This is a genomic window from Bradyrhizobium sp. CSS354, from assembly GCF_029051725.1.
GTDB lineage: Bacteria > Pseudomonadota > Alphaproteobacteria > Rhizobiales > Xanthobacteraceae > Bradyrhizobium.
Genome location: NZ_JAACFU010000004.1, coordinates 506,065 through 621,407 on the forward strand (window position 1 = coordinate 506,065; position 115,343 = coordinate 621,407).

The following is a 115,343-nucleotide window of genomic DNA, read 5'->3' on the forward strand; positions in this document are numbered from 1 at the left end:
CCGTGAATGGGACGTCCGCTTCAAAGCGTGAAGCAGACCTGAACAGGCGCTCGGGCCACTTCGCCGTCTGCTCCTTAGCCGACTTCGTCGGAAAGTGGACCGATCCAGCAAATTTCGCGAACGACGATCGCAAGCCCGGCAGATCGGTAGCAAGCGGCTCTCGCGAGATAGCTTCCTGGTCGTAACGCCAGAACCTGATGTTCACTGCGCAAATTGCAGGGTCGCCGAAGCGCTCCCAGCTTTTGCCGTTGAAACGCATGAACTGCATCTGGTCGACCGGGACATGGTCGGTGGTGCCGGTGTTGACTTTGATGCCGGGTAGCAGCATCGGCAATTCGAGATCGCGGACCGCAAAGGCCTGCTTGAGGATGTTCTCGGTCGACAGATCATTGCCGCAGGCTTTCAGCACCGCCTCCAAAGCCATCGCGCTGTTGTAGGCGTTGACGTAATTGGTGTCGTGCTGGTCGGCCTCCGGCAAATATCTGGTCATGAACTCGCGCCAGCCCCTGACGCCGGAATCGTCCTTCCAGGCGGGATCGTCCGGGTCCTTCACGTAAGCGGTGGAGAGGATGCCGGTGCCGGCTTCCAGTCCCGCAGGCTCCATCACCGTCGAAACCCACACCGCAACGTTGGACAGGAACGTCATGGGCCGCCAGCCGATCTCGAAGGATTTGCGGATCGCTTGCGCCGCGAATTTCGGCGTCGCCGCGATCACGAATACGTCGGCGCCCGAGGCCTTGAGCTTCACGATCTGGGAATCGATGGTCGGGTCCTGGATCTCGTAGGTCGCGCCCGTGACGACGCTATCGTAGTTTGCACCGAGCACGTCCTTCAGCCCGGCGAGATAGTCTCGGCCGTAATCGTCGTTCTGCGAGATAACGGCGAACTTCGCGTTCGGATTCTTCGCCAGCGCGTAACGCGCATAGAGCCGCGCTTCATAGCGGAACGGCGCCTGCACGCCCATCGTCGCCTGCGGATATTGCGCGAGGTCGGCGAATTTCGAGGCGCCGGAGCCGATGAAGAGTTGCGGCACGTTCTTGGACTGGAGGTATTTCGCGATCGCCGTGTTGTGGGCGGTACCGATCGAGGAGAAGATCAGTGCCACCTCGTCGCTCTCCACCAGCCTGCGGGTCTGCTCGACCGATTTCGGCGGCGCATAGCTGTCGTCGAGCGAGATCAGATTGACCTTGCGGCCGTTGATGCCGCCCTTCTCATTCAGCATCTTGAAATAGCCGACCTCGCCCTTCCCAAGCGCCCCGAAGGCCGACACCGGCCCGCTGTAGGGCATGGTCTGGCCGATTCTGATCTCGGTCGCGGTGACGCCGCGCATTTCGGCGGCGGCGGATGGAGCGGACAGTAACGAGACTATCAGGAACGATACGGCGCCAAGCGCGCCCAATGCCCTCGCAAAACGCATCGGCTTGCCCTCCCCTTTGTCTGCGCGGTCGAGCCGCGCGTTAATTGAGGAGAGCATGCCACGACATCACCGCAGACTCCAATCGCTATGAGTCGCGGGGCCTGTTCGTTGCGAGATGCTCAGTTGCCCACGTTCGAAAAGCACCACCCAACAAAAAACGCGGCGTTTCCGCCGCGTTTTTCAATTCCATCTGCCGCTCTCGATTACGCCTGCGGCTGCGGCTCCAGGCCGGGATCCGGATCGGGTCGCGGGCGCGACTTGCCGGCCGGCGGCACGGCGGAGGCGCGCGGGGTGGTCGGCTCGAGCACGGACTCACGGTTCGGCTTCTTGCCCTTGAGCAGGTCGATGATCTCGTCGCCGGAGAGCGTCTCGAACTCGAGCAGGCCCTTGGCGAGAGCTTCGAGATCGGCGCGCTTCTCGGTGAGAATACGCGTCGCCTCGTTGTAGCCTTCTTCGACGAAGCGCCGGATCTCGGTATCGATCTTCTGAACCGTCGCTTCCGATGCGTTCTGGGTGCGCGACACCGACATGCCCAGGAAAACCTCGTCCTGGTTCTCGCCGTAGGACACGGTGCCGAGCGCCTCGGACAGGCCCCAGCGCGTCACCATCATGCGCGCCAGACGCGTCGCCTGCTCGATGTCCGACGACGCACCCGAAGTCACCTTCTCGCGGCCGAAGATCAGCTCTTCGGCGACGCGGCCGCCCATCATGATGGCAAGGCGCGAGGTCATCTGCTCCAACGACATCGACAGCTTGTCGCGCTCGGGCAGCTGCATGACCATGCCCAGCGCACGACCGCGCGGAATGATGGTCGCCTTGTGGATCGGATCGGTCGCGACGACGTTGAGGCCGACGATGGCGTGTCCGCCCTCGTGATAGGCCGTCAACAGCTTCTCTTCCTCGGTCATGACGAGCGACTTGCGCTCGGCGCCCATCATCACCTTGTCCTTGGCTTCCTCGAACTCGGCCTGGGTCACCATCCGCTTGTTGCGGCGCGCGGCGGTGAGCGCGGCTTCGTTGACGAGGTTCATCAGGTCGGCGCCGGAGAAGCCCGGGGTGCCGCGCGCGATGGTCTTGAGGTTGATATCCGGCGCCAACGGCACCTTGCGGACGTGGACCTTGAGGATCTGCTCACGGCCGACGACGTCCGGATTGGGCACCACGACCTGACGGTCGAAGCGGCCGGGACGCAGCAGCGCGGGATCGAGCACGTCGGGACGGTTGGTCGCGGCGATCAGGATCACGCCTTCGTTGGCCTCGAAGCCGTCCATCTCGACCAGCAACTGGTTCAGCGTCTGCTCGCGCTCGTCATTGCCGCCGCCGAGGCCAGCGCCACGATGACGACCGACGGCGTCGATTTCGTCGATGAAGATGATGCAGGGCGCGTTCTTCTTGGCCTGCTCGAACATGTCGCGGACGCGGCTGGCGCCGACGCCGACGAACATCTCGACGAAGTCAGAACCCGAAATGGTGAAGAACGGCACGTTGGCTTCGCCCGCGACCGCACGCGCGATCAGGGTCTTGCCGGTGCCGGGAGGGCCGACCAGCAGCACGCCGCGCGGAATGCGGCCGCCGAGGCGCTGGAATTTGCCGGGGTCACGCAGGAATTCGACGATCTCCTGCAGGTCCTGCTTGGCTTCGTCGACGCCCGCGACGTCCTCGAAGGTGACGCGGCCATGCGCTTCAGTCAGCATTTTTGCGCGCGACTTGCCGAAGCCCATCGCCTTGCCGGCGCCGCCCTGCATCTGCCGCGACAGGAAGATCCACACGCCGATCAGCGCAATGAAGGGAAGCCAGGAGACCAAGAGCGAGACGAACCACGGCACGTTGTCGCCGGGCGGCTTCGCGGTGATCTGCACCTTGCTGTCATAGAGGCGCTTCACGAGCGTCGGATCGCTCGGCGCATAGGTCTGGAAGCTCGAGCCGTTCGTGAAGGTGCCGTGAATGTCCGGCCCCTGAATCACGACGTCGCGCACATTGCCGCGGTCAACCTCGCTCAGGAGCTGGGAGAAGGCGATGTCCTGAGAGGAGGCGCGCTGACCCGGATTCTGGAAGAGCGTGAACAACGCCAACAGCAGCAGGACAATGATGACCCAGAGGGCGAAATTGCGCAGATTGGCGTTCATCGATCTTCCTTCGTGGTCGCGCGGATCGCGGCCTGAGCCTTGGGCAGTTATTTGGGCAGCGCGAGGAAATCCCCAAGGAATCCTCTCGGTTAGACGGATACAATCTAGGTGTCGCTCCGGTCGCTGCCAAGGGAACGAGATGGGACTATTTAGCCCATCTTAGTCCGATTCCCGCTGAAATAATGGCGCCCTGATCCCGGTTTTTCCGGCCTGGTTAAGGTGTCCTCACGACGCGGTCGCGAAACGAGCCGGTGCCATGATCCGCCCTTATCCCCCCTTGCGCCGGGCGGGCGCCGGACCGACGCGGATACGCTCCCCGGCAAAGCTGATCAGGGCTCCTGCAAGCGTCTGCTTCAGGGCTGGCCGGCCATTTGCGGGTGCACGGGGACGTGCGGCAATGGCCTGATCGAGTGCGGCCAAGAGGGATTCGACCTTGCCGAGTTCCGCCGGTCCCTCATGCCCGAACGCGTTGATTGCCCGCAGCAGGATCCGCAGCCGGACCTCCTCCGGCAGGGCGGCAAACGCGGAGGCCTCGAGGCTTCGAAGGCCGGCCTGCGGCGCATCGCCGCGATCCCGCAAACGGAGGAAGCGCTCGGCTCCATCGGTCAGCACCTCGACGGACGCATTGGCGCGCGCCAGCCTTGCCGCGAGCCGAGCCAGGCTGCGGGCATCACCGCCCTCCGCCGCGAGCTGCGGCAGCAGCGCACGCAGCCGCGGCCGGGTAAAGGCCGCGTCATGGTTGGTGGGATCGTCGGCAAAGCTGATCTTCGCCCGCTTCAAGGTCGCGATCAGCTGCGACTTCGGAACATCGAGCAGCGGACGCGCAAGGACGACGCCGTCACGCTCGGTGAGACGGGCCATCGCCGACAGCCCGACCAATCCGCTGCCGCGGACAAGACGCATCAACAGGGTCTCGGCCTGGTCGTCGCGGGTGTGGGCGGTCAGCACGTGGCTCGCCCCGGCGACACGCGCGGCCTGCACAAGCAGACGGTAGCGGGCTTCGCGCGCGGCGGCCGGCAGTCCCGTTTTCGGCTTTGCCCCGCGCCAGCGCACGGTCCGGTGCGGCAAGCCAAGCCCGGTCGCGAGACGCTTGACCTCGCGTGCCTCGCGCGCCGCCTCCGGCCGCAAGCCGTGGTCGATGGTGACGACGCTGAGACGAGGGCCGCGCGCCAAGCTGCGATGCCAGCGCGCCGCAAGCCACATCAGCGCCACCGAGTCGGGCCCGCCGGAGACCGCGAGCAGCAGTCCCTGCGCGCATTTCAGGCCTGCGAAGAGGCGCTTGGCCTCACGCGCCGAGATCGGTGAACTGTCCTCTGACATGACGCTGCAATCGTCCGCGGATGGACCGACTGTTTAGCGCAGCGCCATCCGCCTTGTCAGGATCAATCGCCGCGCCTCAGCACTTCACCCGCTTCTGCTCGCGGTCGACCGCGGCTTTGACGCCGGCGGAAGCGCGCGGATATTTGCGGCCGACTTCGCCGAAGGCGGCGCACGCGGCCTCCTTTTCCTTCAGCGCGGCCAGCGACTGGCCGAGCCGCAGCAGGGCATCCGGCGCCTTGGCGGATTTGTCGTATTTGGTGGTGACGGCGAGGAAGGCTTCGGCGGAGTCGCGATATTGCTGGCGCTGGAAATAGCTCTCGCCGAGCCAGTATTGCGCATCGCCGAGCAATGGGTCGCTCGGATATTTCTGCGAAAAATTCTTCATGGTCTGCTCGGCCAGCGCATAGTCCTTGCGCTGCATGTAGCCGATGCCGAGGTCGAATTCGTCGCGCGGTGTTGCCGAGGGCGGCAGGGTCGTCAGGGCCGGGGCGCCTGATGATGCCGGAGATCCGGATTGGGCCGGCGGATAACCGGGCTGCGCTGCCGGCGGCACCCCTTGCTGGTAGCGCGGACCGGTGTTGGCGAGATCAAGCGGTTCGCCGGCGCCACGGCCGCCGGGCGCGCCGCTTGGGGCACCTGCAGGCATCGGTTGCTGCCCGCCGCCGAGCGCGCGCGGCGCACCCGGCGCATTCGGGCTCTGGTTCGGGTCAAAGGCATCGCCGCGGCGGCGCGTGCCCGGCGCGCCGGGCGCTGGCTGCTCCTGAACGATCGGCGCGGGAGAGGCGATCTGCGGCTGCTCGTAATTCGGCTGGGCCGCTTGCTGGTGCGGCGGCTGCTGGCGATAGGCCGGCGCGGCTTGCGCGGGCGGCATGGCCGCGACGTTGGGCTGGACCGCCGCCTGGCCGGGCGCACCTTGCGCGCCGCCCTCAAGCGCTCGCAGCCGCTCTTCGAGCTGGCGGTTGCGATATTGCAGCTCTTCGTTCTGGCCGGTGAGCTGGCGCAGCTGGTTCTCCAGCCGCTCGATCCGCATCTCGGGATCTGCATCGTCCGACTGTGCGAGGGCGGGCGAGCACAAAGAGAGCAGCGCGGCGATCGCCACGGTGCCGGTGAAGACCTTAAATCTGGATGACATCTTGCCCTGACGACGAAAGCGAAATGGCCTGCGACCGAACATTCGACGCGCCACACATTGAAGGGGAGTACGCCAAAACTGTGACTGTAACAAACGGGTTTCTGTCACAGATCGCTGAAACGAAACCGGCGCCCGAAAGGGCGCCGGCATAATCGGTTTCTGAAGATGAACGGCGCCTGACCGGTCGTCAGGAGCTCGCGTTCAGCACGGTGACGGCGCGGCGGTTCTGCGACCAGCAGGAGATGTCGTTGCAAACGGCCACCGGCCGCTCCTTGCCATACGAGATCGTGCGCATGCGGTTCGGATCGATGCCGCGCGAGGCGAGGAACGAACGCACCGATTGGGCGCGGCGGGCGCCGAGTGCGATGTTGTATTCGCGGGTGCCGCGTTCGTCGGCATGACCTTCGACGGTGAAGCTGTAGCGCGGATAGCTCTGGAGCCACTGCGCCTGCTTCTCCAGGGTCACGATCGCCTGCGGGGTCAGATCGGTCTGGTCGCTTTCGAAGAACACGCGGTCGCCGACGTTAACGACGAAGTCTTGCTGGCTGCCCGGCGTCGCCGCGTTGGCCATCGCATCCGTGGCAGAGTTCTTGTTGGCGCAGGCACCCATCGACAACGCGACGGCAAGCACCGCGGCCAGCTTCAATCCCTGGAGGATGCGCATAGGATGTTTCATTCCGGAGCCTCCACGCTCACGTTTCGTCCACTGCTGTCCGGTCTACAGGGGGTTGGTTAAGCGAACGTTCCGTCAACCTTGATGGAACCTTGCCACAGCCGGTCAAATGCCCCCAACCAGCGAAAAGCAAACGTCATGGTTAATGGGTTGTAAATGTGGCGCGATGGTGAAGGCAAGCCGCGCCGACCGGCAAAAACCGCGGCCTTTGCTGGAATTTTAGGCTCGTCGCGTGGAGACCCCGGGGCCAGACCCTGAGGCCCTAGCGGGCAGAACCGGTTGCCGAGGCGGCTACGTCCGGCGTCCGCTGCGTGGCCAGCGACACCGGCCGCGGGGCCGCCTGGCGCGGGCTGCTGCGTTGAAACAGCATGCGCCGCTCAAAAGCGCTGGAGCGCATGATCGGAAAGCGCGTCAGAACCTTTTCCCGCTGGTTCCGGAAATCGGACGCCATCAGCACGGCCTTCTTGGTGGGCCAGCCCGGAAACCCGCGGGGCTCCGGTGAAATGGTCTCGTGCAGGAAGATGCGACGATAAAACGCCTGATGATCGGTCCGGATCATGGCCAGCCCGGTGTCGGCGTTGAAATGATCGCAAGCCACGAAAGCCAGCCGCACCGTCAGATAGGGCAGCTCCGGAAAACGCTGGTGCTTTTCGGGATCAGCAACAAACCGGCATGGATCGATGAGAACTTCGCCGCGGTCGAGGCGGGGATGCAGGACGTCGCCAAACACTTCGGTCGTGTAGGACATCCGCCAGTCCGACGTCAGGACGTGAATGCGAACGGAGCTGCAGAGCTCTCCATCGACATAGACCCCGAAATTCCAGGTGTTGGGCGCATCATCAAAGCGATCGGTCACGCGCCGCGACTCCGACGGCTCGATCAGTCCGGCGTGCAGATAGGCCCGGTACCGCATCAGATAGAGGTTGTCTCGGTCCTCAGGAGTTTCGATCAGGCGGTAATCGATGCGGTCAAACAGAGCGGCTCCCCGCGGAAGGAGCACCGTTTGCGGTTCAGCTCCAGACGTCATCCAGTACCCCTACACTCCAAAGCAACTTCTGCGAGTGTGACGAGATTAATGGTTCATTAACGGAATTGCAAAGGCTTAGAAACGTTAGGGTTAACCTCTGCAGCCCGCAAAAACACGGGCGAACGAGAGCCAAGGCATTGAAGGAGCAGAGATGAAAGATCAGGCGATCGAGCGCGAGGACACCATGACGATCTGGTCGTCAGTCCCGCGACGGCCATGCGAGGCATTGAGCAATTGGCGAATCCGGACCGCCGGCACCGGCCGGCTGAACAGATAGCCCTGCCCTTCGGTCACGGTGCCGTCGGCGCTGATCAGCTCGAGCTGATCATTGGTCTCGATGCCCTCGACCACGACAGCCATGCCGAGATCGGCCGATAGCCGCGCCATACCGCGCAGCAGCGTCAGCGGCCGGTCGGCATCGATGCCTTCGAGGAAGGAGCGGTCGATCTTCACCTTCTGCATCGGGAAATTATGCAGGTAGCTGAGGCTCGAATAGCCGGTGCCGAAATCATCCAGCGAAATGCGCACGCCGATCGCATGCAATTGCGACAGGATGTCGTGCGTGAGCTGGGTGTTGCGCAACAGCGAGGATTCGGTGATCTCGATCTCCAGCCGATGCGCCGGGAGGCCCGAAACCTCGAGCGCGTAGCGGATTTCGCTCAAGACGTCGCGCTGGTGGAATTGCTGCGGCGAGAAGTTGACGGCGACGCTGACGCCCTCCGGCCATTTCATGCATTCCATGCAGGCGCGGCGCAGGATCCAGCGGCCGAGATCGACGATCAACCCCATGTCCTCGGCGACCGGGATGATGTCGACCGGCGAGACCGTGCCGCGCACCGGATGATTCCAGCGCAGCAACGCCTCGCACGTCGTGATCTTGCCGGACTTCAGATTGACCAGCGGCTGGTAGAACAGCTCAAACTCCTCGTTAGCGAGCGCCTTGCGCAGATCGAGCTCGAGGATGCGGCGCGCCTCGACGGTCGCCGCCATCTCGTCGCGGAAGAAGCAGAAGGTGCCGCGGCCGTCGGCCTTGGCCCGATACAGCGCCATGTCGGCGTTCTTGAGCAGCGTGTCCGCGCTGACGCCCTCCGGCGAGGTCAACGCGATGCCGACGCTGGCGCCGATCTCGACCAGATGATTGTCGATGCGGTAGCGCTCGCTCAGCCGTTCGACGATCCGGCGGGCCAGCGCAGCGGCGTCCTCGGGCGAGGAGATGTTCTCCTGGAACACGACGAATTCGTCACCGCCGAAGCGGGCGACAAAATCCTCCGGGCGCAGCATCTCGCGCAGACGGTTGGCGACCGCGCACAGGAGCTGGTCGCCGCAGGGATGGCCGAGCGTGTCGTTGACCTGCTTGAACTGGTCGAGGTCGACGAACAAGAGAGCGGACAGGCGCTCGGCATCGTGCGAGATCGCCAGCAGCCTTTCGATCTCATCGCGGAAATGAACGCGGTTGGGGAGCGCGGTGAGGTCGTCGTAGCGCGCCAGATGCGTAATCTTGGCTTCGGCGCTGCGACGGTCGGTAATGTCCTCGAGCAGCACCACTGCGCCACCGTCAGCCATCGGTTGGACAGTCCAGGACAACGACCGGTTTCGCTGCGTATCGGGATCGGCGGTGATGATCTCCGTGGCTTGCGAACTCTCGATGTCCGCGACGATCCGCTCGCCGCTCCCAGCCGAGATGGATCCGGCGCTGACGCATGCCGCGACGATGTCACGCGCGTTGACGCCGCGTTGCGCAAGACCTTCCGGCAGATTCATCATTGCGCCGAAGCGGTGGTTCATGACCGCCAGCTGTCCGTCGACGCGGAACATGCAGAGGCCGTGCGGCATGTTGTTCAGCGCCGTATCGAACTGGCCGGCGAGCGCGGCTTCACGCTCCCGTGCCACGACCGCTCCCATGAAGATTCGGTGCAGATTCACCGAGAGCTGCATGATCGCCATCAGGAACGCGGCGCTGACCAGCGCCATCGCGATGTAGTAGGGCGTTCCACGCAGTGCCAAGGCAAGCACGGCCGGACCGAAAATCAGCACGGCCTGGAGGTGGAAGATCGCAGGCCGGCCATATGCCCTGCCCGCGCCGCCCGCCGCGATTCCGGTGGTGACCGACAAGGCGATCATGTGGGCCACGGCGTCGTCCGTGGCCAACAGGGCGGTGGCGCACCAGATGCCGATCGCAGCCGCCTGGATCTTTGCCCCGATCTGATAGCGCTTCTGCCAGCGTGCGGCCGCCTCGACGGTCATGACCGCATGACGTGCCTGATAGAGGCGCAGGTCGATCGCCCGCGCGGTCCCGGCCAGGACAAGAAGTGCGACGCACGCCCAGATCAGCGGCTCGCCCGTCCTCAGCGCGGTCAGGGCCGCACCGATCGACACGAAAATGAGTCCTGCCAGCAGCGGACCAGGCGCTTCGAACAGCGAATCGATTTGCGCCGCCGAGGTTTTCGGCGGCCGCTGTTCCGGCTCTCCGCTCTGACTTGCAAACTGCATCTGGTGTTTACGCGCGTCCTGTCTGGAGCGCAGTTTTACCGATCCGGTATGAAGTCTTTCTGAGGGAACATCGTTAAAGTCGAGTTGTTTTGAGCGACCAATAGTCGAAATACATCAATAGAAACAAACCGATGGGAAAAGTTTGCCGAGTGCAACCTTAAAGAACAATTATCGCGGGGAAACATCGCGCCAAGTTTTCGAAAAAGGCGCGCGGTCAAATCATCGCGCACCGAGGACGGGCGGCTAGCCCGATGTCGAGGACAATAGCGGCGACCATGCCGGGTCGGAGGCGAAGCCCGGCGTCGGCACCTTCAACTCGTTTCGTCCCGAGATGTCGACCGAGAACAGCGACGGCCCGCCGCTGCCGCCGGGATCGCGGAAGAACATCAGCACGCGGCCGTTCGGCGAGAAGGTCGGACCTTCGTTGTGATAGCCGGAGGTAAGAAGCCGTTCGCCGGAGCCGTCCGGCTTCATGACGCCGATCGAGAACTGCCCGCCGCCTTGCCGGGTGAAGGCGATGTAATCGCCGCGCGGCGACCACACCGGCGTCGAATAGGTGGCGTTGTTGTCGTCCTTGGAGAAGGAGATGCGCTGCGCCGCTCCGCCGCCTGCGGCCATGACATAGATCTGCGATCTGCCGCCGCGATCGGACTCGAAGCAGATGCGGGTGCCATCCGGGGAGTACGAAGGCGAGGTGTCGATCGCGGGCGTGTCAGTGAGGCGCGTGGTCGAGCGCGAGCGCAGATCCATCACGAACAAATTGGAATTGCCGCCCTGCTGCAGGCTCATGATGACGCGCTGGCCGTCCGGCGAGAATCTCGGCGCAAAGGTCATGCCCGGGAAGTTGCCGACGATCTCGCGCTGGCCGGTCTCGATGTTGAAGAGATAGACCTTCGGATCGCCCTGGCCGAACTCCATGTAGGTGATCTCTTGCGAGTTCGGCGAGAAGCGCGGCGTCAGCACGAGGTCGGAGCCGCGGGTCAGATAGCGCACATTGGCGCCGTCCTGGTCCATCATCGCGAGCCGCTTGACGCGACGCTCCTTCGGCCCGGTCTCGTCGACGAACACCACGCGGCTGTCGAAATAGCCCTTCTCGCCGGTCAGCTTCTCATAGATCTGGTCGGAGATGATGTGGGCGATGCGGCGCCAATATTCCGGCGAGGTGAAATATTGCTGGCCGGCGAGCTGCTGGCCGGTGACCACGTCCCACAAGCGGAATTCGGCCTTGAGGCGGCCGTCCGGCTGCCGCGTCATGCGGCCGGTGACGAGGGCTTGCGCGTTGAGGGTTTTCCAGTTCTCGAATTGCGGCGCGACGTCGATGTTGCTGATGCGCTCGATGAAAGCGGCCTGGTCGACCGGCGCGAACAGGCCCGAGCGCTTCAGATTGTTGGTGATGACCTGGGTGACGCCGTTGCCGACGTCGCCGTCGGCCGGCGAGCCCGGCACGAAATTGGTGATCGCAATCGGGATCGGCCGAAACTCGGTGGGGTCGATGCGAAGCCGCGGCTGGCCCTGGGCGAAGGCGTGGCCGCCCCCCAGCATCGCGAGCGTCGATCCGGTCAGGGTCATGAAGCGGCGGCGGTTCATCGATCGAACGTCATTCATCGCAAAATTCTTTTGTTCGGATGTCACAACATGTCTTTCAGGCCGAAAGTCATCGGAATGAGCTTCCAGCTCTCGTATTGCTGCTTCGGCATGAACGAATAGACCTGACACTGCACGATGGCGCGTCTGGCACTCTCCGCCACCGCCTGTGCGATCGACCGCGACGGTCCCCTCACCGCAACGACGATCGGCTCGGAGGCGAGCGATCCGTCGATCTTCATGGGAATGTCGATGTCGGCTTCGTATTGATCTGCATCCTGCCCGTTATAGGTCGGCGTGAAGCAGCGCTTCACCGCCCCCTGGAAGGCTCCCCGCCAGGTCGCAATGTTGTTGGCGGCCGTTCCGGTCGTCGATCCCAGCGAGGCCGACGCATTCAGCGTCGAGCCGGCGAGTTCGTGCCGGGTCGCGGCGCGCTTGTCGAGATCGCGCTGGATCTGCGCTGGATCGAAGCTGCGCTCCTTGGGCTTCGGCTGCTGCGGCGGCTGCACCGCCGCGACCTTTTGCTCGGGCGGCTTGGGCGGCGGCTTCTTGGTTTCGAGCTTTTTCTGCAGTTCGGCGATCGGATCTTCCTTGGCCGGGTCAGGCTTTTTTTCCGGCGGCTTCGGCTCTTCCTTGGGCTTGGCTTCAGCCACGGGCTTGGGCGGCTCTGGCTTTTTCTCGACCGGCTTCTCCACGGGCTTGGGCGGCGGCTCGGGCGTCGAGTTGGTCTTGATCAGCTCTTTCTTCTCGGTGACCTTGCCGACGGCGTCTTCCTCGGGCTTGGCTTCCGCGATCTTCTCGACCTTCGGCTTCGGCTCTTTCTTGTCGCCGGTCTTCTGCCCCGACATCATCTGCGCGAGTTGGTCGGTGGAGATGATGTCGATCGGCAGCGCCTCTTCCGGCGCGACAAAAGCCCTGCTGCTAAAGGTGACGAGCCCCCATCCCAGCACGAGGACGTGGAGGGCAATCGACGCAACGAGTGTCTTGTCGACCTTCACCTTCACGGTTTACCCCTGATCCGCTTCCGTGACGAGCGCCAGCTTCTTGAATCCTGCGCCGGACAACTGGCCCATGACCTTGGCCACCGTCCCGTAATCGGCCTTCTTGTCGGCCCGCAGATAGATGCGTTCCTCGAGCCCGCCGCGCGCGTCCGTGATCGCCTTCAGCTTCGGGATCAGTTCGTTGATCGCGATCTCGGCGTCGTTGATGAACACCTTGCCCTTGATGTCGACCGACATCTGGATCGGCTTCTGGTCGTTGTTGTCGAGGCTCTTGGCCTGGGTCTGCGGCAGGTCGAGCGGCACGCCGACCGTCAGCATCGGCGCCGACACCATGAAGATGATGAGCAGCACCAGCATCACGTCCACCATCGGCGTGACGTTGATTTCGGCCACGACCGGCTTGCGCCGGCCACGGCGCCCACCGCCTCCGGACGAACTCGCAACGTTCATGCCCATGGTCTGGTGCCCAAATTGCCCTTCACACTATACATGCCGTCCGTCAGCCCCGCTCGTCGATCTGGCGTGACAGGATGGCTGAAAATTCATCGGCGAAGCCTTCGAGCCGCTGGGCCTGCCGGTTCACCTCGGAGGTGAACTTATTGTAGAAAATAGTGGCAGGAATGGCGGCGATAAGGCCGACGGCGGTCGCAAACAGCGCCTCCGCGATGCCGGGGGCCACCACCGCCAGCGAGGTATTTTTCGACGCCGCGATCGACTGGAAGCTCGACATGATGCCCCAGACGGTGCCGAACAGGCCGACAAAGGGGCCAGCGGAGCCGACGGTGGCGAGCACCAGCAGCCGGCGTTCCAGCCGCTCGACCTCGCGGGCGATCGAGACATTCATGACCTTGTCGATGCGCATCTGAAGGCCTGCGACCGAGCGGGCCTGGCTCTCGAACGAACGCTTCCACTCGCGCATCGCCGCGACGAAGCAGGCCGCCATGGAATGCGTCGGCTTGGCCGAGAGCGTGCGATAGAGGTCTTCGATCGACTCGCCGGACCAGAAAGCCTGCTCGAAGCGGTCCATCGAGCGGCGGGTGCGGGCAAACAGGAAGATCTTGTCGATGGCGATCGCCCAGACCCAGACCGAGCAGGCGAGAAGCCCCAGCATCACCGCTTTCACGATCCAGTGAGCCTGCCAGAACAGCGCGATCAGCGACACGTCCGCGGAAGCGGCAACCGGAAGGGCTGACTGAGCCACGTCGGCCGGATTCATAAGCGGTATCCTCTCAAGGCGATCGTTACCTAATGTCCCGGCCGGCAAATCACCGCCGGTTCCCAACTGCCGCGTTAGCACCGGCGCGACCGGCAAGCCCGCTCAAAGCCTTAATCTTTTTGGGGTGCAGGGGGGCTCGTCCAAAGCCGGCCGCCTGCATTCCCTGCCAAGATGTCAAAACTATGGGCCTCGACCCCAGCGGCTTGACTTCGGGCTTTGGGCGCGGTTGTCCGCCCTTACCAGAGCCCGGCGATGGTTAATGCGGGGTTACCGGGACCGAATTTGGCTGCAGGAAAGCCAGGCGTTGCAGGCGGTTGGCAAGCTGCCGGCCCCGGCGGTTGCGGACATCACGGCGGAGGAACCAGCCCTTGCCTTGGCGATTGTCCGGAAAATCAACCTTCGGCGAGGTTTTGCCATGAGCATCAACCCCAAGACGACCGCCGCCATCGGCGATCATCCGCTCCACCCCATGATCATCCCGTTCCCGATCGTCTTCCTGGTCGGCGCGCCCATCGCCGATCTCGCCTTCATCGGAACCGGTGACGGCTTCTGGGCCAGAGCCGCCATATGGCTGATCGGCGCCGGCATCGTCATGGCGCTCGTTGCCGCCGTGGCGGGCTTTGTCGACTTCCTCAGCGAGCCGCGCATCCGCGGTCTCAACGACGCCTGGTATCACATGATCGGCAATCTCGTGGCCGTCGTGCTCGCCGCGATCAATTTCTACCTTCGCTACGCGCAAGGCGCGGAGGCTGCGGTCAAGCCGTGGGGCGTGGCGCTCTCGCTGATCGTGGTCGGCATCCTCCTGTTCACGGGATGGAAGGGCTGGGAAATGGTCTACCGGCATCATGTCGCGGTGCTGGACGCGCCGGGCCAGACCAGTTCGGAGCCGGTCACCCCGCATCATGGCGGCGAGAACCACCGCCGCGCCGCCTGAACGAGGAGCACGTCGCTTGATGACGTGAGGGCGAGTCAGACCGCCGCGGCAGGCTCGGGGCAATTGGTCAGCCGCGCCGGATTCCCGATTGCGGTGCAGCCCCGGGGCACGTCGCTCGTCACGACCGTGCCGGCGCCGATCTTTGCAAAATCGCCGATCCTGACGTCGCCGAGAATTGTCGCGCCCGAGCCGATGAAAACGCCGCGACCAATGCGAGGCGAGCGGGCCGGCAGTTCCGTGCTGCGGCCGATGCTGACGTTCTGAAGGATGGTGGCATCGTCGCCGATGATCACGTTGGCACCGATCACGATGCCGGTGGCGTGGTCGAGAAACACCGACGATCCCAGGCTCGCCGCCGGATGAATGCTGACCTGCAGGACGTTCGAGGCCTCGTTCTGAAACAGCAGCGCCGCGTCGCGATGGTCATGATGCCAGAGCCAGTTCGAGACGCGCCAGGCCTGCAAGGCGACGTAGCCCTTCAAGTGCAGCAGCGGCGCCAACAGTCCCGCGATGGCGGGATCGCGGAGCACGATGGCCTGCAGGTCGCGGCCGGCCACCTCGATCAGATCCGGCTGGCTATCAAAGGCGTCGCGGGAAAATGTTGTGAAGCGCTCGCGTTCGGCCGCGCTGCCGCCAAGCCGGCGTCCGATCAGATCGGAAAGTGCGGCGGTAAAATCGTCATGGGCGAGAATGAGACCGACAAGAGCCTTGCCGAAGATGGGGTCGGCTGCCGCTGCGCGCTGCGCCTCGTCGCGAATTTTCTGCCAGAGGCTCTCGCTCGGCATGATCGCAGCTTCCGTCATCGTTGCCGCCTGCGGTGTTTTGACGCTTGCTTTTCACTGTCGGATATAGGCCGTCGGCAGCCCGCACGCCACGCTCCCCGTGAGGCTACGAGCTTGCATGCCAGGCGGCGGCGATCATATATATATGAAGTCAGTCGAGTTCCCGGCCGAAGCTATGGTCTGAGGTTCGTGCTGCCGCGCTGGCCCGAGTGTTCAGGCAAAGTATCTCGTTCAACACCCCGCAGTGGTCCGCATCCCCGGGTTTGTCGTACACAGCGGCTCTCAGTGCTGCCGAAGCGAATCCCGAATCCCCGTCATCCAAGGTCACGCCAATACATGTCGCCCAACGCCTCCGCCGACGACCAACACGACGACATCATGTATCCCTCCGCCCTGCCGTTCCTGCTGGTCCATCTCGGCTGCGTTGCCGCCATCTGGACCGGCGTTACCTGGCAAGCCCTCGCGATCTGCGCCTCGCTGTATGTCGTGCGCATGTTTGCCATCGGAGCAGGCTATCACCGCTATTTCTCCCATCGGGCTTTTGCAACCGGCCGGGTGTTTCAGTTCATCCTGGCCTGGCTCGCGCAAAGCACCGCGCAGAAAAGCGTTTTGTGGTGGGCGGCCAAGCATCGACATCATCATCTCCATTCCGATACCGAAGACGACGTGCATTCGCCGCGTCATCGAGGCTTCCTCTACAGCCATCTCGGCTGGATTTTTTACCGGGAGCACGATGGCACCGACCTCGTGAAAGTCGGCGATTTCGCCGCCTATCCGGAGCTGATGTGGCTGCATCGCCTGGAGCTGCTGCCGGCCGTTACGCTGGCTGCGCTCTGCTTCCTGGTTGCCGGATGGTCCGGTCTCGTCGTCGGCTTCCTGTGGAGCACCGTGCTGGTCTATCACGCGACGTTCTGCATCAACTCCCTCGCCCATGTGCATGGACGCAAGCGGTACGTGACCGGCGATGACTCCCGCAACAATTGGCTGCTGGCCTTGTTCACCCTCGGTGAGGGCTGGCACAACAATCACCACGCCTACCAGAGCAGCGTGCGGCAAGGTTTTCGCTGGTGGGAAATCGACATCACCTATTACATCCTGAAGGTGCTGTCCTGGTTCGGCGTCGTCTGGAACATGAAGTCGCCGCCGGAGCAGGTGCTGCGCAACGAGCAGCCGCTCGGCGCACGCGTCATCAACCGGGCGGCCCGCGAGCTGGCCGGACGTTTCGATGCGCAGACACTGGCGCACGCGATCTCGTCAGCACTACGCCGGGCCGATTTGGCCCAGTTGCAATTGCCGACGCTGCACGAGATCCTGAGTCGCGCGCACGAAGGCGTCGATGCACTGACGCATCTGCATTTGCCGAAGATTCCGACACGCGAGGAGTTTCTCGCCGAGGCCAAGGCGATGTTCGCGCGAACGCGATCACTCAATGAGATCGTGGACTACGCTTACGAACACTTCCTGGAGTCGGTTCGCGCGCAGCTCGCCACGGCGCGCTGACCAAGGTCTCTCCGGAACAGGACTCTCCGGGCCAGGACTTTCCAGACGGTCGCGGCGGCCTGCCGCGCATTCCCAAAACCAAACCGCCCGCCTGCGGGTTGCGCAGGCGGGCGGCTCGGGGCCATCAGGACTTTGGGGGCATGCGCCTGACGGCTTTGAGAGGCGTCAGTCCCGAGATCGACCTTGAGATCAACCCTGCTGCTGGTCGGTCGGCGGCGGGGTCGGGCGTGTCTTGTGTTGCGCCATGAACTGGTCGAACTCTTCCTTGTCCTTGGCGTGACGCAGACGGTCGAGGAAGTTCTTGAACTCGACCTGCTCCTCCTCGAGCCGCTGCAGCGTCTCGGTCCGGTACTCGTCAAAGGCGCGGTTGCCGCTCGAGGGCGGGCCGAAGCCAAAGCCGAAACCGTGGCGCTCCATGCGGCCGCGCATACGGTCCATCTTGTACTGCATCCGCTCCATCTTGTTCTGCCAGCGATCCTGGTTGCTCCAGCACGACATTCTTCTGCTCCCGAGTGTGAAAAAGAGAAGGGCAAGTCCGATCGGCCACCAGATGATGAAGCCGAGGATGGTCACGGCGATCCAGCCGGGATGCCAGGGCGTATTGAGCATGTGGGGGCGCTCGTAGTGTTGGTCCGAAGGGCCGCGCCATCGATTGACATCAGCGGTGTAGGCCATTTCCCTCTCCATGACGGCATCAGCGCCGTTGTGAATGTAAATAACATTTACATAGGTAGATCATCCCGCGATTTTGTCAAGCCGACCGCCTGACAGGGCGCGGGAATTATTTGGGTAACTTTATTTCGGCTTGCCCCAGGGACCACCGGGCGGCACGCCTGAACCGGAGGATGCCTCCGGTGGCACCGGCGGCGGCTCGGCGCTTTTCGCCGGAGGACGGCGATCGGTCGGGAAGCCGAGACCGCGCAGATAGATCAGCACCTCAGCTTCGAGCAGCTCGTCCGGCGACATCGGCAGCTTTCGACGCGCGGCGTCGCCGCGGGAGAACAGCGAGGCCACGCCATGCGCCATCGTCCAGATGTGCAGCGCCATCATCATGGCCGGCGGCCGCGGCGTGCCCGGCGGCGCCAGCGCGGCAAGCCGCTCCGCCGCGGCACGAATGATGTTGAAAGCACGCTCGCTGGCGGCCTGCAGCGCCGGATTGGAATCCACCGGCACGCCAGATTCGAACATCGCGTTGTAGAACGCGGGCTCCTCGCGGGCGAAGGCGAGATAGGCCCTGCCGACACGCTCGAACGCCGTGACGGTGTCGGGCCGTCCGTCGTCCCAGGCCGCGGTCAGGCGCGATTCGAACTGCTCGAAGCCGCGTTGCGCGATGGAGGACAGCAGTTCTTCACGGTCGCGAAAATGCCGGTACGGCGCCGCCGCACTGACGCCGGCCATGCGCGCGGCATCGGCAAAGGTGAAGCCGGCCGCGCCCTTCTCGGCGATCAGCCCGAGGGCGGCCTGCAAAAGGGCTTCCTTCAGATTGCCGTGGTGATAGCCGCGCTCGGCGCGGCGCGTCTCCTTGCGCCAGCTCATGTGAACGAGCTTTACATGAGCCGGGCATGAAGGTCACTAGCGGCGACGGTTTGATCAGCCCCGTATTTCCCGCAGTCGTTCCGGGGCGATCCGAACCATCGGACCTCGGAATGATGCCAGGCCTGGCGCCCCGGGGACTAACGCCCCGGGATCGGCAGCACCGGCATGACCTCGATGGACTCGCCCGGGAAGATCGCAAAATGCGGGTGGTTCTTGAACAGTTCTGCAGCGGCCTCCTGCGAGGCCGCGCGCACCACCGTGAAGCCGGTCAGCGCATTGCTGACCTCAGTGACCCCGCCGGCGTCGATCCTGCGGGTCTTGCCGAGTGGGCCGCCCATCTCGACGATGACGCCCTTATGCTTTTCGACCCAGCCGTGCCAGGCGGCCATGCCTTCCTGCTCCTTCGCCTTCCGTTCAGCCTCAGGCATCGCGTGCCAGGCTGCCATTTTCGTGCCGGTCATGCTGCCGAGATAGACGGCGAGAAACGTGTGTTCGGTGCTCATTGGGGGTGTCCTCAGGTTTGGTGGGTTGGAGAAAAATCCGGGACTTCGGCCGCGGCGGCCGCCTTGGTTATTTGCTTCTCAGGTCGGCAAACCCGGCGGCTGCCTCCTGCACCTCGGGCGAAAAATCGACCATCTCCTGCACCTGCCGGATCTCGATGATTTCGTTCGCTGAGGCCGGGCATCTCTTGGCCCAGGCGATCGCCTCGCCACGCGAATCGACCTCGATCATCCAGTAGCCGCCCAAGACTTCCTTGGCCTCAGTGAAGGTGCCGTCGGTCACAACAGGCTCACCGGTCGCAAAGGAGACGCGCGCACCCATCGACGGCGGATGCAGGCCGTCGAGCGTGATCAGCACGCCGGCGTCCTTCAGCGCCTCGTTGTAGCGCATCATCGCGGCGACACGCTCGGGATCGAGTTGGACATCCGGCGGCGCGGTCTCGTAGCCGAGCGGGATCATCAGCATCATGAATCGCATGGAGGTTCCTTGCTTGCTTAGTCGCCCTTACCCAAGACGAGCGAACCTTGACGAAACCGACAGGTGACGAAAATTATTCTGGAGATGATTGCGCTGGCCGCTAGCGCGCCTGCGGCAGGAAACGACCGTCCTGCCGGGCAGCGCCGAAATAGACCTCGATACGACGAACCTTGCCGCCGGCGAAGGTGAAGAACTCGGTGTTGCGAAAGCTCCTGCCATCTGTCGCCAAGCAGATAGGTGACGAAGGCCTCGTCGCCCTGGACGAAAATCCGCTCGATGTCGTGCCGCGCAATCCAGCCGGTGTCCCTCCAGCAATGCTCGAAATAGGCCGCCTTCTCGAGGTCGTCGTCGAACGGGCTGGTGAAGCGAAAGTCGTCCGCCAACGCGTCGGCGACCCGTTGCCGGTCGTTGCCGAGATAGGCGGCGAAGAGGTCTCGAATCAGGTGTTCGGGGTCGGTCATCGAGCGGTTCCATGGACAATCGTCTTGAAGACGGTCGACGCACGGCCGCGCCGACATCGAGCACGGCTTCAACCATGCGAAAAATAATGCAACGCGGCGGCCGTACAAATACGGGCCTCCTATGAACTCCGCCGTGCATATGAATCGAGAATGCTTGCGACCTGAGCAACATGGCGCGCGCACGTGAAATGACTGAACGGGTGCCGCCTCGTGCAGGAATTTACAGTTGCTCAAGAACAGCATGCAACTTTTTGGCTTGAGCGAACGGTATGACAATCCGGCTGATTCGCCCCTCAGCATGACGCGGAGCTTACGTGTTCAATTTCCAGAGCAAGAAAGTCAGGCACGCAGTCGCGGAGGTCGAGGCGCTCGACCGGTCCCAGGCCGTGATCGAATTCGGCCTCGACGGCACCATTCTCGATGCCAATGAAAATCTCCTCAAGATGAGCGGCTATTCGCTCTCGGAGATCAAGGGCAAGCATCACAGTATCTTCGTCAGCCCGACTGAACGGGAGAGCGCCCGTTACCGCGACTTCTGGGCCAGCCTGAACCGCGGCGAGTTCCAGACCACGCAATACAAGCGGTTCGGCAAGAACGGCAAGGAAGTCTGGGTCCACGCCTCCTACGCGCCGCTGCGCGACGAGAACGGCAAGGTGGTGAGCTTCATCAAGTTCGCCACCGACATCACGGCATACAAGGTCAAGACCATGGAGGACGCGGGCAAGATCGCCGCGATCAGCCGTGCCCAGGCCGTGATCGAATTCAACATGGACGGCACCATCGTCGCCGCCAACGAGAATTTCCTGGGCGCAATGGGCTACTCGCTCGACGAAATCCGGGGCAAGCACCACAGCATGTTCGTCACTCCGGAAGATCGCGCGAGCTCGGCCTACGCCGACTTCTGGGCGCGGCTGAACCGCGGCCAGTTCGAAGCCGCCGAATACAAGCGGATCGGCAAGGGCGGACGCGAAATCTGGATTCTGGCGACCTATAACCCTATCCTCGACGAGACCGGCAAGCCGTTCAAGGTGGTGAAATTCGCGACCGACGTCACCGCGCAGAAGATGAAGGCGGCCGACAATGACGGACAGCTCGCCGCGATCCAGAAATCGCAAGCGGTGATCGAGTTCAACATGGATGGCACCATCCGCACCGCCAACGAGAATTTCTTGAAGGCGATGGGGTATTCGCTGGCGGAGATCAAGGGACAGCACCACTCCATGTTCATCGAGCCGAACGAAAAGAATTCGGCGGCCTATCGCCAGTTCTGGGAGACGCTCAACCGCGGTGAATACCAGGCCGCCGAATACAAGCGGATCGCCAAGGGCGGCCGCGAAATCTGGATCCAGGCGTCCTACAACCCGATCCTCGACCTCAACGGCAAACCCTACAAGGTGGTGAAATATGCCACCGACATCACCGCGCAGGCGATCGGCCGCAAGAAGGCCGACAACGCGCGCGGTCTGATCGAGGCGGTCGCGGCCGGCAGCGAAGAGATGAGTGCCTCGATTCGCGAGATCTCCGCGACCATGGCAAAGTCACGCGAGAATTCGAAGGTCGCGACCACCCGCGTCGAGGCCGCCGACGGCCAAGCGCAGCGGCTGAACGCGGCGGCGCAGGCGATGAGCGGCATCGTCGAGATGATCTCGGGCATCACCGGCCAGATCAACCTGCTCGCGCTCAACGCCACGATCGAATCGGCGCGCGCGGGCGAAGCCGGCCGCGGCTTCGCCGTGGTCGCCTCCGAGGTGAAGAGCCTCGCCAACCAGGCCAAGCAGGCGACCGACACCATCACCTCCGAAATCGACGCGCTGAACACCATCTCCGGCGACGTTGCAAGCTCACTGACCGCGATCAAGGTCGCGATCGCCGGCGTCAACGAGTTCATCGCCTCCACCGCCGCCGCGGTCGAGGAACAGAGCATCGTGACGGCCGACATGTCGGCCAACATGCAGCGCGCCACGGCGGAGCTTGCTTAGGCGCCCTGCGCGGCCGCAAAAGGAGAGCCTCGAAGAGCAAAGGCGCGATAGTTTGTCGCGTCTCCTCACGGCTTTCATGGTAGGGAGACCGCCTCAACTCCCGAACCACGGATAAGCTATGACCGCCTCCCCGCAGAAAATCGCCCTCGTCACCGGAGCCGCGCGTGGCATCGGGCTTGCGACCGCGAAGAAGTTTTTGACCGAGGGCTGGCGGGTGGCGCTGCTCGACATCGAGGGTGAGCTGCTCGGCCGCGCGGTCGCCGAGATCGGCCGGGACGAGACCACGCTGGCGTTGACCTGCGACGTCTCGGACGCAGCCGCGGTTGCCGCCGCGATGGCGATGCTCGAACGGCGGTTTGGCCGGCTCGACGCGCTCGTCAATAATGCCGGCATTGCCGTGTTCGCGCCGCTGATGGAGACGTCGGAGACCGACTGGCGGCGCGTGCTCGAGGTCAACCTCACCGGTCCGTTCCTCTGCACCAAGGCGGCGGTGCCGCTGATGCGCGACGGCAATGGCGGTGCCATCGTCAACATCACCTCGATCTCGGCGGTGCGCGCCTCGACGCTGCGCTCGGCCTACGGCACCAGCAAGGCGGGCCTCGCGCACCTCACCAAGCAGCTCGCGGTCGAGCTTGCGTCCCTCAACATCCGCGTCAACGCGGTCGCGCCGGGGCCGGTCGACACCGCGATGGCAAAGCAGGTGCACACCAGGGAGATCCGCGCCGACTATCACGACGCCATCCCGCTCAACCGCTACGGCCTGGAAGAGGAACTTGCCGAAGCGATCTACTTCCTTTGCTCGGAACGATCGAGCTACATCACCGGCCAAATTTTGGCCGTCGATGGCGGCTTCGATGCGGCGGGCATCGGCCTGCCGACGCTGCGCGGCGAACGGCGGAACGGATAGACACGGCGTAGGTTGGCTTAGCGAAGCGTCACCCACCTCTTCTCGTTGACCTATCCTATGGACTCGAATTCGCGGAGGCTTCATGCGACGCGTCACCCTCATCAAGGCCTTGATGCTCGCATCCGCGCTGCTCGCCGCCACGCCTGCCTTGGCCGAAATCCGCATCATCCAGTCGCCCGGGGGACAGGTCGGGCCGTTCCTCGATTTGTTCGAGAAGGTGCGCGAGAGCGGCGAGCGCGTCGTGATCGACGGTCCCTGCCTGTCCGCCTGCACGCTGTTGCTGAGCATCGTGCCGGGCGAGCGGATTTGCGTCACCAAGCGTGCCGTGCTCGGCTTCCATGCGGCGCGCTCGGTCGATCGACGCGGGCGCTTCTACGCCGAGCCGGAAGCATCAGATGCGGTGCTTGCGGCCTATCCCGGCCCGGTGCGCGACTGGATCAGCCGCCGCGGCGGCCTGTCGTCGCGGTTGCTTCTGCTGAAGGGGCGCGACCTCGCCGCGATCTATCCGCGCTGCCGGTGATGATCAGGCGGACCCAAGCGCCCGCACCGCAGCGCCGCGCAACCACATCGTTTCGATGATCGCGAGCGTCAGCTTCACGCTCATCGCGTTGCTTCGTGAGCCAGCAAACAAGCGCGCCGGCAAAATTGGGCCGGTCACGCGCTTCGTGAGCCCTAATAATAACTCTGGATCAGCTGGCTCAATTCCATGCTCGCGCAGATGAGCATACCCCAAAGTGCAAAGTTGATCTGCAGCGCCGCCGCCATCGGTCGCTCCCCTTCCAAGTCCGCCCGCCCCAGTTTTTAGATTTATGACGAAATAAATAACGATTCTGTCCCGGAGTTCACAGCCTAATATTGCGCCAGTTGTTGTGCGATGCGGTCCGCATCATTTCACGAAGCGGCCTCACTGCTCTCGCAATGTGGTGCGACAGGAGAATCCATATTCGGCCATGTCGGCCACGCGTTTCCTTAGGTTCCATTTGAGCGGTGCGACGCAAGCTTCGGCAAGCGGAGTTGGCGCGTCGCATACAACACCCAAGGGTCCGGCATGATGCGACACGGCTTTGTCTTGCTCACTTTTTGCGCAACACTCATGGGATGCGCGGTCGCGCCTGCGCAGGAACGCCGTCCGATCGCATGGGACGGCCTCGGTCAGGATCCGAACCGTCCCTCTGTCATGAAGCGTCGTGTGGCGACCCAAGCTCCCGCGGCGAGTGATCCGAATCAGGAGCGGGAAAAAGTACTCGGCACCTTGCGCCCGTACTCCGCGGCGTGGTGGGCAATCCATGACGAAATCGAAGCGGAGAACGACAGGCAGCTCGGGACCAAGCTCGTGATCTGCCCGCGCTGCGTTCCGTCGTCCCAATCACCGAGCAATGACGTGACAGGATCAATCCGCTGATGGACATGCTGTCGATCGGCGCATGACGCAACGGCCTCATGCGCGCCCCTCTCCCGCGTCGTCAGGGAGAGGGGATCGCCGCTTGGCGCGTCAGGCGATCGCGCCTGTCACATTCCCTCGGCCGGGCAGTTCACCATCCAGGGAATGCCGAACTTGTCGACGCACATGCCAAAACCCTTGGCCCAGAAGGTCTTGCTGAAGGGCATGGTGACCTTACCGCCATCGGCGAGTGCGTTGAACTTGCGCTCGCCCTCCGCGGGGTCCGCGACCGTGAGCGAGATCGAAAAGCCCTGCGGCTTGTGAAAATGCTCGGGCGGCGCATCCGACCCCATCAGCACGCCGCCGTCGGGCAGCGACATCCGCGCATGCATGATCGTCTTCTCGCGGCCGAGCGCAGCCGCCATGTCCGGCGGTGCGTCCGACGAACGCATCATGGCATCGATCTTGCCGCCGAGAACCTTGGCGTAATAATTGAACGCCACCTCGCAGGTGTCCTGGTAGAACAGATATGCATTGAGCATCGTTTCTCTCCTTTTGGCTTTCGTTCGGGGTGACGGCGCTACTTCTCGGTGAGCTTCTTCAGGCTCGCCAAGCCGGCCTCGAAATCCTTGCCGATCATGTTGTCCATGTTGATGAACACCTGCATGACCTTAGACAGGAACGGGGCCGGACCGGACATCGCCCACGTGACCAGTGTGGCATCGCCTTGCGGCACAAAGGTGAACTCGGCGGTGTTGTGGCCTTCGAAAGGCCGCTCGAAATCGAGCTTGATGCGGAGTTTTGACGCCGCACTCGCCTCGAGTATCTCCATATGGCCGGCGCCGACATTGTTGTTGCCGTCCCAGGCATAGGTCGCGCCCTTGCCTTGCGCGGTGCCGCCAAACGTCTGCTTCATCGCAGGATCGCGGTTCTCGTAGGGTGACCAGGCGGTCCAGCGATGGAAATCGGCGACCTGCGGATAGATCGCATTGGCTGGCGCTTTCACGGCGAGGCTGCGTTCGACGCGGAATGTGTCGGGCTTCGTCAGGGCGAAGACGAGCACGCCCACGATTCCGACTACGAACAGGACGGCGATGACGGCAATAGCTTTCAGCATGAATGGCTCCCTGGATACGGTCCTAGGACGAAGGGAGGGCGCCGGGCCCGACAAGGCGAGGCGGAAATTTTGCTACGCCCGAAGCAGGCGCTCCCTACGTCACCTTGGCGCCTTGACTTTGGCGTCTTGCCTTGCGCCGCCATTTGCGACCTTGGGCTGGCTGTCCCGGATCAGGCGATCGAGATGCATGCGGATGTGAGCCGCTTCTGCGGACGTGTTGGCGAGAGCGATGGCGCGGTCGAATGCGATGCGGGCTTCGTCGTTGCGGCCGAGCTGCATCAGGAAAGCGCCGCGCACGCCGTAGAAATGGAAGTAATTGGCAAGCTTTGGCGCCAGCGGCTCGATCAGGTCGAGCGCGGCTTGCGGGCCGCGCACCTTGGAAATCGCGACCGCGCGGTTGAGCGTCACCACCGGCGACGGCTGCACCACCTCCAGCGCACCATAGAGCAGGTCGATCTGAGCCCAGTCGGTCTCCTCAGGCGTCGACGCGCGGGCATGCAGCGCGGCGATCGCTGCCTGGATCTGGTAGGGCCCGCTGCGGCGATGGCGTATCGCCTTGTCGATCAGCGCGAGGCCTTCCGCGATCATCGTGCCGTTCCACAGCGAACGATCCTGGTCGTCCAGCAGGATCAGCGAGCCATCCGCGGCAAAGCGCGAGGCACTGCGAGCATGCTGCAACAAGATGAGCGCCGTGAGCCCCATGATCTCTGGCTCGCTCTGGAACAGCCGCAGCAGCAGCCGCGCCAGCCGGATCGCTTCCTCGCACAGCGGTTTTCTGATTTCGGCGGTGTCGCCGCTCGCGGAATAGCCCTCGTTGAAGATCAAATAGATCATCGCGGCCACACCGGCGAGCCGCTCCGAACGCTCGACCGCGCCCGGCGTTTCGAACGGCGTCCCGGCCTCCGCCACCTTGGCCTTGGCACGCGTGATGCGCTGCTCCATCGCCGCATCCGACACCAGGAAGGCGCGCGCGATCTGCTTCACCGTCAGGCCGCAGACGATACGGAGCGCCAGCGCGATCTGCTGCGTCGCCGGCAGCCCTGGATGGCAGCAGATGAACATCAGTCGCAAAATGTCGTCGCGGTAGTGCGAGCCGTCGAGCCGCTCGGCGAGCGCGCCCTCGGCGTCGTCGAGATCGGAGATCGCCTGGTCGTCCTCCGGCAGCGGCTGCTGCTTGCGGGTGCGGCGCACCTCGTCGATCGCAACGTTGCGGCCGACCATGATCAGCCAGGCCGCGGGATCGCGCGGCGGTCCGTTCTGCGGCCAGGTCTTCAGCGCGCGCAGGCAGGCGTTCTGAAACGCTTCCTCGGCGGTGTCGAGATCGCGGAAATAGCGCAGCAGCGCGCCGACCGCCTGGGGGCGCGCCGAGGTCAGCGCGGTCTCGATCCAGGCGGTATCGGCCTCGCTCACGTCAGATTCCCTCCGGGCCTGAACACGCCTACCGGGCGTACCTCATAGGCGCCACCCGGATTGGCCGATCCGAGGTCACGCGCAACGTCGAGCGCCTCGTCGAGGTTCTTGCAATCGACGATATAGAAGCCGAGCAACTGCTCCTTGGTCTCCGCATAGGGGCCGTCGAGCACCAACGGCGGATCTTCCTTGCGCAGCGTCGCTGCCGCAGTGGTCGGCAGCAGCCGCGCCACCGGGCCGAGCCGGCCCTGCTGTGTCAGCTTCTCCTGCACCACGGCGAGCTTCTTCATCACGGCTTCATCCTGGTCCTTGCTCCAGGAGCCGACGAAGTCCTCGTCGTGATAGCAAAGGATCGCATAAAGCATGGGCAGTACCTTCTCTGAACGCTTGTTTTGAAGACGATCTACTATGCCTCGCCCCGACACGGCTGCGGAAAAAAATTGCAAGAAAAATCCGACAGATCGTGGCAAGGAGGGCCATCAAAGCGGAACCTCAAGAGGCACTTCGAATGACAGTGGGCACACTGGCCGTCCTGATCAACAGCACGCAGCAAAACTGGCTGCCGGAGCGCTGGAAGGCCCGGTTCGACGCGGTCGGCGGCGGCCGCCGCGTGGTGCTGCTGCCCGATGCCGGGCTCGATCCGGCCGAGGTGCACTATGCCGCGGTGTGGAAGCCGGTGCCGGGCGATCTCGGCTCCTTCCCCAATCTGCGTGCGATCTTCAATCTAGGCGCCGGCGTCGACGCGCTGATGGCGGACAAGAGCCTTCCGAACGTGCCGCTGGTGCGCGTGGCCGTGCCCGATCTGACCGGCCGCATGACCGAATACGTCGTTCAGCACGTGCTGATGCACCACCGCCAGGAGCTTTATCTGCGCCAGTCGCAGCGCGAAAAGCGCTGGGAGCCGACCTATCAATGGCCGGCGAGCGCGGTCACGGTCGGTGTCATGGGACTGGGCACGCTCGGCACCGATGCGGCCGAAGTGCTGCGGCGGCTTGGTTTCCGTGTCGCCGGCTGGAGCCGCAGCCCGCGCACCATCGCGGGCGTCGAATGCTTCCATGGCGCCGGGCAGATCGACGCGTTCCTGCGCACGACCGATATTCTCGTCAGCCTGTTGCCGCTGACGCCCGATACACACGGCATCCTCAACCGCGACGTCTTCACCAAGCTCAACCGCAAAAGCCCACTCGGTGCGCCCGTGCTGATCAACGCCGGCCGCGGCGGCCTTCAGAACGAAGCCGACATCCTGGCCTGCCTCGACGACGGCACGCTGGGCGCCGCCTCGCTCGACGTCTTCGTGCAGGAGCCGCAGCCGAACGACAGCCGGTTCTGGACCCATCCCAAGGTGCTGCTGACCCCGCACAACGCCGCCGATACCGACGCCGATGCGATCTCGGCCTATGTCGCTGAGCAGATCGCGCGGTTCGAGGCGGGTGGTGTGCTGGAGAACGTGGTGGACCGGGCGCGGGGGTATTGAGACCTCATGTGCCACCCGAGCCCGTAAAATCACTGATCGCCGGCCGGTATCCCGTTCACCCTCTCTTAGCGAGAAGTTGATACGCGTTGTTAATCAACGCTCAACGAACGAGTCGGACATGCGCTTTACGCTCGGCCTCAGGATGCGGATCACGGTTGCGCTGGCGGTGACGGCTGCCGCGACCGCGCTGTTTGCGGTGCTCGGTGCAATGTGGATCATCGCGGGGATCATCGACCGCGCCGACCAGCGCGAGCTGCGCAGCCATTACGATGCCCTGCAATCGCGCATCGCCGAGGAGTCCCGCCGCGCCGCCGCCATGAGCGCCGTCGTCGCCGCGATGCCGGCGACGCAGGACGCGATGGCCAAGCAGGATCGCAATGCCTTGGTCAGCCTGTTCGGGCCGGTGTTTGCCGCGACCAAATCGGAGTACGGAGTCGAACAGTTCCAGTTCCACGTGGCGCCCGCGACCTCGTTCCTGCGCGTGCACCAGCCTGCTAAATTCGGCGATGACCTCTCCGGCTTCCGCAAAACCGTGATCATGGCCAATCAGGAGCACAAGGTCGTGGTTGGCCTGGAGGGCGGCCTGGCCGGGCTCGGCATCCGCGGCGTGGTGCCGATCGCGCAAGGCGGCAAGCATCTCGGCTCAGTGGAATTTGGCCTGACCTTCGGCCAGTCCTTCCTGGACGACTTCAAGACCAACCGCCATGTCGACATCGCCTTCCATCTCGCGGACGGCGGCGGCTTCAAGCTGTTCGGCGGCACGCTGAAGGGCAAGAGCTTCTTCGACGCGACCGATTACGGCCGCGCCGCCGGCGGTGACTTCACGATGCGGCAGGCCAAGCTCGACACAACGCCGGTGGCCGCGCTGCTCGGACCGATCAGGGATTTTTCCGGCAAGCCCCTCGGCGCGGTCGAACTGGTGATGGATAATGCCGACTATGTGGCCTCTGCCGACCGTGCCTGGCTGCTGGCATTCGGCATCGCCGCGCTCGGGCTCGTGCTCGCCGCAATCGTCGGCTATCTCATCGCCCGCAGCATCTCGCGTCCGATTATCTCCATCACCACGGTGATGCGCGAGTTGGCCGACGGACATCTCGATGTTGCCGTCCCCGCCAGCAAGGCGAATGACGAGGTCGGCGCGATGGTGAGGGCGGTCGCGGTGTTCCGTGACAATGCGATGAGCTTCAACAAGCTCCAGGCCGATCAGCTCGAGGCCAAGGTGCAGTCCGAAGCGGAGAAGCGACGCGCGTTCGCCGCGCTCGCCGACAATTTCGAAGCCAGCATCCGCGACGTCGTCACCACGGTCTCCTCGGCCGCGGTCGAGATGGAGAACACGGCGCGCTCGATGTCTGATATCGTCGAGCGGTCACGGCAGCAGACCGGCACGGTGTCGTCGGCCTCGGCGCTCGCCTCGGAGAATGTGCAGACGGTTGCTGCCGCCGCGGAGGAGCTGTCGTCGTCGATGACCGAGATCAGCCGGCGCCTTGCGCACGCGACGGCGGTCGTCGGCAAAGCTGCGAGCGACGGGCGACGGTCGAATGAGCGCGTGCAGAGTCTGGCCGACGCCGCGCAAAAAATCGGAGACGTCGTCTCCTTCATCAGCGGTATTGCCGAGCAAACCAATCTGCTGGCACTCAACGCAACAATCGAGGCGGCGCGCGCGGGCGAAGCCGGCCGCGGCTTTGCGGTGGTCGCTTCAGAGGTGAAGGCGCTGGCAACCCAGACCGCCAAGGCGACCGAGGAGATCGGCGCGCAGGTGACGGCGGTACAGGGCGAGACCACCGGCGCAGTGGACGGCATCCAGTCGATCTGCGCCACGATCCAGGAGGTCGACGAGATCTCCGCGGCGATTGCGGCCGCCGTCGGCCAGCAGGGCACCGCGACGCAGGAGATCGCGCAGAACGTCCAGCAGGCAGCCGCTCGCACCGGCGAGGTTTCGCAAAACATCGCGGGTGTCACCGCCGGCATCGCCGCGACGGGAACAGCAGCGGAGGAAGTCCTGGGCTCGGCGATCGAGCTGTCAAAACAATCGCAGCGGCTGCGCGACGAGGTGGACCGCTTCCTCGCGCATATTCGCGCAGCGTAGCGGGGACGACGTTTGGGAGATAGCTTGCGCCACGCAGCGCCTAGCTCTTTCCTCCCACTATCACGTCGATCGTCCCCTTTACGATCGCCTCGAGCTCCTTCCGCGACACACGCGCGCGGGAGCGAATAGCGATTGAGTGCACGGTTGCTGAAGCGAGCTGCGCCAGCACGGCGGGATCGGCGCTCTCGGGCAACTCGCCTTTCTCCTTGGCGCGGCGGAAGCAACTCGCAAATGCCTTGTCGAGCTCGTTGAGGCCATCGAGCACCATCGCGCGGATGTCGGGATCGCCGACCGCCTCGGAAGCCGCCGTGACCACGGTGAAGCAGCCGCGCGGGCCGGCCTCGCCGGAGAGATAGATGTTCAGCGCGGCGGCGAAGATGCGCTCCAGCCGCTGGCGCACGGGCATCTCCTGGCGAAAGATCTCCACCATCGATGCGCGCGCTTCCTCGCGGTAGCGCTGATAGCTCTTGATGTAGAGCTCGCGCTTGTCGCCGAAGGCACCATAGAGGCTCGGGCGATTCATGCCGGTGGCTTCGCTGAGATCGTCGAGCGAGGTCGCGGCGAAACCCTGCGTGCGGAACAGGTCGAGCGCCTTGCCAAGCGCGACGTCGGGCTCATAGGCGCGCGGACGGCCGCGGCGTTTGTGTTCGCTGGCAGCAGCTGGCGGCTTCTGTTTTTGTACCATTTCGCAATTTAATCCTTGACCGCCGCTATAATATGCAAGACAGTACAAAAATCAATCTGGCCGGGTTGAGCGACACTCCAGAAGTCACATCGAGGAATTGCCCAAGGAGGCTCAAGATGGATCTTTATTTCTCGCCGCTCGCCTGTTCGATGGCGACCCGCGTTGCGCTTTATGAAGCCGGCGCCGAAGCGAATTATCTCGAAGTCGACCCGCCGACCAAGACAGTGCTGAGCGACGGCACTGACTTTCGAACCGTGAACCCGATCGGCCTGGTGCCGACACTGCGGACCGATGAGGGCGTGGTGCTAACTGAGAACGCCGCGATCCTGCAATATATCGCCGACCGCTTCCCGCAATCGGGCCTCGGCGCCGCAGCGGGCATCGATCGCACGCGGCTGCATCAATGGCTCTGCTTCATCGGCACCGAGCTGCACAAGGGCCTGTTCATCCCGGTGCTCGACCGCAAGGCGCCGCAGGAGACGAAAGCCTATGCGCTGGAGAAGAACCTGTCGCGGCTGGACTATCTCGACAATTACCTGAAGGGGCGCGACTTCCTGCTCGACCATTTCAGCGTCGCCGACGCCTATCTCGTCACGGTCATCAACTGGACCATGGCGACGCCTCCGATCGAGCTCGCCAAATGGCCGAACGTGAAGGCCTATTACGAACGCCTGCGTCAACGGCCGTCGATCGCCAAAGCGATCGCGGAAGAGTTCGAGCTGTACAAGGCCGAGCAGGCGCGGAAGAAGGCGGCGGCGTAAGCGACATTCGAAATCACCGTCGTTCCCGCCCATGCGCCGGGACGACCGGTTAAACAGCGCGACAGACCGCGCCCCGGAACAATTGGCTATTTCGGCGCGTGGAGTACGACCCCGTAGCGTCGGTATATCCGATCGATCGTGCCGTCGTTTCGCAGCCGTTCAACCGCTCCATCGATGGTGTCGCGCAATGCATCATCCGGACGGACCATGCCGACCGCGACGTTCCAGTTGAGATCGGCTATGGACTCGTCGCGATCCAGGATGCGGAGTGCCTTGTCCGGATGCGTCAGGTTGAAATAACTCGCCGCGGCGGGTGTGACCGCAGCGGCATCGATCTCATGGTTTGACAGGGCGTCGAGGCTGTCGCTCTCGAAGCCGAAAGTCGACGTCGGGACGTGCCGTTGACTGATGATCATGGCAGCGACGGAGCCGACCTGCACCCCGACCTTGGTATGCTCGTTGAGGCTCTGGAACGAGGCGAGCGCGCTAGATGAGGGGACGGCGAGTGCGACGCCCGTGCGATAATACGGTTTTGAGATTCTCAAGCGGGTTTCACCCTGCGCTTCGCGGTCGGCGATGACATCCAGAACGATATCGCAACCGGCGCTCCGCATCTGGTACTGGGTGATGATCCAATCGAGTCGCAGGGAGACGCCGAGCTCGTGTGCCAGCGCCTGGCCCAATTCGATCTGAAAGCCGGGAGGATCGGCGGCCTTGCTTGCGAACGGAAGCGAGTTCGGATGGGCGCACAATCCGAGCACGCCGGACGCGCGGATCGCGTCCAGGGTTCGCCCCTGCGCAGGATTCAGCAGTGCGATCACGGCGCCGACCACAAGCGGGAGAACTGTCTTCATTCCGCGTCCTCGTATCGACATCGGCCTGATCGATTCAGCCCTCGCGCGGCTTCAGGGCGCGGATATATTTGACGATCTGGTCGATCTGCGCGTCGGTGAAGGCCCCGCCGAATGCCGGCATCGCACCAGACTTGCCGTTCTTGATGCGGCTGTGCAGATAGTCGTCGTCGCGCGGGGAATCCATCAGCTGCGGTCCCTTGCCGGCGGCCCGGCCGCCAGCGGAATGACAAAAGCCGCAAGTCCCCGCGAATAGCTGTTCGACGTCGAACGTCCCGTTGTCGGGTACAGGAGTGACAGACTGCGCCTGAACCGGTGCGGCATACAGCGACGAGGCGCCCAGCACCGCCGATAGCAGCGCGGTGATCTTCTTCACATGCAAGTTCAAGGTATCCAGCTCCATATCCTGAAGCGCCACGCCCCGAAGCACGAGTCCTGAAGCACACCCGAAAATTCCAATGCACGGGAAGCAAGCTTGCGCCTGCTCCCCGGCAATCTGCGATGATTTATTTCAAGCTGAAGACGACGAGCGCCCCGTCATCACGCGGCATGCTCTTGTAGACGCCGCCGAAGTTTGGCGCGTATTCGTCCGCCAGCATGCCGCCAAAGCCAGCGGCCACGGCAATGTACTGCTTGCCATTGACGGAATAGCTGACGATGCCGCCCTGGTGGCCGGTGCCGTTGTTGTGACTCCACAGCTCGGCCCCGGTTTCGGCATCGTAAGCATGAAGGATGCCGCGGGAGTCGGGCACGAATACGAGATTGCCCGCAGTCGACAGCACGCTTCCGAGCGGCGGCTCGGGATAGCGAACCTCCCACTTCTTGGCGCCGGTGATGGGGTCGCGCGCGTCGAGATGTCCATAGATCTCTCCGCCCGGAGGGGGTACCATCTTGAAATCGGCGCCGATGTTAAGCTGGACCTGGGGCGCTGTGACCGGCGTCGTCTTCTGGACGTCGAGCGTCATGCACCATTCCTGGCCGATCTTGTAGTACAGGCCGGTCTTCGGGTTGTAGGAGCCGGCATTCCAGCTGACGCCGCCGCCAATGAAGGGGCACAGCGGCGGTTCGGTAACCTTCCCGGCCGTGAAGTCGCGACGGCCGATCAAGGCACCCGTCTTGGGATCGATATCCTTGACGAAATTGATGTTCTCAACGAGCCGCCAGACATTCTTCACGGCGAGGTTGCGGTCATAGACGAAGACGAAACCGCCCTTGTTCGGGTGAACTACGAACTTCTGACCGTCGCGTTCGAGCATCACAAACTCGCCGACCGCGCTGTCGAAATCCCAGGCGTCGTGCGGCAACTCCTGATGATGGAATTTCAGCCTGCCGGTATCGACGTCGAGACCGATCACCGAACTCGTGTAGAGATTGTCGCCGGGACGCGCGCCTTGCGTCTTGTAATCGGCGCCCGACCAATCGTAGAGCGGCGCCGGGTTTGCGGTGCCCCACAGGATTGTATTGGTCTCGGAATCGTAAGTGCCCGGCATCCAGCCACCGCCCCCGCCCGTGCGCCAGGAATCGTTTCCCCAGGTCTTCATGGCCTCGTCGGTGCCGGCGACGGTCAAGAACTCCCACTTCTTCTTCCCGGTGGTGGCATCCAGGCCGAAGATCGGGCCGCGGCCCGGCCATTCACCGCCTTGCGCTCCGATGACCACCGTGCCCTTCGCGTAAAGCGGCGCACCGGTGAAACCGACCGTGAGCTTCTGCGAGTCGATCAGCCTGGTTTCCCAGAGGACCTTCCCCGACTTCATATCCAGGCCAAGAACCCTGCCATCCATGGTGCCGACGAAAACCTTGCCCTCGCCGAGCGCTACGCCGCGATTGTAGGGGGAATGGGTCTGACGGGAGATCAGGGCCTCGTCGAGCTCCGGAAAATGCGACCAGATCACCTCGCCTGTCGCGCCGTTGAGCGCAAAGACCCGGCTGTAAGAACCCGAGTAATAGAGCACGCCATCCGCCGCGAGCGGCATCGATTGCAGGCCGCGGGTCGAGCGTCCTGGAATATGGGTCCAGGCAACGTTCAGATTGCCGACGTTGTTTGCATTGATCTGCGCCAGCGGGCTGTAGTGATAGGATTTGTATGAACCGTGATAGGTCAGCCAATCGTTCTGACCGCCGTTCTCGATCCGCGCAGTATCCACGGACTGGGCAAAGGCTGACGACACCATCAGCGTCGCGCCGGCAACAAGAGGTAGACCAGACTTACACCAACGCTTCTTCATCCGTTCCTCCCGCTCTTATGTTTGCTTAACGTGCGTCTCACAGATGCCGCCGCGAGGGATGCTGCAGTCCGCTGTCTGTCGGTTCTTCTCCATGCCATTCGAGCCACCAACGGCTCTCGATCTCTCTCGGCGGACATCGCCAAAAGGTGCTACGTTCTCTGGACTGGTTGCAGTTGCGCTTATCCTCGCTCCGGCAGCGTACGCCGGATGACGAGGAGCGCAAAGATACAATACGTGCACGGAGCGAATTTGACGCGCGGCGCGGATTGGAAACGTCAGGTGCGCTGACGGTTTGTCTCGGCTCGCAGATCTCAGACTGCTGCGTGCGGGGGCGGTAACGCCAAGGCCCCAAGACGGATTTATCCGTACAGCACCCTCGGGAGGATCGTGACGATGCCGGGCCAGAGCGTCAGCAGCAGAACGAAGCCGACCATGATGAGGAGATAGGGCATCGTGACGCGCGCGATGTAGCCGAGGCCGTCATCGGTCAGGCCCTGGATCACGAACAGGTTGAAGCCGACCGGCGGCGTGATCTGCGCCATCTCGACGGCGAGCACCAGGAAGATGCCGAACCAGATCTCGTCGAAACCCGCGCCCTTCACGATCGGCAGCACGATCGGCAGCGTCATCACGATCATCGAGAAGCCGTCGAGGAAGCAGCCGAGGATCAGATAGAATAAAATCAACACCACGATCAGCATGAAGGGCGACAGCCCGAGCCCCTTCACGAAGGCGGCGACTGTTTGCGGGATGCCGAGGAAGGCCGCAGCGTTGCCGAGGATCGAGGCGCCGAGCACGATCAGCGCGATCATCGAGCAGGTCACGACCGAGCCGATCAGCACGTCACGCATCACCTGCTGTGACATCGAGCCCTGTGCCCAGGCGACCAGCGCCGCGCCGAACACGCCGACAGCTGCGGCCTCCGACGGCGTCGCCAGTCCGCCATACATCGAGCCGAGCACGCAGGCGATCAGGAACAGCGCCGGCGCGAGGTCCTTCAGCGCCGCAAAACGTTCGCGCCACGGCACCTGCGAGAGTTTGGCTTCCGTCTCCGGCACCATGCCGGGGCTGAGGGTCGTGTGCAGCATCACCCACCCCATGAAGGTGGCGGCCAGCAGCAGGCCGGGCAGCACGCCGGCCGTGAACAGTTTCAGGATCGAGACGTCGCCCAGCACGCCATAGATGATCATGATGTTGGACGGCGGGATCAGGAAGCCGAGCGTGCCGGCGCCGGCGAGCGAGCCGATCGCGATGTCGCGGGAATAGCCGCGGCGTGTGAGCTCGTTGAGCGACATGCGGCCGATCACCTGCGTCGTCGCCGCGGACGAGCCGGAGATCGCCGCGAAGATGGTGCAGCCGATCACGTTCACATGCAGAAGGCGCCCCGGCAGAAGCCCCGCCCAGGGCGCGAGCCCCTGGAACAGCGAACGTGACAGACGGGTGCGAAACAGCAACTCGCCCATCAGGATGAACAGCGGCAACGCCAGCAGTTCCTGCGTCGTCAAGATGTTCCAGGCGTATTGCGGCAGCAGCTTGTCCAGCGGGATCGAGCGGAACATCGCCAGCAGCAGCGTCGCAGTGAGCGCAAGCGTCAGGCCGATCCAGACGCCGCACGCCAGAAGCGCAAACAGCATCGCGAAGAGAGCGACGACTTCAATGGTCATGGAATCCGGTGTCCGCTGGCTGGCGCGTGGGCGATCATTCGACGGGCGAGGCCTTCATGCGGTGATCCTCCAGCGGCAGGCCGAGCACGGCCTGGATCGCGCGCGCCAGGAACTGGAGCGTCAGCAGCAGCATGCCGAAGGTGACGACGGACTGCGGAAACCACAGCGGAGTGTCGCTCGAGGTCGAAACCTGGCCGCGCACATAGGCGCCGAAGGCGAACTTCGCCATCGACGATGTCAGGAAGGCCATGAAGGCGAAGCCGGCGGCGGCCGACAGGATTTCGAGCGCGCGCTGAAACGGGGCCGGGACGTTCTTCAGCAGCAGCACGACACGGATATGGCCGCCGACGCGCAATGTCATGGCAGCACCGAAGGTGAAGGACGCCGCCATCAGATAGGAGGAATATTCCCAGGCGATCGAGATCGTGGGCGGAAAGAACGGCAGGAAGTTCGAGAGGAAGCGCGTTGCGACCTCGCACAGCATCAGCAGCGTCAGCATCAAGAGACAGCCGCCACCGATCCAGCCGTCCAGCCGGCCAAGACGGTCAATGCCGTCGAGCAGGATGCGCAGCGGCGCCGGCGCCGCTGCGTTGAGACTCTGCGGAGCTGCCGGCGAAACGCTGACCACGGCCCGGCCTCAGCGCTTCATTTCGGCGAGATAGGCCCGCACCGGCTTGTCGGCCGTCGGCACGCGCTTGACGAAAGCGTCAAGCTGCGGCGCCGTCTTGGCGCGAATGTCGGTGATCATGGCCTCCGAGACCGGTACCACCTCCATGCCGCCTTCCTTGAGGCGATTGAGGCTGTCGACGTCCGCCTTGAGCGAGTTCGCCCAGAAGCCCGGCTCCATCTTCGCGGCGATGCTCGCTATGAGCTGCTGCTGATCGGCGCTCAGTGCCTTCCAGGAATCGAGGTTGACGGTGAGCATCTGCGACGACCAGACGTGGTTGGTCGGGTAGATGTATTTCAGGAATTCCCAGAATTTGCCGTCGACGCCTGACACCGCCGAAGTGGAGACGCCGGAGACCGCGCCCGAGGCCAGCGCCGGAATGGTCTCGCCCCAGGGAATCATCACCGGCGCCATGCCGACCACGGCCAGCATATCGACGGCGTTCTTGTCGGGCACACGGATCTTGATGTTCTTCAACCCGTCGACATCGGCAACCTTGACCTTGAGATGCAGATATTGCGTCGGCCACGGCACGATGTAGAGGATCTTCTGGTTGTTGCGCGCGGCGACCTTCTCGTATTCGGGCCGCACGTATTTGTGCAGCACCTTCAATTCGTCCATCGAGCCGCAGAGAAAGGGAATGCTTTCGACGCCCATGAAGGGCTCGTCGCCGACCTGCTGGATGTTGAGGACATCGGCAAGCGGCACCAGGCCGTCGCGCACGGCGCGCAGATGCTCGGGGCCCTTGAAGCCAAGCTGGCCACCGGCCTTCACGGTGATCGCGACCGAGCCGCCGCTCTGCTTCTTCACCTCTTCCGCGAAGGCAAACGCGTTCTGGGTGTGGAAATTGCCGTCGGGCCATACCGTCGACATGTCCCAGCTCACCGTCGCCGCCCGCGCATGGGTTGAGATGTGGCCGGCTGCGAGCAGCGTCGCTGCGCCCGCTGTAAAATTCCTTCGCGTGATCATTGAGCCCCTCCGTTTGCTACGCGCATGACGCCTGAGGCGTCATCGCGTATGCCCATAAACTGCAACCGCGTTGTCGGCAGACACGAGGCCGCTTTCGATGTCGTCGTTGACGGCTGTCGGCGCGCGCTCCCGGGGATCGCCGATGCCGGCGCCGCCTGGTGTCAGCACCACCAGCCGGTCGTCCGGCGGCACCTGCTGAAAGCCTTTCCCACGCAGCTTCTTGCCGGACTTCAGGCCGACATAGCCGGCCTCGCCGTTCTTGCCGCCATCGCGGCCCCGCGGCGGATGATCGATGCGGTCGAACGCCGCCAGGATGTCGAACGGCGCATCGACGCCGCTGCCGACCTCGATGATCTGGCCGAGGCCACCGCGGGTGCGCCCTGCTCCCCCGGAATCCGGACGCAGTTCCTTGCGCCAGAAGATCAGCGGCGTCTGCGTCTCGGCGATCTCGACCGGCGTGCCGCGCACGCCGCTGGGATAGGCAGTCGCCGACAGCCCGTCCTTCGCAAAACGCGCGCCGGTGCCGCCATTGGAGGTCACCGCCATCGAGAATCCGTAATTGCCGCCGGCGCCCGAGCGGGTCTGTCCGCGCACGTTGAGATTCCACAGGCACGAGGTGCCTTCCGCGGGCACGCGCTCCGGAATGATCTGGCGCAGGCAGCCGAACACGACGTCGGGCAGCATCTGGCCGATGATGTGACGCGAGGCGACCGGCGCCGGCTTCGGCGCATTGAGGATCGCGCCTGGCGGAGCCGACACCGTCAGCGGCGAGAGCGAGCCGGCATTGTTCGGGATCTGCGAGGCGACGACGCAGCCGAGACCGAACACGGTGTAGGCGATGGTGTAGGACAGAGGCACGTTGATGCCGAACCTGGACGCGGCCGAGGTGCCGTCGAAATCGACGTGAATGCCTTCGTCCGAGATCGTCAGCGTCGCCTCAAGCGAGACCGGCGCGTCATAGCCGTCGACCACCATGGTGTTGCGCCAGGTGCCCTTCGGCAGTTTGGCGATCTCGGCCAGCACGGCCTCGCGCGAGCGGTCGCAAATGTAGTCGCCGAGCGCATCGAGCGAGTTGATGCCGAACTCGGTCATCATCTCGACCAGGCGCTCGCAACCGACGTCGTTGCAGCCAGCGAGCGAGTAGGTGTCGCCCTCGGTGTCGATCGGCAGCCGCGTGTTGGTGCGGATCATCGCCATCAGCGTCTCGTTGACGACGCCCTGGTCGATCAGCTTCAGCATGGGGATGTAGAGCCCCTCCATGAACACGTCGGTGGCGTCGGGTCCGAAGCCGATGCCGCCGATGTCCATGAGATGGCTGGTGCAGGAAAACAGCGCGACCGGCTTGCCGTCCTTGAAGCAGGGCGTGGTGACGACGAAATCGTTGAGATGGCCGGTGCCCATCCAGGGATCGTTGGTGATGTAGGCGTCGCCCTCCTTCATCGTCTCGATCGGAAAGTGGGCAATGAAGTGCTTGACCGATTCCGCCATCGAGTTAACGTGGCCGGGCGTGCCGGTCACCGCCTGCGCCAGCATCCGTCCCTTGAGGTCGAACACGCCGGCCGAGAGGTCGCCGCATTCGCGCACGATCGGGCTGAAGGCGGTGCGGAGCAGCACCTGCGCCTGCTCCTCGACCACGGCGATCAGCCGGTGCCACATGATCTGAAGGTCGATCAGGCTCGCGCCGCTTGCCTTGCTCATGATCAGGCCGCCTTTCGTTCCATGACGATGCTACCGGCACCGTCGATATGCGCGTCAAAACTGTTCGAGACGAAGGTGGACGTTTCGTCCTCCGCGATCACGGCGGGACCTGCAATCGTCGCGCCTGGCGCCATATCCTCGCGGCGGTAGAGCGGGATCTCGATCACCTCCCCCGCCCGGCCATCGAAGAACTTGCGGCTTCCGGTCGCCTTCCCGGCGGGCTTGCGCGTAACGGCCGCGACCGTAGCCGGATTGCGCGCCTCGGTCGTCGCAAGCACGGACCAGCTCAACACCTCGATCGCCGCACCCGGGATCGATCGCTCGAACATCGCCGCATAATCCGCTTCGAACTTCTGGCGCAGGCCGGCCAGATCGGTCGCCGCCAACCGCCGGTTCGGCAACTCGATCGAGATCTCATGGCCCTGGCCGACATAGCGCATGAAGGCGGCGCGGCGCTCGCGCACCGGCGCACCTGCTGCCCCCGTTTCGACCAGCGCACGCGCCTCGGTCACCATCTCCTGGAGCAGGTCGGAAACACCATCGGTGTCGAAATAGTCGAGCCGCACATGACGGCTGCGCACCAGCTCGTAGGCGATCGGAGCCGCAAGGAAACCGACGGCCGAGCCGACGCCGGCATTGGAAGGAACGATCACGCGGGAGACGCCGATCTTCTCGGCGACGCGCGCCGCATGCAACGGTGCCGCGCCGCCGAAAGCGATCAGCGTATGCTGACCGACAATCTCACCGCGCTCGACCGCATGAACGCGCGCCGCACTCGCCATGTTCTCGCAGACGACCTCGTGCACGGCATAGGCCGCAGTCTCCGCCGACAGACCGAGCGGCTCGCCCACGGCGCGCAGCAGGGCCTGCTTCGAGAGCTCAGGGTCGAGCTTGATCGTTCCACCCGCGAAGTCGTCGGGATCGATCATGCCGAGCGCAACGTCGGCATCCGTCACGGCCGGGCGCAGGCCGCCGCGGCCGTAGCAGGCAGGCCCGGGCTCCGACGAGGCACTCTCGGGGCCGACCGTGACGCGCTTCATCGCATCGACATGGGCGATCGAGCCGCCGCCGGCGCCGATCTCGACCATCTCGATCACGGGAATCCGCACTGGCAGACCCGAACCTTTCAGGAAGCGTGCAGCGCGATCGACCTCGAACACGCGCGAGGTCTCGGGCTGGTATTTTTCGATCAGGCAGATCTTTGCCGTGGTGCCGCCCATGTCGAAGGACAGCACCTTGCTCTCGCCGAGACGCGCCGCGATCTGCGCCGCGAAAATGGCGCCCCCGGCAGGACCGGATTCGACCAGGCGCACCGGGAAGCGCCGCGCCGTCTCGATCGAGGTGACACCGCCGCCGGAGGTGACGAGATAGATCGCACCGCGGTACTGCTCGACCTGCAAGGCGTCGGACATGCGGGCGAGATAACCGTCGATCAGCGGTTGCACATAGGCGTTGGCCACCGCAGTCGATGTGCGCTCATATTCGCGGATCTCCGGGCACACCGCGGACGATACGGTCACGGAAATGCCGGGCATCTCCTCGCTGATGATTGCGGCCGTGCGGCGCTCGTGCTCGGGATTGGCGTAGGAGTGCAGGAACGCGATCGCGACACTCTCGACGTTCAGCGCACGCAATCTTGGCGCGAGCGCGCGCACCGCAGCTTCGTCCAGCGGGAGGCGGACGCCACCGTGGGCGTCGATACGCTCCGGCACGGTGAAGCGCAGGGATCGCGGCGCCAGCGGCTTCGGCTTGTCGATGCTGAGGTCATACTGGTCGTAGCGGCTCTCGGTGCCGATATCGAGCACGTCACGAAAGCCCTCGGTCGCGATCAGCGCCGTCTTGGCGCCGCGACGCTCTATGATGGCGTTGGTCGCGAGTGTCGTGCCGTGAATGAAGACGTCGATGTCGCTGATATGGGCACGCGCATCAGCGAGAATGAGCCGCATGCCATCGAGCACCGCCTGTTCGGGCCGCTGCGGCGTCGTCAGCAGTTTGCGCGTCTTGCGATCCTGCCCCACGTCCAGCACGATGTCGGTGAACGTGCCACCAATATCGACGGCAAGCCGCACCTCGGCTCCCTCAAGCATTCCAAATTCTCCGTGCTGATCGTCAAGACTGAGGACAAAAGCGCAGCAATTTCCATGCCATGGATGACAGGAACATGCTGTGTCCAGCTATTCTGCTTGGCACCCATGCAATAGGCAAGGCGTGTTCGCAGCCCGCGCGATCAGAGCAGGAATGCAAGCGCCGCTTCACAGCGCTCCTCGACCTTCAGCGTGAGGAGATCATCGGCGCGGGTGCGTCCAAGATTGACCGCAGCGATCGGGATTTGCCGGCGCGCGGCAGCCTGCACGAAGCGGAAGCCGGAATAGACCATCAGTGACGAGCCGACGATGAGCATGGCGTCGGCCTGCGCCAGATGATCCTGCGCGGTCGCGACTACATCGCGCGGGACGTTCTCGCCGAAGAAGACGACATCGGGCTTGAGGATGCCGCCGCAGGCTTCGCAAGGAGGCACCTTGAACGACGAAAAATCGGCGTGCTCGAGATCGGCGTCGCCGTCGGGCGCATCCGCGGCGTCGAGCGTGAGCCATGCTGCATTGGCGTGGCCGAGCCTGTCCTGGAATTCGTTGCGCGGCGTCTTCGCTCCGCAGCCCATGCAGCGGACAAGGTCCAGCCGGCCATGCAGGTCGATCACCTGGCGGTGGCCTGCGGATTGATGCAGCCGGTCGACGTTCTGGGTCAGCAGCATTTCGCAACGCCCGCTCGCCTCGAGCCGGGCGAGCGCGTGATGCGCATCGTTCGGCCTCGCCTGGCCGAACCGCCGCCAGCCGATCAGGCTGCGCGCCCAATAGCGCCGACGCGTATGCTCTTCCGACATGAACGCCTGAAAGTTCACCGGCTGCGTCCGCTTCCAGTTACCATGGCTGTCGCGATAATCAGGAATGCCCGAATTGGTGCTACAGCCGGCGCCGGTCAGCACGAACAGACGTTCGTGCCGGCCGACGAAATCCTGAAGCGGATGGTTTGTCATGGCGCAGATGTAATCTGCGCAGGCCGGTTTTGCCAGATGGCCAGGAAGCCCGCTAGCTCGCCCAGTTCTCGCGGAATTCGGGAAACAGCGTCAAACCTCCGCAGGCGTAGATGGTCTGCCCGGTGATGTAGCTTGCTTCGTCCGAGGCGAGGAAGGCGAACACCGCAGCGATCTCTTCCGGTGTGCCGACGCGGCCGAGCGGAATGTGGCTGGTGACCACGCCGCGTTTTTCCGGATCGCCGGTCCAGGCCGTATTGATCGGGGTGTCGATCGCGCCGGGACCGACCGCATTGACGCGAATGCCGCGGCCGGCGAATTCCAGCGCCAGCGTGCGGGTCAGATTGGCGATGCCGCCCTTGCTGATCGAATAAGCGAGGTAGCCGGGTTTTGGAATGATCTGGTGCACGCTGGAGCAATTGATGATGCTGCCGCCTGCGCCGCGCGCGACGAAATGGGCGAGCGCCTTCTGGGCGCAGAACACGGCGCCGTTGAGATTGACGTCGATGATGCGGCGGTAGGTTTCGATGTCGAGCGACTCGCTCGGCGATTCCCGTTGGAAGCCGGCATTGTTGACGAGGCAGTCGAGGCGCTTCCAGCGCGCCAGAATGGTCTCGAACATCGCGGCGACCTCTTGCTCATGACCGACATCGGCCTTGACGATGATGTGATCGAGCTTGCCATGGCCGCGGTCACCCGATGCCGTCCGTGCCAGCGCGAGTGTCTCCTCGGCCCCTTCATGGTGACCGAAATAGTTGATGGCGACGGTCGCGCCTTCCTGGGCAAGCCGGATGGCGACGGCACGGCCGATGCCTTGGGAGGCGCCGGTCACCAGCGCGTACTGGCCGACAAGACGCGAGTGAAACGAGGTCGAGCGATCGGTTTGTGGCATGGGTTCTCTCCGGGATGCCCTGATCAGCGACGGAACCGGCCTTTTGTTCCATCCCTCAGCGCAACGCTGCGATTCATTCGGCGCGGCGCGCGAATGGCGAGGTCAGTATCTGATACAGGATGATGGCGCCAAAGGTTGCGGTGCCGATCCCGCCGATGGTGAAGGCGCCGAATTTGAGCGTGAGGTCGCCGGCGCCTGCGGTGAGCGCGACCGCGACGGTGATCAGGTTTGCCGGACTTGAGAAGTCGACCTTGTTCTCGACCCAGATCCGGCCGGCCATCGCGGCGATCAATCCGAACAGCACGATCGAGAGCCCACCGATGACGGGACCCGGGATCGACAGGATCAGCGCGCCGAATTTCGGCGAGAAGCCGAGCAGGATGGATACCATGGCCGCGAACGCAAACAGCAAGGTCGAATAGACCTTCGTGGCCGCCATGACGCCGATGTTTTCGGCATAGGTGGTAACGCCGGTGCCGCCGCCGAAAGCAGCCACGATGGTTGCGAGGCTGTCGGCGAGCAAGGCGCGGCCGAGATAGTCGTCAAGGCTCCGGCCCGTCATGGCGCCGACGGCCTTGATGTGACCGAGGTTCTCGGCGACGAGGATGATCGCAACCGGCGCGATCAGGACGATCGCATCGGCCTGGAAGGTCGGCGTGGTAAAACTCGGCAGTCCGATCCACGGCGCGGCCGCAAGCTGGGTGAAGTCAATCGGCTTGCCGAATCCGAGGCCGTTCGCGAACAACAGGTACAAAACATATCCGCCGATCGCGCCGAGAATGATCGGCAGGCGGCGCCATAGACCAGGTGCGGCAACGGCAACCACGCCGATGATCAGAACGGTCGCGAGCCCGATTGCTGTGTCGAACGCATTGGCGCTCACTGCCTTGACCGCCACGGGCGCGAGGTTGAGGCCGATCGCGGCGACCACGGCGCCGGTGACGGCCGGCGGCAACAGCCTCTCGACCCAGCCAACCCCCGACCACATCACGATCAGCGCGATCACGCCGTAAAGGACGCCGGCCCCGACGATGCCGCCAAGCGCAACCGACAGGTTCGGGTTCGGCCCGTGCCCGGCATAGCCGGTGGCGGCGATGACGACCGCGATGAACGCGAAGCTCGAGCCGAGATAGCTCGGCACGCGGCCCGCGACGATGACGAAGAAGATCAGCGTGCCGATGCCGGAAAACAGCACCGCAACATTGGGATCGAACCCCATCAGCAGCGGCGCGATGATCGTCGAGCCCGACATTGCGACGCAATGCTGGAGACCGGAGACGACGGTCTGGCCAAGCGGCAGCCGCTCCTCGGGCATGATCACGCCGGCGGACTTCAGAGTCCAACGCGGAAAATAGCCTTGCGCTCGCTGCTCGGAGCCCGTTGCAATCGGCATGTTCCCCCCAGTTGCGGTGCAGCGACCGATCTTCGTGCGAACAGACAAAAATGTGATTGTCGCTTCTGCGGCGGCCATCACATGATGCAAATCAAACAAGACCAATACGTTCCGGGGCCTACTCTATGACACAGATCGCGATCCAGCCAGCCATCCGCCGGCGGCACCAGCCTTGGTACAAGATCCTCTACATCCAGGTGCTGATCGCGATCGCACTCGGGGTGCTCGTCGGCTATTTCTATCCCGATCTCGGCAAGGCCCTGAAGCCGCTCGGCGACGGCTTCATCGCGCTGATCAAGATGATGATCGCGCCGGTGATCTTCTGCACCGTGGTGCACGGCATCTCCTCTATGGGCGACCTTAAGCGCGTCGGCCGGGTCGGTCTGAAGTCACTAATCTATTTCGAGACGGTCTCGACCGTCGCGCTCGCGGTCGGCCTGCTGGTCGGTGAGGTGCTCCAGCCCGGGCACGGCTTCAATATCGATCCCGCCACAATCGACCCGAAGTCGGTGGCAACCTACGTCACCAAGGCCAAGGAAGAAGGCATCGTCGCCCATCTGTTGGCGATCATTCCCGACAGCTATCTGGGCGCCATCGCGCGCGGCGATCTGTTGCAGGTGCTGTTGATCTCGATCCTGTCGGGCTTCGCCATCGCGTTCCTCGGCAAGGCCGGCGAGCCCATTGCGGAGGCGATCGACAAGGCCGCGAAGATGTTCTTCGGCATCATCCGCATCATCGTGCGCGTCGCCCCGATCGGGGCGTTCGGCGCAATGGCCTTCACCGTCGGGGCTTACGGCCTCGGTTCGCTGCTCAACCTCGCGGCCCTGATCGGCACGTTCTATCTCACCAGCATCCTGTTCGTTGTGGTCGTGCTCGGCGCAATCGCGCGGCTCGCCGGCTTCTCGATCCTGCGTTTCATCGCCTACATCAAGGACGAGCTGCTGATCGTGCTCGGCACCTCGTCATCAGAGACGGTGCTGCCGCAGATGATCCAGAAGATGGAGCATCTCGGCGCCTCGCGTTCGGTGGTCGGGCTCGTCATTCCGACCGGTTACAGCTTCAACCTCGACGGCACCAACATCTACATGACGCTGGCGACGCTGTTCCTGGCGCAGGCGACCAATACCCATCTGACCATCTGGCAGGAGCTCGGCATACTCGGCATCGCCATGATCACCTCGAAGGGCGCCTCGGGCGTGACCGGCGCCGGCTTCATCACGCTCGCGGCGACGCTCTCGATCGTGCCTGACATCCCGATCCAGTCGATCGCGATCCTGGTCGGCATCGACAAGTTCATGAGCGAGTGCCGCGCGCTGACCAATCTGATCGGCAATGGCGTCGCCTGCGTCGTCATCAGCATCTCCGAGGGCGAGCTCGACCGCGATGCGCTGCACGAGACCATGGCCCATCCGCTGGAGATGGGTGAGGCGCTTGAACCGGGCGGCAGCGCCGCCTCCTAGGCCGCGCGCAGGTTGGCGGAGCCCGGTTCCAACGCGGTAGTTTCCCGGAGTGGTCAATTGGCGCGCCGCGAGTCACAACTATCGCGTTGGGATCACGGATTGATACTCATGTTTTCCACCCGACGCGCTGGGGGCAGGGCGTCGGGTTTTTGAAAATCACTGCAAGGGGCGACGCGCCGGGACCGGCGCGCCGTCGACGGCCTGGATTGGCATCGTCGTTCCTGCGGCTGGACGCCGGGCTTCAGTCCACATCGGCAGACGCCGTTAGCCCTTGAGCGCGGTGACCACGACCTCGATCAGCGCGCTGCCGCCGAGATCGGCGACGCCGACGGTCGCGCGGGTCGGCAGATTGTCGCCGAAGAACTCGGTCCAGACCGCGTCCATCTCCTTCTTCTTCGAAAGATCCGTGACGAAGATCGAGGTGCTCACGACGCGCGACTTGTCGGTGCCCGCTTCCTTCAGATATCCGGCAATCTTGCCGAGGATGTTGCGGGTCTGCTCGCCCATCGACACCGAGGTGTCGTCGGCGATGGTGCCGCCAATGAAGACGAAGCCGTTGGCTTCGACGGCGCGGTGCATGATGGGGGTGCGGATGCTGCGGCTAATGCTCATGATGTCCTCTTGATGCTAGAGCGTGGAAGGATGGAAACGGTCGATGCCGAGATCGCCGATGCGGGTCTGGGTGCCGCCGTTGACGATCAGCTCCGCCATGACGGCGCCCGCGCCGGGGCCGAGCTGGAAACCGTGCAGCGAGAAGCCGAACTGGTGATAGAGGCCCTTGTGGCGGCTACTCGGTCCAAACACGGGCAGATCGTCCTTGGTCTTGGCCTCGATGCCGGCCCAGGCCCGCATGATCGTCGCCTCGCGCATGACCGGGAACAGCTCGAACACGGTGCGGGCGCTGGTCGCGAGGCTCTTCCAGTCCAGCACCGTCTCGTTGCGGTCCTGATACGGCGTTGCCAGATGGCCGCCGCCGATCAACACCGTGCCGTTCTTGAATTGCTTGAAGGACAGTTTGCGTCCGCGCAGGATCACGACGGGATCGATGAAGTGCGGCACGCGCGAGGTGATCATCAGCATCGGCGCCACGGTTTCGACCGGAACGGGCTCACCGAGCGCGGCTGCGATGGTCCCGGCCCAGGCGCCGGCGGCATTGACGAGCACCGGCGCGGCAAAGGTCTCGGCGCCGACATCGACATGCCAGAGGCCATCAATGTGCCGGATGTTCGTGGCGGCAACGCCCTCGCGCACGGTCGCACCGAGCTGCCCGACCTTGCGCCGGAACGCGGTCGTCGCCTGCGCGGGATTGGCGGCGCCGTCACGGCGCGAGACCACGCCGCCGGGACAGGTCTCGGCGACCGCAGGCACGAGGCGCCGCAGCTCGGCCGCATCGATCAGCTCCTCGTGGGTAAAGCCGAGCGCGTTGAGCTCGGCCACACGTGCACGGCAGATCGCGAGTTCCTCCTCGTTCTCTGCGACGAGGACCTGTCCATAGCTCTCAAAGCTGCAATCGTCGTCGAGGAGATCGGTGATCTTCTCCCAGATTCCCATCGAGCGGATCGAAAGCGGGATTTCGGGGATGTGCCGCGCAAGCTGGCGCACGCCGCCTGCGTTGACGCCGGAGGCGTGCCGGCCCGCATAGTCCTTCTCGATCAGCACCGGCTTCAGGCCGGCGAGACACAGATGTAGCGCAGTCGAGCACCCGTGGATGCCGCCGCCGACGACGATCGCATCCACGTTTTTCGTCATCCGCGCACCACCGCCTTGATGTCGTCTTCGCTCTTCGGCACGGCGGCAAGCTCGGCGAGCGTGATCGGCTTGACCGGCGCGCGTAGCCGGTAATAGCCGATCTCCTGCGGGCTCTTGCCCCGCGCCTGCGCCATTAGCTCGGTGACGGTGAGGCCACAGAGCCGACCCTGGCACGGGCCCATGCCGGTGCGGCGATAGGCCTTCAGCTGGTTCGGCCCGGTCGCGCCGATCGCGACGGCGTCGAGAATATCCTTTGCGGTGACCTCCTCGCAGCGACAGACGATGGTGTCGCCCGCGGGAATGCGAAACTGAGGCGCCGGACGGAACAGCGTGTCGAGGAAAACGCGGCCACGGTCGGCCTTGGCGAGATCGGCGCGGAGGCTCGCCATTGCTGGAAGCTTCGCGGCGGCCGCAGGCGCCAACGCCTCCACGGCCGCGCGCGCCGCGATGCGGCCGCGCACCACGGCTGCGTTCGCACCGCCGATGCCGGCGCCGTCGCCAGCAATCGCAATGCCGGCGACCGACGAATTTCCGCTGGTATCGAGCACCGGAGACCAGCACAATTGCAGATCATCCCAGCGATGCTCGATTCCGGCCGCCATCGCCATATTGACGTTGGGCACGACGCCCTGATGCAGCAGCAAGAGATCCGCAGGTATGGTCTCGCGCTTGCCGCCGGCGACATAGCTCACGCTCGCGAGCTGGCCGTCGCCGGATGCCGAAAGTTCGGTGACGCCGGAGACGACCTGCACCTTCGCCTTCACCTCGCGCATCATTGACAGGCCCTTGGCGAAATAGGGCGAGGTCAGAAACGCGAAGGCGTGGGGGAGAGCCGCAAAATAATTGCCGCGCTCGGTGGTGTCGAGAATGCGATCGATGCGGCCACCGAGACGCAAAATCTGCGCGGCGAGCAGCCAGAGCAACGGCCCCTGCCCCGCGATCACCGCGCGGCCGTCCGGCACCAGGGCCGATGATTTCAACATCGTCTGCGCGGCACCCGCGGTCATCACGCCCGGCAGCGTCCAGCCCGGAATCGGGAACGGCCGCTCCAGTGCTCCGGTCGCGAGGATCACGCGCTTCGCCTTGACGAACGCGGAGGCGCCACCGATCGAGACGGCGATATCGAGGTTGCGGTCGAGGCTCCAGACGGTGGCACGGTGGATGACCTCGGCGGCGCTCGCGCGGAGCGCCCGCACGAGATCGGCGCCCGCCCAATAGTCGGCGCCGAGCTGATTGCGCTCGGTCACCCGCGTCGAGGCGATGGCGCGGAACACCTGGCCGCCGGGCCCGACATTCTCGTCAAGCAGCAGCGTCGACAGGCCGGCTTCGGCGGACGTCGTAGCAGCGGCAAGGCCGGCGGGCCCGGCCCCGATCACCACGACGTCGTATTCTTCACGTTTGGGAGCCACAGTCATTTTCCGATCTCCCGCTTGCCCTTCTGAATCTCGATCTGCATGCCCTCAGTGACCGGCACCAGGCAGCCCTGTCGGTTGCCGACGCCGTCGATGGTGACGAGGCAATCGAAGCACACGCCCATCATGCAATAGGGCAAACGCGGCGCGCCGCTCACCGCGGTCGAACGGCGCGCATCGCAGCTCGAGGCCAGCAGGGCCGCGGAGACGGTGTCGCCCTGCCGCGCCGCGACGGCAACGCCATCGACGAAGATTTGCACCGGCGGCCGCTTGTCCTGCTCGGATCGTTTGAACATCTGGGTTCCTTCAATATCTCAAGTAGCCGCTGTTGTTCGCGGCACCGGCGGCGCCAAAACGGCTAGCCGAGAACGCGCCGACCAGCTCCGGCTCAAGCGCGCCCTGCGCGACCATCCGCGCGATCTCGAAAGCGTGGTTGGAGGCGAGCGTCACGCCGGAATGGCAGCAGGCGACGAAGGCGCCGGGATGCGTCTCCGACTGGTCGTAGATCGGAAAGCCGTCCTGCGGCATGACGCGGATGCCGGCCCAGCTTCTGACCACGTTGAGCCGCGATAAATGTGGAAACATGCGCTGCGCGCGATCGGTCATCACGGCGCTGATCGAATGCTTCATCGCGCGATCGTCGAGTTCGTCTTCCTTGCTGTCGCCGATCATCACCGTGCCCTCGTCGGTCTGGCGGATCGTGGTCAGCGGATGCGGCAGGAACGGCATGGTGCGTTCGGTCACCACGATCTGGCCACGGGTCGGGCCCATCGGCGCGTAGAGACCGACCATCGGCGCCAGCGTTTGGTTGGCATTGCCGGCGGCGAGCACGATCTTGGCGGCACGGAGCTCGCCTTGGGGCGTGTTCAGGCGGAATTCGCCGCCGCTCTGGCTGATCGCCGAGACCGGACGCTCCGGAAGATAATCGATGCCGAATGCCTTGAAGCCGGTGTGGAACGCACGAAACGTGCGCAGCGAATTGACGTGACCGTCGAGCGGACAATAACTGCCGCCCGAGACCTCGGGCCCGATCAGCGGCAGCGCCTTCTTCACCTCGGATGCCGACAGCATCTCCATCTTGTAGTCGGCGGCGCCAGTCTGGTTGTGCATGCGCTTGACCAGCTCGGCGCGCTGGCCGAATTCGTCTTCGCCGAGCGTGAGATGAAAGCCGCCATTCTGCTGAAGAGAGACATCCAGGCCGGTCTGCTGCTTCAGCTCGGACGCGAGCCGGCTCCATGCTTGTGACGCCTGCACGGTCCACACCGTATAGGCCGGCATGCCGAGCCCCTTGCTCTGCACCCAGACCAGCGCAAAGTTGGCACGCGAGGCACGCTTGGTGATGTCGCCTTCGTCGAGCACGGCGACGCGTCTGCCGAGCCGGCCGAGGCCCCAGGCGATGGCGGAGCCGAGCAATCCGCCGCCGACGACGGCGACGTCGTAATCTGTTCGCATGGATTCTCCTATCGCCCTGTATCGCCCTTGCCGGCGAGCACGCGGTCGAGCCCGTAGAAGCGGTCGAGCAGAATGAGGGCGGTCATGGTGATCGCGATCACGCAGGCCGAGACCGACGTCACCAGTGGATCGATGTTGTCCTGGATGTACAGAAACATGCGCACCGGCAGTGTTTCGGTGCCGGGTGCCGCGAGGAAGACGGTCATGGTGAGATCGTCGAAGGACTGGATGAAGGCGAGCGCCCAGCCGCTGATGACGCCGGGCAGGATCAACGGCAGCGTCACGCGGCGGAACAGCGTCCAGCCGCCGGCGCCGAGCGAGACCGCCGCCATCTCGACCGAGAGGTCCATACCGGTCGCCGCCGCCAGCGTCAGCCGCAGCGCGAACGGAAACACGATGATGACATGCGCGATGATCAGCGCGACGAAGCTGCCGCCGAGTCCAGCCGAGGTGAAGAAGCGCAGGAATGCGATGCCGAGCACGACATGCGGGATCATCAGCGGCGACAGGAACAATGCCGCCAATGTGTCACGACCGCGGAACCGATAGCGCGCGATCGCCAGCGCGGCAGGCACCGCGAACAGCAGCGCAACGAAGGAGGACAGTGCGCCAAGACCAAGACTGACCCAGAAAGCATGGACGAATTCGGGATAGTTGGCGATCGCCCTGAACCAGCGCAGCGAAAAGCCGTTTGTCGGCAGCGACAGGAAGCCTTCAGGCGTGAACGCAACGAGGCAGACGACGAGGATCGGCGCCACCATGACGATGACAAAGATGGTGTGGAAGATCAGCGCGAGCGGCCCGTTCCGGCTCATCGGAACACCTCGGCGTAACGGCGCTCGATCAGTGCGTTGCTGCCGACGACGATCAAGACCAGCGCGGCCAGCAGCAGCGTGGCGACCGCCGCACCCAGCGGCCAGTTCAGCGTGTTGAGGAATTCGTCATAGGCGAGCGTCGCCGCGACCTTGAGCCGGCGACCGCCGATGATCGCGGGCGTCGCAAACGCACTGGCCGAGAGCGAGAACACGATGATCGCCCCCGACAGCACGCCCGGCATGATCTGTGGCATGATGATGCGGCGGATGATGGTCACGGGGCCGGCGCCGAGCGACAGCGCGGCATTCTCGATCTGCGGATCGAGACGCTGCAGCGCCGCCCACACCGACAGCACCATGAACGGCATCATCACGTGCGCGAGCGCGACCACCATGCCGGTTTCGGTGAACATGAAGGGGATAGGCGCGCGGATCACCCCGGCCGACATCAGCAGCTTGTTGACGAGCCCGTTGTTGCCGCCGAACAGCAGCGCCCAGCCGAGCGTCCGCGCCACCACGGAAATCAGCAGCGGCCCCAGGATGACCAGCAGGAAAACGCTCTTCCAGCATCCGCTCATGCGGTTGAGAATGTAGGCTTCGGGCGCACCGAGCACGGCGGTGAGCAGCGTGGTCAGGATCGCGATGCGAAACGTCCGTCCGAACATCTCGGCGTAATAGGGATCGGTTACGATCTCATGCCAGTTCTTGAGGATGAAGACGGGCTCGATGCCCTTGTACTGGCCCCAGTCGTGGAACGACAGCATCACGGTCATTGCGAGCGGAATCAGGAGCACGCCGACGAACAGCATCAAAGCGGGCGCGGTCAGCACCCAGGGCGTGCGCGCGTTTCGTTCCTCGGCAGAAGCGCTCATGCGGCGCCCCTCACGCCCATGTCCTCCGGCCGCCAGGTGAGGTGAACTGCCTCGCCTTCGACCGGCTGCGACTGGCCGTCATTCTGGCGGATCACGGTCGCCGGGCCACATTCGCTCTCGCACTGGAACAGCCAGTGATTACCCTGGAAGATGCGCGTGACGATCTTTGCGCTGAGGCCTGCGTCGCCAAAGTCGATCCGCTCGGGGCGAATGCTGATGGTGACGGCACCGCTGCGCCCGGCAGGCGCGGGCGCGCTCCACGAGCCCGCGATCAATCGCGCAGGCGCACTCGTTCGATCGATCGTCGCGGCAAAGTCGTTGGTCTTGCCCAAAAACTGCGAGACGAAGGCCGAGGCCGGCTTCTCATAGGTCTCCTGCGGCGTGCCGATCTGCTCGATCCGGCCCTGGCTCATCACCACGATGCGGTCGGACAGCGACATCGCCTCGTTCTGGTCGTGGGTGACGAGGATCGTGGTGGTGCCGATGGTGCGCTGGATCTGGCGCAGCTCGATCTGCATCTCCTCGCGCAGCTTGGCGTCGAGATTGGAAAGCGGCTCGTCGAGCAGCAGCACGCTCGGCTTGATCACCAGCGCGCGCGCCAGCGCCACGCGCTGTTGCTGGCCGCCGGACATGCGGCGCGGATGACGCTCCTCGTAGCCGGCAAGCCCGACCATCGCAAGCGCGGCGCGGACACGCTCGGTCCGTTCACCGCGCGGCACATTGCGCATCTCAAGGCCGAAGGCGACATTCTCGGCCGCGGTCATGTGTGGAAACAGCGCGTAGCTCTGGAACACGATCCCGAGCCCGCGTTTGGCCGGATGGATCGCGGTCAGATCCTTGCCTTCCAGCCGGATTGCGCCGCGGGTGGGGTCGAGGAAGCCCGCGATCATCTGCAGGGTCGTGGTCTTGCCGCAGCCGGAGGGGCCGAGGAAGGAGATGAACTCCCCCTTCCCGACCGCGAGACTGAAGTCATCGACGACAGTCTGCGCTCCGAATTGCTTGGCGACCCCTTCGAGCTCGAGATAGGCCATCGCACTGTCTCCGGTATGACCGATCAGCGCTCGACCTCGCGATTCCAGCGCTTGGTCCATTCCTCGCGCTTGTCGTTGATGACGGTCCAGTCCGGATTATAGAGCTTTGCGGCACGCTCGCCGATCGGCGCCATCTTGCCGAGCTCGGGCGGGATCACCAGCGATTTCAGCACTGGGCCATAGCCATAGTCCTTCAGCAAAACCAGCTGGGTTTTCGGGTCGAGCAGCTTCTTGATGAAGCTCGCCGCGAGCGGCGAGACATTCGGCTTGGTGATGGGACAGGCGGTGGTCAGCAATGTCGCGGCGCCTTCCTTGGGATAGACGAAGTCGACGGGGAAGCCGGTATTGGCAAAGCTCTGCACGCGGCCCGTGCCCCACACCGCGATCACGGCCTGGCCGGACTGGAACAGCTCGGTCATCTTGCCCGGCGACGGCTCATAGGCGAGCACGTTCGGATTGATCTGCTCCTTGAAGATCTTGAAGCCGGAATCGACATTGGACTCGCCGCCGCCGTTCATCTTCGACAGCATCACCAGCGCTTCGAGGCCATAGGTGTTGTTGATCGGCGGGATCACGAGCTGCTTGGCGTATTTCGTGTCCTTCAAATCGTTCCAGGAGCTCGGCGGCGCCCAGCCCTTCTCTGCAAACACCTTGGTGTTGTACATCAGGCCGGTCGCGACGATGCCGATTGCGACCGCGTGATCGTCCTTGAAGCGCGCGGTGTCGTAGAGATCGGCCGGCAGTCCGTCGAGCTTGCCGCAGAAGCCGAGCTGGATCGCCTGGTACATCGGGCCGTCGTCGACGATGGCGACGTCGATCTGCTGGTTGCCCTTTTGCGCCTGTAGCTTTGCCAGCGTGTCGGTGGAGTTGCCGGCGACGTACTCGACCTTGACGCCGTTCTCCTTCTCGAAGGTCGGGATCACCTCGTCGCGGATGGTCTTTTCGAACGAGCCGCCATAGCCGGCGACATAGAGCGTCTTTTGCTGGGCCGTGGCGACCGACGGGGCGGCGATGAGAGCCGCGATGCTGACCGCTGTCAGAAGGCGAAAAGTCTTCATGTGGTCCGATCTCCATACCGGGATGAGGTGACGTGCCGACGAGTCTCGTTGGCTGAACCTTCCGCATTTCCTTCCGCGCAAATCCCTCTCCGACCAGGGCTCCGGCCCCTGGTGGACGGGTTTTGGCGCGATCCGGAGGTTTGAACCCCTCCAATCTGCCGAAAAAGCGGGCCTTTTCCAGCTCTGATGAAAAGGATCGCAAACTCTGGCTTCCATCGTCCAATGAATAATGGCAGCCTCTGCATGCCGAAATGTTATGAATGGAAATCGGGATGGCGCGGATCAATTCGCGGCAGGTGGAGGCCTTCCGAGCGACGATGCTGACCGGCAGCGTGACCGAGGCGGCGGCGCTGATGACCGTGACGCAGCCGGCGGTCAGCCGGTTGCTGCGCGACCTCCAGGCGCTGTTGAAGATGGAGTTGTTCGAACGGCGCGGCACCGGCCTGGTGCCGACCGCTGCGGCAATGGCACTCTACACCGAAGTCGAGCGCTCCTTCGTCGGCCTCGAACGCATCACCGCGGCAGCCGAGGAAATCCGCGGCCGCCGCACCGGCTCACTGCGGATCGCAGCACTTCCAGCGCTGTCGAATGGCTATCTGCCCCGACTGGCCGGGCATTTTCTGAAAGAGCGGCCCAACCTCAACCTCGCCTTCTTCGGTGTGATCTCGCCGATCGTGGTCGACTGGGTGCTGAACAATCAATGCGACATCGGCTTTGCCGAGGTGCCGATCGCGCATTCCGGCCTTCCGAGCCAGAAGCTGCCGGCGCCGGCGCGCGTTGCCGTGCTGCCGACAGGTCATCGCCTCGCGGAAAAGGAAGTTTTGGAGCCGCACGACTTCGAGGGCGAGACCTTCATCTCGTTATCAGCGGGCTCGTCGAGCCGTCATCTCGTCGATCAGATATTCCACCGTCACGATGTCCGCCGCGTGCTGCGGGTGGAGACCGCGCTGTCCGAGATCATGTGCGGCATGGTGTCGTCGGGGCTCGGGGTCGCGATCTGCGATCCCTTCACCGCGCAGGAATTTTCCACCCGCGGCGTCGTCGTGCGCCGCTTTCTGCCGCGCATCGATTTCGAATTCTCGGCGGTCTTTCCGGCGCAGCGCAGCCCCTCGCCGGTGGCGCTGGATCTGGTCGAGACCATGCGCAAGTCGCTCGCGGAATTCGAGGAGGCAGCTCTCAGCCGTTGAACGCCGCCTGCGCCTCCGGCAGGTCCCAGATCTTGCCGATCGCAGCCGTCCCCGCCGCCGTGATCGCCGCTTCGTCGGCGCCAAGATAGCGGCCGGCATCGACCAGCATACGGCCGTCGACCATGACCTGATCGATATTGGCGCGATTGGCGAGCGCGATCAGCGCCCGGCGCGGGTCGAACAGCGGCTGAAGATGCGGATGGGTGAGATCGACGATCGTGAGGTCGGCGGTCGCGCCGGGCTCGATGCGGCCGAGGTCAGGCCGCTTGATCACGTCTGCGGCGATTGCCGTGTTGGCCTCGATCAGCTGGGGCGAGTTCGCGACGTCAGCGCGCGCTGAGGTGATCTTGGAGATCAGCGAGGCGGCATTGAGCTCGCCGAGCAGGTCCATGTTGTAGCCGTCGGTGCCGACCACGGTGCGAACGCCGTGCTCCGCGAACCGGCTGAAGGCCGCGGTGACGCCGGCGCGCGCAAACACGCGCGGGCAGTTGAGAACCGTCATGCCGCGCGCGGCCATCAGCTTGAGATCGTCGTCGGTGCTGAACATGCAGTGCGCCGCCATCAGATCCGGGGCCAGCAGGCCGAGCCAGTCGAGATATTGCGCCGGCGTGCGGCCGCCATAGCGCTTGCCGATGGTCTCGACCTCGGCACGGCTCTGCGCCATATGCGTCGTAATGGGAACGCCAAGCGCGCGCGCCCGCGTGGCGCAGGCTTTCAAGAGATCGGGGCCGCAGGTGTCGGTGGCGTGTGGGCTCATCGCAAGGCCGATGCGACCGTCGCCGCGATTGTTCCAGCGCTGGTAGAGCGCATCCCAGGTCGCCATGTCGGCGGTGCCGTCATCGCCGGAGTAGCGAACCACGCCGTCGGGACCGGCCTTGGCGTCGGACGTCGAGAACAGATAGGGCGCACCGTAGAAGCGGATGCCCATCTCTTCCGCCGCGTCGAACATCTCCGGGATCGAATTGCGGAACGGCTCCATCACCGTGGTGGCGCCGCCCTTCAGGAGTTGAAGAATGCCGAGCCGCGCGACCGCCATGCGCTCTTCCGCCGACAAGATATCAGCGCCGCGCTTGGTCAGCGGCAAAAGCACCGTGTAGACGATGCTCTGGTTGTTCTTGCGGCCATTGCCGTCCTCGGTGTGGCTGCGCGCCACCGCTTCCGAGAAGCAGTGATTGTGTAGGTTGAGGAGGCCGGGCAGAACGAAACGGCCGGGGCGGTCATGCACCTCGTCCGCGCGCGGCTTATCGCGCGTGACCGCGGCGATCGTCTTGCCTTCGATCAGCACCCAGTGGTCGCGCAACACGTCCTGCGCGCCGTCCTTGCGTGACAGCACATAGCTGCCGAAAATTGCTGAGGTGCTCATGCGGGGCGTACGTTCCAGAAGACGGCGGTGCCGTCGAGAATGCCGGTGATGGCTTTGCGATAGGCGGTCGGCTGCTTGTACAGGCCGATCGGAATATAGGGGATTTCCTGGAAGGCCACCGCCTGGATCTCACGGCAGATGCGCTGCTGCTCCGCGAGCTCGGAGGCCGCGAGCCATTGGCTGCGCAAGGCTCCCATCTTCTCGCTCGCATACCAGCCGGCGACCTTGCCCTCACCCCGGATGTTGGTGTTGCCGGCCGGATTGAGCCAGTCGATGCCCTGCCAGTTGCCCACTGCGGCGCTCCAGCCGCCCTGCGGAAGCGGATCTTTCTTGAGCTGGCGCTGCAACACCACGGCGAAATCGAGCCCGGCATATTCGACGTTCATGCCCGCCTTGCGCAAGGAGTCGACGGCGATCTCGCCAAGCGGCTTCTGCGCCAGCGAGTTGGTGGGCACGAGCACCACGATCTTCTCACCATTGTAGCCCGCGGCCTTGAGATCGGCCTTCACCTTGGCGTAGTCACGCGGGCCGCGGAACACGTCGAGGCCGACCTCGCTCGCCATCGGCGTATTCGGCGCGAAATAGCCGATCGGGGAGACCTGGAAGTTCGGATCGGTACCGGCCACCGCGGTCATGAAGGCGGATTGATCGATCGCCCCCAGGAGCGCGCGGCGAACGGCAGGGTTGTCGAACGGCGGCTGAAGATGATTGAGGCGCAGCATGCAGGCATAACCCCGGGGATCGAGGATGCGCGTCTCGATGTCGCCGGCAGCCTTGATGATCGGCAGCAGATCGTGCGGCGTGGTTTCCTGCCAGTCCTGCTCGCCGGTTTGCAGCGCGGCGACGCCGGTGCCGGCATCGGGCGTGGTGGTCCAGACCACCCGATCGTAGTGCACGATCTTCGGACCCGCGGTCCAATCCGGCTTGCCGTCGCTGCGCGGCTGATAGCGCTCGAACCTGGCATAGGCGTTGCGCGCACCCTGCACACGCTCGTCGGCGAGATAGCGGAACGGGCCGCTGCCGATCACTTCGGTCAGTGGCTTGAACGGATCCTGGCTCGCCAGCCGCTCCGGCATCATGAAGCACGCGTTGATCGCGGCCTTCCCGAGCGCCTGCGGCAGTAGCGGGAACGGACGCTTGAGGCGGAAGCGGATGGTGCGGTCGTCAGTGGCCGACAGTTCGTCAGTCGCCTCCATCAGCTCACCGCCAAAGCCGTCGCGTGCGGCCCAGCGGCGGATGCTCGCGACGCAGTCGCGGGCAAGCACGCGCTCGCCGTCGTGCCAGAACAGGCCGTCGCGCAAGCTGAGGTCCCATTGCAGCCCATCACCGGAGACGACATGGCCCGACAGCATCTGCGGCGAGACCTGGAGCGAAGAGCTGATGCCATAGAGCTTGTCGTAGACCATGAAGCCATGGTTTCGCGACACTTGTGCCGTGGAATAGATGGGGTCGACGAAGGCGAGGTCGATAACGGGAATGAAGCGCAGCGTGGTCTGGGATTCGGCGCGCAGGATGCCCGGGAACGACAGCGCCGGTACAGCGGCTGCGGCCTTGAGGAGCGAACGGCGAGAGACGGGCATTGCAAGAGGCTCCTGAAGGATCTTACGTGTTCAGCAAGACGGCACCGATCGCAGCGGCCACCGCCTGTTGCGCCGGCTCGACCACGGGAACGCCGATCGCTTCCGCAATCGCCGCGCGATGCGAGGCCATGCCGGCGCAGCCCATCACCACGACATCGGCACGGCATTGCGTGACGAGCGCGCGGCCGGCTTCGATCAACCGGCGCCGGATGTCCGCGCCCGCCGTCTCGGCCGCGCTCGCTCCGACCGACCAGCTTCCAGCATAACGACTATCGACGCCCATCAATCGCACCATCCGCTGCTGACGGCGGATGCTCGACGGCGACAGCGCGATAATTCCAAAACGTTCGCCCAGCATCAGCGCGCGAAAGATGCCGCACTCGGCGATGCCCATCACCGGGCGCCCGGCGGCTGCCTCGCGCACCGCATGCAGGCCGGGATCGCTGAAGCAGGCCAGCACGAGGGCATCCGCATCGTCGCGCGACACACGATTGACCAGCGGCATCACAACGCTGTCGGCGTCACGTTGCGAGCTGATGCCGGGCGGCCCCTCGGCAAGGCCCACGACGTCGATCTCCGGTCCGCCGGCGATGCGCAGCGGCGCGACCGCGTCGTCGATCGCCGCCGTCACCGATGCGGAGGAGTTGGGGTTGATGACAAGGATGCGGGTCATGGCGTGGCTCAACTTTTGCCGGCCTCATGGCGCAGGAAGTTGGCTGCGATCTTCTCACCGGTCGTGATCCAGACGTCCGGGCACGACTTTGCGTAACTCAGGAACTCTCGCAGCAGGCGCAGCCGCATCGGTCGGCCGCTGCATTGCGGATGCAGCACGGTCGTCACCATCGCGCCCCAGTCGCGGACTTCGTCGAGCTCGTCCTTCCAGATCGAAAGCACATGCTCCTTCGGGAAAATCGAGCGCGGACTGAAGCGCGCGGACAGGCCGTGCATCCAGTCGTCATAGCTTGCGGTCACCGGCAGCTCGATCGTGCCGGGCTTGCCGTCGGCGAGACGATGCCGATAGGGCCGCACGTCGTCGCGAAACGAGGAGGTGTAGACGATGCCGTGGCGCACCAGCGCCACCCGCAGCTCCTCGGTGAACTCGCCGTAAGGCGCGCGATAGCCGGTCGGCCTGACGCCAAGCCGGCGCTTGAGCGCATCAAAGCCGCGCTCCAGCTCCTCCTCGATCCAGGGATCGCCGGGATCCGGAAGGAGATGGTGATAGCCGTGGTGGCCGATCTCGTGGCCGGCCTTGAGAATGGACTCGGCCATCGCCGGATGCGCGTCGACCGACCATCCCGTGACGAAGAAGGTCGCCTTGAGATCGAGCTGATCGAGCAGCTCCAGGAGTTTCGGCGTGCCGACGCGCGCCTCATAGCCGCCATAGCTCATGGTGATGAGCCGCTGCGCGTGCACCGCGTCCTTGCTGGTCCATGCGCTCTCCGCGTCGACGTCGAACGACAGGAACATCGCCGAATTGTACGGCTTCGGCCAGGGGTATTCCGGCGCAGGATCCGCGGTGTTGGCCGGAACGAGCGGAATGCTCTGGAGCGCCTTACTGTCCAGCATTGATGGTCGCCTTTTCGAGTGCGTTGTCGGTCAGTTTCCACTTGGCAAGCAGCGTACGATAGGTGCCGTCCGCGATCAGCGCATCGACCGCCTCCAGAATGGCTTGCTGCAGCGCCTTTTCCTTGACCGGCAGGGCGATGCCGGTGAATTGCTGCGCGATGGGCTCGCCCACAGTCGCATAGGTGCCGGGCTCGAGGTCCATGATGTAGGGCAGCGTCTCGTTGCCCTGGGCGGCGGCATCGATGCGGCCCTGCCTGAGCTGGGTGCGGGCGTCGGCCGAGCCGTCGGTGCCGACGAACTGGATCGGATTGGTGCCGCAATTCTTCTCGCTCCAGGCCGCGATCTGCGCCGGGAACATGGTACGGCGGCTGGCGCCGACCTTCTTGCCGCAGAGCGCGGCTGCGTCCTTGAACTCCGCCTTGCGCGACTGCTGCACGAAGAACTGCGGACCGCTGCGCAGATAATCGACGAAAGACGCGATCTCGTGGCGGCTGGCATAGTCCGTGAAGCCGGACAGGATGGCGTCCACCCGCCCGGTCGAGATCGACGGCATGAACTCGGCAAAGCTGGTCTCCTGCCATTCGATCTTGACGCCGAGCTTGCGGCCGATGGCCTCGCCGAGATCGATGTCGAAACCGGACAACGCGTTGGTGGCGGGATCTCGGAACTCCATCGGCGGATAGTTCGGCACCAGCGCGACCTTGATGCTGCCGCGCTTGGCGATCTCCGCCGGCAGCTCGACTGCCATGACCGGCGCGCTCATGGCGCCAACGAGTGCTGCCGTAACCAGAAGTCTCTTCATCAATACGCCCCCATGCTAGATCACTGCCGAAAGAAATGCCCTGGTACGCTCCTCGCGCGGCGCGCCCAAGACATCGGATGCACGCCCCTGCTCGACGATCGCGCCCTGGTCCATGTAGACGACGCGGTCGGCGACCTCGCGCGCGAAGCCGAGTTCGTGTGTCACGACCATCATGGTCATGCCGCTCCGCGCCAACTCCTTCATGACCGCCAAGACCTCGCCGACGAGCTCGGGATCGAGCGCGCTGGTCGGCTCGTCGAACAGCAACAGCATCGGCTTCATGGCAAGCGCGCGGGCAATCGCGACCCGCTGCTGCTGGCCGCCGGAGAGCTGGGCGGGATACGAGTCCGCTTTGGCCGACAATCCGACGCGCCGCAGCAGCTCGATCGCCTCCGCACGCACCTCGTCGGGTTTTCGGCCCTGCACCTGGAGCGGACCTTCGGTGATGTTTTCGAGCGCGGTTTTGTGCGGAAACAGGTTGAAGCGCTGGAACACCATGCCGGTTTTCAGCCGCTGCCGCCCGATTTCGCGCTCGGTGAGGCGATGCAGCCGCCCGCCCTGCTCGCGCACGCCCAAGAGCTCGCCATCGAGCCAGATGCCGCCACTGTCGATCGCGGCGAGCTGGTTGATGCAGCGGAGCAGTGTGGTCTTGCCGGAACCGGAAGCTCCGATTAGGCACATCACCTCGCCGGGCCGGATGTCGAGCGTGACGTTTTTGAGAGCCTGAAACTCGCCAAAACTCTTGCTGACGGAGCGGATCGCGACGAGGGGTTTTGTCATCGTGCGAGCCGCAATGTGCCACGCGCAAAACGGCGCTCGAGCAGCATCTGGAGCGGCGTCAGGACCGAGACGACGAGGAGGTACCAGAGCCCGGCCACGATCAGGAGTTCGATCACGCGCGAATTGGCGTAGTAGATGTTTTCGGCGTTGTGCAGCAGTTCCGGATACTGGATGACGCTGGCGAGCGAGGTCGCCTTCACCATGCCGATGAACTCGTTGCCGAGCGGCGGGATCACCACCCGCATCGCCTGCGGCAAGACGATGCGGCGCAGCGCTCGCAAGCGTCCCATGCCGATCGCCTGCGCCGCCTCATATTGCCCGATATCGACCGACAGCATGCCGGCGCGCATCACTTCCGACGTATAGGCGCCCTGGTTGATGCCGAGCCCAAGCAGCGCGGCAAGGAACGGCGTCATGACGTCGACGGCGCGCGCGCTCCAAAGGCCGGGAATGCCGATGGTCGGAAACACCAGCGCGAGATTGAACCACAGCAGCAGTTGCAGGATCAGCGGTGTGCCGCGGAAAAACCAGGTGTAGCCAGCTGCGACGGTCTTCAGCACCGGATTGGGCGACAGCCGCATGATCGCGACCACCACGCCGAGGAAGATGCCGAGCGCCATCGCCAGCACCGCCATCACCATGGTGTTGACGATGCCTTCGAGAATCACCTTTACGGTCAGAAAGCGGCTGACATAGGACCATTCGATCTGGCCGCTGGCAAAGGCGCGAACGATCAATGCAAGCACAGCAATGATCAGCGCTGCGCTGATCCAGCGAAACCAATGCGGCTTGCGCGCGATCCGCATCCCCGATAGATCGGGAAAACCCTCCGCGAGTGCCGGTACCGACTTCATTGCGGCGCTGCGTTCAGCATGGGCTGGGCGACCGCGTTGGCGCCGAGACCCCATTTGTCGAGAACGGCCTTGTAGGAGCCGTCGGCGATCATCGCGGCGAGCTTCTCGGTCACGACCTCACGAAGCGCCGCATCGTCCTTGCGGAACATGATGCCCTGATAGCCTTTGGCAAAGGGCTCGCCGATCACGCGGTATTTGCCGGGTTCCTGCGTCTGCGCATAAGGCAGCGTCTCGCTGCCCTGCACGGCGGCGTCGATGCGGCCCTGCTTGAGCTGGTTGCGAACGTCGATCGAGTTCTCGCCCGGCACGTACTGGATCACTGGCTTGCCGGCCGGCTCGCAATTCTGCTTGCTCCACTTCTCGATCTCGACCGGGAAGCTGGTGCTGCGGGTAGTCCCGACCTTCTTGCCGCAGAGATCGGTCGCAGCCTTGGCTTCGTTCTCCGCCATCACGAAGAACTGCGGGCCGGTCCCGAGATAATCGACGAAATCCGCGGTCTCGCGCCGCGACGCGCGATCGGAGATGCCGGAGATAATGAAATCGGCGCGCTTGGTCTGGAGCGAGGGGATCAACTCGGCGAACGGCGTCTCGCTCCAGACGATCTTCACGCCGAGCCGCTTGGCGAGTTCGTTCGCCAGATCGACGTCGAGCCCGACCAGCTCATTCGTCGCAGGATCGCGGTATTCCATCGGCGCGTAAGTGGAGTTGACCGTGAGCTTCAACGCGCCCGCCTGCTTGATTTCCGCCGGAAGCTCCGCCGCCTGCGCGGACGTCACGGCCGCCAACGCTACGATGCCGAGGAAATACGAGAGGCGCGTCATATCGGATCCTTTGCCAGTGTTGTTGGAACGTCCTGTCAGTCTGCGTCGAGAACCGCGGGCTCGATCACGCCGGCGCGTTCGGTGATCACCCTGTATTGCTCCGGCCGCCGGTGCGCAGCGAAATTGAACATCTTGTCCTTGCCCTGGCGGCAGAGATCGAGATCGATGTCGGCGACGATCACCTCGTCAGTCAGCGTTGCGGCCTGCGCGACGATGCGGCCATTGGGATCGACGATGCAGGAGCCGCCGATCAGCCCGGAGCCGTCCTCCTCGCCTGCCTTCGCCACCGAGATCGCCCAGGTCGCGTTCATGTAGGCGTTGGCCTGCGTCACCAGCGTGGAGTGGAAGGTGCGCAAGGAGGCATCTTCCGTGCTGCCGCCATTGGGATCATAGGCCGCCGAATTGTAACCGATGCAGACGAGCTCGACGCCCTGCAGGCCAAGCACGCGCCAGGATTCCGGCCAGCGGCGATCGTTGCAGATCATCATGCCCATGATGGCGTGGGCCCAGGCCGATCCGGAGCGGAAGGCCGGAAAACCGAGGTCGCCATATTCGAAGTAGCGCTTCTCGAGCTGTTGGTAGCGCGCACCTTGTCGCGGCTCGACCGAGCCCGGCAGATGCACCTTACGATACCGGCCGAGCAGCTCGCCGTCGCGATCGACCAGGATGGCGCAATTGTAGCGGCGTCCATCCGGCGTCAGTTCGGCATAGCCGACATAGAAGCCGACGCGCAGCGCACGCGCACGGTCGAACAAGGCGGCGACGTTCGGGTTCGGCATGCCGCGTTCGAAATAATGGTCGAGCGCCTCGCCTTCGAGCAGCCAGCGGGGAAAGAATGTGGTGAAGGCAAGCTCGGGAAACACCACAAGGCTGGCGCCGCGGCCGGCGGCCTCCTCCAGCAGCGCAAGCATCCGCGACAGCGTATGCTCGCGCGTATCGGCTTTTTGCGTCGGCCCCATCTGTGCGGCGGCGGCGCGAAGGACACGAACCAAGATTGCCTCCAATCTGTGCGCAGTGGCGCCTCAATGGGCGGATGAACCCTTTGATGCGACGTGCAAATCCGCTGCCATTACGCGGAAGCGGGGCTGCAAAATCAATTCGTTCTGCTATGATGTTTTGGCCCAGAGTATAATCGGCAGTGATATGAACCTGCGCCAGCTCGAGATTCTCCGCGCCGTCATCCGCCACCGCACCACGGTTGCGGCCGCCGACGAACTGGCGCTGTCGCAGCCTGCAGTCAGCAATGCGCTGAAGACGATGGAGGCGCAGGCGGGTTTTGCGCTGTTCGAACGCGTCAACAACCGGCTGTTTCCGACCACGGAAGCGATGGCGCTCTACAAGGAGAGCGAAGCTATCTTCGCGTTGCACGCAAAGCTCGAGAGCCGCGTGCGCGATCTGCGCGAGAACCGCTCCGGGCATCTCGCGCTGGTCGCGACGCCGCCGCTCGCCTACAGCATCATCCCCTCGGCGCTGTCAGGCTTTCTGCGCCGCCGCCCGGAAACGCGGGTGTTCTTCGACGTGCGGCGCTATGAGGGCATCATCGAAGGTGTGCTCAACCGCGTCGCCGAGCTCGGCTTCGCGCTCGGGCTGACACATCATCCGGGCATCGCCCATGAGGTGGTGCACACCGGCGAGATGGTGTGCGTGCTGCCGCCGCAGCACCCGCTCGCCGACCGGCCGGTGATCTCGGCCGCGGATCTGTCCGGCCTGCCCTTCATCGGGCTCGAGCGCGGCACGCGACTCGGTGAAGCTGTGCGTGACAGTTTCGCCCGCGCCGGCGCGCCGTTCCAGCCGACTGTCGAGGTACGCTACTGCAACACGGCCTGCGTACTCGCCGCCGCCGGCGTGGGCGCCGCGGTGGTCGATCCCTTCTCGCCGCGGCAGAACGGCGGGACCGGCCTCGTCGTGCGGCCGTTCGCGCCGACGACGCACGCGGTCGCCTATATGCTATGGTCGGAAGCCGAGCCGCTGTCGCGCCTGGCCAAGGCGTTTCTCGACGAGGTCCGGAAAGAGAGTGCGCTGCTGGAGCGCGCAGTGCCACACCAGCAACATGGGGCAGGAAGCGACCAGGCTTGACCTTTACCCGAGGGCACATGGCACGCATCACCATCATCGAGACCGGGCAGGTCCCACAAAAATATCGCGAGCGCCACGGTTCGTTCCCGGACATGTTCGAGCGCATGGTCCGCGCCGAGGATCCGACAGCGACGATCGACATCGTCAGCATTCCGAGCGGCGATGCGCTTCCCGACCCGAGCAATTTGGAGGCCGTGCTGATCACCGGCGCGGCCGCCGGCGTCTATGACGGGCTCGACTGGATCGCGCCGCTGGAAGATTTCGTGCGCAAGGCCTACGCCAACAGGACACCGATGGTCGGCGTCTGCTTCGGTCATCAATTGATCGCGCAGGCGCTCGGAGGCACCGTGCGCAAGTCGGAGAAGGGCTGGGGCATCGGCCGGCACGTCTATCAGGTGCTGCCGGACAACGGCGTCGTTGACGGCGGAGTGGTCGCCATCGCCTGCTCGCATCAGGACCAGGTGATTGAGCCGCCGAACGATGCGCTGACGATCCTCTCCTCCGATTTCACCCCGCATGCCGGCTTGCTCTACGCCAACGGCGCGACGCTCACCCTGCAGCCGCATCCGGAATTCGACGTTGAGTTTGCGCAAGTGTGCTGCGAGCTGCGCGTCGGCAAGGCGCCGGACGCGGTCGTTGCCACTGCGAGGGAGTCACTGGCGAAGCCGATGGATCACGCCAAGCTTGGTGGCGCGATTACGAGATTTTTGGCGCACAAATCCATCCCCTCATCCTGAGGAGCGCGCTCTCGCGCGCGTCTCGAAGGATAGAGGCCCGGATGCTGCAACAATCGGGCCTGCATGGTTCGAGACGCCGCTTCGCGGCTCCTCACCATGAGGGTTGAAATCTCAGAACGGATCGGTTCCTAACCCCGCCACATCCGCAGGCCTTGGCCCCGGTGCCGGCCAGTGAAACCGCCGGTCCTTGTCCGCAATCACGACGTCGTTGATCGAGGCCTCGCGCCGCCGCATCAGGCCGTGCTCGTCGAACTCCCACTGCTCGTTGCCGTAGGAGCGATACCACTGGCCGCTCGCATCGTGCCATTCGTACTGGAAGCGCACGGCGATGCGGTTTTCGTCGAACGCCCAGAGGTCCTTGATCAGGCGGTAGTCGTGCTCCTTCTCCCATTTGCGGGTGAGGAACGCGACGATGGCTTCGCGCCCCTGAAAAACCTCGGAGCGATTGCGCCAGCGGCTGTCCTCGGTGTAGGCGAGCGAGACGCGCACCGGGTCGCGCGAATTCCAGGCATCCTCGGCCATGCGGGCCTTTTGCGCTGCGGTCTCACGGGTGAAGGGCGGAAGCGGCGGGCGCGACATGAGGGCCTCATCGGTTGGCGGGAGTGCAATCTATCGCCGCGCGCGGGGGAGTCGAGAGGCCGTCCGCTATCGCCCGATCACGAAATCAGATCAGCCTTCATCAAGGCGCGGATCGACTTGGGGATCGGCTGGGCGCGGCCGCCGCTGATGAAGGCGACGCGCACCTCGGCTTTGACCAGCACGACTTCGCCGCGCCGCACCTCCTGCGCCAGCATGATGGAAGCGCCCTTCACCGCGACCGGCCAGGTCACGACGTCGAGCACGTCGTCCATCCGGGCAGGCTTGAGGAAATCCAGATGCATCGAGCGCACCACGAACGCGAAGCTTGCGTCTTCCGTCTCGGCCTGCTCGAACAAGGCCTGCTGCTCCGCGCCCATCAGCCGCAGATGGTTGGTCCGCCCGCGCTCCATGAAACGCAGATAGTTGGCGTGATAGACGATGCCGGAAAACACTGGTTTGACGATGTCGCAACAGACGCGTGGCGAGTTGCTTTCATTGGGTCGCTGGACGGCTAAGCATTGCGCCCATAGCTCAGCTTGATAGACCCCGCCCTCCGAAGGCATGTGTCAACTCAATGAGGCTAAAACTTCAACAGCTTGCGGGACATGTGTTCATGGCTTCACACTCGCAAGAAATTCGCGTAGGCACTGCGTAAGTGGCAGATGCACCGCTAGCTCAGCTGGATAGAACGTCGCCCTCCGAAGGAAGGCTACACGTTCGAATCGTGTCGGGTGCGCCACTTGCGAACAAAACTGGGCACTCCTGCCGGCGCAGCCCCGCCGCCCATCACCAGGCGTTCAAGGACCGTTCTGCGGCCAATGATGCGGATTTCCGCGTCGTCGACTTCAACCTGGTCGATGACGGAACGGATGTAAGCCCGCCTGAAAGGCGTGTCCAGGAGCTGAAGACCACTCAACACGCCTGACAGCACTGCGGGCAAAGCTCTCCGACGCCGACGGACGCCTAGGAAGGCTCTATGCCGCTATCGAAAACGGCATAGCCGATCCGGCTGATACGACCCTCAAAGAGCGGGTCGCGACGGTGAAGACTGAACGCGATATCGCGCAGGTCGCCTTCAACCGCGCGGTAGCGGAGATGCGTCCCAGTGCCCGGATCACGGAGGAAAATATCGCCGCATTCACCCAGACGATGCGGGCAAATGTTCTGTCCGGCGATACGCCGCGCTACACACTTGCGGTCTTGCTGCTCTTTTTTCTCGCGGCCTTTCGGAGTAAGGCCAAGGCGGTCCGCTTCTTCCGTGAATTCGTTCGATACCAGGTTGCTGCCGCTGAGGGCGAGCACCGTCAGCTGAAGCTGCATGCTTTGGGAAAGGTTACTTAACGCGTTGAAAATGTTGGTCGTAGTCGCCATTCAAATTCGCCCCTGCGATTGTTATTATGTCAATTGTACCAGTTTTGGCGTTGGCTCGTCCAATGCGGGGGTACTTCAATAAGTCTCGATATGTAGCTGCTGGCGGATGTCCCCTTTTCTTCACTTGGCTGACGCCACCTCCGGCCCTAGTTTCGCGAAAGCAACGAAGCTTTGAGGCGTTTCCCTAATCGAAACAGCAACCGGTCGGTTACCAAGCTTTTGTGATGGCAACGCGTTTCTTGTTTACGCTCATGACAAAGGCTCGTTCGGATACCGACCAAAAATGACGCGCAATGCAGCCGGTCGTATCCTCGTAGAAGCCTGCTCAGGCATCAACCACCGGCACCTACTATTGGACAATACCACCTGGAAAAATGCTTCTAGGTTTAGAGTGCCGTGACTGATTGTCTCAACCTGTTCAGATCGAAACCTTGTGCGTACGGCTGGCACTCGAATTCAAAGCAGTTGCTCTCACGAGACCGCCACGGAGCCGCCGGGAGCATAGGACGCCGGAAAGTCCGCTAGGACGACCCTCAATTCGAACTACCGCGATTTTGGCCGCAACCGTCTGGCGATCAGGGTTACGCCATGGAAGAACTGATCACCGAGCTTGGTGCGGCGTTCCTGTCAGCCGATCTCGATCTGACGCCCGAGGTCCGGGAGGATCATGCGTCCTATATTGAAGGTGCTGAAGGCGGGTACGGTCGCGCCACTCTTAAAGCGGCTGAGCAACTCGCTTCTCGACCGGTTGCATTTTCCCTCGCATCTACGTTCAATAGGTGTATGGTAAAGAAGCTGGTCCTTCACGGGAATTGCAGTGTCCCGGCGCCTGAGCCGTAACGGGCGCTCACTGTGGGGCCGTTTCAGGTTTGCGAAGCATATGCAGGCCGCGATTCAGCTGCTTGCCCCGATTTTTTCTGTGGGGGCGATATGAGCATGCGAGCGCCTCTAGTCGCAGTTATCGCGGTCAGCTGGGTAATCTCCGCAGCTGCTTCCGCTTTCGCGCAGCAACTTCAGGTCATTGGCAACGATCCTGTTGCCGGGCCGCTCTGCGCCGGGCCTTTGGGCCCTGGCCCCTGTGCCGCCGTGCAGCAGTACATATTGAACCAGCAACAAGGGCAGCAGCCTGGCCCGCCGCGGGTGCGTCCGATGCCGGGTGCTCCCGGTCCCGGGTCAGGCACTCCAAACAGCGGAACCGCGCAGCAGATTGCGATCCAATGCGCGCAGCAAGCGGGCGGCTATGTAGGCTTGTTCGCTGCGTGCGCCGGCCAGAATGTTATCCTGCCCGAAAAACAGCAGGCCGTTCTGGATTGCGCAGTGTCGAATTCAGATACGGAAGGATTTGCGAGCTGCGCGGCTCCTCATTTTGGCATACAGCTCAGCGACGATCAGCGCATTGTCGCCGACTGCGCGATGCAGTCTCAAGGCGACCGAGATGACTTTCTCGGGTGCGCCGGGACACGATTCGCAAATCAACACCTGACACCGGAGCAACAGGCTGTTCTGAATTGCGCCGCGACCTCGGGCGGTGACGCCTCGGACTTCGCCTCGTGCGCCGCCTCGCGGATCATCGGGGCCCTTCTTAACAGGGAACAAAGGATCGCGGTCCAATGCGCCGCGCAGTCGCAGGGGGACTACGGCACCTTCGCATCCTGCGCGGGCGCCAATCTGTTCAATCTGAACCTGAACCCCGAACAACAGATAGCCGTACAATGCGTCGTCCAGACCGGCGGCCAGTCTTATGCAGCCGCCGGCTGCATGGCCACGCGCCTGACGGCACGTGAGTTGGAGAAGTGCTTTACTGACGGCATCGGCGGCTCAGGTTGTTTCGGCGACAACAATGATTTCATTGGACGTAATGGGTGGACCGCGCGAACGATGGGGCAGATTGCGGGCGGCCCGAATTCTGTCATTCGCAACCCCGGCCAGATATGGGGCGGCGATAATTCGTTCGTCAGGAATCCGGGTCAGATATGGGGTGGGTCGAATTCCTTTGTGCGCAACCCGGGCCAGTTCTGGGGCGGCAACAATTCGGTCTTCAACAACCCCGCGCAACTTGCGCCGCCGCCGGTCACGCTCGGCACGGTCGGAGGCCATCGCATTTGCGTCCCTTGGTGTTAGTGTAAGAAACGTTCGGAGTTAGCCATGGGCAAATGCACTCTAAGTGGATTGGCGAGTGTCGCGTTCTGCTTGTTCTGGTTATTTGCCCAGAATGCCTGGGGGCAGCAACCCGACGACCTCGTCATAACGACCCATCACATAAATGCGGTCCGCGACGCGCGGACGCCCTGGAACGAAATTCAGAATTGCATGCGTGACGCCGCCTGCGCGGCGGCGGTCAACGGAATCGGGGCGCAGGTCGGAATCCCGTCGAATGCAATCCGGCTGGTCGGCGCCGGCGCCGCATTCACGGCCAGGCCCGAGGGCGAGGAGACGCACTACTCAATTCCCGCGCTGGATGGCCGCAAGATTTGCCGCGTGCAGGTCCGGACGACGTCCGTTGTGCCCGCGACCGGCGACCGGGCATCGCTGTTCTCCCTCAGCGCCGCTCCGGCCGCGGTGGCAATCTATACGTGGACGCCGCGCAGAGGTATCGGTGGGGGACGAAGCTGGTACGATGGGATGGTCTTTGTCGCTCACGTGAAGGCCGGGCTCGCCGACGACTACTCCAAATCCGGGAAATGCAGCGTGCCCCAGACCGGCCAGCCCGCCGCCTACGCATGCCGAGGGGCCAGCGGTGTGAACCACGGGCTAGCAGCTTGCGGTTCCAAAGATCTATGAAATCCAGTGGAGTGAACCCGCATGATGCCGCTCGCAAGGCTGTGGACCTGGATAGGCCAGATTTTCATCCCGCTTGCCATCGGGTGGGCCATCTACATTCGCAATGGCTTCGGAGAGAAATTGCCTCCAGACGGCGTCCTGATATCGCGCGGATACTGGGGACTCCTCATTGCGCTGCTCGCGGGCAGCGCGCTTGTCTGGACGTGCGCTCTATATATCGGGCTGGCCAGCAAACGGCGCGCACTGCTTCTTGTTCCGCCCAATACCGCCTTTGAAGACGCCAAGGATCGCAGTGCGGTGATCTCCTATGGCACCGCTTGCATTTTCGCGCTTGCGGTGCTCGCTGCGCTCATCACGTTCGGAGCCCGCTATTCGGAGAGCTTTATTCACGGCTGGAATTCACGAACTCCGGTTCAGCAGGGATTCTGGAGCAGTCGGATAAAGGCCCACGAGGTGGGATGCAGTTCGCAGCCATGTTATGCGGTCGGTCCCAGAATTGATGGTACTGGCACTACGGTGTTCGGAGTCAACGAGTACATCCTGTATGTGACCGACGGTGTTCTGGCCCTGTTCGCTCTACTGCTGGGTTCGGGTCTCGTCTATCTCGCCGTCGTGCTGACGCGGCGGCCCTCACGTTAAGCACGGCTTGGCCCCGGACGCCGCGGCACGTTGATGACCGGGAGCCGTCGCGTGCAAATTAAGCCGCGAGAGGGGGACGAGTGGAAATCCCGTTTTTGCGATGAACATTCCGCGCCCGGATAACCGGCTACGCACTCAGCCTGCGCGTCCCAGGCAGCGGCGTGATCACTCCCCCGCATTCCATTCTTCTGAAGGCCACGGAAACTGGTTTGGCCCATTGTGGCCTGCTGACCAGCCTATGACCTATGTCGCACATGCCCGTGTGCGTATTCTGAATTCATGGGAAAATGAAATTGGCACATGAATAGAGAAAGCAGCGGGAGGTAGTGTAATGGCTGGAAAATACGAATCTGAACGCCGTGAGCGACTTGCCGAGCGGCGCACGTCGAACGTCGACTCCGATGATCCCCTCCCGCTGGAATCCCGGTTCGGCCCAAACAGCTTCGGTTGCCACGAAGCCCTGCATGTCACAAATCTTGTCCTTGGTCTTATTGAGTGTGAACTGGCTGAACATCCCGCGATCCTGCTTCAGCCGGAATGGTACGCTCATGTAAGGAAGGTGCAGGACGAGCTGTACGTCCTTTATCCGGAGATTGCCGTAACGCAATCGTAGACCGGTTGCCATTGGTGTCCGGCGCCGAGCCGATAACCGTCTGCAGCAAGCCCTGTCTGGGAAAGAACGCCGTTCTTCCCGGAACGAGGGTCCGGCACCGGGAGCGCAGCCTAGCCCGGCATACGGAAGTACGGCCCCGCCGGCGCCCTGCGGATATTCTGTGAATTCCATTTGCGCACGAGGCCAGAAAATCCGCGGTTTCGCGCGGATTTTGCAGCAACAACTGCCGATATGATAAAATGTATCTGTGGAATTATTGCGAAGGATATTCGAACTGGTGGGCAGCCTGCCCCTGCGTGGCCCGCACGACGGTTATGAAGGCATCCTGCTGGCGCGAGGACTCAAGCCCAGTGGGCTGCTCTGTACAGCCGGCGCGCCGGGAGAGCCGCCGATCCATTGTGACGAAACGTTCGAACGCGAAATACTGGATCAGATCCTGATCGCCGACGAGGCCGTGGCAGCGGGAAAACTCAGAAAATATGTCGTCGTCATACCGCCCCCGAATTTTTTCTCGGACCAGCACACGCTCTTCAACAATTTCTACGCGCAGCCGGAGCATGAAGACGACATGCGCCTGTTTGCCGAAGGGCACAGGGCCATATGGCTGCACGGACATGACGCCCCTCCCGGCCTGACGAAAGAAACCGGCGAGTATTTCGGTTACGCCAAAGCCGATCTCACCCCGCCGCATTCGAACCGGGGCGCGCGGTTCCTGCTGCACCATACCAACGATTTCCGGCGCTATTGCAGGATGCGGGCTCTGCTGTCAAAGCCCGCACCGTAGTGCTTATCTCGCGTGACCGCAGTCGCGAACATCCTTCCAGACATCGCATGTTATCGCAGAACGGACATTCCCTACCGTTGATGTCACGGGCGCAATGTCCGCAGGAGCCAGACGCGAAATCTTTACGCTTGCTATGACGCCCCCAAACTGCGGCCACCGGTCAGCCGAAGCGCCGGTGCTTTACCGCCTTTTGCTCATCGCGCTCACGCGGTCCGCTTCCGGTGGCGGCATGATGCTAAGCGATAGGCCACTCGGTGAAAGGACCGGCGCCCGATTTCCAAAAACACCGCGAAAAAAGATTGGTCAGTAACCCTGACCACCGCGACGCTACGCAAGCAAGCGCGTGCAGAGAGGCGAGTGCTGTATGCATATCGCGCAAGACGCAAGTTGACTCGTCGCGACAATTAGATAGTGTATTATTTTTGCGATAAACACTTAGGTTGAAGAACCAGCGCAACCCATGGACTCCGACTCGGGAGGTTTGCATGCGTGTTATCCAATTGGCGGTCGCGGCCCTTCTTCCCTGGTTCATTCTAAGTGTAGCGCACGCGCAGGGCCTGCAACCTGAAAGCAAGCAGGAATTTCAGCGGGTGTACGGACTCACGGCCAGGCCTTTGACATCGCCTTCACTGACCGGCCCGGCCGCAGCTGCCACCCGAAATAGTTTGCAGCAGCAAAGTGCCAACGAATTCAGACGTGTCTTCGGGCAGAACGCGTTGTCCGGCTCGGTCACGCTGCAAACTCTGTCAACGCCGCAGACCATCGATTCAATAAGCCTTTGCGGTGTGACCGACAGCACGGACAGCCGCAAATATTTTATTTTATGGCACCTGATCTCGCTTGATCTCTCGGCGCTCGATCACCGTGCGGTCATCGGCAACAGCCCGAATACCTATCATCTCCAGTTCGGCCCGGCGCGAACGGCGCGCGCACTCGCGCTCATTCACCAGGCAATGTTCGAAGCTTCTAACGCCTTCGAGCGAAAGTATCAGTCTACGTTGACCGGGTGGGAAACCGGCCCGACTGCGAGCGCATCGCAGGATGCAGCGATCATCGAAGCCGCTTATCAGGTCAGCGCATGGCTCTACCCTGGGCTCAACGATCAGCCTGCGGACGCAAATGATCCCGCCAATGTGAAGAGCCTGTTCAGTCTTTCGCAATACTACATTTGCTCCATGGCATCGCTCCCCGATGACGCCAAACGCAAAGCCGGCATTGACATCGGTCGTTCGGTTGCCGGCAAGATCATGGCTGAGCGTTCCCACGACGGCGCCGAACGGCCCGAACCGCTCTGGAACAAGGATTTTGTCCCGCGCAGGCCCCCCGGCGGCGCCGACTACGCCTTCCTTCAATGGCAGGTCGACCCTGTCTCGTCGCTCATGACGGCCCTTGGCACTTACTGGGGTGAGGTCAAACCTTTCGCCCTCACATCGGGTTTTCAGTTCCGTATCGCTGAAAATGACTCACCTGCGGAAACAGTGAGGAAGCTCGTTCCACCTAATGCCTATGACAAACTTCCTTCCTACACGGCCATCAAACGGGACGCGCGCGAGTCCCGTCTTGATCCGAGCGGCAAGATCACCCAGCCTCCGCCGGGTCGGGACGGGCTGCTCATCGCTCAGTTCTGGGCGTATGACGGTACAGCCAATCTCTGCGCTCCCGCGCGCCTCTACAATCAGATAGCGTCGGCCGCGCTGAATCAGATCGAGATGCATCCCGACGACGGTTATCGCCTCATCGAACCGACATCGACGACGGATATCGCGAGATTCTACGCTCTTATAAATCTCGCGATGGCCGATGCGGCAATCGCCGCCTGGGATTCAAAATTCCATTTTCAGTTCCCGCGTCCGGTCACTTACATCCGTGCATTCGATGAAATGACCGCGATGGCAGCCAATCAACCGGTGACAACGAAATGGTTTCCGATCGGAGCCCAGGTCACGAACTCGGATCAGACCAACAATATAACACCGCCATTTCCGTCCTACCCGTCCGGGCACGCGGTGTTCGGCGGCGCGCTCTTCGGCGAGCTTCGCCAATTCGTCAAGCCGACGACGACTTTCAAATTCATGTCGGACGAATTCAACGGGAAGAACAAGGATGTGTTCAACTACGTTCGCTGCGCGCCGGAGGACGCTCAGAAAGATCCACGATTCTGCAACAGCCGGGATTTCGTATTGGACTGCGCCGAACGTGAAAATGCCGATAGCCGCCTTTTTATGGGCGTCCACTGGGTCTTCGATGCCGATGACGGGATCGCGATGGGTAACAAGGTCGCCAGCCATGTTTACCGTCACATCATGAGACCGCTGGACGCACAAGGTCAGGCTTTCGATCCGCCTCTTCGTATTTTTTCAGTCACGCCCGATACCAAGCTGCGCACGGACCTCGTTTGCCCCGGAATAAACAATCTGCCGGCCGGCTGGGACGACACCGATGCGACCAACGGCTTCGGACCGCTTAAGATTGAAACGGTCCAGTAGCTCGCAGTTACAGAAGCGAATTCCGGCGGCCGGCGGGCCTGATGTGCTTCGATAGTTTGCCTTCAAAGGCCTTCCAGCAAGAAGCATTCTTCCCGGAAGACCCTGGAAGCACAATGAAGCGCGGTTCGGTGATTGCTCTCATTTCACCTTGTCATTACCCGGACGGATTTCTCCTTTTTCCATCCGCATTCCTCTCCTCGCACGCCGTGCCGGCGTCTCTGATCATGACTTCACTATGGGGCCCGGATGCTCGCCAATTTCGGCAAGCTAATTTTGCAAGAATAGTACAGTATTACGAAAACTATGCCGCATTTTTTTGCTGCCGAGCAAACTCATCGATGGTAATTATTCCGAATGAAAGCGGAAAATAGCAACATAAAAAGATTATCCGAGATTGCAAACGCAGTGTTCGACGGCAGTTTCCTTGCGATGCACGTTTCAACACTTGGCTCAGTGGTTACGTCAGTACTGGCCATGCCGCATTCTTCGTTCGCATCCGAAAGCCTCGGAGCCGGGCCTTTCCTCTTCTGCATGGCCGGCGTTGGAGTGAGCGCGGCGCTCGCTGCTCACTCCGGGATTGCAATATGGCTGCTCGATAGGTTCGATCGCGCGGCAAGCGAGACCACTCTCCCTTCATGCCGCCGGCAACGGTCTGAAGTTTACAGACAAACACGTCTAAGTTACGAAAACACGTAGAGGGCGATCAAAGCTTCCGCTACCATATTCGCGCGAACGCCATTTAGCATCAGATATCAAACGTCGCAGCAGGACCTCGACGGCATCCCTGACCCGGTCGCGTGCGCGAAGGCGGCGCGTACCGCTGCGGACGAGGCAAAAGGTTATAAGGATAATGCCGAGAAAGCCGCAAAAAGATGCGGCCACCGCTAAAGGTGCAGCAGAGGCGATAAGAAAAAAGCTGACCAAAGGCAAGTGTTACCAAAATATCCAGGCCGGCGCCACAATCCTCACTCTCGCAGGGTTGGCTTATCAAAGTTTCGAAATCACCAAGCAATCAAACATTACCGAACAACAGCTGCGGGTCGCATCGTACACCGAGGAACTCGGAATCGAGCAGAGATTGCGGGAAGGTACTCAGTCGATACAGAAACGTGTCTACGATAAGAACGGGGTTGCCGCGCCTCGATAGTTCATCCTCACATTCCTTCCGGGAAGAAAGCCATTCTTCCCGGAAGGACGGAGGGATCGGCAGCAGGCGAGCGGCCTAGAGCGGCGGACGGAAGTCCGGCCGCGCCAGCGCCCTGCGAATATTCTGCAGGTTCGCGCGGGCCGCGCGCAGCTCCGCCGAGCCTTCCGGCAGATTCGGCAGTTCGCCCGCGATGCGGCGGAGCAGAGCCGACAGCTCGGTCCGGGTGGCGCGCATCAGTTCGCCTTGGGTCAGTACACGCATGGTTTTCTCCTTTGCTTTCCGGCCGCGACCATCGCGGCCTTCATGCGCAGGCCATGCGCCGAAGGAGACCCGCTTCATCGCTTGCGACCGCAACGCAGAGGAGGAGTTCTCGCGCAGCAGAACTTGCAGCGAAGGGATCCATCGGTGCGAAATGGCCGGATGAAGGACGACGGACGCGGACGGCAAAGGAAGAAAATCCGTCCGGGTAATGACAAGGTGAAATGGGAGCGATCACCGAACCGTGTCGCGCGCCATGGAAAACTGCCCCCTCAGCGTCACGAGGAACTGCCCCCTCCTCGGATAGCTGAGGAGAGAGTGAATGAAGCGGGAACGAATCACTGAAAGCTCGGCGTGGAATGATCCACGGGGGCAGGTGATGAAGACGCCGGATGACGTGGCGGAGATGATGCGCCTGAGGGCGTGCGGGTGGGGTGTGAAGCGGATTGCGCGGCAGCTGGGCTGCAGCCATCACACAGTAAAGGACTACGTGGCGGCGGGCGGGGTGAAGCCATTCAAGTCGCCTAAGCGGCCGAAGCGTCTCGACGGCCTTGAGGGTTGGCTGCGCGAGAGGCTCATTCGGCATCGCGGCAATGCCGATGTGGTGCGCCAAGACCTGTTGGCCGAGAAAGGCGTGGCAGTCAGCCGGCGGACGCTGCAACGCGCCGTGCAGCCCTATCGCCAGGCGCTGAAGGCGGAGGCGCTGGCGACGACGCGGTTTGAGACGCCACCGGGTCGGCAGCTGCAGATCGACTTCGGGGAGCGCCTGGTCGAGATCGGAGGGGCGAAAGTCAAGGCATTCGTGTTCGTGGCGACGCTCGGGCACTCGCAACGGCTCCATGTGCGTGCGTTCCGGGCCGAGAGGCAGGAGCATTGGTTCGCCGGGCTCGAGAGCACATTCACGACCTTCAGCGGTGTGCCGGAGGAAGTGCTGATGGACAATCCACGCGCGCTTGTCGTGCGCCACGACGCGGTGAGCCGGTCGGTTCAGTTCAACGACAAGCTTATAGCCTTCGCAAAGCATTGGGGCTTCCGTCCTCGCGCCTGCGCGCCATATCGGGCGCGCACGAAGGGCAAGACGGAGAACGGCGTCGGCTACGTGAGGAAGAATGCGATCGCCGGTCATTCCTTCTCAAGTTGGGAAGCATTCGAGGCGCATCTCGACAGATGGGAGCGTGAGGTTGCGAACGTTCGTATCCACGGCACGACCGGCGAGGCGCCGATCATCCGCTTCGCGCGTGAGGAGATACATCGGTTGAAGCCGCTCGGGGGGCAGCCGTCGTTCGGATCGTTGCGTGAACTGACCCGCGTCGTCGGCAATGATTGCGCCGTCGAAATCGACACGAACAGCTACTCGGTGCCCTGGCGCCTTATTGGCGAGCGCGTGGCGGTAACGATCGCGGCCGGCGAAGTCCGGATCCGCCATGGATTGCACCAGGTAGCAGTGCACAAGCAGTCCGAGGGACGCCGGCTGCGGATCGTCGACGCCGCCCATCTCGATGGTGTCGCTGGGCGCAATGGCGCGGTCCGCCAGGAGATCGCGGCAGTGCTGGATCCGTCTCCACCGCCGTCGTTGTTACGCTCTCTTGCCGAATACGAAGCTGTGGTCGGAAGAGGCTTCTGATGGCGTGGGGAAAGAAGATAATGGAAGAAACGATCGATCCGCTCGATGCCATGCTGGCGCGATTGCAGCTCTCCTGCATCCGCGATCAGCTCGACAGCCTGCTCGACGAGGCGGCGCGCGCGAACCTGTCGGCGCGTGAGACGCTGATCCTGCTGTGCGAGCGCGAGATCGCACGCAAGGATCATCGCCGCATCGAGATGGCGCTGAAGCTCGCACACTTCCCAGCCGTCAAGGAACTGGCGGGCTTCGACTTCGAGGCGCAGCCGTCGATCGATCCCAAACAGATCCGTGACCTTGCCGCGTCACGTTGGATCGCCAACGGAGAGAACGTGCTGTTGCTCGGGCCACCCGGAGTCGGCAAGACGCACTTGTCGATCTCGCTGGGGCGAGAGGCGATCCTGGCCGGGTACACGGTGCAGTTCACCACGGCGACGACGCTGGTCACAGGTCTTGCCAAGGCCCACGGCGAGCGACGCCTGGACGAGAAACTGCTCGCGCTGGCGAAGCCAAAGCTGCTCATCGTCGACGAGCTCGGCTACTTGCCACTTGAACCTGACGCGGCGCATCTGTTCTTCCAACTGGTCAGCCGGCGCTACGAAACCGGCGCCGTGCTGATCACGTCCAACCGCAGCGTTGCCGAATGGGGTACCGTGTTCGCCGATCCCGTGGTCGCCACCGCGATCCTCGACCGGCTCCTGCACCACAGCCATGTGCTGACGATCCGCGGCGACAGCTACCGGCTCCGCGCCAAGCGCAGGAGCGGCCTCATCAAAACGCCGACCGCCGGTGACGACCCTCCAGTCGGCTCCGCCTCCCTCCGGCCCGTCACCGGCGGAAACAACCTTCAACCGAGATCATAATCCCGATGGTGGGGGCAGTTCTACATGACGCAAAGGGGGCAGTTCCGGATGGCGTTTGACAAACCGCGCTTTACGGAGCTTCGGCGGGGGCGTGCGAACTGCCCGGCGTATCGGGTGAAGGAGCGAGCACGGATCACGTTGCAGAATATTCGGAGGCGATTAGGTGCGTGCGGCGAACGCCGCACCGGGCTCTGAGGATCAGCCGTTGAGGTTTCACTTTGCTCCCAACCGGACCTCGGACCGCCTCTTCAGCGGTCGCGCACGGTCGTGAATCCTGCTGACTAATCCCGCCAGTTCGCTATCCTGCGCAGCGGAGCAGGCCGCAAGATAGACCGTTCCGCTCCGGCGGCCGGCGACGCGCAGGAGCCCCTCTACATGTTCGACACTCCGCTCCAGAAAAGGGTCGCAGCTTTTACGATGATCGGTGTGGTCGTCGCGGTGAGCAGTGTGATTGTTGCTTTGCTGGCGTGGCTGATGCCCGACCCATTCGGGCGCTCCAGCCCAGTCCCTCCTCGCGAGCCCCCGCGTATAGGCGACGTAGCAGCTCGTCCTCCCCCGGTTTGGCAGCCGCCGGCCGATCCGCAGTTCGATGCGCCAGAGAGCTTCCGGCCAAGGGCAGTCGCTTGGATGTGCAAAGACAATAGTCCCATTAACTTGTCGCACGCGGTGTGGGGGACGTATCCCCCGGGGATTGCAACCATCGAGTACGTCGACCCCAAAACGGGGCTGCGCGAGAAAGCCTCATGGCCGAGACTAGACAGTGCATATGCGTGGATTGAGACTATGGTGAAGAATGGCACCTTTTGTCGATATCAAGGGAGGTATATGCCCAAGGCAATGTTCGGCAAAGGAGGATAATACGTTCGATGCGGCATCCTTGAGCCGGTCTCATTTTGAGAAGTGAGGTTGACCGAGCCGTGCACGCGAAGCGGCCCGCTGCTCCCCTTCCATCCGCCCGCGCAGGCGAATGGTTTTGTATTGATTCAAATCAACAGCCCCCTTTGGCTCCGGACCGAGCTTCGCGCCATGAAGCCGCCCGAGGAACTACGTCCGCGTAAAGATGATCAGCCAATCAGGCCTTCGCGCCTGGAGGAGATGCGCTTGCTGATCGAAGAGTACGCGGCCGGCCTGCGGGAAATCATCAAAAAGCTGCTCCGTAAGCTGAATTGAGTTCGCCTGAGCTGGCAGCCTCTTCCTTTTTGGGATGGCGCTTTCGCCCAAGACCGGCGACCTGCGGATAAACTCTCAGTGCCTTCTTAAACTACCCAATCCCGGGCACAAGTTGACAAAACTGACCGCACCTACGGCTGCGATACCGATCAGTAGGACGACTGCAACGTAGCCGAAACGGAATTCACTCGGCTGTTCGATGGCATCACTTTCCGTTTGTCGTTACCAACCAATTTTACTATTGCCTTATACGCCTGCGTTTCCGCGGTGATGTTCTGATCTATCCAGAAGTAAGCGTAGCCCGTGAGGGCACCTAGAGCTCCGGCCATCGCGGCGCGCGATCCCATGCCGGGTTTGAACTCGCCCTTCGAAGACAGGACGATAACCCCGCCCATGACCGACACGAGGATCGTCACCACCAGGCAAAGATTTCCCATTGCTTCTTGCGGCGATAGTTCATCTCAGAATACGCGAGATCAAGGGCCCACTTCAGATCCGGCTCCAACTGGCCATTGGACATGTTTCAGATCCCTGCAGCATCTGCCTGGTTCAAGCCTATCCAGGCTATCCAACCGCAACCACAGGTCGAAGACAAAGGGCCTGGCCGCGTCCGCCAAGGGATCAGGCGGGCGCGTGCGGCGAACGCCGCACCGCGCTCTATTCGCTGCGCTCACCGAACCCGCGGAAAAAGCAGTTTCGGCCCATGCGGGTGACGATCCCTCGCGCAGGATTTTGACGGCAGCCTGCGGCTGACATCCTCTTTCTCATAAGGGGTCAGGGCGGGCGCTGCCCTCCCTCCCTTGGCGCGCCTTCTACCGGACCGGCAGGGCCGCGTCCGGCGCATCCTTCTACGCAAGAGCTGCGAAGGACGCCCCGTCCGCACCCCGGCCAGCCGCGAACGCACACCGACCCAAACCCTCCCGCTCTCGGCGATGGCCAACCGGGTGCAGGCGCACCCGTATTTTTTATTGAGGAGGGAAGTGATGAGGAGTGACGTTTATCAGCGCGTGACGGACAGCATCGTTGCGGAACTGGAGCGCGGCGTCAGGCCGTGGCTCAAACCCTGGAACGCGGAGCATGCGGCAGGCAGGATCACAAAGCCGCTTCGCAGCAACCTCATTCCGTACCAGGGCATCAATGTTCTGATGCTGTGGGCGGAGGCGGTGGAAAAGGGATTTGCTGCGCCGATCTGGATGACGTTCAGGCAGGCGCTTGAGCTTGGCGGGCATGTCCGCAAAGGCGAGAAAGGCAGCCTGGTCGTTTATGCGTCCAGCATCACCCGCAGCGAAACGGACGAGGCGACCGGCGAGGAAACGGCGCGCGATATTCCGTTTATGAAGGGCTACACGGTCTTTAACGTCGAGCAGGTCGAAGGCCTGCCGGCGCAATTCCACGCCCCCGCGCAGCCGCGCCTTGAAACTTTGGAGCGCATTGCCCGTGCGGATGCGTTCTTTGCGGCGACTGCAGCCGATATCCGCAGCGGCGGCAATATGGCGTATTACAGCATGGGCACGGATCATGTGCAGATGCCGCCGTTTGAACCCTTCAGGGACGCAGTGCGTCGATCTGCATCTGTCCCGAGCCGTTGCAGCGCACGCAGACCCGGACTACCGTCCTAAGCGATTGCGTTCTGTTTCGGGCGCAGGGCGGCGGCCCAATCAGCAAGCGTCTTTATGTCCGCCATGATCTCATAGGGAGGTGGAACCGCTGCATCCCTGCCGCGTGAGGGATCATGGGCCTCGACAAGATCGCTGCATTTTTTGAAATTGTTTCGGTAGACGTCGACGTCGGCGGCTTCGACTGCGGTTACCCGTTTAAGGCTCTTTGGCGTCGATATAATCCCGATGGCGTAAGATCACTCCGGCGAAGAGAATATCTTCGAGCCCGCGCTCCCAGGAGGCACGCAAGCGATTATAAATTCCGGTATTGCTCTTCGTCATTAGCGTCGTAGAGCGCCCGCGCAGCGCGCCCGTCCTTCTCCAGTTTATCGATACGATCCTTCAGCGAAGCATGTTGCCATGGGAGACCGTCCGTCACTATGCCCGTGCCTGATGGCCCGCGTGAGAGGCTGACGAGCTTGCCCGAGCGCCGTGCCTCGCGGCTTTATCGTGCAAGTCGTTTACGAACACCATGTCGTGAGTAAACACGATAATTTGTCGCTGTTTGCATTCTTTCACTAGCCGTTCGGCCACCTTGTCTCGCCAACGATGATCGAGGGATGTGACCGGGTCATCGAATACTAGAGTCGACTTATGAGATGCCGTGGCAAGCTCTGCCAGGAACGCTGCGAGAGCTACACAGGTTTGTTCGCCCTCGCTGAGAACACTATGGACTTTGGCTTTCGGGTTTGCAAACAGGCGCACTTGATAGTTAGGTGAGCCGTATTGGCCGCCTGACCGGACTATCTCTACGCGCACTTTTTCTGCCGCAAGGCTGACGATTTCGGATTGGAACTGATCGCGCATCTTCGGCGTAATCACGTTGTCCGCGATGTCATTCCCTAGCTTCGTGATGGCGTTTGTCGTCATGTCGTCTGCACACCGTCTTACAATACGGAGTGTGCCAAGCCGTGCGACCTCCTTGCGGACATTGTCCATAAGTGCCGACACGGCGTCTCGGTCAGCGAGCCCATCGCGCTCTTTGATCAATTTGGCTCGGCCTACTTCCTGGGCCGCGTCATCGAGTTGAGACGCATAGTCCTGGGCAGCCGTTTCGATAGCTTGCAATTGCTCTTTCGGGGAGCTGGCGAACGAAGCGAGAGTCAATTGCATTTCCGTCGAGAGCCTCGCGAGGCACTGGCGTCGGCGCAAATCGGCGCTAGCGAGAAAGCGCAATACAGCCCGCGCGACATCTGGCGTTTGAGCGGCGAGACGGCGGCGCATCGACCCAATGACGCGAATGTCGAGTTTCGACTTTTTTAACGAACTTAACGCCGAAGTGAATGCAGCTTCAGCAGCGGTGGCTTGAGCTTCCGCGTCAGCCTTGATGAAAATCTTGAAGGCGGCCTTTGGCTTCGGCTGTCAGCGGTTGATGGCAAAGCACGCAGACTTCGTGTTCGCTATGCGGGAAAGCTTTTCTCGGATAAGCGGTATGCTCCGCATAACGGCGCGCGGCCTCCCAAAGCGCCCGCCATGTGGTGCCGCCGACACCGGAAACGGAAAGTCCTACGAACGCTTTATCTGCTGCTGCAGTCGCCGCCGCTCGTGTCTCACGTGCAATGTCGGCCAGCGACTTAAGTTTAAGCAGTGCTTCATCAGAGTATGTGACGGCGTATCCGCCGAGGGCAAGAATGAGTCTACGTACGTCGTCGGCGACAAGTCTTTGGGCGGCGGCAGCTTCCACTGGATTCTTTTGCAAATCCTCGCGCAGTCTTGCCAGTCGCAAGCCCTCTTGCGCCGTCATTTCGCCCAAGGTTTCGAGCGTAGCCAGGTCCGTATTGTACGCGAGCGTCGACAGAATTTTACCGACATCGGTTGTCGGGTTCCAAGTTGGCGTCGCGAACACCGGGTGGCGCGCTGCGCTAAGCTGGGCTTCCTCGGCGACGAGAAGCTGTTTCAGTTTCTGGCAGACACCGGCGAGATCGTCCGGAATATCCAGACCAAATGGCCGAAAGGCAACTTCGTTCTTTTCCTGCACATGGACCGAGCCACAGTCTCGGTCAAACACGCTGATCGCAGACAGCACGTTATGCGGGCCTGCAGTATCCGACCAAGCAACGGGATAGGCTGCGACGCCGTCCTTGAGAATGCTAAAGCTGGCAGTGGCTTTTCCCGTCGGGGCCGGTTGATACGCATCAGGCATGATTTCGCCTGCTTTTCGCGCACGGCAGGCACGTTTTAGTACGCGTCCGTAACCGGATTTGCCTGCGCCATTAGGACCGTAAACTATCGTTAGGCCGGCTGTTTCAAATGGTAGAGTTTGTCCAGGCGCAAGTTGATTCACGCCGACAATGTCGGACAGGCTGGTGATGGTAACAGACGCGCCGTTTGCGGGACTGGCCGGTAGATGTGCGGCTTCCAATGCTACAGGTTCTGGATCGAAGCCCGTTGCACCATGCTCTTTTTTGCACAGCGCAAGAAGTTCGGCGATAGCCGCATCGTTTGGTGTTCCTACCGCGATGATGCGGCGCAAAGCGTCGCGTTGCCACATTGGCCGATCTACAGACCAGTCGAGAATAGTTTCGAGAACGGTGCGTGGAGCGGCTGTTGTCGTCATCGACGCCCCGTCGTATCGGAAAACTAGTCCTTATGTTGATAGTCGGCCGCTCCGTCTGACATTTCATCCCGCATGCTTGTGGTTTTATGAAACGGTCGTCCAAACAGGCCGACTCATAAGCCGTGGAAGTAGACTACAATCGGATATTAAAGGACGAGTCGTTGTTGTATTTTCATAACTATCGTCCTCAGGTTGTAGACCTGAGGTTTTAGGGAGTGGTTGGGCAGCAATATTTGAGCCTGCGACCTGAAGTTCTCAAGCTTCCGCCCGACTGCGCTATTTCCCGTCATCGGCCGGGATCGATACGGTTGGCGGGGGCGTACTGATCGGATTCCAATGAAAAGAATGTTTTTCACGAAATCGACTTTGAGAAATCGTTTTTCATGAGGTACAATAGAAATTCGACCGGAAGGGGTTTGCGAGAAGGAAAATCGGGGTCGGAGAGCGTTTTTCAGGAGATTTATATTGAGCGTACAATTTTCAGGACCAGTGAGTGTTTTTCATGACCGCAGGTTGCCGGAGACGGCCGCCCCGGCGGGTTACGCTGCCCTGATCGACGCTTACAAGCTGCCCGTTCCTGTCCCCCGGACCCTTTCGGCGATTGGTACCAAGCACCGGATTATCGAGCAGGGTGGCTGGCGCATCTATACACCCCGCCACGCCCCGGAGGACTCTCTTGAGGGACACCTGACTTTTGCTCTCAAGAACGAGGGATTGGACCTTGCCGTTCTGAATCGGCTTTTTCTCGCCGTGAAGGAAGGGGAGATCGCAGAACTCGTAAAGCAGAAGCCGACCGGCCTCTACACCCGCCGCATCTGGTTCCTGTACGAGTGGCTGCTTGGCCGTGAGCTGAAGCTGCCGCCCGCCGACAAGGTCTCATACGTGGATGCGGTCGATACCGATCTTCAGTTCGCAGGGACGGGAGAGAATTCGGCTCGGCATCGTGTTCGCAACAACCTTCCCGGAACGCCGGAATTCTGTCCGCTCGTGTTTAGGTCTCCTGCGCTGAATGAGTTTATTGCGCAGGACTGGAAGGAGCGCGCGCGCGCGGTCGTCAATGCAGTTCCGAAGGACCTGCTTGCGCGGACGGCTGCGTTCCTTCTGTTGAAGGATTCGAAGTCCAGCTACGTGATCGAGGGAGAAAGACCGCCACAGGATCGCATTCAGCGATGGGGTCGCGCCATTGGCGAGGCCGGACGTGCGCCGCTCGACGAGCAGGAATTTCTGCGCTTGCAGAACATCGTCATCGGCGATGAGCGCTTTGTGAAGATGGGTTTCCGCCAGGAAGGCGGCTTTGTTGGTGAACACGACCGGGACACGCAGCGGCCTATCCCAGACCACATTGACGCCCGGCATGAAGACATTGCTTCGCTCATGGCGGGTTTGATTGCGTTCGACCATAGCGCCGAGAACGATCTTGATCCCATCATCGCTGCAGCGGTACTGGCATTCGGGTTCGTCTACATCCATCCGTTCGAGGACGGCAACGGACGCATCCATCGTTACCTGATGCATCACGTTCTAGCGCGTCGAGGTTTTAATCCTGCGGGACTGCATTTCCCCGTCTCTTCGGCAATCCTTGACAGGATCACCGAGTACAAGGGCGTGCTGGAAAGCTACTCCAGCAGATTGCTTCCATGTGTCCAATGGGAAGCTACGCAAAAGGGCAACGTAACGGTCCTCAACGATACGGCCGACTTCTACCGTTTCTTCGATGCGACGCCTCATGCTGAGTTTTTGTATGAATGCGTACGCCAGACGATAGAGCAGGATCTTCCGAACGAAACCAATTTCCTTCGTAACTTCGACACGTTCCGTGCGGGCATCGAGAACATGATCGATATGCCGGAACGAACGCTCAACAACCTGTTCGGCTTTCTGCGACAGAATGATGGGCGGCTGTCGAAGCGGGCCCGAGAGAACGAGTTCGCCGAACTCACTCAAGATGAAGTTACGAAAATCGAGCAATTTTACGCGGACTCATTCGGCCAAAGCAGAACCGCAAGTGACTGACAGCGCATCTCGTTCGGAGACAGGAAAAACCTCTCTTTCCAGCGGCGGCACGCCCCTTGAAGGGTACGGTCCGCAATTGGAGTGGGGATGAAACGCATCAAGATCGACAGCGTAAAACCAGGAGACATTCTCTTTACAGCACGCCCTGGAAAGATCAGTAAGGCCATTCGTTTCACGACCGATGGTGCAGTATCTCATGCGATGATCTGCGTGCAGCACGGTTCCTTTATCGACTCGACTTCGAGCGGGGTGCAGGCACGTAATCTGCAGCGTGAGCTATTTGAAGACGATGAAAAGGCGTTTCACTTCCGTCTGAAGATTCCACCTGATCGCAAGGTGCTTGAGCAGATTGTCGACTATGCTCGATCTGAAATCGGTGCACGCTATTCCAAAATCGAAGCGGCACGATCAGTCGCTGCAATCCGCAGGCCAAGATCAAGAAGACAATTCTGCTCGCGTCTGGTTGCGCGCGTATACAAGATGGCCGGCATAGAGCTTGTTTCGGACGCGGATTACTGCTCACCCGAAGACCTGCGGCTCACCCCGCTGTTGAAAGAGCTGCCGGTAGAGTTCGAGCCGGTATCTGCCGAAGAGCTTGCATGGAGATCCGACCAACCGAATCCGATCCAGGCCATGCATGATGCACAGAACGCTGTACTGGATGCCGCGCGTTCTGTTGATCCGGAGGTAGAGAATTTCAATGATATGTATGGCTTGCTCGTAAAGCGCCCAGAAGCTGATCAGGTGATTGCTGCCGCACTTGAGAGCAGTGGCTATCTAGACATTTGGAAGATAGAGGTCGAGGGGCATCCATGGCGTTACTCCACTGGCCTGATGGATCTACTTTCCGCGTCGCCCGAGGCCGTACGCGACTATTGCATAGATACCGTCAAAGCGGCCTACAGCGGCGGCATACGTTTTGCGATCAATCTCGTGCAGCTTCGGGTGCTTCAGCAACAGCATTCGCGCGAGTCGTTCCGCCTTGTGATTGCATTGTATAAAACGCTGATAAGTAACGATCAGAACCGCAGGGAGGCGGCTTATGATTGGCTGCAAAGGCATCACCCTGATCTGCTGAAACAGCACATGGAGGAGATCGAGCCTCATACTCCATACTGGTGGTCGGTAATCGACCGCGTCGAACCAAGACTTGCGGCGTTATCCCGTCATGCCGTCTCCTCCGAGGATAGTACCGATGTCTGCTCCTCATGCGGGGATCACCCGGCCTACCCATACCGTTTGGTCAACGGGGCGGAGACCATGCCCGGAGTGCCATCCTTGCGTCTCTGCGATGACTGCATCGAGATTCGGCGTGGCATGGGCGACGTATTGATGCCTTTTCTATCGGGGTCTCAAAAGTGATCGGGAATCTAATCCGAGTGGCACACCGTCTTGGTGGACGGAGGATTTGTTCTTGACCCAAGCGGAGCAGCGCGGAGTCAATGTCCTAGATCCGGCACAGCTTGTTCGGATTGAAGCCGTGCATCGCGGCTACCTTTTCCAGCATTTGTACACCGTACAGTGCCTCCTGTCGGCGGTCACGTTGTCGATGAAGAGCGTGGAGGTCGAGGGCGACGAAGACGTCGAGGTGCAGTTTGAAGGGCGGCGCATCTACGTCCAGGTGAAGCACCGGAAAGAATCGCTCGCCTGGAACGACATTGAGGAAGCTCTCGCACGCTTCGGAGAATTGCGCGCCGTTCATAAGAGCGGTCAGCGCCACGGAGAACCGGCATTCCTCATCGTCAGCAACGCAGCTCCCAACGGTCCTCTCGCCGCTAGGCTTGCCGCGGCGGATTGGCCAGACGATGTGCGGATCGATTGGCCGTCGGCCGATCCAGAACAGCGAATTCTGCCGGCCCCACAATCGTCGCTTATCGAAACGGCCGAGGCGGCCTGCAAACTGGCGGGGGACCTCCCGTTCTCAACACTCGCGCCACAAACTCTCGTTTGGAAGCTGGCTGGCCTTGTATCTCTTGCAGCCACCGGGGAAGACGAGAATCTGGACCACACCTTCCAGGCTGGAGAGCTCCCCAACCTTTTTGAGCAGCTCGTAATGCAGTTGCAGGATCTGCCACTGCCGCCGTCTCCCTACCGCGTGCAGGAGCACGAACCCGACCTGTTAACCGGAGAAAGGGTCAGGCTGATCGTCGGCTATTCAGGTGCCGGCAAGACCTCGTGGCTGGCACAGTCTGCGCAACATGCTTCTGGCGCTATGATTTACCTGGACGTCGCGGATACACCCGGTGCCGCCCTCGCCAACGCCGTTGCCCGAGAGGTTGCTGGTCGGCTGTTTCAGACGGGGGGCGGTCTTCGCGAGATTCTTTTGCCTGGCGCGTCTGGGCGAGAGATCCTTCAGCTTCTATCCCGCCGTCTGGCTGAGCGCGGAGAGATTGTCACTGTTGCCCTCGACAATGTTCACCAGTTACCTGCCGATGATTTGGGGGGGGTGATCCAGTCTGGGAGAGATATGCGCTTTGTGCTTTTGGGACGCCCCGAAGGCGAAGTCTCCACGCTGGAGGCGATTCTTGGCGTAACCCGTGAGGCCCTGCTGGGATGGGGACCAGACACAGTAGCGGCGGCAGCCCATGATCAAGGATGCCAGAGTGGTGCTGCCGATTGCCAGCGATTGATCGAACTCACTGGCGGCCTTCCGCTTTTCGTTCTAAATGCCATCTCCGTTGCAGAATCCGACTACGATGGTTCGCTGAAGCAGCTGTGCGCCGATCTTGCACGATCGGCGCATACCAGGGAAATCGCACAAGACCTCATCCTCGGGCGGGTTTTCGACCGGTTGCCAAAGGCAGTAGCTGACGTTGCCGAACTGCTAAGCCTTTGCGATGCACCACTGAGTCGCACGGAGGTACAGTCGTATGTTGCGGCAGCGAACGGGTCTGATCAGGCCGTCTTCGACAGGGCCCTTCGCCACTTGGTCAGTCAGGGGCTGCTGCAGGTTTTTGCCGACGACCGAATCAAGCTTCACGATGCAGCACGCGCAGTAGGCATGGGACGGCTACTCCTCCACGGCACTGAGAGCGTAAAAGCGCGACGGGAAGCACTGCGAGCTGTCGTACAGAAGAGCCTTGTAGAGAACTGGCACCCGACGAAGCTATCGCTCTTCCTCCGGCTGAGTGGGGAGGTCGGTCGCCTCGATGTTCTGGTCGAAATGGCTACCGACGAGCTCTTCCACGAAATGGGTGTATGGCCCGAGGTTGAAGCTTACCTCGAACACGGCGCACAGGATGAGGCTGTTCCCCCTGATCAGCGAATAAAGGCGCTAGATGGACTGGCGTTTGCTGCCCTAAAATCTGGTTCTGAACGCGCCGGTCTGTGGCTCGACCAAATGGACGCTCTGATCATAGCCCACAATCTGGGGGCCGAGGAACAACTGCGCGTCGGCATGAAACGAATGAACTTCCTTGCCGGCGTAGGCGATCGGCGCGGCGCTATGCGTCTGGTGACGGACCTTACGCCGGTCGTGAAAACTCTCCCTCCCGGTCATCAACGTGTATTTTGGTATAACGTCGCATGCGCAGAGCTCGCATTGGGAGACGCGGAAGCTGCAGAGAAGCGCGTTCAGCCTCTAATCCGGGACTATTATGAGCTGATTGGCCTAACGCCAGACAAGGTGATGGGAAACAATGCGCCCCAGTTGGCGCGGATGCTAAAGAAAGGGGCGAACGTCGACGATATCAAGCATCTCGCGGATTCCCTTGACGTACTCGCCAAGGCGCTTGACGCTCAGGATCAGTTTTCTCCGCTCGCTCGTACCCACGCCTTAAAATTTTACGATCTAGCACGTGCCCCAGACTCTCTGTTCCGTGTGGGGCAGGACCTCGTGGATCAGTTCGTACGCAAGCGTGACTTCGATGGTGCGCTGAACATGATGGAGACCATCGTTCTGCCTCAGCTTCGCCAGTGGAAGCTCGCCGATTATCTGATCTCGGTCCGCTCCCAATATGCCGTCGTTCTCGCTTATTGCGAACGATATTCCGATGCTGAAGCCGAGATGGAGCGTCTTGAGCCCTATAGGAGCGGCCTTCCCCCTCTAGCGCAGGGAGAACTTGAGAACCAACGGGAGCTGATCGCAAGTCTTCGGGCGTTCGGACCGCCGCCAAAATGGGTGCCGCCTCCGGGCTTACTTGAAAGACTGGCGGATCACTTTGCAAAGCCAGATCGGATTCGGCAGACACCGGCGCGGGAATCTAAGCGCAAGATCGGACGAAACGAACACTGTTCCTGTGGATCAGGTAAGAAGTTCAAACATTGCCATGGTCGCGCTAACTGACGCCGGCCGTCAGTTGCCGGGGAAGCGTTGACGCGAATGCGCTCCGCCGTGCGCGCCTTAGTGCTAGGAGGAGTAGCGGCTCAGCGCGGACAATATTGTAACTATGAACTCCGACATACTTGACCGTCTGCCGCTCCCCGAAACAGTGAAGCGCGAGGATTTTGTCCTTCCAACCAGACTGTCAGATGAGACCGAGACAGGCGGTTTGTTCGGCTTTCGCTTCGACTAGATTTCAAAGCTACCGGACCATTCGCAAGTCGCCGCGCGACTTCCTGAAGAGGCAGTCTATTCGCCGGTAGGAAGCTGCTTTCGAGGTATAGCGTTAAAGTCAACCGGCTGCAGGCCTGCGGTTTCCTCAAAGGGAAAGAACCCGTTCACAGCCACCGTTATGACTGACCCGTTCTTAACTGGCTCTTGCCCGCTGGGTTTGCCGTCCTCAGCACGGAGCTTGGCCAGAACAGTATATTTCGCATCACGGGGCCGGGCTGCAGATGACACTGTTCCGTTGACGCAATTCTCGACGGCAAGAGCAAAAAGATATTGTTCCGCGCGGTCGACCGTAATCCGACTCTGATCGATCTTTATTCCGAGGTCGAAAGAAAGCTTTGGGACGAAGATGCGCGCCAAGGCTTTCGGTATTACAAATGGACGGTCCGGCAGCAAGTTAACCGGGCGTCGAAAATATCGCGTACATGTCGCTCCTCCATTTATGATGAAGCTCTTCTCAAAGGCTGTTGAGAAGCTCTGTCGCGCTGCGTCAAAAATATATTCCTCAAGCGGCTTGCCAATCGAAACGCCGTCGCGCGCAATTGTGGGCGTTGAGCTTATCGGACCTTCAAGGCCAAACTCCAAATTCATCGTAAGGGGTGTTGCATCGGCAGGGTAGCCGACGGCTGTAACATCGTCGGATCTGACGTTGCCGATGGACATCTGTGTCACGTGGAGAAAGACATCGACGACACGGCCGGGAAGCCCCCATTCCTCGCTGGTCAGGTCGCGAACGACGAACAGGTCTATATTCTCGTGCTGAGCTTGGGTAATTGCACCCGATTGAAATCCTCTGGTTGAGAATATCACGCCGCGAGACGCCCCGAGATCGTGCACGGCAGTTGCAAGCGAATCAACCTGCTGCCGCTCAACTTTGGAGTTCCAGAATTTACATTCAGCAATGACCAAATGCTCATAAAGGCCTTGCTTGTGTCGGAGTAAAACGTCGATTTGACGCGGGGCACCCGAACGTCCCGTCACGACGACGTCTCGTTCAACACGCACTTCTCCGGTCTCATGGAGCGAAGCGACCAACCGCTCGAAGCCGCCCCAATCCACTACTAAGTCTGTCAAGCTCATCCAACAAATCTAACCCATTTCAAGCGAAGCGTCGCGCAACTCCAGTGCGCGCGGCTCTGCCGGTCCGGCGCTGGACGCAAGCGATCCGCCTGGAGCCGCCTCTAGGCCGCAAGTCCGACATGATCCGCCGCGCGAAGCGATGCGATCGGGCATGTCCCATTCTCTTGAAAGCGAGCGGCAATGAAAGCCGCTTAGCAGCCATCGACGGTAAAATTATATCGCACAAACAATGACATAGGAGTGCCCAGTTTCATCCTCCCGGGTGTGCCAGTTAAATCAATTACTTATTGAATTCTTCGATCCGTGCGCCGCCCACTGGGTAAGCACCGGTAAGCAGGAGAATTGCCCTCGTGATACGCCTAAGCTTCTTGCTCGCGGTCCTGACCGCGTCCACCAATCTCACTGAAGCATTCGCATGGGACGGCACCAATGCAGTAACCGGCTCGAGCGTCGAGATTAAGCGAGGCCAACTTGTTCGATCTGAACGAACGATTGAGGTGTATGACAGCGATCATGGCTACAAGGAATATGACGTAGACAGCATCCGGCGATTTGGCCGAACGGTCGAGATCGAGGCTACCGACACCTCAACCGGCGAGAGCACTACGCTTCAGATGGACGGCGACTGAACCAGCAATCTGGGAAGGCGCTTCCGGCACCTCGCCAAGAGGGACGACCGGCCGGGGGCAACATTGGGCGCACGACTTGTTGTGAGGCGTTGCGGATAAGTGCCGATTCAGCTACAGCGTGTCCAGGGGAATGGGGCATCTGAATGGCCAAAGCGGATGGCGGCGATCTGACAACAGCCACGCGCAAGTATGTGGAGGCCGAGCTAAGCCGCCGGCTCCAGCATATCGAGAGAACCCCTCGACTGCGACGTGATTACCTGCATCCACGGTATCGGACCGCCCCTCGATGATCTAAGACTATCGTTGCTGCCCTGAGAGCCCTAGAGAAGCTTGCTGCTTCAGGAATGCCTGGTGAAGGTTATGATCTCGCCTCCCCCTATGGGGGTAGGATCAGCACTCCGCCGCGGCCGTCTTTGACCAAATCCAAGATGACTACTGCGCCTGAACCCAACGTAGGGCAGAATGCAAAAGAGGCCTCGCTCATAGCGGGGCTTTTCTTTGACCTGAACGCGGGTTCTCGCTGCCTCCACCCTCCACCCACAAGTGCGGCCCAGCTTATTTCTGACGCCAATTCCGAGGTGTCGGCTTCTCAGGCATGGTGGAGGGAGCGTGCAACCGCCCTTCTGCGGCATCGGCGAGCCAATTGGCCCAGCGATCTATGAGCGACTCGGGATCTATTTCCTCGATTGGCCAAGCCAACTGAAATTCAGACATTCCGTTCCAGAGCGCCTTTGCAGCCTCAATACCCGGATCGGCCATGAAAGGCCGCATCGTCGTGTTTCTGCCCAGCAAAGGCGAGACCATGAAGGCGGTCTCGGCCCACTCAAATCGACCAGCCTGGAAGGCATCGCAATACCATAGCGAATGACTTCTCCCCTCGAAGTCATATCTGTCTCGAGGAACGCGAAGAATCATTCCGGCTTGAGCTACGACATCGAATGCTGGAGCTTCCCACTCCCAAGGAGAGGACGGCGTCTTTGTAAGAGGCACCAACTCCAGTTGAGCCGTGCCAAGCGAGATAGTGACGCCGTTCCTCTTACCTAACCTTCCCTTCTTAGCGCTCGGTGCAGCTTCTAGAATTGCTTCTGACAGTTGGCCGTACAAGCTGTCGAGCAAGGCGGAAGCGCCCTGGAACAAATCGGCGCGCTGTTCAGTCGCAGAGCGCGCGGCGGACTTTTGCCGCTCACTTTCGCTCTGTTTAGCAACCTCCCCGAGATGGGCCTCGCTGAGCCTCCCTAGACCGCCAGAGCGATGCTGTTGTGATCGGTTCAGACGAGCAAGCAAATTAGCAGCCGAAGGCCGAGCGCCAGGAGCCTTAAAGAGCGCCTCCGTGATTAGCGCCTTAAGGACCGAGGTCCCTACATCGATTGCCGGAGGTTCCATATGCAGGTGCTGCTCTCGATAGTCCCCGATGTGAGGGCCTGGGAAAGGCTTGCGGCCGCAGAGTATTTCGAACGCCATTACGCCTAAAGCATACACGTCAACAGCTCCGGTCGCTCTCTCGGCCCGCCAGCGTTCTGGAGCAGCGTAAGGCGGACTAAGAGAATACTTCCGAGTGTCTGCTGCCGTTGTCGCCTCTGCGTATCGAGAAATGCCAAAGTCCGAGAGACACCACTTGCCATTTAGCCAGAGGACGTTTTCAGGCTTTAGGTCTCTATGGACGACCTTGCCGTCTAACTCCGTTAGGGCGGAAGCGATATCGATCAAAATCGACGTGGCGTCTGTCGTACTGAGAGGCGAGTTCGTGCTCGTCAAATGATCTCGCAGCGATTTGCTTGCGCGAGGCATGACAAGGACCCAGTGCTCGCCCTGTTCACCACTGTCTATTATTGGGACGATTCCCCGAGCCCCCTTCAAGTCGACAAACAAAAGCTCCCTGTTCGCGCCAGACGCCTTCGGGACCAACTTAACCGCAGCTCCCGATCCATCTGGGCTCTCGGCAGCAAAGACCTGGCCAAAGCCGCCGGCTCCTAGTCGCTCGCCAAGCACCCAATCCTTGTTCAGCCTGATTGTTGTCAACGAGCGCCGCTCCTGATCCTTTTAAGCCCGCGACCGCCAAACGGCGATACTCCCGATGCCGCATCCCAATCTTTGCTCAAGTACTGGCGACCGCTCGCGGGAGCGAGGCAGAAGCATCCTCGACGGGCGCCACTATGGGCGCTTCATCAGCAGCTTTGGGGGTAGCCTTCTTCCGAGTAGCGGCCCGTTGGAGGCGCTTGATGTTTTGGAGCGCCGCCTTCGCCTCATCACTATCCACCAGGTCGCGCTTGATGACCTCCTCGCGTAGCAATGACTTGAGATAGTCCACTTCCACTTTTACTCCAGAGCTCATCCGACGTATTTCGCGGCGCAGGACCTCCAGGATAAAGTCGGTCTGCAAGACTGCTGCGACGGTGAACTTGTTGGTGACCTGCTTGTGCAGCAGAAACTCGGCCATCGTGCTCTTTGAAAAGCCTTCGCGGCTCAAGTTTCCAAAGCACTCCAGCGCTTCCGGGCTCTTGGCGCTTTCCCCAATGGCGTCCAGTTCGCAAACAAGGATCTTCTCGATCGGCTGGCCAAAATGAACTTTATAAATTCGCCAGTGGGCGCCGTTCGTGAGCACCACCCACTCGATACCCTCATTCGCAGCGTAATCGATGGCTTGCTTGACATGGGCATCCTTGAGATCGATCCCGATAGCTTTGACTTCGATGATGAACCTGATGTCGTCGTCAATCTTCACAGCAAGATCAACGTAGGTGCCGCGGATCGCATACTGACTAGTGATATGCAGATATTTGTCATAGCCGCAGATATCAGTAAGCATATCGTTGATAACGGTGACCGTGTCGGCTTCGCTGACATCGCGCTTCAGCAACCCCGCTAGTACGCTCTGGTACTTCTTGAGCTGAGTGGTGATCCGCGTAGCGACCTTAGTTGAGATTTTAGCCATGATTCGCCCCCGAAAATTATGGGCGCGAGCATCATGCAACCTTCCGGCGAGCACAACCCCCTATTTAGTTAGATTGGGCCGGGTCCAGTCATCTGAACCCGTCGAAGCTCCTATTTTGTTGCGCCCTTGCTAGTGAAGCCGCGATGGAGCCCATGATCCTGGTAGCTGAGCGCGGTGGTCCCACAATGCTTGCGCGGATTGGCATCATGCGCGCCTTGAACCGTGGGAAGCCGTGACAATCGAGGCACGCCAAATGAAGGACATGCCCCCTGCCATGTTGCTGGCTATTTGCCCGCTGTTAGAAGCCTTCGATTCCAAATGCGAGAAGGTCATCGTTGACATTGTCTCGGCGACTAACGAGGATAGTGGGATTCAATCAAAGCGGGAGGATTTCAATGTCTTCTGCTGACGAGAGCGGACGAAATAACCCGCTGAGAAAACCCCGCGACGCTACGGTCAACCTTTCTGCGCCTTGGGGCTTATGCACAGCTCGGATCATTGGCGACGCTGCTGACGCCGCTGACGAGGAAGTATTTATAGTACAGCGGTCGGCACTGCATGCTCTATACATTAGCGAAACGGAACAAACTAAGCGTCTGAGCCTTAGTCTCGCCGCAGGTCTGTTGGCCTTGGCTTGCATTCTCCCGATTTTCGCACCACCAGGCCGCGAAGTGATTTCCTATTGGCTATCAATCAGTCTGTTTGTCTTCTCCGCAGGGTCAATAGGGTTCACCAACATCCTCTACAGGACGAAAGAAAGCGAGCTGAACCTTTCCGGGCAGTAAGGCCCGCCAGCGTAAGCCGGCGGCCCGTGTCGATCACGTCTATCAGGCGGCGAAGCGCTGCCGTAGCTCGTCTGCTTCTTTGCCGCCCATAAATTCGAGGAGCAGATGACGTGCCATCATTGTATCCCAGTCAGCATCCTTGTCGGCGTCTTGCCAATCCGGACTCATGCAACACGCAACGAGCACTTCAAATTTCGCTCGTCTGCCGTCTGCTGTGCGCGCCCTGATCGGCCACATCTCCTTCACCAGCCCTTCAATTTCGTCATGGTAGGGCTCGGTGAGCTTAACCAGATGCGTGCTCTTTGCTTTCCGCCGTCTGGGTGACCGTGTCCCCACGCATCATCCAAATTCCGCTATCGGGCGGCGACCGCAAGGCCATTCGGGAGGCCGCGAAGGTCCAGATTATGAGACCCCTTTACGGTTCTCGCTGGCGACGAAGTCTGTTGACTTGCGCTTCCGCTTTTCAACACCCACGAACTGCAGTAGCTCGCGGGCTACTCGAGCCACCAGGTATCGATAGTTTGCGAGGTACTTACGGTGACGCTTTGATGGCCGCATGCGCGCTCGCCGTCGATACACAAAATGGGCCGGCCATTTTCCGCCCCGCTCTCCTGCTGAATGGCTGGCTGACGGCCATGTGACCTGCAGCATCCAGTGTCTGCCTGCCTTCCACGCTCTGGTCCGCGAGCAATCTTCCCGCCGAACCTGGCCTTCCATTTGTAGATGCTGGCATCGCTGACACCATGCTTCCGGCAGAGATCGGCGACCGGACCCCCGCTTCGTGCTCCTTCAAAATCCCGATGATCTGTTCTTCCGTAAACCGCTTGCGCTTCATGCTCTGGTCCTCGGCTTGGGCCAGAACGAACTTCAAACTGGATTAAGCTCAAGGGGCAAGGTCACTGGTGGCGTCCCGAATTGGCTTTGGGAAAATACGTCGGTGGTAGCGGATTATCGTTCCCGATAGCAGCTCACCTACTCACCGCAACTGCTTGATACGTCCGCTGATGGGCCTACGCGGCCGTCCGGGCGTTGCCCGGCCATTTCCGAAGTTTGCTGGTAAACCGGACCTGACCGCTCGCGGCCGAAACAGGCACTGTTGACCCAAACCAGACATTGACTGTCACACCTTGAGGCAAAATCTAAATTTCGAGTAAGTCCCCGGCCCGCTATGATTTCGCCGGAGAAAGCTTTGCGGGCTTCGTCCACAAACACCTGATCAGGAACAGCGCCATCTCCTGGAACGAAATGACTTAGCACTAGCGTGTTGACCCCCGCGGCTTGAGCCACTTCGCCCGCCTGTTCGACCGTAAGTGCATGGCTTGAAATACTTTTGAAAAGGTTGTCGGCGGTCTCCTTATCGAACCTGCCTACTTTCACGCCTGCGGCGAGCACCTGACGCGTTCCCGGAAGATATTGCGCCTCGCACACGAATACGTCCGCGCCTTTCGCAAGATCAATGAGAGCGTCGGTCTTTCGGGTATCACCAGAGAAAACGACAGAGCGATCTACAGTGTTAAAGCGATACGATAGCGCCACCGGAAGCGGTGGATGGTCAGCCAAGACACAAACTGACCTTCACATTCTCGTCCTGCATCACAATTCCGGCAAGCTCTATCTCATGCGGAACAACCATTGGCCTAGGATCGGGTTTGCCTTCATCGCGAATTCGAATGTCGATGTCGAAAGCATTCAACTCAAAGAACTTCTTTCATTTCCGCCAATGGTGGCGGGGCATAAGAGTCCACTGGCTTCCTCAAGCTCAAATACCAGGCAAAATAAAACAGGTTTCCGTAGTCTAGGTTGTGGTCCGAATGCTGATGGGTAATGAAAATGCTTTTTAACGCGTTGAGCCTAAGACCAGCTTGCACGATCTGCCGGGCAACGCCGTTGCCACATAACGTAAAGGGAGCCCCCGGCAACAATGGCATTTGAAGGTGCAGCTCGCCCAACCTGCAAGGGCGGACCGCCAGTCGTGCCCAACAACACAAGTTTCGTGCGGGCAGATTGCCCCGCGGCGAGGCTGGGTGCCAGCGCCGGTGCGAGAACTGCTCCTGCGGAAATCTTTAGCGTCTCTCGTCTGTTCAACGTCACAGATCGCCCTCCACCTAAGCGGCAGAATGCTACTGCTGATGGCAGGACGGTCTACTTCGCTGTTCCGGTTCGAGCCTGCTTCCCGCGAGAATGCACCCGACAGTCGTTGTCCTCCGCGTGCCAGGTTCCAGGACACGGCTGCTGCTTTGGCGGTTTTCAAAACCCAGCGTGCGAGGTCAGCCCGGATAGAATGGCGTGTCGCGACCCGGCATCATGTTCGAGATACGATTTGAGCGACGCAAAGAAGTAATGGGCGGAGGCATCGAGCAGCAGGCACAGCGCGCTGTTGATGAGTGCAACCTGAAGCGGGAGAACGTTGATACGCGCTTGGGGCGGCTGGGCGACGGCAGCAAGAACGTGATCCCGTTCGACCACCGAAGTTCGGTGAACTTACCGTTCGGGGATTAAGAAACTCGTCACCGCGCTCAAGATCAACCCGAAGAGTTATAGAGATCCGGGTCGCCATCCGTGACTTGATTGATTATGGCGCATCCGGGTCGTAAGCGGATGCACCCCTTTAGAGACGACCCTAATGCGACTTTTGCCGTGCACCGCATTAGCCTTAGTCGCATCCGGATCAACGGCTCGCTGGCGCCATAGACGTCGGAAGCCTTGGCAAGCGTCAGCCCAGCGCCGCGATGTGCATGGCGGCCTCATCGGAAACAAGAACGGAAAAACAGGCCTGGGGAGTGTCTCGAAGGACTCCGTGCACTGCTGTTCGACCCATCAAGATCGCCATGGCGTCAGGCTGTCCGGTAGCCCAAGCCTGGGGAACTGCTGCCGCTCCTCTCAACGCATCCGCACGCGCACGAGGCTCGCCAGCCTCACACGCAGCGCCCCGGCGCGTCACCACGCGGCACCATTCAAAGGCCCACTGGAGACCCTTTTTTGCTGCCTGAAATCCCCGACTCGTCTCGCGCTTCTCGGCGCCACGGCAGCGTGCGTCCGTTGCAACGCAGGAAAAATGTCGGCTCAATTGAGCGCTTGTGCCAAGATAGTGCGAGATATCCCAGGTAGAGGCGATTCTCCCGGGAGAGCGCGGCAAGCGCGGCCACGGCATTCACTTTTTCCATATTTCGACGATTATTGAATTTGCCGCCGATGCCACCCGGCACGATCATGTGGATGTGGGGATGGTGGGTCATCGCCGAACCTGACGTATGCTGCACTGCAGTGACGCGGATACGTGTGCCGAGACGTCCGGGATTTGCGGCAATGATCGTCATCGCCTCGGAAGCCGCGTGGAACAGCAGGCCATAAGTACCGATCACGGCAACACTAGCGCGGTAACCGCGCCGCAGGCAAGCGGACGACGATCTGGCTGTCCCTGATGTCGACGACTTCCTTGCGCTTCCTCCCGTCATCGCACCGCAATTCGAACGTCACTCCCGATGCAGACGGAGCAAAGGGTTCAGGCGTAAGGCTGATCCATCCCTCCCCCAAATTCAGAATGATCGGTCCATCCGCCCGGAATCGGGCGTCAAGCAGCACCAGGTCCAATCGGAGAGACTGGAGCCGCACGTTGAGCCGTCGCCGCACGCCATCACGTGGCCAGATACGCAGGGTGTGAGCGAACGTCTCCACGATGCCACCGTGACAAACCTGCCCAAAGATGGGATCGTCGGCAACGATCGTCGCAGCAGCGCGGACGGCCCCACAAAATCCCAGGTCGATCTCGCACGAGTAATACCACGTTCCACGGTGATGGGGCTGACCGAGCCACGTGGTCCCGCTCGGCGCCGGCTCGAAGCCGCCACCAGCCGCGCCGTCATTCTCCTCGCCCGGATACCAATAACCATGACCGGCCGACGCAGGGCCGCTGTTGAGCAAGGCCCACGCGCTGAGTTGTGACGCATAGCCCAGACGAAGGAGCGGATGCGGGTCGTCTGCATCGTTCAGCGCATAATCAAGCAGCGCCCAGCCGCCCATCTGCGCCATGTAGGTCAGCGTATAGGCGTCGCCCGCAGTGCAGCGATAATCGCTGCCCAGGTAGTAATAAGCAGGTTCCAGCCAGCCACGGCAGAACAGGTTTGCAGCGATCTGACGCTCCGCGAAGGCAAGGGCTGCCGCTTTCGAAATCCCCATGGTGACAGGGTCGTCAAGGGCCGAGCGCGCCAGTGCCTGCGTTGATTCGAAGCCTGTGGAATCGAACGGATATTCCGACCCGAACAGGTCCGCCTTCGGATTGACGAAGGCTCGCACCTTACGCGCCCAGTGCGCCTCCAGCGTCGCCGCCTCGCGCATCAAGCCCGCCGTCGTGAGCGCCGAAAGAAGTTCGGGGATCACACATTCGTTGTAGAAGCCGGTGCGGTAGGCAGACCACATCACCACGCGCATCGGCACCGTGAACATGGCTAGCGCGGTACCGTAGGCGCGTACCAAATAATCTCGTGCGCTCTGGCGGGTGGGGATCGCGGGATGGTCACGCGCGATGCGGTGCATGGCCAAATACATCGCGAAGATGTGCGGATAGTCATAAGGCCGCCAGATGTGCAGGCGGCCCTTTGGGCCGGGATCGCTGCTTTCCCGGTTCTGCTTCCAATCGGGTATGCCGTAGAGGCCGTAGGCGTATGCCTCCTGTGTGGTACGTTGCAGCCCGCCCCAGACGAACGCATCGATATACCGGTCCAGCGCCGCCACTTCCGCCGCATCAGGATGCTCGGCATTCTTGGTCGCAAGGTAAGCGGGCTTGCTCAGCCCGGGATCGTCGCACGTCACCTCGTAGATGCGCCCGCCCTTGATCCGGTCGTAATTGTCCGGGCCAAGCAGAACCTGCGTCTCCATGTTCCACTCGCCGAACAAACCGTCGTACCATTTGGACGAGTCACGATGCTGCCGCTTCACGATGAAGGCTGCGCGCTTCTTCATCATCGTCTCGACAGGTTCGGTAGCGAAGAATTCAAGAAAGGTCTGGCGCGCACCCGGCTGGTGCAGGGTCAGTCGGTTCTCGCCCAATCGCGAAAACCGGACCCGCCATAGTCGCCTGCCGGCCCGATCCGGCAATCGTTGCGCCACCGTGTCGCGGGTAAATTCCGCTTCGATTCGCTCCACCGGAATGGAGGACGCGAGCGCGATGTCGACATGCAGGTCGTTGGGAACCGTCATGCCCGGCATTACCTCCACATCCACCAGACCGGCGTCCGCGATAGCCCTGCGCGCCGCCTCATAATCAGCAACCCACTGGAAGCGGAGACGGTAACGCCGTTCCTCGGCCGGCGACAGAGACAGGGAATGGGTCGGCTGTCGCCAGCGAGTCCCGCCCGCCACTGCCTCGCCGGCGGCCGCCCCGCCCAAGATGTAGGCGCACCACGTCCCTCTGGCTTCGGCCGAATCCTTGTGGACATTCCAATATTCCAGTGACGTGTCCGCTTCCGGTAAGAGCATGAGGAAGGGACCGGTGCTGTTGCCGCGAATCCAGAAGATGTGCGATCCATGCCCCGAGACGAAGCTGTGCTTCAAAACAGCCACCGACACCGGTTGCCCTGCCGGAAATTCGGTGTTCATCGGCATGGGCAAATAGAGGTCGCCAACCTCCACGCTCGCCATGCCGTCGTTCCGCAGCATGATCTCCCAGGTCAATCCGGCCTCGTCGACTGCGAGCCGGGTCGTGAGAAGGACGCCGGCATCGCGGGCTGCTAGTTCAAGAGCCGCGCTATGCATCGGCTTCGTTGCATCAACGCCAGTTCGAAGCGTATGCCACTCGGATCCGGCACGCCGAACTCTAGCGTGAGCCGTCCCCAGCACGGCTCCAGGCAGGACATAATCCGTGTCATACGTATCGTTACGATAACGCAACGAGGTAATGCCATCTTGTGTGCACCCAACGACGAAGGATGAGTCGGCCGCCTTCAACACCATGGTAACCTTGCGCTGCGGCCGATTGGGTGTAGGCAGCGTAACGCCCCCGAACAACGTGCTACCCAAGAAGCTACTGCCCAACAGCATCGTACGACGCGTATACATCCAGGCTTTAGACATGCCTTTGCTCTTCGTCATCAACCGTATCCGGTATTGCCACATGCGGATGATCAAGGCGTGCCGTTTCCCGCCGTAAACGTCAACACGACAAAAGCGACATACGTTCTCAAAGTACCGAGTGTTCGGTCGGCAGCGCTTCGTCACCATCGGTCCTCACGGCGCCCCCTGGACACCAGAGCTTGCACGCAAGGAAGCCAAGCGGCTTTTGGGCCTGGTTGCCAATGGCAAAGACTCGGTCGACGAGAAAGCCAAGGCGCGCCTACAGGCGGCCGACCCACTCCGGCAATCGCGGATCAATATCTCCGGAGCTCCAAAAAACGGCTGAAGCCCCGACCAATTCGGAAATAGAACGCTACTTGTTGGCCAGTCGGAGACCCTGCATCCGTGTCAGTTTTCCAGATCACTCGCCGCCATCTCTCGGCTCGTATCGCTGATCTCGCATCAGCTAATGGAGCGATCTCAGCAGCCCGCTGCCCGTACAGCCCCATCCTCAATGCTCAAGTGGGCAATGCGGGAGAGCCTCGACATTGCTGCGAATCTGGTTCTCAGCGCTAATTAGCATGTGACAGGTGAGGAAGCGATCCTGACCGTTCCAGATATAACATAGAGCCCATATCGCAAGCCGAATAACACTGTATTTGTAGCGCAACACCTCCCCGGCTATGTAGGCCCTTTTGCTCTGAGCTCCGATGATGTCTCTTGTCAGGTCAACCCGCGATCTCGATCGCTCTTGAAATAGGATGCTGGAGCGCTCGTCTGAGCTCAGCGAATTGGTGGAACATGACAAACAGCGCGATCATTCCGGCGCTCAGCTCAGCGATTGCTTGACTGGCCAACAGTCCGTTGAAACCCGATATGATGGGGAATAACAGTACGGCTGGTATGAAGAGATAGCCCTGCCTTGCCAAGGACACAACCGCACTGAGGCGTGCTCTCCCGAACGACTGAAGCATCGTCGCCACAAAACTCCCAACACCAAACAGTCCAAAAAACAGATGGAAGACGATGCAGGTCGAGACGGCAATTTCCGTGACTTTATCGCTATTGCTGAACAGCCTGACCAAAGGTCGCGCAAAAATCACAACGGCCACAGAATACGCGACGGCAAGAGCGACAGTCATGGCGAGCATGAACTTCGCAGCCTTCAATACACGAGCAAAGTCGCGTGCGCCCCAACTGAAACCCAGAACAGCTTGAGAGCCTATGCAGAAGCCGGTGATAGGTAGTGCACCCATCGTCAAGATTCGCACAGCTATTCCCACGGCGGCGATCGAATCGTCGCCGAACGGCGCAGCAGCTCCGTACAAGAGCATAACGGCAACAGCAGATAAGATACTGGTGATCGTCGACGGCGCCCCTATGAACGCTAGCTGGCTGATGCGATCTACTCGCAATGATATGTGAGATATCCTGACGACAACTGTTCCGCCAAGCTTCGTAAAATACGCGATATAGAGGCTAATAGCAGCGATCTGAGATACCAGCGTCGCGAGGGCTGCGCCTCGCACACCCAAGTCCAGCAAGAATATGAAGACGGGATCAAGCACCGCGTTCAGTATGAAGGCGGTCATCATCGTCCACATGCTGGATCGTGTGTTGCCTTCGGCTCTGACGATGAAGCCGTTGACAATGTTTAGAAGCATCAGGGTGTACCCGAACAAAAGCGTCGCCGCGTAGTCGAGCGCCACGGGCATGATGGTTGGACTTGCCCCGAGCGTTACGAAGATCCCTCGCAGGTTTAGAAGCAGAGCGACGGTCACTATGATACCGATCGGGGTGGCGAGCGCGAGTGCAGTACTTGCGCCTCGACTCGCCTCCAGGTACTCACCGGCGCCAAGATGACGAGATATGAACGACGCTGCTCCAACACCGATCCCCTGTCCGACTGCCGCGAGCAGGACCACGATCGGCAAGGTCATGCTGACAGCTGCGAGCGCCTGCGCGCCAAGTGCGCCAACAAAGATCGCGTTGACGACCTGCTGTAACGCGTGGATAGATAAGCCAACAACAGACGGAATGGCGAGCCGCAGGATAAGGCTCGAGAGATTGGGATCCGATAGATCGATGTGCTGCTTTTTCTTTGGCATCACATTGCGATCGCTCTCGATGGCGAAATTGCATCCGGCTCATTCATGGATGAAGGTGCCCCCAGCTCTTCCGAATTCGCTGATCGTCTGCAACAGCTCCTGTTGCAACACCATGCAAAGATTACGGGTCACCTCATAACCGACTTGGGTTGGATCATACCTCGTTTCGATCTGTAGATGGCCGGCTTGATATCCGACATCGAGCCAGAAGAGGTGAATCACGGCCCCTTCATCCATGTCTTCGCCGATCCAAAGTGGAGAAGGTTCCTTGCCTAGGAAACGGCGTGGAAAATGGCGCTGCAAACCCGCCCGATAATTCACTCCAATTCTGGGCAAAGGCAGGCGATCGATCCGGCTCCGCACGGCTGGATCTCGGTTTACGAATTTCATGGCCCGAAAGCCTATTCCGCTGCGCGGCAGGGCATTGCGCTGGCGGTATATTGAACGAGCACGATCGGGACGGGGCTCCGTTCCGGTGAGACTCAAGGGAAGCGGAACGAGCTCGCTGATATGACCGATGATCTGAGATGGATCGAGATCGTCGAACAGCCGACCTCGGGTTGAGGTAAGGCTATCGATCCAGAGCGAATAATTGCCGAAAACGCGGCCAAAGGCGCCAGAAATGGCGGCAAGAAACACATCAAAGTCCTGACAGTGCGCCAATCTGGCTGAAATGTTGAGGAGATCAGCTGTCGCTTCTTCATCAATCTCAAGATGGTACTTGCCCTGATCTTCCCAAAGGGAGCGGCAATTCGCTTCATCCATGCGACCTTCAAGGCGTGCATAATGAAGCTCTCTCGCGGTCACTTTCGAAAAGCTCGCGCCGCCCAATGAGGTGGCGCTGACGTGCAAATTGAACTGATGGTAGTCAATCCTCTCCCAGTAGCTGAGTTCGGCTGGCGCTTCGCTGTTCGCGTAGTGTTCAAGGCGCTTCAACCATGCAGAGAGCAGTTGTATGTTCTCGGGGCCGCTCCGGGCGTGGCCCGAGGCCAGGGCGTACGCCGCATCCAATGCTTCCAGGAACAGTCGATAGCCTATCCCGTCCGCTACAAAATGGTGCATCAGGACCAGCAGATAGTAATCGCCGCTTTCCGATGTGCGGAACACCGTGGCGTTAACAAGAGGCGTCTGGCCGTCAAACCGAAACATGTTTTGACGTCTTGCTGAGATGCTCTCGATTGCCTTACGCTGCTCTGGGTCGGTCATTCCGACAAGATCGATCTCCTCCGCGAGGCGTTCGACCCCGGAAGGTCCAATTGTCAGACGTAGACCGTCGTCGGTTCGGGCAATACGGAGTCTGAGGCCTTCATGCCTATCCATGACATGGGCAAGGGCGCGCTCCAGCATTCGTATATTCAGGACGCCGCCGGGCAAGAAAAACAGATCGCCGATGTTGAAATGCTCATCGAAGCCGACAAGACGGTTCCAAGATGAGATTGCGGGGGTGACTGGCAATGAACCGTCGCCGGAAAGGAAGGTATCGAGTGTAATTGCCGCTCCGTCTGCTGCCAATTCCCTGATGGTCGGTGTTCGATAGAGTTGGTCGACAGTGAGATTCAGCCCCGCTTTGCGCGCCAGCGTGACGCAGCGCACGCTGAGAAGAGAGTCGCCGCCGATATCAAAGAAGCTTTGATCGAGTCCGACCCACTTGGCGCCTAATAGATCCTGCCAGATCCCAACAAGAATGCTCTCCTTCCTCGTACAGAGCTCAGCAGATGGAACAGGCCCGACCTCGCGGTAAGGACCGGACGACAGGCGAGCACGATCTATCTTTCCGTTCGCCGTAAGTGGAATACTGGCGACCAAACGGAAGGAGGCGGGAATCATGTAGGACGGCAATGTTTGGCGCAAGTGGGTGACAATATCTGCAGAGCTTAGACCGTCCCGAGCCGGAACCATGCTAGCCGTCAACCGACGATGGTCATCGATGTCTTCTGCGACGACCGCGGCCTTTGCGATTGCCGGATGAGACTCAAGGGCTGATTCGACCTCCTCCAGTTCGATGCGAAAGCCCCGTACTTTGATCTGGTTGTCCGATCGGCCGCAAATCTCGAGAAGGCCGCTTGTTGAGATGCGCGCGATATCGCCACTTCGATAAAGAACGCTGTATTGCCCGCCGTCATACGGATTCGGCACGAAACAGCGGTTGGTCCGATCTTGATCCCGCCAGTACCCAGCGCTCACGCAGCGTCCCGCGATGCAGAGTTCGCCGGCGGCTCCGACCGGGACTCTCTTCAACCGGGCATCGAGCACGTAGAGTTTGACGTTATCGATTGGGCGTCCAACGGGGACGCGCGACAAGCCGTCGCAGGCATCCGATGTTTCGTAGACTGCCGCATTGGATGCACATTCCGTAGCACCATAGAAGTTCCACAACGGCACGTCCGGGAAATACTCACGCCAGCGAACAGGGAGCCAGGAAGGCATCGGTTCGGCGCTGCTTGTGACCAAGCGCAAGGCGGTCGGTCGCGAGTGCCGTTCTTGGGAAGCAATGAGGCCGGACAGGAGTGGCGGCGAGGCAAACAAGTGTGTCACGCGATGTCTCGCCAAGGTGCACAGCAACAGATCTGGATCCAGCAACTGCTCTTGGGTTAGGATCAGGGCGGGCACGCCTCTCAGAAGCCCCCCAAAGTACTCCCAAGCGGACGCAACAATTGATGCGGACTTCTGAACAACCATCACGTCTGTGCTATCGAACGGAAAGCGCCGCCACATCCAGTTCAGTCGATTGAGAATTGCCGATTCCGGTATAAGAACTCCCTTCGCCTTCCCGGTTGAGGACGAGGTGTATATAAGGCTCGCAATTCCCTGATCTGGTGGCTTGTCGCTGCACTCAGAATCGCGCGCGGGCGCGCCGCACGCTTCTAGCGTCAATAAACATCTCGAGGGCACTTCAAAAGCAGGTTCAGAGCTATCTGCGTGAACCAAAAGCTTTGCTTGACTATCTCGCAGGATATGTTCGATCCGATCACGCGGATAATCCGGCGATATAGGGACAACAATGGACTGCAAATCTCGTGCGGCAAGAATGACAGCAGCAACGTCAGGCGACCGGTCGACCAGCATGGCGACCATGTCGCCAGCCCTCACGTCAGAAGTCCGCAGTAACGACCTGATGGCTGTTACGCGCTCACGCAACTGGCCGAATGTGATCTGACCGAAATCGCCATAATATGCCACCTGGCTGCGATTAGAGACGCTGATTTGCTCGAACGCTTGGACAAGCGGACATTCGGTATCATATGACTGCGCCGAGCCCTCTAGCGCGTCCAGCATCGCGACGTCTGACTCGCTGAGGCAGCTCAGATCTTCAATCGGCGTAAGCGGCTTCTCAATGCAGGCTGCAATCAGGCGGCGCAGATTGTCGGCCATGCGGATAATCAGATCGCTGGAAAATAGGTCTTCCGCGTACGCTAGCTGGAGGGCAATTTCCTCGCCCTGATCTTGTGCGTACAATGTCAGATCGAATTTTGCGTAGCCGGTCTCGTATTCGCGGAATGTCAGATCCAACTCATGTTCGCCAAGTGGCTCCGCGGCCTCGGAGTACATGTTGAACATAACTTGGAAGATCGGTGAACGTCCCGCTTCGCGATGTAGCCTGGTATCCCTTACCATCCAGCCGAACGGATATGCCGAATTTGCGATGGCATCGCTGACCAGTGCCTGGATGCGCAAGGCATGAACCGCAAAGGACTGGCCCACATCGATCGCGGTGCGGATTGGCAGCATGTTCAGGAAGAAACCAACAAGTTCGGCACTGCCAGGTTGATCCCGTACGACGTGCGGTATGCCGACGATGATATCATCCTGACCGCTATACATCCGCAGCAGAAGCTTGAAACATGCGAGGAGTGCTGTCGACGTGGTGAACCTATGTCGGCGCGCAAACTCCCTTATCTGATGGGATAGCTCGCTGCCAAGTGGGACCGCATGCGATGCGCCGCGATACGAATTTGTCTGCGGCCGCGCTCGTCCCGTTACAAGCGAAAGCACCGGCGGATCATCACCAATCTGGCGACGCCAATAGCTACATTGGTTGGCAAGCGCCTCCGGAGTAGCGTGTTGTGTTTCCCAGACCGCGTAGGTCGAGAGTGACACTCGGTTCTCTGGCAGAAACGCCGCGGCATCCACGTACCTTTGTCGGAGGTCCCTGAGCAGAACAGAGATCGACCAGGCATCGATGATGATTTCGTGAGCGGTGATCAGTATGAGATGGTTGTCAGGGCCAAAACTGATCATGCGCGCGCGAAACAGATGACCCTGGCTGAGATCAAAGCGGCCGTTCAGCTCTGTTCGCCGTAGCTCTGCGATCAGCTTCTCAGCCTCCTGCGACGTGAGTTGAGATGCATCAGTCAATTGGAGACTTGCGCAGTCCGGAGCATCAAAAAGCTGAACCGGACCGTCCTCGTCGATAATGCGTGCCGAAAGTGCCTGATGGGAATGAACTACATCGGTCCAGGCGCGATTGAACGCGGCCAGATCGATGATGCCCCGCATTCGCAGGCCGCCCTGAATGATGTAGTTCTTGGCAGACGGATCGAGCTGCGAAAGAAACCACAGGTGCTCTTGAACTCGCGTCAGAGGCGATCGTGTAAGCAGCTTTCCGCAAGCGGCTGCTGTGTACTGTCTAGATTCGGCTAGCGCCGAGATCGAAGCCGCAAGAGATCGGATCGTTCCATTCAGGACCAGCCTGAAATCCGTTCTCACTCCGAGCTCGGTCTGCAAACGGCCCAATATGAGCATTGCCCGGAGCGAGTCTCCGCCGAGGCTTATGAACTGGTCATTCACACCAATGTTCTCAAGGCGCAGAACACCGGACCAAATCTGGCGCAGCTGGGCTTCGAGGTCGGTTTGCGGTTCCTCGAATGGCGTCGGCAATGGAGGGCGAAGACTGGTCGGGTCGGGCAATGCTCCAAAATCGACCTTTCCATTACTGGTCAGTGGAATACCGTCGACGTGGATGATTCTTTCTGGGAGCATGTAGATGGGCAGAGCTTCAGCAAGGAAGTCCTGAAGCTCGCCTTCCGTTACCTCAGCTGAAGCGGACACATACGAGATGAGTCGTCTCGTCCCGCTTTCCCCCTCGGCCCTGGTTATGTCTCTCGCCATAAGCTTTACGCCTGCGCAGACGGAGGCGACCGCGACGGCGCCACGCACCGAATGATGAGCGGAGAGGCGAGCCTCGATTTCTCCTAGCTCAATTCTGTGCCCGCGGATTTTGACCTGACGGTCCCGTCGACCGAGACATTCCAAAAGACCATCGGAACGAAAGCGCCCGAGATCGCCTGTCCTGTATAGGCGCTGCAAGGACGGAACGTTTGAGAACGGGTTTGGCCCAAAGGCATCCTTAGTGCGGACGTCGTCATTGACGTAACCAGCCGCGACGCCAACGCCGCTAACGCAGATTTCGCCGACCTCTCCCGCCTTGCACAGCCGCTGCCCGTCGGCGATATAAACCTCAAGATTAGAAATCGGTTTGCCGATCGGCACATAAGCGTCAGCCAGCGCAGGCGGCGCGGAAACCAGATGATGCGTGACGCCGTCCGCGCACTCGGTCGGCCCGTAGTGGTTGAGAATGGGGACGCGCGGATATAAGGCAAGCCACGCGCGCGCCAGTGCGGGTGTCAAAGGTTCTCCGACCGTCGAAATAATCCGCAAACCGTCCAGAGCTCGATCAGCCGCCGCAAGCGGCTGCAAATATTCAACAAATACTGCAAGCATCGAGGGAACGAGTTGAACTACCGTCACGCCTTGTCCCTGAATCGCTTTGAGAAGCGATATTGGCGATTTCAGTGTCGCATCATCAATGAGCGCGGTACAGCCTCCGACGCAAAGCCCCGCCAAAAGCTGCCACAACGAGATGTCAAAGCAGTGCGATGCCGTCTGCGCAATGCAATCCGTCCGAGTGAGGGTTAGGGCATCAATCTTTGCCGCCAGATGATTGTTTAGGGCTGCACGGTCGATCATTGCCCCCTTAGGACGGCCCGTTGAACCAGAGGTAAACAGAATGTAAGCAAGTCCATCCTCGCTCCATGATGGCACAACAGACGAAGTCTGGCCCTTGCACAGCGCCGCCTCTATCGTCATGAATTGCGTGGCGCCTTCGCTGCTCGCCCGGATTGGCCTGACCGAATCTAGCTGGGCTGGCCCTATAATCAGAGCACAGCGACTCTGCTCGATCATGAATGATGTACGCGGAGCCGGTAACGATGGATCGAGCGGCAGGTACGTTGATCCAGCCTTCAAAATTGCGACTACTGCCGTCGCCCAGTCGAGGTCCCGCTCACCCCAATAGCCAATCACTGTGCCGCGAGCGCACCGCTCTCGTAACGTCCTCGCGAGGCATTCCGATCTTACTCGCAGCGCCTTGTACGTAAGTTCGTCTGCGCCGTACCTCAGCGCAACCCTCTCCGGATCCGATCTTGCAAGGCGATCGACCGCCGTGATCGCATCGACCGGCTGACGTTCCACAAGCTGATTTTTTCCTGATCGATTTTCGGTAGGCATACGTGTCTCGCCATTCATCGCCTTCTGCGGCCCTCAAATCAGAACACCGAGGATCCTGATTGAGGTGTGCATTGCGTAGCCGCTCTGGTTCTGCCAGTCATATTGTGCCGTTTTGCCCGTTCTTAACTTCTCGTCTTTTGCGTTCACTTCGATTTCCTCGATGATCGGCAGGGGAACGCGGCCGGACGCTAGGGCCTCAAGTTGGCGTTGGCATCTACCGGATCTTGTAGTAGACACGCGATAGTCTGCATGGCACCCGCAACCAACGCGCTCAGAGACTCGTTCGGGCTTGTGGTTTCTTGCATTTGGGCTCTCCTCATGGAAGCGGACTTGGCGTTCGCCGGGCTGCAGGCCACCTGCGGCGCCCAAGCGATGACATCGATTGTGCAAGAACCAGCACAAAGGTGTGTTACCGTTTTCCACGAGGCCGGCGTTGTTTGCCATAGCCGTTGAAGGACAGTCGTTAAGCGTTCAAACATTTGGTGCTCGTGGCTATCACGAGATAGCTAGGGGGCAGCCTAACGCCTCGTAGGCGTGCAGAACCATCCGCCGCGAGCTCCTTAATCCGCTGATTGTTCGCAGTCGTCCGCCTTGGTGCAAACGAAAATTCAGTCAAAAACGTTTGCTGCGGACCCGCAGGCGACGTCCAGTCTAGGCCAAAGGGCGCTCCGATACGGCTTTCCGAACCGGAATCGAATTGCGCGTAGCGCCTTCGCTTACCCTCCACGACATGCATGCTCGGCAGTTCTCTTCGCGCGTCACAGAAGCTTCGTCTCGGCGCCTACAGCAGAACCGATACGAATAATGTTGCGACCAAGCCGCTTAGCACTACGGCGAAGCCGGAGCCAGACTGTTATTGCCGCCCTCATATTCGTGGTAAGCTGGAAGACGCTGATGATGAGCCTTTCCTGCGACTGCCGCGTTGCGTGATGATCCCTCGTGACGATCTTTCGCACGAGCCGGATTCGATGACCGCGGCGTAGCCGTGCGATCCCTGTGTGGGTGGAACTGTCCAGCTCCAAACCGGCTCCGCTCGCCGACGATATCCATTGGCTTCGCCGTTACGGCATGTGTCTCGATTGATCGAAAATCTGTCCAGGGCAACAAAAGTGTCCTTCTGCTGCCGCAGCGGGAAAGGGGCTTCCTGCTGCGCAGCATGCTGTCGGACGGTCAGCTTTAAGACCATTGTCCACAACGTGACGTACCCACCCGGTACGAAGCAACTTGAGACCGCACACTTCCAAGCGGCACGCTGCTTGCTTCATTCGTGGTGCCATCACGATGCCAGCTCGATCGGTAGTGGATCGGGAAAGCGCCGCGGAGTGTTTGATGCGATCTGGAGTTCGTTTTTGGGAAGCGACAACGATCACCGCAAGCGGCACAGCCAATTCGGCGGACGTACAACTGCCATCGGCTCTGTGGAGCTGGTCCGGAGAACACATTGGCGGGCACGCCGGCCGTGCTGCTTACGGCCAAAAATCCTTCAGTAATCCCTGCGGTCCGCCAGTCTATGGCGGCCGCGGCGATACTCCTGTGTTTCTGGCAGGCGACCAGATCGGCTACGACTGGCAGAAGAATAGCTGGGTACTTGGCCTCAAACTCGAAGCCAGCAGTGCTATCTCCGACGGCACAAATACCCGCCTCGCCGCCTCCGGCATAATGCTGAGCCCAAGGCGAGTCCAAACGTCTTTGTCACCGGAGCCGGTCGCCTCGGTTACGCCTTTGTCGCGCAGCGCCACACGCCCTGAAGGGAGGCGTGGCTTGGCAAAACAATTGGGGGCGCCGTCATCAATGACAACGAGTTTGGCCAATGTCGGCGACGCCGCGGCTGGGTGCACAAGACCGTGAACGTCCTGGACAAGCTCTCCGTCTCGGTGCAGGCCACCATGAGGAAGGATTTGCCCGAGGTCTATTTGGCGCGAACCGAGCGTCCGCCGAAGCGGCGACCGACGTTTTCGCCGATTGCGCCAAGTACGGCCGGGCGGTCGAATGCCTGGTCAAGGATCGCGAAGCGCCGCCGGCCTTCTACGATTTTCTTGCCGAACACTGGGATCACTTGCGCACCACCAAACCCATCGAGCGCGTGTTCGCCACCGGGCGATACAGGACCGTGCGGCCGAAGGCCTCCTTGTCGCCAACCACAGCCAAGCTGATGGTATTCAAGCTGGTGATCGCCGCATCAAGGACCTGGCGGCGGCTCAAAGGCACAAATCGGTTGCCCAAGGTCGTCGCAATTCGCGATTGAACGCGTCATTGAGAGCATGCAAGTGCCGGCAAGCCAAGCGCCTGATCACCTCGTCACCTAAATCCCGAATAGCTCAGCTTATTGGGCCGATAATTCAATGGAGATTTCTTAATGACTATTGATGACGGGAAGGACGCCCCACCGGCTCTGTCTACCGGTGCGACGCATATACTCATCGAACTATGGGGAGCGAAGAACCTCGACGACCCGGCCATTGCGGAAGACGCAATTCGAAAAGCCATCCGTGCGGCGAGTGCGACATTACTCCACCTTCATGTTCATAAGTTTTGTCCGGGTCACGGCGTCTCCGCAATAGCCTTGTTGGCTGAATCGCACATTACCTTGCATACTTGGCCTGAGAGGTCCTACGCGGCCGCTGATGTTTTCGTATGTGGCGACAGCGATCCTGCGGGCGCCGTGCCAATTCTAGTTGAGGCCTTTCAGCCCGAACGGTCGGACGTTCGCAGCTTCCGGAGAGGTGCGTCGATCATGCCAACGCATTGAAGCAGATGATCGATCTCGTTGGAATAGCCGGTCATGTTTCCGCCCGCGAGCTATCGCCCAAAGTTGGTGACGGGAGAATCGGGAAGGTCGGCATATCGTGGGGGTGCTTGACGCCTGCACTTCTCCACCGAAGGAGCGATATGCCATGTCCAACGATAACAACATCAAGCTGGGTCAGCCAGGAAACGTCGAGGATCGACTCACCGAAATCTTGCGCAATGCCGCTCGAGCGCGTCCGGATCCATACCGCCGAGCTGGATGCGATTGAAGTAGTTCAGGCATGCCACATCCTCGGTGTTGTTCTTGTAGCTCTGGGCCTTCTTGCGATCGAAGACGTGGTGAGCCTTCCCATGCTTATTGGCGAACTGGCGCAGGTAGACACGTAGTGCTGGTTTACAGGCTCTTTCGAGTTTTCCCCAGGCATGGTCCCC

At 61.7% G+C, this 115,343-nt stretch carries 98 protein-coding genes and 9 pseudogenes (1 of these 107 running past the window's edge); 35 read left to right on the plus strand and 72 right to left on the minus strand.

The annotated features are described in order from the left end of the window. Positions 1–220: 220 nt before the first annotated feature. From GWG67_RS12375 to tolQ, 11 genes and pseudogenes are all read right to left on the minus strand, one after another. Positions 221–1,417 (minus strand): annotated as a pseudogene (locus tag GWG67_RS12375) (ABC transporter substrate-binding protein); the annotation flags it as partial. A gap of 203 nt (positions 1,418–1,620) precedes the next feature. After that, the gene (gene ftsH, locus GWG67_RS12380) at positions 1,621–3,543 is read right to left on the minus strand and encodes an ATP-dependent zinc metalloprotease FtsH (RefSeq protein ID WP_007596301.1); all 1,923 of its coding nucleotides are present in this window, start codon (positions 3,541–3,543) and stop codon (positions 1,621–1,623) included. Between the two features lie 267 nt (positions 3,544–3,810). Beyond that, positions 3,811–4,863 carry a tRNA lysidine(34) synthetase TilS gene (tilS, locus tag GWG67_RS12385; protein WP_275169596.1) on the minus strand — a complete coding sequence of 351 codons (1,053 nt, stop codon included), beginning with the start codon at positions 4,861–4,863 and terminating at the stop codon, positions 3,811–3,813. 76 nt (positions 4,864–4,939) lie between these two features. After that, entirely contained in the window at positions 4,940–5,995 is a 1,056-nt protein-coding gene (gene ybgF, locus GWG67_RS12390) for a tol-pal system protein YbgF (RefSeq protein ID WP_275169597.1), read from the minus strand. Positions 5,996–6,182: 187 nt separating this feature from the next. Beyond that, positions 6,183–6,671, minus strand: coding sequence for a peptidoglycan-associated lipoprotein Pal (gene pal / locus GWG67_RS12395; protein WP_026232595.1), 489 nt, complete (start codon positions 6,669–6,671; stop codon positions 6,183–6,185). A gap of 259 nt (positions 6,672–6,930) precedes the next feature. Further along, positions 6,931–7,695 carry a hypothetical protein gene (locus GWG67_RS12400; protein ID WP_275169598.1) on the minus strand — a complete coding sequence of 255 codons (765 nt, stop codon included), beginning with the start codon at positions 7,693–7,695 and terminating at the stop codon, positions 6,931–6,933. Between the two features lie 159 nt (positions 7,696–7,854). Then, entirely contained in the window at positions 7,855–10,185 is a 2,331-nt protein-coding gene (locus tag GWG67_RS12405) for a bifunctional diguanylate cyclase/phosphodiesterase (protein WP_275169599.1), read from the minus strand. A 243-nt stretch (positions 10,186–10,428) separates the two neighbouring features. After that, positions 10,429–11,772: a Tol-Pal system beta propeller repeat protein TolB gene (tolB, locus tag GWG67_RS12410; RefSeq protein ID WP_275169703.1), complete on the minus strand. Its 1,344-nt coding sequence runs from the start codon at positions 11,770–11,772 to the stop codon at positions 10,429–10,431. A gap of 41 nt (positions 11,773–11,813) precedes the next feature. Continuing rightward, complete coding sequence (locus GWG67_RS12415) at positions 11,814–12,773, minus strand: protein TolA (RefSeq protein WP_275169600.1); 960 nt, start codon at positions 12,771–12,773, stop codon at positions 11,814–11,816. A 3-nt stretch (positions 12,774–12,776) separates the two neighbouring features. Further along, positions 12,777–13,226 carry a protein TolR gene (tolR, locus tag GWG67_RS12420; RefSeq protein ID WP_275169601.1) on the minus strand — a complete coding sequence of 150 codons (450 nt, stop codon included), beginning with the start codon at positions 13,224–13,226 and terminating at the stop codon, positions 12,777–12,779. Between the two features lie 43 nt (positions 13,227–13,269). Further along, the gene (gene tolQ / locus GWG67_RS12425) at positions 13,270–13,986 is read right to left on the minus strand and encodes a protein TolQ (protein ID WP_007596319.1); all 717 of its coding nucleotides are present in this window, start codon (positions 13,984–13,986) and stop codon (positions 13,270–13,272) included. Between the two features lie 415 nt (positions 13,987–14,401). On the opposite strand from tolQ, the gene GWG67_RS12430 reads away from it, so the two are divergent. Continuing rightward, positions 14,402–14,920 carry a DUF2231 domain-containing protein gene (locus GWG67_RS12430; RefSeq protein WP_275169602.1) on the plus strand — a complete coding sequence of 173 codons (519 nt, stop codon included), beginning with the start codon at positions 14,402–14,404 and terminating at the stop codon, positions 14,918–14,920. A gap of 35 nt (positions 14,921–14,955) precedes the next feature. Here GWG67_RS12430 and GWG67_RS12435 read toward each other — a convergent pair whose 3' ends face one another. After that, positions 14,956–15,723 carry a DapH/DapD/GlmU-related protein gene (locus GWG67_RS12435; protein WP_275169603.1) on the minus strand — a complete coding sequence of 256 codons (768 nt, stop codon included), beginning with the start codon at positions 15,721–15,723 and terminating at the stop codon, positions 14,956–14,958. A gap of 315 nt (positions 15,724–16,038) precedes the next feature. Between GWG67_RS12435 and GWG67_RS12440 the strand changes: the two genes are divergently transcribed. Next, positions 16,039–17,202: an acyl-CoA desaturase gene (locus GWG67_RS12440; protein ID WP_275169604.1), complete on the plus strand. Its 1,164-nt coding sequence runs from the start codon at positions 16,039–16,041 to the stop codon at positions 17,200–17,202. A gap of 189 nt (positions 17,203–17,391) precedes the next feature. Here the strand turns inward: GWG67_RS12440 and GWG67_RS12445 are convergent, their stop codons facing one another. The 5 genes and pseudogenes from GWG67_RS12445 to GWG67_RS12465 all read right to left on the minus strand — a co-directional run bounded on the left by GWG67_RS12445 (position 17,392) and on the right by GWG67_RS12465 (position 20,177). Further along, entirely contained in the window at positions 17,392–17,877 is a 486-nt protein-coding gene (locus GWG67_RS12445) for a DUF2852 domain-containing protein (RefSeq protein WP_007596323.1), read from the minus strand. 120 nt (positions 17,878–17,997) lie between these two features. Then, a complete protein-coding gene (locus tag GWG67_RS12450) occupies positions 17,998–18,738 on the minus strand; it encodes a TetR/AcrR family transcriptional regulator (RefSeq protein ID WP_275169605.1) in 741 nt (246 codons plus the stop codon). Between the two features lie 137 nt (positions 18,739–18,875). Continuing rightward, positions 18,876–19,241 carry a YciI family protein gene (locus GWG67_RS12455; RefSeq protein WP_275169606.1) on the minus strand — a complete coding sequence of 122 codons (366 nt, stop codon included), beginning with the start codon at positions 19,239–19,241 and terminating at the stop codon, positions 18,876–18,878. Between the two features lie 67 nt (positions 19,242–19,308). Further along, a complete protein-coding gene (locus GWG67_RS12460) occupies positions 19,309–19,716 on the minus strand; it encodes a YciI family protein (RefSeq protein WP_275169607.1) in 408 nt (135 codons plus the stop codon). A gap of 100 nt (positions 19,717–19,816) precedes the next feature. Next, positions 19,817–20,177, minus strand: a pseudogene (locus tag GWG67_RS12465) (nuclear transport factor 2 family protein). Between the two features lie 314 nt (positions 20,178–20,491). On the opposite strand from GWG67_RS12465, the gene GWG67_RS12470 reads away from it, so the two are divergent. From GWG67_RS12470 to GWG67_RS12485, 4 genes are all read left to right on the plus strand, one after another. After that, positions 20,492–22,156 carry a PAS domain-containing methyl-accepting chemotaxis protein gene (locus tag GWG67_RS12470; RefSeq protein ID WP_275169608.1) on the plus strand — a complete coding sequence of 555 codons (1,665 nt, stop codon included), beginning with the start codon at positions 20,492–20,494 and terminating at the stop codon, positions 22,154–22,156. Between the two features lie 118 nt (positions 22,157–22,274). Beyond that, entirely contained in the window at positions 22,275–23,063 is a 789-nt protein-coding gene (locus GWG67_RS12475) for an SDR family NAD(P)-dependent oxidoreductase (RefSeq protein ID WP_275169609.1), read from the plus strand. 82 nt (positions 23,064–23,145) lie between these two features. Then, positions 23,146–23,583, plus strand: coding sequence for a hypothetical protein (locus GWG67_RS12480; protein WP_275169610.1), 438 nt, complete (start codon positions 23,146–23,148; stop codon positions 23,581–23,583). 528 nt (positions 23,584–24,111) lie between these two features. Beyond that, the gene (locus GWG67_RS12485; protein ID WP_275169611.1) at positions 24,112–24,465 is read left to right on the plus strand and encodes a hypothetical protein; all 354 of its coding nucleotides are present in this window, start codon (positions 24,112–24,114) and stop codon (positions 24,463–24,465) included. A 107-nt stretch (positions 24,466–24,572) separates the two neighbouring features. Here GWG67_RS12485 and GWG67_RS12490 read toward each other — a convergent pair whose 3' ends face one another. The 4 genes from GWG67_RS12490 to GWG67_RS12505 form a co-directional block, all read right to left on the minus strand. Then, entirely contained in the window at positions 24,573–24,986 is a 414-nt protein-coding gene (locus GWG67_RS12490; RefSeq protein WP_275169612.1) for a VOC family protein, read from the minus strand. 38 nt (positions 24,987–25,024) lie between these two features. Continuing rightward, on the minus strand, positions 25,025–25,561 hold the full coding sequence (locus GWG67_RS12495) for an SRPBCC family protein (protein WP_275169613.1): 537 nt from the start codon (positions 25,559–25,561) through the stop codon (positions 25,025–25,027). 99 nt (positions 25,562–25,660) lie between these two features. Continuing rightward, a complete protein-coding gene (locus GWG67_RS12500; RefSeq protein ID WP_275169614.1) occupies positions 25,661–26,971 on the minus strand; it encodes an RNA polymerase sigma factor in 1,311 nt (436 codons plus the stop codon). Then, complete coding sequence (locus GWG67_RS12505) at positions 26,968–27,336, minus strand: YciI family protein (protein ID WP_275169615.1); 369 nt, start codon at positions 27,334–27,336, stop codon at positions 26,968–26,970. The genes GWG67_RS12500 and GWG67_RS12505 overlap by 4 nt, the downstream gene beginning before the upstream one ends. 143 nt (positions 27,337–27,479) lie before the next feature. Between GWG67_RS12505 and GWG67_RS12510 the strand changes: the two genes are divergently transcribed. Together GWG67_RS12510 and GWG67_RS12515 are read left to right on the plus strand one after the other, a co-directional pair. Further along, complete coding sequence (locus tag GWG67_RS12510; RefSeq protein WP_275169616.1) at positions 27,480–28,445, plus strand: glyoxylate/hydroxypyruvate reductase A; 966 nt, start codon at positions 27,480–27,482, stop codon at positions 28,443–28,445. A 118-nt stretch (positions 28,446–28,563) separates the two neighbouring features. Next, positions 28,564–30,531, plus strand: coding sequence for a methyl-accepting chemotaxis protein (locus GWG67_RS12515; RefSeq protein WP_275169617.1), 1,968 nt, complete (start codon positions 28,564–28,566; stop codon positions 30,529–30,531). Positions 30,532–30,571: 40 nt separating this feature from the next. Here GWG67_RS12515 and GWG67_RS12520 read toward each other — a convergent pair whose 3' ends face one another. Continuing rightward, positions 30,572–31,216: a TetR/AcrR family transcriptional regulator gene (locus GWG67_RS12520; protein WP_275169618.1), complete on the minus strand. Its 645-nt coding sequence runs from the start codon at positions 31,214–31,216 to the stop codon at positions 30,572–30,574. 116 nt (positions 31,217–31,332) lie between these two features. On the opposite strand from GWG67_RS12520, the gene GWG67_RS12525 reads away from it, so the two are divergent. Further along, positions 31,333–31,977: a glutathione binding-like protein gene (locus tag GWG67_RS12525; RefSeq protein WP_275169619.1), complete on the plus strand. Its 645-nt coding sequence runs from the start codon at positions 31,333–31,335 to the stop codon at positions 31,975–31,977. A gap of 86 nt (positions 31,978–32,063) precedes the next feature. Here the strand turns inward: GWG67_RS12525 and GWG67_RS12530 are convergent, their stop codons facing one another. The 11 genes from GWG67_RS12530 to GWG67_RS12580 all read right to left on the minus strand — a co-directional run bounded on the left by GWG67_RS12530 (position 32,064) and on the right by GWG67_RS12580 (position 45,367). Further along, positions 32,064–32,831 (minus strand): ABC transporter substrate-binding protein, encoded by a 768-nt coding sequence (locus GWG67_RS12530; protein ID WP_275169620.1) that lies wholly within the window; start codon positions 32,829–32,831, stop codon positions 32,064–32,066. A 34-nt stretch (positions 32,832–32,865) separates the two neighbouring features. Continuing rightward, positions 32,866–33,216 (minus strand): cytochrome c, encoded by a 351-nt coding sequence (locus GWG67_RS12535; protein WP_275169621.1) that lies wholly within the window; start codon positions 33,214–33,216, stop codon positions 32,866–32,868. 118 nt (positions 33,217–33,334) lie between these two features. Continuing rightward, positions 33,335–35,053, minus strand: a complete 1,719-nt coding sequence (locus GWG67_RS12540; RefSeq protein WP_275169622.1) for a PQQ-binding-like beta-propeller repeat protein — start codon at positions 35,051–35,053, stop codon at positions 33,335–33,337. Positions 35,054–35,412: 359 nt separating this feature from the next. Beyond that, complete coding sequence (locus GWG67_RS12545) at positions 35,413–36,717, minus strand: TRAP transporter large permease (protein WP_275169623.1); 1,305 nt, start codon at positions 36,715–36,717, stop codon at positions 35,413–35,415. A 34-nt stretch (positions 36,718–36,751) separates the two neighbouring features. Further along, positions 36,752–37,345, minus strand: coding sequence for a TRAP transporter small permease subunit (locus GWG67_RS12550; protein WP_275169624.1), 594 nt, complete (start codon positions 37,343–37,345; stop codon positions 36,752–36,754). Positions 37,346–37,354: 9 nt separating this feature from the next. Continuing rightward, positions 37,355–38,353 (minus strand): TRAP transporter substrate-binding protein, encoded by a 999-nt coding sequence (locus GWG67_RS12555; protein WP_275169625.1) that lies wholly within the window; start codon positions 38,351–38,353, stop codon positions 37,355–37,357. A 39-nt stretch (positions 38,354–38,392) separates the two neighbouring features. Continuing rightward, positions 38,393–40,051 carry a hydantoinase B/oxoprolinase family protein gene (locus GWG67_RS12560; protein WP_275169626.1) on the minus strand — a complete coding sequence of 553 codons (1,659 nt, stop codon included), beginning with the start codon at positions 40,049–40,051 and terminating at the stop codon, positions 38,393–38,395. Between the two features lie 2 nt (positions 40,052–40,053). After that, positions 40,054–42,138, minus strand: a complete 2,085-nt coding sequence (locus GWG67_RS12565; RefSeq protein WP_275169627.1) for a hydantoinase/oxoprolinase family protein — start codon at positions 42,136–42,138, stop codon at positions 40,054–40,056. A gap of 140 nt (positions 42,139–42,278) precedes the next feature. After that, a complete protein-coding gene (locus GWG67_RS12570) occupies positions 42,279–43,085 on the minus strand; it encodes an NAD-dependent protein deacetylase (RefSeq protein ID WP_275169628.1) in 807 nt (268 codons plus the stop codon). 52 nt (positions 43,086–43,137) lie between these two features. Next, positions 43,138–43,974: an SDR family oxidoreductase gene (locus GWG67_RS12575; protein WP_275169629.1), complete on the minus strand. Its 837-nt coding sequence runs from the start codon at positions 43,972–43,974 to the stop codon at positions 43,138–43,140. A 73-nt stretch (positions 43,975–44,047) separates the two neighbouring features. Further along, the gene (locus GWG67_RS12580; protein ID WP_275169630.1) at positions 44,048–45,367 is read right to left on the minus strand and encodes a solute carrier family 23 protein; all 1,320 of its coding nucleotides are present in this window, start codon (positions 45,365–45,367) and stop codon (positions 44,048–44,050) included. Positions 45,368–45,492: 125 nt separating this feature from the next. Between GWG67_RS12580 and GWG67_RS12585 the strand changes: the two genes are divergently transcribed. Further along, positions 45,493–46,827 (plus strand): dicarboxylate/amino acid:cation symporter, encoded by a 1,335-nt coding sequence (locus GWG67_RS12585; protein WP_275169631.1) that lies wholly within the window; start codon positions 45,493–45,495, stop codon positions 46,825–46,827. 264 nt (positions 46,828–47,091) lie between these two features. Here GWG67_RS12585 and GWG67_RS12590 read toward each other — a convergent pair whose 3' ends face one another. Genes GWG67_RS12590 through GWG67_RS12630 form a run of 9 tightly spaced genes read right to left on the minus strand, consistent with a single transcriptional unit; the run spans position 47,092 to position 55,216 of the window. Next, on the minus strand, positions 47,092–47,439 hold the full coding sequence (locus GWG67_RS12590) for a RidA family protein (RefSeq protein ID WP_275169632.1): 348 nt from the start codon (positions 47,437–47,439) through the stop codon (positions 47,092–47,094). Between the two features lie 15 nt (positions 47,440–47,454). Next, complete coding sequence (locus tag GWG67_RS12595; protein WP_275169633.1) at positions 47,455–48,576, minus strand: FAD-binding oxidoreductase; 1,122 nt, start codon at positions 48,574–48,576, stop codon at positions 47,455–47,457. Then, positions 48,573–49,991, minus strand: a complete 1,419-nt coding sequence (locus GWG67_RS12600; RefSeq protein WP_275169634.1) for an NAD(P)/FAD-dependent oxidoreductase — start codon at positions 49,989–49,991, stop codon at positions 48,573–48,575. The genes GWG67_RS12595 and GWG67_RS12600 overlap by 4 nt, the downstream gene beginning before the upstream one ends. Then, positions 49,988–50,284: a (2Fe-2S)-binding protein gene (locus GWG67_RS12605; RefSeq protein WP_007614350.1), complete on the minus strand. Its 297-nt coding sequence runs from the start codon at positions 50,282–50,284 to the stop codon at positions 49,988–49,990. Before GWG67_RS12605 ends, GWG67_RS12600 begins: the two co-directional genes overlap by 4 nt. 10 nt (positions 50,285–50,294) lie before the next feature. Further along, positions 50,295–51,440 carry an FAD-binding oxidoreductase gene (locus tag GWG67_RS12610; RefSeq protein WP_275169635.1) on the minus strand — a complete coding sequence of 382 codons (1,146 nt, stop codon included), beginning with the start codon at positions 51,438–51,440 and terminating at the stop codon, positions 50,295–50,297. An 8-nt stretch (positions 51,441–51,448) separates the two neighbouring features. Beyond that, entirely contained in the window at positions 51,449–52,255 is an 807-nt protein-coding gene (locus tag GWG67_RS12615; RefSeq protein ID WP_275169636.1) for an ABC transporter permease, read from the minus strand. After that, positions 52,252–53,127 (minus strand): ABC transporter permease, encoded by an 876-nt coding sequence (locus tag GWG67_RS12620; RefSeq protein ID WP_275169637.1) that lies wholly within the window; start codon positions 53,125–53,127, stop codon positions 52,252–52,254. Before GWG67_RS12620 ends, GWG67_RS12615 begins: the two co-directional genes overlap by 4 nt. After that, complete coding sequence (locus GWG67_RS12625) at positions 53,124–54,158, minus strand: ABC transporter ATP-binding protein (RefSeq protein ID WP_275169638.1); 1,035 nt, start codon at positions 54,156–54,158, stop codon at positions 53,124–53,126. The genes GWG67_RS12620 and GWG67_RS12625 overlap by 4 nt, the downstream gene beginning before the upstream one ends. Before the next feature lie 23 nt (positions 54,159–54,181). Then, complete coding sequence (locus tag GWG67_RS12630; RefSeq protein ID WP_275169639.1) at positions 54,182–55,216, minus strand: ABC transporter substrate-binding protein; 1,035 nt, start codon at positions 55,214–55,216, stop codon at positions 54,182–54,184. Between the two features lie 272 nt (positions 55,217–55,488). Between GWG67_RS12630 and GWG67_RS12635 the strand changes: the two genes are divergently transcribed. Beyond that, positions 55,489–56,403 carry a LysR substrate-binding domain-containing protein gene (locus GWG67_RS12635; protein WP_275169640.1) on the plus strand — a complete coding sequence of 305 codons (915 nt, stop codon included), beginning with the start codon at positions 55,489–55,491 and terminating at the stop codon, positions 56,401–56,403. Here the strand turns inward: GWG67_RS12635 and GWG67_RS12640 are convergent. From GWG67_RS12640 to GWG67_RS12680, 9 genes are read right to left on the minus strand one after another with little or no spacing between them, the layout of a single operon-like run. After that, positions 56,393–57,766 (minus strand): amidohydrolase family protein, encoded by a 1,374-nt coding sequence (locus GWG67_RS12640; protein ID WP_275169641.1) that lies wholly within the window; start codon positions 57,764–57,766, stop codon positions 56,393–56,395. The genes GWG67_RS12635 and GWG67_RS12640 overlap by 11 nt on opposite strands. After that, positions 57,763–59,346 carry an ABC transporter substrate-binding protein gene (locus GWG67_RS12645; RefSeq protein ID WP_275169642.1) on the minus strand — a complete coding sequence of 528 codons (1,584 nt, stop codon included), beginning with the start codon at positions 59,344–59,346 and terminating at the stop codon, positions 57,763–57,765. Before GWG67_RS12645 ends, GWG67_RS12640 begins: the two co-directional genes overlap by 4 nt. 22 nt (positions 59,347–59,368) lie before the next feature. Next, positions 59,369–60,019: an aspartate/glutamate racemase family protein gene (locus GWG67_RS12650; RefSeq protein ID WP_275169643.1), complete on the minus strand. Its 651-nt coding sequence runs from the start codon at positions 60,017–60,019 to the stop codon at positions 59,369–59,371. A gap of 8 nt (positions 60,020–60,027) precedes the next feature. Next, positions 60,028–60,912, minus strand: a complete 885-nt coding sequence (locus GWG67_RS12655) for a polysaccharide deacetylase (protein WP_275169644.1) — start codon at positions 60,910–60,912, stop codon at positions 60,028–60,030. After that, positions 60,899–61,714, minus strand: coding sequence for an ABC transporter substrate-binding protein (locus GWG67_RS12660; RefSeq protein ID WP_275169645.1), 816 nt, complete (start codon positions 61,712–61,714; stop codon positions 60,899–60,901). The genes GWG67_RS12655 and GWG67_RS12660 overlap by 14 nt, the downstream gene beginning before the upstream one ends. Positions 61,715–61,729: 15 nt before the next feature. After that, the gene (locus GWG67_RS12665) at positions 61,730–62,494 is read right to left on the minus strand and encodes an amino acid ABC transporter ATP-binding protein (RefSeq protein WP_275169646.1); all 765 of its coding nucleotides are present in this window, start codon (positions 62,492–62,494) and stop codon (positions 61,730–61,732) included. Continuing rightward, positions 62,491–63,348 carry an amino acid ABC transporter permease gene (locus tag GWG67_RS12670; RefSeq protein ID WP_275169647.1) on the minus strand — a complete coding sequence of 286 codons (858 nt, stop codon included), beginning with the start codon at positions 63,346–63,348 and terminating at the stop codon, positions 62,491–62,493. Before GWG67_RS12670 ends, GWG67_RS12665 begins: the two co-directional genes overlap by 4 nt. Continuing rightward, positions 63,345–64,169: an ABC transporter substrate-binding protein gene (locus tag GWG67_RS12675; RefSeq protein WP_275169648.1), complete on the minus strand. Its 825-nt coding sequence runs from the start codon at positions 64,167–64,169 to the stop codon at positions 63,345–63,347. Before GWG67_RS12675 ends, GWG67_RS12670 begins: the two co-directional genes overlap by 4 nt. 35 nt (positions 64,170–64,204) lie before the next feature. Then, positions 64,205–65,161: an N-carbamoyl-D-amino-acid hydrolase gene (locus tag GWG67_RS12680; RefSeq protein WP_007596405.1), complete on the minus strand. Its 957-nt coding sequence runs from the start codon at positions 65,159–65,161 to the stop codon at positions 64,205–64,207. Positions 65,162–65,312: 151 nt separating this feature from the next. Here GWG67_RS12680 and GWG67_RS12685 point away from each other — a divergent pair, with 151 nt between their 5' ends. Continuing rightward, positions 65,313–66,245 carry a LysR family transcriptional regulator gene (locus GWG67_RS12685; protein WP_275169649.1) on the plus strand — a complete coding sequence of 311 codons (933 nt, stop codon included), beginning with the start codon at positions 65,313–65,315 and terminating at the stop codon, positions 66,243–66,245. A gap of 17 nt (positions 66,246–66,262) precedes the next feature. Continuing rightward, positions 66,263–66,982 (plus strand): type 1 glutamine amidotransferase, encoded by a 720-nt coding sequence (locus GWG67_RS12690; protein ID WP_275169650.1) that lies wholly within the window; start codon positions 66,263–66,265, stop codon positions 66,980–66,982. A gap of 111 nt (positions 66,983–67,093) precedes the next feature. On the opposite strand, the gene GWG67_RS12695 is transcribed toward GWG67_RS12690, so the two are convergent. The 4 genes from GWG67_RS12695 to GWG67_RS12710 all read right to left on the minus strand — a co-directional run bounded on the left by GWG67_RS12695 (position 67,094) and on the right by GWG67_RS12710 (position 68,932). After that, complete coding sequence (locus GWG67_RS12695) at positions 67,094–67,561, minus strand: nuclear transport factor 2 family protein (RefSeq protein WP_275169651.1); 468 nt, start codon at positions 67,559–67,561, stop codon at positions 67,094–67,096. Between the two features lie 77 nt (positions 67,562–67,638). Next, positions 67,639–68,124 carry a YbgC/FadM family acyl-CoA thioesterase gene (locus tag GWG67_RS12700; protein ID WP_275169652.1) on the minus strand — a complete coding sequence of 162 codons (486 nt, stop codon included), beginning with the start codon at positions 68,122–68,124 and terminating at the stop codon, positions 67,639–67,641. A gap of 146 nt (positions 68,125–68,270) precedes the next feature. Further along, a complete protein-coding gene (locus GWG67_RS12705; protein WP_275169704.1) occupies positions 68,271–68,492 on the minus strand; it encodes a hypothetical protein in 222 nt (73 codons plus the stop codon). Positions 68,493–68,524: 32 nt separating this feature from the next. Next, positions 68,525–68,932 (minus strand): hypothetical protein, encoded by a 408-nt coding sequence (locus GWG67_RS12710; protein WP_275169653.1) that lies wholly within the window; start codon positions 68,930–68,932, stop codon positions 68,525–68,527. 570 nt (positions 68,933–69,502) lie between these two features. Here GWG67_RS12710 and GWG67_RS12715 point away from each other — a divergent pair. The 8 genes and pseudogenes from GWG67_RS12715 to GWG67_RS12750 all read left to right on the plus strand — a co-directional run. After that, a pseudogene (locus GWG67_RS12715) lies at positions 69,503–69,613 on the plus strand (zincin-like metallopeptidase domain-containing protein); the annotation flags it as partial. A gap of 249 nt (positions 69,614–69,862) precedes the next feature. Further along, on the plus strand, positions 69,863–71,053 hold the full coding sequence (locus tag GWG67_RS12720; protein WP_275169654.1) for a hypothetical protein: 1,191 nt from the start codon (positions 69,863–69,865) through the stop codon (positions 71,051–71,053). A gap of 24 nt (positions 71,054–71,077) precedes the next feature. After that, positions 71,078–71,713 carry a hypothetical protein gene (locus GWG67_RS12725; protein WP_275169655.1) on the plus strand — a complete coding sequence of 212 codons (636 nt, stop codon included), beginning with the start codon at positions 71,078–71,080 and terminating at the stop codon, positions 71,711–71,713. A 21-nt stretch (positions 71,714–71,734) separates the two neighbouring features. Then, on the plus strand, positions 71,735–72,352 hold the full coding sequence (locus tag GWG67_RS12730) for a hypothetical protein (RefSeq protein WP_275169656.1): 618 nt from the start codon (positions 71,735–71,737) through the stop codon (positions 72,350–72,352). Positions 72,353–72,683: 331 nt separating this feature from the next. Beyond that, the gene (locus GWG67_RS12735) at positions 72,684–72,965 is read left to right on the plus strand and encodes a hypothetical protein (protein WP_275169657.1); all 282 of its coding nucleotides are present in this window, start codon (positions 72,684–72,686) and stop codon (positions 72,963–72,965) included. Between the two features lie 277 nt (positions 72,966–73,242). After that, positions 73,243–73,749 carry a hypothetical protein gene (locus GWG67_RS12740; protein WP_275169658.1) on the plus strand — a complete coding sequence of 169 codons (507 nt, stop codon included), beginning with the start codon at positions 73,243–73,245 and terminating at the stop codon, positions 73,747–73,749. A 485-nt stretch (positions 73,750–74,234) separates the two neighbouring features. Further along, the gene (locus GWG67_RS12745) at positions 74,235–76,235 is read left to right on the plus strand and encodes a vanadium-dependent haloperoxidase (RefSeq protein WP_275169659.1); all 2,001 of its coding nucleotides are present in this window, start codon (positions 74,235–74,237) and stop codon (positions 76,233–76,235) included. A gap of 850 nt (positions 76,236–77,085) precedes the next feature. After that, on the plus strand, positions 77,086–77,382 hold the full coding sequence (locus GWG67_RS12750) for a hypothetical protein (protein WP_275169660.1): 297 nt from the start codon (positions 77,086–77,088) through the stop codon (positions 77,380–77,382). A 75-nt stretch (positions 77,383–77,457) separates the two neighbouring features. On the opposite strand, the gene GWG67_RS12755 is transcribed toward GWG67_RS12750, so the two are convergent. Continuing rightward, positions 77,458–77,643 carry a hypothetical protein gene (locus GWG67_RS12755; protein WP_275169661.1) on the minus strand — a complete coding sequence of 62 codons (186 nt, stop codon included), beginning with the start codon at positions 77,641–77,643 and terminating at the stop codon, positions 77,458–77,460. Positions 77,644–78,019: 376 nt separating this feature from the next. Here GWG67_RS12755 and istA point away from each other — a divergent pair, with 376 nt between their 5' ends. The 3 genes from istA (at position 78,020) to GWG67_RS12770 (ending at position 81,294) form a co-directional block, all read left to right on the plus strand. Beyond that, entirely contained in the window at positions 78,020–79,264 is a 1,245-nt protein-coding gene (istA, locus tag GWG67_RS12760; RefSeq protein WP_275169706.1) for an IS21 family transposase, read from the plus strand. A 20-nt stretch (positions 79,265–79,284) separates the two neighbouring features. Continuing rightward, the gene (istB, locus tag GWG67_RS12765; RefSeq protein ID WP_275169662.1) at positions 79,285–80,124 is read left to right on the plus strand and encodes an IS21-like element helper ATPase IstB; all 840 of its coding nucleotides are present in this window, start codon (positions 79,285–79,287) and stop codon (positions 80,122–80,124) included. A 906-nt stretch (positions 80,125–81,030) separates the two neighbouring features. Next, on the plus strand, positions 81,031–81,294 hold the full coding sequence (locus GWG67_RS12770) for a hypothetical protein (RefSeq protein WP_275169663.1): 264 nt from the start codon (positions 81,031–81,033) through the stop codon (positions 81,292–81,294). A gap of 149 nt (positions 81,295–81,443) precedes the next feature. Here GWG67_RS12770 and GWG67_RS12775 read toward each other — a convergent pair whose 3' ends face one another. Next, entirely contained in the window at positions 81,444–81,713 is a 270-nt protein-coding gene (locus GWG67_RS12775; RefSeq protein WP_275169664.1) for a hypothetical protein, read from the minus strand. Between the two features lie 564 nt (positions 81,714–82,277). Between GWG67_RS12775 and GWG67_RS12780 the strand changes: the two are divergent. Then, positions 82,278–82,850 (plus strand): annotated as a pseudogene (locus tag GWG67_RS12780) (ArdC family protein); the annotation flags it as partial. A gap of 480 nt (positions 82,851–83,330) precedes the next feature. Here the strand turns inward: GWG67_RS12780 and GWG67_RS12785 are convergent. Continuing rightward, on the minus strand, positions 83,331–84,065 hold the full coding sequence (locus tag GWG67_RS12785) for an AAA family ATPase (RefSeq protein WP_275169665.1): 735 nt from the start codon (positions 84,063–84,065) through the stop codon (positions 83,331–83,333). A gap of 205 nt (positions 84,066–84,270) precedes the next feature. Continuing rightward, positions 84,271–85,509 carry a hypothetical protein gene (locus GWG67_RS12790; RefSeq protein WP_275169666.1) on the minus strand — a complete coding sequence of 413 codons (1,239 nt, stop codon included), beginning with the start codon at positions 85,507–85,509 and terminating at the stop codon, positions 84,271–84,273. Between the two features lie 465 nt (positions 85,510–85,974). Between GWG67_RS12790 and GWG67_RS12795 the strand changes: the two genes are divergently transcribed. The 3 genes from GWG67_RS12795 to GWG67_RS12805 all read left to right on the plus strand — a co-directional run bounded on the left by GWG67_RS12795 (position 85,975) and on the right by GWG67_RS12805 (position 91,807). Further along, a complete protein-coding gene (locus GWG67_RS12795) occupies positions 85,975–87,522 on the plus strand; it encodes a Fic family protein (protein WP_275169667.1) in 1,548 nt (515 codons plus the stop codon). An 87-nt stretch (positions 87,523–87,609) separates the two neighbouring features. Continuing rightward, the gene (locus GWG67_RS12800) at positions 87,610–88,884 is read left to right on the plus strand and encodes a YiiX/YebB-like N1pC/P60 family cysteine hydrolase (RefSeq protein WP_275169668.1); all 1,275 of its coding nucleotides are present in this window, start codon (positions 87,610–87,612) and stop codon (positions 88,882–88,884) included. Between the two features lie 46 nt (positions 88,885–88,930). After that, the gene (locus GWG67_RS12805; RefSeq protein WP_275169669.1) at positions 88,931–91,807 is read left to right on the plus strand and encodes a YecA family protein; all 2,877 of its coding nucleotides are present in this window, start codon (positions 88,931–88,933) and stop codon (positions 91,805–91,807) included. A gap of 285 nt (positions 91,808–92,092) precedes the next feature. Here the strand turns inward: GWG67_RS12805 and GWG67_RS12810 are convergent, their stop codons facing one another. Continuing rightward, positions 92,093–93,154 carry a restriction endonuclease gene (locus GWG67_RS12810; protein ID WP_275169670.1) on the minus strand — a complete coding sequence of 354 codons (1,062 nt, stop codon included), beginning with the start codon at positions 93,152–93,154 and terminating at the stop codon, positions 92,093–92,095. Between the two features lie 350 nt (positions 93,155–93,504). Here GWG67_RS12810 and GWG67_RS12815 point away from each other — a divergent pair, with 350 nt between their 5' ends. Then, positions 93,505–93,783, plus strand: a complete 279-nt coding sequence (locus tag GWG67_RS12815; RefSeq protein ID WP_275169671.1) for a DUF5334 family protein — start codon at positions 93,505–93,507, stop codon at positions 93,781–93,783. Positions 93,784–94,338: 555 nt separating this feature from the next. On the opposite strand, the gene GWG67_RS12820 is transcribed toward GWG67_RS12815, so the two are convergent. From GWG67_RS12820 to GWG67_RS12825, 3 genes and pseudogenes are all read right to left on the minus strand, one after another. After that, positions 94,339–94,899 (minus strand): hypothetical protein, encoded by a 561-nt coding sequence (locus tag GWG67_RS12820; protein WP_275169672.1) that lies wholly within the window; start codon positions 94,897–94,899, stop codon positions 94,339–94,341. 165 nt (positions 94,900–95,064) lie between these two features. Further along, a pseudogene (locus tag GWG67_RS39090) lies at positions 95,065–95,772 on the minus strand (serine/threonine-protein kinase); the annotation flags it as partial. Between the two features lie 106 nt (positions 95,773–95,878). After that, the gene (locus GWG67_RS12825) at positions 95,879–96,715 is read right to left on the minus strand and encodes a type I restriction enzyme HsdR N-terminal domain-containing protein (RefSeq protein WP_275169673.1); all 837 of its coding nucleotides are present in this window, start codon (positions 96,713–96,715) and stop codon (positions 95,879–95,881) included. Between the two features lie 395 nt (positions 96,716–97,110). On the opposite strand from GWG67_RS12825, the gene GWG67_RS12830 reads away from it, so the two are divergent. Continuing rightward, positions 97,111–97,500: a hypothetical protein gene (locus GWG67_RS12830; protein WP_275169675.1), complete on the plus strand. Its 390-nt coding sequence runs from the start codon at positions 97,111–97,113 to the stop codon at positions 97,498–97,500. Between the two features lie 42 nt (positions 97,501–97,542). Here the strand turns inward: GWG67_RS12830 and GWG67_RS12835 are convergent, their stop codons facing one another. The 4 genes and pseudogenes from GWG67_RS12835 to GWG67_RS12850 form a co-directional block, all read right to left on the minus strand. Next, positions 97,543–97,836 (minus strand): hypothetical protein, encoded by a 294-nt coding sequence (locus GWG67_RS12835; RefSeq protein ID WP_275169676.1) that lies wholly within the window; start codon positions 97,834–97,836, stop codon positions 97,543–97,545. A 359-nt stretch (positions 97,837–98,195) separates the two neighbouring features. Further along, positions 98,196–98,335, minus strand: a pseudogene (locus GWG67_RS12840) (transposase); the annotation flags it as partial. Positions 98,336–98,472: 137 nt separating this feature from the next. Further along, positions 98,473–99,060, minus strand: coding sequence for an MBL fold metallo-hydrolase (locus GWG67_RS12845; protein ID WP_275169677.1), 588 nt, complete (start codon positions 99,058–99,060; stop codon positions 98,473–98,475). Beyond that, positions 99,053–99,193 carry a hypothetical protein gene (locus GWG67_RS12850; RefSeq protein ID WP_275169678.1) on the minus strand — a complete coding sequence of 47 codons (141 nt, stop codon included), beginning with the start codon at positions 99,191–99,193 and terminating at the stop codon, positions 99,053–99,055. The genes GWG67_RS12845 and GWG67_RS12850 overlap by 8 nt, the downstream gene beginning before the upstream one ends. A gap of 593 nt (positions 99,194–99,786) precedes the next feature. Between GWG67_RS12850 and GWG67_RS12855 the strand changes: the two genes are divergently transcribed. Continuing rightward, positions 99,787–99,999 (plus strand): hypothetical protein, encoded by a 213-nt coding sequence (locus tag GWG67_RS12855; RefSeq protein ID WP_275169679.1) that lies wholly within the window; start codon positions 99,787–99,789, stop codon positions 99,997–99,999. Between the two features lie 455 nt (positions 100,000–100,454). On the opposite strand, the pseudogene GWG67_RS38940 reads toward GWG67_RS12855, so the two are convergent. Further along, a pseudogene (locus tag GWG67_RS38940) lies at positions 100,455–100,850 on the minus strand (transposase); the annotation flags it as partial. Between the two features lie 19 nt (positions 100,851–100,869). Further along, positions 100,870–103,623 carry a DUF5695 domain-containing protein gene (locus GWG67_RS12865; RefSeq protein ID WP_275169680.1) on the minus strand — a complete coding sequence of 918 codons (2,754 nt, stop codon included), beginning with the start codon at positions 103,621–103,623 and terminating at the stop codon, positions 100,870–100,872. A gap of 64 nt (positions 103,624–103,687) precedes the next feature. On the opposite strand from GWG67_RS12865, the gene GWG67_RS12870 reads away from it, so the two are divergent. Next, positions 103,688–103,894 (plus strand): integrase arm-type DNA-binding domain-containing protein, encoded by a 207-nt coding sequence (locus tag GWG67_RS12870; protein WP_275169681.1) that lies wholly within the window; start codon positions 103,688–103,690, stop codon positions 103,892–103,894. Positions 103,895–104,276: 382 nt separating this feature from the next. Here GWG67_RS12870 and GWG67_RS12875 read toward each other — a convergent pair whose 3' ends face one another. After that, complete coding sequence (locus GWG67_RS12875) at positions 104,277–105,656, minus strand: MATE family efflux transporter (protein WP_275169682.1); 1,380 nt, start codon at positions 105,654–105,656, stop codon at positions 104,277–104,279. A 39-nt stretch (positions 105,657–105,695) separates the two neighbouring features. Then, complete coding sequence (locus tag GWG67_RS12880; protein ID WP_275169683.1) at positions 105,696–112,163, minus strand: non-ribosomal peptide synthetase; 6,468 nt, start codon at positions 112,161–112,163, stop codon at positions 105,696–105,698. A gap of 1,820 nt (positions 112,164–113,983) precedes the next feature. Here GWG67_RS12880 and GWG67_RS12885 point away from each other — a divergent pair. The 3 genes and pseudogenes from GWG67_RS12885 to GWG67_RS12895 all read left to right on the plus strand — a co-directional run. Next, positions 113,984–114,408 (plus strand): annotated as a pseudogene (locus GWG67_RS12885) (transposase); the annotation flags it as partial. A 111-nt stretch (positions 114,409–114,519) separates the two neighbouring features. Then, positions 114,520–114,912 carry an adenosylmethionine decarboxylase gene (speD, locus tag GWG67_RS12890; RefSeq protein WP_275169684.1) on the plus strand — a complete coding sequence of 131 codons (393 nt, stop codon included), beginning with the start codon at positions 114,520–114,522 and terminating at the stop codon, positions 114,910–114,912. Positions 114,913–115,009: 97 nt separating this feature from the next. Beyond that, positions 115,010–115,144, plus strand: a pseudogene (locus tag GWG67_RS12895) (IS256 family transposase); the annotation flags it as partial. On the opposite strand, the gene GWG67_RS39095 reads toward GWG67_RS12895, so the two are convergent. After that, a protein-coding gene (locus tag GWG67_RS39095; RefSeq protein WP_354211537.1) for a DUF4238 domain-containing protein crosses the window boundary here: on the minus strand, positions 115,113–115,343 show its 3' portion. 66 nt of this gene lie beyond the right edge of the window; 231 of the gene's 297 nt are visible here — the last part of the coding sequence; the start codon falls outside the window, past its right edge; its stop codon occupies positions 115,113–115,115. The pseudogene GWG67_RS12895 and the gene GWG67_RS39095 overlap by 32 nt on opposite strands.

What these genes read in the sequence shown, in the direction of transcription:
- GWG67_RS12570 (WP_275169628.1), bottom strand. Translation starts at nt 43,085, where the DNA reads ATGACAAACCATCCGCTTCAGGATTTCGTCGGCCGGCACGAACGTCTG.
- tolR (WP_275169601.1), bottom strand. Translation starts at nt 13,226, where the DNA reads ATGGGCATGAACGTTGCGAGTTCGTCCGGAGGCGGTGGGCGCCGTGGC.
- GWG67_RS12505 (WP_275169615.1), bottom strand. Translation starts at nt 27,336, where the DNA reads ATGCTTTATGCGATCCTTTGCTATCACGACGAGGACTTCGTCGGCTCC.
- GWG67_RS12565 (WP_275169627.1), bottom strand. Translation starts at nt 42,138, where the DNA reads ATGCTTGAGGGAGCCGAGGTGCGGCTTGCCGTCGATATTGGTGGCACG.
- GWG67_RS12580 (WP_275169630.1), bottom strand. Translation starts at nt 45,367, where the DNA reads ATGCCGATTGCAACGGGCTCCGAGCAGCGAGCGCAAGGCTATTTTCCG.
- istB (WP_275169662.1), top strand. Translation starts at nt 79,285, where the DNA reads ATGGAAGAAACGATCGATCCGCTCGATGCCATGCTGGCGCGATTGCAG.
- GWG67_RS12745 (WP_275169659.1), top strand. Translation starts at nt 74,235, where the DNA reads ATGCGTGTTATCCAATTGGCGGTCGCGGCCCTTCTTCCCTGGTTCATT.
- GWG67_RS12405 (WP_275169599.1), bottom strand. Translation starts at nt 10,185, where the DNA reads ATGCAGTTTGCAAGTCAGAGCGGAGAGCCGGAACAGCGGCCGCCGAAA.
- GWG67_RS12800 (WP_275169668.1), top strand. Translation starts at nt 87,610, where the DNA reads ATGAAACGCATCAAGATCGACAGCGTAAAACCAGGAGACATTCTCTTT.
- GWG67_RS12730 (WP_275169656.1), top strand. Translation starts at nt 71,735, where the DNA reads ATGATGCCGCTCGCAAGGCTGTGGACCTGGATAGGCCAGATTTTCATC.
- GWG67_RS12755 (WP_275169661.1), bottom strand. Translation starts at nt 77,643, where the DNA reads ATGCGTGTACTGACCCAAGGCGAACTGATGCGCGCCACCCGGACCGAG.
- GWG67_RS12605 (WP_007614350.1), bottom strand. Translation starts at nt 50,284, where the DNA reads ATGTTCAAACGATCCGAGCAGGACAAGCGGCCGCCGGTGCAAATCTTC.
- GWG67_RS12620 (WP_275169637.1), bottom strand. Translation starts at nt 53,127, where the DNA reads ATGAGCGCTTCTGCCGAGGAACGAAACGCGCGCACGCCCTGGGTGCTG.
- GWG67_RS12735 (WP_275169657.1), top strand. Translation starts at nt 72,684, where the DNA reads ATGGCTGGAAAATACGAATCTGAACGCCGTGAGCGACTTGCCGAGCGG.
- tilS (WP_275169596.1), bottom strand. Translation starts at nt 4,863, where the DNA reads ATGTCAGAGGACAGTTCACCGATCTCGGCGCGTGAGGCCAAGCGCCTC.
- GWG67_RS12490 (WP_275169612.1), bottom strand. Translation starts at nt 24,986, where the DNA reads ATGCTCAATGCATATCTGTTCTACCAGGACACCTGCGAGGTGGCGTTC.
- GWG67_RS12650 (WP_275169643.1), bottom strand. Translation starts at nt 60,019, where the DNA reads ATGACCCGCATCCTTGTCATCAACCCCAACTCCTCCGCATCGGTGACG.
- GWG67_RS12585 (WP_275169631.1), top strand. Translation starts at nt 45,493, where the DNA reads ATGACACAGATCGCGATCCAGCCAGCCATCCGCCGGCGGCACCAGCCT.
- GWG67_RS12560 (WP_275169626.1), bottom strand. Translation starts at nt 40,051, where the DNA reads ATGAGCAAGGCAAGCGGCGCGAGCCTGATCGACCTTCAGATCATGTGG.
- GWG67_RS12515 (WP_275169617.1), top strand. Translation starts at nt 28,564, where the DNA reads ATGCGCTTTACGCTCGGCCTCAGGATGCGGATCACGGTTGCGCTGGCG.
- GWG67_RS12675 (WP_275169648.1), bottom strand. Translation starts at nt 64,169, where the DNA reads ATGACGCGCCTCTCGTATTTCCTCGGCATCGTAGCGTTGGCGGCCGTG.
- GWG67_RS12810 (WP_275169670.1), bottom strand. Translation starts at nt 93,154, where the DNA reads ATGAGCTTGACAGACTTAGTAGTGGATTGGGGCGGCTTCGAGCGGTTG.
- GWG67_RS12435 (WP_275169603.1), bottom strand. Translation starts at nt 15,723, where the DNA reads ATGACGGAAGCTGCGATCATGCCGAGCGAGAGCCTCTGGCAGAAAATT.
- GWG67_RS12400 (WP_275169598.1), bottom strand. Translation starts at nt 7,695, where the DNA reads ATGACGTCTGGAGCTGAACCGCAAACGGTGCTCCTTCCGCGGGGAGCC.
- GWG67_RS12670 (WP_275169647.1), bottom strand. Translation starts at nt 63,348, where the DNA reads ATGAAGTCGGTACCGGCACTCGCGGAGGGTTTTCCCGATCTATCGGGG.
- GWG67_RS12530 (WP_275169620.1), bottom strand. Translation starts at nt 32,831, where the DNA reads ATGAAGACAGTTCTCCCGCTTGTGGTCGGCGCCGTGATCGCACTGCTG.
- GWG67_RS12630 (WP_275169639.1), bottom strand. Translation starts at nt 55,216, where the DNA reads ATGAAGACTTTTCGCCTTCTGACAGCGGTCAGCATCGCGGCTCTCATC.
- GWG67_RS12545 (WP_275169623.1), bottom strand. Translation starts at nt 36,717, where the DNA reads ATGACCATTGAAGTCGTCGCTCTCTTCGCGATGCTGTTTGCGCTTCTG.
- GWG67_RS12460 (WP_275169607.1), bottom strand. Translation starts at nt 19,716, where the DNA reads ATGCGATTCATGATGCTGATGATCCCGCTCGGCTACGAGACCGCGCCG.
- GWG67_RS12525 (WP_275169619.1), top strand. Translation starts at nt 31,333, where the DNA reads ATGGATCTTTATTTCTCGCCGCTCGCCTGTTCGATGGCGACCCGCGTT.
- GWG67_RS12720 (WP_275169654.1), top strand. Translation starts at nt 69,863, where the DNA reads ATGAGCATGCGAGCGCCTCTAGTCGCAGTTATCGCGGTCAGCTGGGTA.
- GWG67_RS12695 (WP_275169651.1), bottom strand. Translation starts at nt 67,561, where the DNA reads ATGTCGCGCCCGCCGCTTCCGCCCTTCACCCGTGAGACCGCAGCGCAA.
- GWG67_RS12655 (WP_275169644.1), bottom strand. Translation starts at nt 60,912, where the DNA reads ATGCTGGACAGTAAGGCGCTCCAGAGCATTCCGCTCGTTCCGGCCAAC.
- GWG67_RS12685 (WP_275169649.1), top strand. Translation starts at nt 65,313, where the DNA reads ATGAACCTGCGCCAGCTCGAGATTCTCCGCGCCGTCATCCGCCACCGC.
- GWG67_RS12595 (WP_275169633.1), bottom strand. Translation starts at nt 48,576, where the DNA reads ATGACGAAAAACGTGGATGCGATCGTCGTCGGCGGCGGCATCCACGGG.
- GWG67_RS12615 (WP_275169636.1), bottom strand. Translation starts at nt 52,255, where the DNA reads ATGAGCCGGAACGGGCCGCTCGCGCTGATCTTCCACACCATCTTTGTC.
- GWG67_RS12690 (WP_275169650.1), top strand. Translation starts at nt 66,263, where the DNA reads ATGGCACGCATCACCATCATCGAGACCGGGCAGGTCCCACAAAAATAT.
- GWG67_RS12455 (WP_275169606.1), bottom strand. Translation starts at nt 19,241, where the DNA reads ATGAGCACCGAACACACGTTTCTCGCCGTCTATCTCGGCAGCATGACC.
- GWG67_RS12480 (WP_275169610.1), top strand. Translation starts at nt 23,146, where the DNA reads ATGCGACGCGTCACCCTCATCAAGGCCTTGATGCTCGCATCCGCGCTG.
- GWG67_RS12555 (WP_275169625.1), bottom strand. Translation starts at nt 38,353, where the DNA reads ATGATCACGCGAAGGAATTTTACAGCGGGCGCAGCGACGCTGCTCGCA.
- GWG67_RS12520 (WP_275169618.1), bottom strand. Translation starts at nt 31,216, where the DNA reads ATGGTACAAAAACAGAAGCCGCCAGCTGCTGCCAGCGAACACAAACGC.
- GWG67_RS12475 (WP_275169609.1), top strand. Translation starts at nt 22,275, where the DNA reads ATGACCGCCTCCCCGCAGAAAATCGCCCTCGTCACCGGAGCCGCGCGT.
- GWG67_RS12590 (WP_275169632.1), bottom strand. Translation starts at nt 47,439, where the DNA reads ATGAGCATTAGCCGCAGCATCCGCACCCCCATCATGCACCGCGCCGTC.
- GWG67_RS12430 (WP_275169602.1), top strand. Translation starts at nt 14,402, where the DNA reads ATGAGCATCAACCCCAAGACGACCGCCGCCATCGGCGATCATCCGCTC.
- GWG67_RS12575 (WP_275169629.1), bottom strand. Translation starts at nt 43,974, where the DNA reads ATGCCACAAACCGATCGCTCGACCTCGTTTCACTCGCGTCTTGTCGGC.
- GWG67_RS12725 (WP_275169655.1), top strand. Translation starts at nt 71,078, where the DNA reads ATGGGCAAATGCACTCTAAGTGGATTGGCGAGTGTCGCGTTCTGCTTG.
- GWG67_RS12665 (WP_275169646.1), bottom strand. Translation starts at nt 62,494, where the DNA reads ATGACAAAACCCCTCGTCGCGATCCGCTCCGTCAGCAAGAGTTTTGGC.
- GWG67_RS12540 (WP_275169622.1), bottom strand. Translation starts at nt 35,053, where the DNA reads ATGAAGAAGCGTTGGTGTAAGTCTGGTCTACCTCTTGTTGCCGGCGCG.
- ftsH (WP_007596301.1), bottom strand. Translation starts at nt 3,543, where the DNA reads ATGAACGCCAATCTGCGCAATTTCGCCCTCTGGGTCATCATTGTCCTG.
- GWG67_RS12785 (WP_275169665.1), bottom strand. Translation starts at nt 84,065, where the DNA reads ATGCAATTGACTCTCGCTTCGTTCGCCAGCTCCCCGAAAGAGCAATTG.
- GWG67_RS12485 (WP_275169611.1), top strand. Translation starts at nt 24,112, where the DNA reads ATGATGCGACACGGCTTTGTCTTGCTCACTTTTTGCGCAACACTCATG.
- tolQ (WP_007596319.1), bottom strand. Translation starts at nt 13,986, where the DNA reads ATGAATCCGGCCGACGTGGCTCAGTCAGCCCTTCCGGTTGCCGCTTCC.
- pal (WP_026232595.1), bottom strand. Translation starts at nt 6,671, where the DNA reads ATGAAACATCCTATGCGCATCCTCCAGGGATTGAAGCTGGCCGCGGTG.
- GWG67_RS12645 (WP_275169642.1), bottom strand. Translation starts at nt 59,346, where the DNA reads ATGCCCGTCTCTCGCCGTTCGCTCCTCAAGGCCGCAGCCGCTGTACCG.
- GWG67_RS12635 (WP_275169640.1), top strand. Translation starts at nt 55,489, where the DNA reads ATGGCGCGGATCAATTCGCGGCAGGTGGAGGCCTTCCGAGCGACGATG.
- GWG67_RS12790 (WP_275169666.1), bottom strand. Translation starts at nt 85,509, where the DNA reads ATGACGACAACAGCCGCTCCACGCACCGTTCTCGAAACTATTCTCGAC.
- GWG67_RS12880 (WP_275169683.1), bottom strand. Translation starts at nt 112,163, where the DNA reads ATGCCTACCGAAAATCGATCAGGAAAAAATCAGCTTGTGGAACGTCAG.
- GWG67_RS12495 (WP_275169613.1), bottom strand. Translation starts at nt 25,561, where the DNA reads ATGCTGAAAGCTATTGCCGTCATCGCCGTCCTGTTCGTAGTCGGAATC.
- ybgF (WP_275169597.1), bottom strand. Translation starts at nt 5,995, where the DNA reads ATGTCATCCAGATTTAAGGTCTTCACCGGCACCGTGGCGATCGCCGCG.
- GWG67_RS12710 (WP_275169653.1), bottom strand. Translation starts at nt 68,932, where the DNA reads ATGGCGACTACGACCAACATTTTCAACGCGTTAAGTAACCTTTCCCAA.
- GWG67_RS12600 (WP_275169634.1), bottom strand. Translation starts at nt 49,991, where the DNA reads ATGACTGTGGCTCCCAAACGTGAAGAATACGACGTCGTGGTGATCGGG.
- tolB (WP_275169703.1), bottom strand. Translation starts at nt 11,772, where the DNA reads ATGAACCGCCGCCGCTTCATGACCCTGACCGGATCGACGCTCGCGATG.
- istA (WP_275169706.1), top strand. Translation starts at nt 78,020, where the DNA reads ATGAAGACGCCGGATGACGTGGCGGAGATGATGCGCCTGAGGGCGTGC.
- GWG67_RS12700 (WP_275169652.1), bottom strand. Translation starts at nt 68,124, where the DNA reads ATGCCTTCGGAGGGCGGGGTCTATCAAGCTGAGCTATGGGCGCAATGC.
- GWG67_RS12450 (WP_275169605.1), bottom strand. Translation starts at nt 18,738, where the DNA reads ATGAGCTGGCGCAAGGAGACGCGCCGCGCCGAGCGCGGCTATCACCAC.
- GWG67_RS12875 (WP_275169682.1), bottom strand. Translation starts at nt 105,656, where the DNA reads ATGCCAAAGAAAAAGCAGCACATCGATCTATCGGATCCCAATCTCTCG.
- GWG67_RS12625 (WP_275169638.1), bottom strand. Translation starts at nt 54,158, where the DNA reads ATGGCCTATCTCGAGCTCGAAGGGGTCGCCAAGCAATTCGGAGCGCAG.
- GWG67_RS12640 (WP_275169641.1), bottom strand. Translation starts at nt 57,766, where the DNA reads ATGAGCACCTCAGCAATTTTCGGCAGCTATGTGCTGTCACGCAAGGAC.
- speD (WP_275169684.1), top strand. Translation starts at nt 114,520, where the DNA reads ATGACTATTGATGACGGGAAGGACGCCCCACCGGCTCTGTCTACCGGT.
- GWG67_RS12660 (WP_275169645.1), bottom strand. Translation starts at nt 61,714, where the DNA reads ATGAAGAGACTTCTGGTTACGGCAGCACTCGTTGGCGCCATGAGCGCG.
- GWG67_RS12445 (WP_007596323.1), bottom strand. Translation starts at nt 17,877, where the DNA reads ATGGCCTACACCGCTGATGTCAATCGATGGCGCGGCCCTTCGGACCAA.
- GWG67_RS12750 (WP_275169660.1), top strand. Translation starts at nt 77,086, where the DNA reads ATGCCGAGAAAGCCGCAAAAAGATGCGGCCACCGCTAAAGGTGCAGCA.
- GWG67_RS12825 (WP_275169673.1), bottom strand. Translation starts at nt 96,715, where the DNA reads ATGGCTAAAATCTCAACTAAGGTCGCTACGCGGATCACCACTCAGCTC.
- GWG67_RS12510 (WP_275169616.1), top strand. Translation starts at nt 27,480, where the DNA reads ATGACAGTGGGCACACTGGCCGTCCTGATCAACAGCACGCAGCAAAAC.
- GWG67_RS12440 (WP_275169604.1), top strand. Translation starts at nt 16,039, where the DNA reads ATGTCGCCCAACGCCTCCGCCGACGACCAACACGACGACATCATGTAT.
- GWG67_RS12830 (WP_275169675.1), top strand. Translation starts at nt 97,111, where the DNA reads ATGTCTTCTGCTGACGAGAGCGGACGAAATAACCCGCTGAGAAAACCC.
- GWG67_RS12610 (WP_275169635.1), bottom strand. Translation starts at nt 51,440, where the DNA reads ATGCGAACAGATTACGACGTCGCCGTCGTCGGCGGCGGATTGCTCGGC.